Source organism: Peribacillus sp. TE19612 (assembly GCF_056279465.1).
In genome coordinates, this window is the sequence record NZ_JBWCCL010000007.1 from 1 (window position 1) to 115,343 (window position 115,343).

A 115,343-nucleotide genomic window follows, 5' to 3' on the forward strand; every position below is an offset into this window, starting at 1 on the left:
CTAGGAATGATTCCTGGGAGTGGAGGTACACAGAGAATTGCAAAGATTGTGGGCTTAACAAGAGCAAAGGACATGATCATGCGTGCCAGAAAAATCCCTGCAAATGAAGCATATCAATGGGGTCTATTAACACAAGTAGTGTCCAAAGGGGACCTTCAACAAACAGTGGATTCTTTAGTTGAGGAGCTTGTCCAATTTTCTCCGCTTGCTCAGCGTGTTGCAAAAGAAGTGTTGAACGCTTCTGAAGAAAGTCCGCTGGGAGTCGGATTGAAAATGGAAGGGAAAGCCTACGGCCTCCTTCGCACAACAGAAGACTTTAAAGAAGGCGTAGATGCGTTCGTAGAAAAGAGAAAACCTATTTTTAAAGGAAAGTAAATAATGGATAGTAAGTCAACTGAGGTGTTGAGAAACCCCTGAATCTGTTCTTCCCAGCTTGTAGAGAAAGCGTGGTATTACTCTCTCTACAATCTTTTTTTGTTCCTTTTAACTTCCTTACAGGGACTTACACCTTTGGATATTTAAAATAATCAAAAAGAAAAATCTTCTATCCTTAGTTGACCAATGAACTATCGAATGATATACAGTTATACCTATTTGAAGAGTAATAATATTATTGTTTTAAGAGGTTGTTTACTCTACTGATATTATTCACGATGGTGTTTATTAGGTTAATTTTCATATCCGTCCTCATATATAAGAGCTTCATTTCTACACATCTATTTAACTAGAAACAATTCCAATTATCCTTAATCTGTTCGAAAAGAATAAAAAGGTGATATACATGAACTGGTTAGATCGTATTGAACAAAATGTTCCTGTCGTTCAAAGTACAGATCCTATCTGGAAAGCGGCTGAATACATGAAGTCTTCACAATTAAATGAGATTCCTGTTTTGTCGGGTCAAAATTTCATAGGAATAATTCATGCAAGGGATTTACTAAATACTGATTCAAACCGATTCGTCGAAGAGTACATTGATAAAGACTGTGTTTCAGTCGACGGGACGGAAGTGATTTACTGCTTACCGTGTTCCAACACCCACCAAATTATTCCTGTTGTAAAGGATGGGATTTATTACGGCAGTATCAAATGGAATGAGATTCATCGTTGCCTGCAAGATGAATTAAATAAGTTGATGCTCGTTATAGACAATTCTTATGATGGAATATTGATAACAGATGAGACAGGTTATATTCTGCATATCAATAAGGAGTTTGAACAGATCACTTTACTGAACAAGGAGGTAATGGTCGGGGCGCACATGAACGATATGGTGGATAAAGGCCTATTTCTGAATGATTCAGTGGTGATGAAGACGCTACAATCAGGAAGATCATATACAAATGTTCAGAAGTATAAAAATACTGGAATATATACTCTGGTTACAGCTACGCCGGTTTGCAACCAAAAAGGAGAATTGATCCGGGTTCTGGCAAACGTCAGGGACGTCTCGGACTTAAATAGACTTCAAGAGCAACTTGCTGAATCCAAGAATTTACCTTCGCACTACCCAACCGAGCTCAAACAGGTGCGCATTCAAAATATAAAAAGTTCAGGAGAAGTGATAGCCTATAGCCAAAAAATGCTAGATGTCCTCGATCTTGTCTATCATGTTGCATCATCCGATTCTACTATATTATTGCTGGGGGAATCTGGAGTTGGGAAAGAGGTCATTGGCAAAGTGCTACATGAAAACAGCTTGCGTTATGAAAAAGGATTATTCGTGAAAGTAAACTGTGGAGCGATTCCTCCTAATCTATTAGAGGCAGAGTTGTTCGGATATGAACAGGGTGCTTTTACAGGAGCAAAAAAGGCAGGTAAGCAGGGTATTTTTGAATTGGCCAATAACGGAACTCTTTTCCTTGACGAAATTGGAGAGTTGCCATTAGACATGCAGGTAAAATTCCTGCGGGTTCTTCAGGAACAGGAACTTATCCGAGTTGGAGGAACACAAACCATTAAAATTAATGTAAGGGTTATTGCTGCAACCAATCGAAACTTGGAAAGAATGGTGGAGGAAGGAACATTTCGGCTAGATCTCTATTATAGGTTGAATATCATACCAATAACAATTCCGCCACTAAGGGAAAGAAAGGATGATATTACTCCGCTACTTGGTTATTTTTTGAAGAAATTTAATGAGAAACATCAATATTCAAAACGCTTATCAAAAGAAGTTGTGGATCAATTGTTAATGTATAAATTTCCCGGGAATGTTCGGGAGTTATCCAATATAGTGGAACGACTAGTGCTTACCTGCCGTGCCAAGGTCATTAAATTGAAGTATCTTCCAAATATAGTAAGTGAATGTAACGAGATAGAAAATAAACTAAAGATTCAAGAAGGTAAACCTGAGGTAGACTTGCAAATCCTCAAGCTGTCTTGTTACGGTCCTGCAGAAGGAGGCAACCTGGTCGATCTGGAAAAGGAAGCGCTAATCCAAGCCCTGAAAAAATATGGATCAGTGCGAAAAGTTGGTAAGGCCATAGGTGTCACTCATACAATGGTTCTCAAAAAGATGAAAGAGTTTGGGGTTACCCTCAATGCGATACGCTAAAGAACTATGTATATTACTATTCTAATTATTGTTCGTTTTGGATCCGATTATATATTGAGATTCATATTCGTCGTTGTTTTGTTCTGCTTATCGTACATGTCTTTTGTACTGTATAGAGATGCCGTTTCAGAAAGGGCTAACAGGTGACACATAAGCGTTACTGGAAATGGTTTATAACTATACAATTTGGATCGTAGGAGGAGCACATGGAGTTTACGAGGATACCTGATTTAGAATTATATCGGACAATTGTAGAGAATTTTCATGATGGAATTTTGGCGATGAACCAGGAAGGGAAAATTCTATTGGTCAATCAGTCCATGCTTAAATTAAGTGGTTTACCTCGCGAAGCTTATGCTGGGCGGAATATAAGGGATATTGTGGAAAGTGGAATCTTCCAAAAAAAATCTGTCACATTGAGGGCTATTCAAGAAAAACAAACGGTGACCGATTTCCAACAGTATCAGAACGGAAGGACTGTCTTGGTTACTGCAATTCCTATCTTTGATGGAGGAAACCGTTTGATTCGGGTGTTATCCATCACCCATGATATAACCGATCAGATAATTATGAAGAAAAAGGTAGAAGAAATAGAGAGGCTTTCAGCAAAATATTATATGGAACTTTTATCACTTCGACAGCACCATTCCAAAAGGGGAATCATCACCGCTAACCGGATGATGAAGGAAATTATCGACCTTATTCACCATATCGGTCCAACTGACTCAACAGTACTTCTGTTGGGGGAATCTGGAGTAGGGAAAGATGTCTTGGCTAGGGAAATTCATGAAACAAGTAAGCGGAAAGATTCCGGAGCCTTCATCAAAGTGAACTGCGGGGCCATCCCTAAGGATCTCTTGGAATCTGAGTTCTTTGGCTATGATACAGGTGCCTTCACCGGTGCAAAGAAGGATGGGAAGCCAGGATTATTTGAACTTGCTGATCAAGGAACCTTATTTTTGGATGAAATCGGGGAGTTCCCCTTATATCTTCAGGCAAAACTTTTAAGTGTGCTACAAGACCAGCAGTTTACCCGGGTCGGTGGAACGAAGGTGATTCAGGTCAATGTAAGAATTGTGGCAGCGACAAATAGGGATTTAGAATCTATGGTCCTTAGAGGAGAATTTCGGGAAGACCTATATTACCGATTGAATGTCATCCCTATCCAGACTCCAGCATTGAGGGAACGAAAGGATGATATCCCCTTGTTAATCGGCCATTTTCTCCAAAATTTTAATGAGGAATATAATAAGAATAAATCATTTACGATGGATGCTATGGATATTCTTTGCGCATATCACTGGCCAGGCAACATCCGAGAATTGTCAAATATTACAGAGCGACTTGTCCTAACCACTAAAAACGATGTAATAGAACCGAAGGATTTGCCTATTGCAAAACAACATACGGGAGTCAGTCTATCAAAACTCTTAAGAAACGAGGATACCAAAAGTAACTTATTTAAGTCTGTGGAGAAAAATCTAATCGAGAGCATGATTCAGCGGGAAGGGAGTATTCGCAAGGCTGCCAAGGTATTGGGCGTTTCACATACGACCTTAATCCGCAAAATGAAAAAACATGGTCTATAACGTCAAAAGGAGAAAGTTTCATCTTCTCCAGGGTCTAAGATGGAAAAGATAGTCGTTGTACACTCTCAGCTAGATGAAGTCAAGATTGCCCCGCACCCCTGCCATCCACACTGAAGAAAGATGGTTGCCATAAACTTACCCGATGAGTGAACACTTGGCTCTCTGGCTGGCATCCCGAATTAACAAAGTTCAAACGAACAGGATCGGAAATACTCTGCTTGTACCTATACAGAGCGTAATAAGTTTGGCAGGGGTTTCGGATCTGAGGAAGATGTGGGAAATCCATGAGGAAAAAGGGGGAAGTAGTCACGTAGCTGCTCAAGAAGTAACTGAACGTTGTAGGTTAGCTTCACCGATAGAATTGTTGTCTTTGAATGTTGAGCAAAATTTAATTCATGATGAGTTAGTCCGACTTGTTCGAGTTGATTAGAGTGTTGAGTATAATCGCAGGACTATTGAACAGGGTGATTTATCTGAAGAAATTCAAGAGGAAAAAAGGAATATGACAATAATTATTTATGACTACGAAGATTATCCTGACATCGTTAGTGGTAGCTATGACAATTGCGGTAATACTTAGTTTGAAAGTTCGGTTAAATATATTCGTAAATGCAGAGAGTGTGGCATGAAGAAATCGATTTTAACCCTAGTAAGAAAGAAGTAAAATTCGTTAAAACACAACAACTTCTAGATTGGATCATCTACATTACCATAATTACCTTGTTTTGCTAAGCACTTCCTATAATATACCCCTAAAAAAAGCAATGTTTCTCAAGTTTGAGAAATTCATTGCTTTTTTCGATTTGCCCGAACCTCTGTGTAATCTGTCTGTTTTCACATCCATGAGTAGACTTTATTGTTGGGGAAGGTTTAGGGCTGTATTTGCTGTATTTATGTCAACTTGTAATTGTTCATTTAAATTATGTGGATGATAGTAACCTTTTGCAATCATATAGTTACTTATCTCTCCATGTCTTTCTACAGCGACACGAAGCTGTTCTCTTAAGGCTGCTTTCAATTCAGGTGTTTTTGTTTCTGTAATGGCAAAAGCAAGATTTCTAATTCCTGATTTTGCGGATATTAAGAAGTCCGTCGCAATCACCTGATCAGTCATGCCACCCATACCCGCCATATTTTGCAAAAAGTTTGTCATTACCGTTCCCCTCGATTCATCAGAATTTCCTGCAGTGTTTTAATATCTTGTGTCCCAGCCCTCATGTCTTTTAATAGAATATTTTGTAGGTCTGTATCCTGCACTAAACTGCTCATTGTAGAGGACTTTGTTAGACAAAGACTCTTGAAAGTTAAAATTTCGTGCGCCTCTAAAGTCTCATGCAGTCCTAAATTTTTCGTCATGATTTTTCACTCCATTTCTTTGAGAATTCACTTCAATATCTTTCGTAATACAAAAGTTTTTATACATCATCATTTGCAAATGTAACGCGTATTTTGGGAAATAAACTACCTATCGGTCAATATTCCGTATAACAAACAGATGAACTGGGAAAAGTATTTTTGTTATATAGATTAGGGAGGTGAACGTATGGAAAATGAAAGCTTGGCATTTCATGAAACCATGGAAACGCATGAAATTTTAAATTTTAAAACAATAGGTTTAATGAGATCAAAATTAATGCAAGGTATTTGCTTTGACAATGATTTAAAAGCATTAATGGAAAAAGACGTACAACAATCTATAGCTGCTATAAACGAGCTAAAGGGTTTTTATACAAAAGCCCGAACACACTATGAAAAATGAGGTGAAATTTAAATGGAAATGGATTTTTTAGATCCCCAAGGCGCTGAACATATGCCGGAAATGGCTGATTCCTCTTTCGCGTTAGATTTTCTACTCTCTATCAAAAGTGGGATTCATACGTATGGTATTGCATTATCTGAAACAGCGAATCCCGCATTGCGAAAAGCATTGTACCAGCAAATGGAGCAATCTATTGACTTACATGGTGAGTTATCCGATTTAATGATCAGGAAGGGCTGGCTTTATCCGAACGATGTAGGTAAACAGGTGGAATTAGATTTAAAATCAGCCGATATGGCGGTTAGTATCGCTGGAATGAATCTTTTCCCGAATGATACTGACAGACTCGGCATGTTCGCAACGCCGAATAAATAAAGGAGGAAAAGCATCATGAAAGCCGTAACTTACCAGGGCAATAAAAATGTACAGGTTAAAGAAGTTAAAGACCCTAACATCAAAAATTCGGATGATATTATTGTAAAAATCACTACTTCAGCGATTTGCGGCTCCGATTTGCACTTAATTCATCAATTAATTCCCAATATGCCTACAGATTATGTCATTGGTCATGAGCCGATGGGGGTTGTTGAGGAAGTGGGACCAGGGGTAACTAAGGTAAAGAAGGGAGACCGGGTCATTATCCCCTTTAACGTTAGCTGCGGGAGCTGCTGGTATTGCGACCACGACCTTACAAGTCAGTGCGATAATTCAAATCCTCATGGGGAAATGGGTGGTTTTTTTGGATACTCAGAAACAACTGGTGGGTATGCCGGCGGGCAAGCTGAATATATGCGTGTTCCTTATGGAAACTTTACCCCTTTCAAAATCCCAGAAGACTGCGAGGTAGAAGATGAAAAATTGGTGTTGCTCGCTGATGCAGCATCCACAGCATTCTGGAGTGTAGATCACGCAGGTGTCAAATCTGGCGATACGGTTATAGTTTTAGGCTGCGGTCCTGTAGGTCTACTTACTCAAAAATTCGCTTGGTTTAAAGGGGCGAAAAGAGTGATTGCTGTCGACCATCTCGACTATCGTTTAGAGCATGCAAAAAGGACGAATAAAGTCGAAACCGTAAATTTTGCACAATATGAAAATACTGGCGAATACCTTAAAGAAATCACTAAAGGTGGTGCAGATATTGTTATTGACTGTTCCGGGATGAGTGGCAAAATGACTCCGATGGAATATCTTGCATCGGGTCTTAAATTACATGGGGGAGCCATGGGAGGGATTGTAATTGCGTCCCAAGCCGTTCGTAAGGCGGGAACCATACAAATAACAGGCGTTTATGGCGGCCGTTATAATGGATTCCCCCTAGGAGATATTTTCCAAAGAAACGTGGATATTAAAACCGGACAGGCTCCTGTTATTCCTTATATGCCCTACCTTTATAAACTAATATCAGAAGGAAAAGTAGATCCTGGCGATGTTGTAACCCATGTACTTCCAATTGACCAAGCAAAGCATGGGTATGAAGTGTTTGATACAAGGACAGATGGATGTATTAAAGTGGTCCTTAAGCCATAGAGATGGTTGTTTTCATTTGGAAAAATAGATTTGAAGGTATCAAACCCTTTTTTAACTTTTGGAAGTGATTTTTACTTCTGGATGAAATACGCATAGAAGAAGATTTAAGAAAAGTGAACACCCCTGTCTTTAGAGAGCTACATTTACCTTATTCAAATTAAGCACCAGAAAAGACGATTTTGCCCACGTTAAGGGAAAATCGTTTTTTTGTGCTCTAAGCTATCTTTTTTTCATTAAAACCCACGACCTACAAAAACTATAAGGGGCAAGTTAGTTATAGGGTTTTCGTTATTTTTTACTTTTTTCGTTTGGATTTATCACATATACTTTTTCTTTTCTTTGGAGATCAAAATCAGAAAAGGTTATAGCGGTAAGTGGATTCACTCAGCGAATCATTCAGCATATAGTCTTTCATGGTAAAATCCCTATCAATTGTGATAGGGATTTTAGTTTGTTACTTTGATTTAGCAAATGTTTTTTTTGCAAATTCAATCCATCATCTTTCAAAAGAAGAGAAGCATCAAAAAGCTTCTTTTCTTTTGTCTTCGGTTTCATCCCTTTGATCTACTTGTTTACTTCTTGGTGCATAAATCTTTCACATGGTTTTTCTATTCCTTTTGTTTCTAAGCATTTGAGATGGGAATGTATGTTTACACCCACTTGAATATTCCGGAAATTTGATCAAAGCGATTACGATGACTGATATCCAAAGAAGATTATCCTCAATAGCTTCCAAGTATTATCTTTTTGTCCTCTCCAATAAACGATCTATGGAATCCTGTATGTGGCTGGAGATCGCAATCTCGGCTCTGTATACATCCCTTGTCCGGATGGCCTCAATGATTTCCATATGTTCCGATGGTGCGTCTTCTTGGTCGATCTCACCTTTGACGTGATAAAACCGGCCTATATGAAGATGACAGTGCATGCCTTTATATGCTTCAAATAAAAACGGGTTTCCTCCAGCGTTCATGATGGCATGATGAAATTGTTGATCTAAATGAGTAAAATCTAGAATTTTTTTGTTGGAAGCACCTGTGTTTGTGGAAAACATTTCATCTGTAAGCGCGGCCATTTCTTCCGTCACGCTTATATTATTTAAGCGGATAATATTCCGGACCGCATGCGTCTCCAGTAATATCCGGGCCTCCAACATTTTCGCCATATTTTCAGTATCTAATATGTCACTGACCCGATACCCCTTATTTGGTTCTAAGATGACTAAGTTCTCAGAGTTCAAACGAGATAATGCTTCTCTGAGAGGTATGGCGCTAATGTTGATTTCCCGGGTTAAATGGCTGATATTGATTTTTTGTCCCGGCGATAAATCCCATTCAAAAATCTTTTCTTTTAATAAATTGTAGACATATTCCGTTGTCTCCCCGCGTTCTTTTTCCTTTATCATCGAAATGCCCCTAACTTAAAAAATTTCTATGAGAACGAGTGTTATTTCATATAGATGTAACAACTTAAATTATTACTGAAGTAGCTTTCTTATTGTTGTCCCTATCAATAAGATAAAGTGAATCCATATTGATATCAAGAATAGACAGTTTGGAAGGTGACCGCATAATCTGCTGAAAAGCTGCAAAAATATATCTTCCTTACTGATAATTATATATTATATTCGTGAGTTTTGTAAAAAATTATATATAAAATTATTCAAATTAACATGAATTAATTAATCTATCGATATTATTCAAATACACAAATCCTTTATTAATAGTGTTTTAATCAAAAATCAGAATTTTTTTAATTTTAAATATTTACATAATCATATATTATGTGATATATTTTCGGAAATGATTACATACTATTTTTAGCAAGATTCTATAAATAACAATTAAAGAGTATTGATGGGCAGGCAAAATTTTAAGTTTAAAATGGAAGCGCTTTATGCTTGCCGTTTTCTTGATTGGAATTCATTGAATTAGCAGAAATAACTGTGAAGTGAAAAAATGTGATCTTTATTTTTCAAAGGAGGAATCTTCAATGAGCACATCGCTAAGTAGAAAAAATGCATTTTATGGCCATTTCATTAATGGGCAATGGATATCCGATCAACATACTATCGCTGTTATGAACAAATATAACAAAGAAGAAATTGGCCGGATTGGCAGGGCATCCCGCGAAATTGTTTCTGAAGCGGTGACCAATGCATTGGAAACCTTTAATACGAGAAAGCTAGATTCCAATCAACGATACGAGATTCTAATGCGTGCAGCGGATATCGCTAAAGAGAGAAAAGAAGAGCTGGCGATGATTCTGGTTCAGGAAGTCGGTAAAGTATTGAAGGATGCCAGAGGGGAAATCGATAGAGGGATCCAAACGATGATAGCTTCAGCGGAAGAAGCAAAACGGATTGCCGGTACAGGCGTTCCTTTGGGGCAGTCTGGAAACGACAATAAGATGGCTTTCACCATCCGGGTTCCTGTTGGAGTTATCGGTGCGATCACCCCATTTAACTTCCCGTTCAATCTCACCATCCACAAGGTGGCTCCTGCGTTGGCAGCGGGTAATACAATCGTGTTAAAGCCGGCTGAAATGACGCCGCTCATTGCATGCAAGATAGCGGAAATCTTTTCCGAAGCTGGATTACCTGCAGGTTTCCTGAATGTGGTTAACGGGTTTGGGCAGGAAACAGGTCAATACCTTTTGGAGGATGAACGAATTGCGATGTTCACTTTTACAGGGAGTCCCGGCATAGGCCGACACATTAAGAGCAGTACGGGAATTCGTAAGGTTACTTTGGAATTAGGAAATAACTCCCCAAATATCATTCACAAGGATGTCCCTGATTTAGACAGAGCAGTTGAGCTCTGTGTCACGCGAGGGTATGTGAATGCAGGGCAAGCCTGCATCTCTGTACAACGGATCTACGTTCATAGAGATATCTGCGATGTGTTTGTGGAAAAGGCAGTCAAGGTGGCACAGGGCTTGAAGGTTGGTAATCCGGAAGATTCCTCCACGGACATTGGTCCCATGATTTCCGAGAAAGAAGCCAGGCGTGCGGAAGAATGGATCCAGGAAGCCAGGCGTCTTGGGGCCAAAGTGGTATATGGAGGGAAAAGGCGGGATTCGATTCTAGAACCTACTATATTAATAGATGTGAAACCGGAAATGAAGGTAGTCTGCCAGGAAGTGTTCGCGCCGGTGATCAGCATCATTCCTTTCGATAACATCGAGGAGGCTTTCCGTCAGGCCAATGATACGAAGTTCGGCTTACAAGTTGGTTTATTTACTTCCGATATCACTTTAGCGATGCGGGCATCACAGGAACTCCATTTTGGCGGTGTGATCATCAATGATGTTTCTACATACCGTGCCGACATCATGCCGTATGGCGGCGTGAAGGACAGCGGAATCGGCAAAGAAGGACCGCATTATGCCGTGCAAGAGATGACAGACGAAAAACTTGTAGTCATCAATCTTTAGACTTGGGAGGTAAGGGATATGAGAAACACATGGGATTTTTATTCTACCGAAAGAATCGTATTTGGAAACGGGGCGATCGGGCAATTAGATTCAATCCTGCAAAGGTTAAAGGCGAAAAACATTTTGCTCGTTACTGACCCAGGGATTAAAAACGCTGGTATCGTGGACAGAATTTCATCGTTGTTGGAGCAAGCAAATTACGAAACAGTAATCTATGACCAGGTCGTACCGGAGCCGCCTGTTGATTCGGCGATGGACTGTTATAAGTTTGCTAAATCTCAAATGGATATTGATGCAGTAATTGGCCTTGGTGGAGGAAGCAGCATTGATATGGCGAAGATTGTCGCTTTGTTGGTCGCCCATGGCGGACATCCCCTGGACTATTATGGCGGCGAAAACCAGGTTCCTGGACCAATCGCCCCTCTTGTAGCGATTCCGACGACGGCTGGAACCGGTTCAGAAGTGACATCAGTGGCGGTGTTGACCGATGTGGAAAATAACCTGAAAGTTGGTATCTCGGATAATTACCTAAGACCAACCGTTGCTCTGCTTGATCCAGAATTAACGTTAGGGCTTCCCGCTTATGTAACAGCTTGTTCCGGAATTGATGCTTTGTCACATGCGATAGAGGCATACACAGCCAAACCTTCTGCATATATCCAGGCAGAAGGAAACATTTTATTCCAAGGGTCAATCCCCATAAGCGATGCACTCGCCTACAGAGCTATTGAATTGATTGCAAAAAACCTGCCGCTTGCGGTGCAGCAAGGGAGCAATCTCGAGGCACGTTCAAATATGCTAATGGGTAGCCTGCTTGCTGGAATGTCCTTTTCAAATGCAGGTACAGCAGCAGCCCATGCATTGGCTTACCCAATTGGAGGGATTGTGAAGTCGCCGCATGGAGAGGTGACCGGGCTCTTGCTTCCATATGTCATGGAATATAATGCAGCTGTAGAAACAGAAAAAATGGTGAGGATTTCCCAGGCATTCAATGTGAACTCGGATGGCCTCTCCGATAAGGAAGGCGCTTTGGCTGCTTCAATAGCTGTGCTTACCCTGCTTGGGGAAATTGGGCTGCCTACAAAGCTGTCGGAGATTGGGATCAAAGAAGAGGATATTCCCGAAATTGCTGAGAAGACCCTCCAAATCGATCGCCTGATTCGGAATAACCCAAGAATGCCAACCCAGCACAGTTTAGAAGAATTACTTAGAAAAGCTTTATAGATTGCTTGTGAAGGAATGGTGTCCCTGAAAGGTTAAGCATCATAACCATTCATGATGGATCTGCAGACCGGGGCGGAAAGGTTTTCACCATCTAATAGAATATAAATGGAGAGGAAGTGAAAATGTCTCTTATGCCTTTTACATATAGTATGCCGACACGGGTGGAGTGCGGTAACGGAATATCTGGAAAAACAGGGGAGCTAATTAAGGGTTTAGGTGTATCGAGTGTGCTGATCGTAACAGATAAAGGGGTTAGAGGAGCCGGTCTCTTACAAGGCATTGAACAATCCCTTGCTTCGGCAAACCTTTTTTTTGAGATTTACGATGAGGTAGAGCCTAATCCATCAGCTCAAACAATCCAACAGGGGACAGTGTATCTTAAGCAACAAAAGATGGAGGCGGTTCTGGCTGTAGGTGGAGGAAGCAGCATTGACACAGCCAAGGGCATTGCGGCAATGGCTACTAACCCCGGCCATATCCTGGATTATGAAGGAGTTGGAAAGATTTCCAATCCTCCGCTCCCGATCATAGCAATCCCGACTACGGCTGGAACTGGCAGTGAAGCTACTAATTCGACAGTGGTAACGAATAAGGAAACTTCTTTTAAATTAGGTGTACTTAGTTCACTTCTGTTTCCAAAGCTAGCTATATTGGACCCGGCCCTTACATTAAATTTGCCTCAAGAGATTACTGCAGCGACTGGTATGGATGCTCTGACTCATGCAATTGAATCTTACACCTCCAAATCTGCCAACCCTGTCAGCAAGGCTTTCGCGATGCAGGCCATGAAGATGATCGGTGAAAATTTAACACGATCGTACTTTGTAGGAACGGACATGGAAAGCAGGGAAAACATGCTTGTAGCCTCCCTGTTAGCTGGTGCAGCCTTTTCGCAATCCCGACTGGGTAATGTACACGCCATTTCCCATACATTCGGAGGAGTCTTTAATATCCCGCATGGCATCGCAAATGCAGCACTATTGCCATTCGTCATGAGATTCAACCTGCCGGCATGTGAGGATCAGTATAGAGAAATTGCAATAGCTTTAGGAAGGGATGTAAGCGGTTTATCCAATGCGCAAGCAGCCGAGAAAGCAATCGAAACCATCATCGAAATGAATCGGAGCATGAATATTCCTCTTAATATTAAAGATCTTGGAGTCTCATTGGACGTTTTGTCGAAATTAGTGGAAGATTCCATGCGAAGCGGTAACGTGGTCGTTAATCCAAGGCTGACGGAGGCATCGGATATCCAACTGATTATAGAGAAGGCTTATGAGGGTGACTTTGAAGGATTTAATAATGGTAATCGAAATGCATGCAGTGCAAAAAATTCAGAAACGGCCATCGTGAATGTATAAAAACCATTCAATTTGAAAACCACCTGGAATTTCAGGGGATATCAAATCAGTTTCCCCTTTTTAACTTTTTTCGGACACATGGATTTCCCGCAGTATTTTTCTACCTGAATATAATTATCTAATGAGGTGACGTATGAAAAAGACCAATGGAAGATGGCTTGTAGTGGTACTCCTTTTCGTCGCAACAACAATCAATTATATGGATAGGGCAATTCTTGGCATTGCAGGACCCTCGATGATGAAGGATCTTTCGCTTTCGGCAGTAGAATTCGGGATATTGGGGTCAGCGTTCTTTTGGTCGTATGCCTTAATGCAGATCCCGGTCGGGGTAATTGTTGATAAATTGGGGGCACGATTAACGTATTCGATTGCCATCGTTTGGTGGTCGCTCTGTACGGTGTTAACCGGAATGGGGCGTTCGCTTGGCGGACTGATCGGTATCCGCGTTTTAATGGGAATCGGAGAGGCTCCAGCGTTTCCAACCAATACGCGCGTTATTTCGGACTGGCTGCCGTCACACGAAAGGGGCATTGCAAACGGGATATTTAATTCTGGTACAGCTATCGGGATTGGCATAACAACACCTATTTTAGCATGGATCATCCAGGCTTGGGGATGGCAAGCATCCTTTGTGGTAATTGGATCCATCGGTTTTATATGGCTGGCATTCTGGTTATTCTTTTTCAAAAACCATCCAGAGCAAGTAAGATTGCAAACGAGGCCGAAGTAGCCTATATCAAAGAGGAGCAAACTCAAACCGAAAAAGCGAAGACACTAAACTTCTCACCATTTAAATTCTTTAAATTCAGAAGTGTTTACCCTATGTTATACGGCTTGTTTGCCCATAACTATCTTACGTATTTAATGATGACTTGGCTTCCCACTTATCTTGTAGTAGAAAGGCAAATGACTCTTTTAAAAGCCGGGTTTTTTACGATGCTACCTTGGATCATGTCTTTTCTGGGAAATATTTTAGGAGGTGTGTTGTCGGATTTCTTAATTAAAAGAGGCTGGAATTCCATCAAAGCAAGAAAAACAGTTTTAACCATCGGCATGCTTTTTCCATTAGCCATAATACCGACTATCTATACAGACAGTGCCATAATGGCACTTACGTATATCTCAATAGCAATCGGCGGTGAAGGATTGGCTGCGGGTATTCTCTGGGCCACTGTTTCGGATGTTGCTCCAAAGGGTGCGGAAGGAAAGCTTGCAGGGCTGCAAAATTTCGTGGGAAATCTCGCTGGCTGGATTGCCCCAGTAGCAACAGGGATCTTAATAGCGAAGTTCAATAATTTCAATATAGCCCTGATCATACCTGTAGTCAGTTGTCTTATTGCTGCTGTGGGGTATACCTTTGTTCTTAAAAATGAAAGGATTTCGATTAACACGGACATAGACGGGGGAACTAAAGTTTCAGGGCTATAATCTTTTTGTATATATAATGAAGTGCTTTGCAAATACAACGAAAAAAGGAGACATATTCATGCTGAAAACTAGTGGATTAGTCAATTTAACTGAACTGAAAATGTATGTAAACGGTAAATGGACTGCAGCACATAACGGAGAAACTTTACCAGTAACAAATCCATCAACAGGGAAAGTTTTGGCAAGGATTCCAAGTGGAGGACGCCAAGAAACGCATGCCGCAATTGCAGCTGCTGAGGAAGCGTTTAAAACCTGGTCAAAACTGACGGCACAGGAACGCAGTAAATATCTTAAGAAATTGCATGACCTTATGCATGAATTTAAAGATGAATTAGCAGAAATCATGAGTATGGAAATGGGCAAGCCCTTAACGGAAGCCCGGGGTGAAGTGGATTTTGCTGCAAGCTACCTGGAATGGTTTGCTGAAGAGGGCCGCCGGATTTATGGGGAAACGATCCCTGCTTCTGCCGCAAATAAAAGGCTATCGGTGATCCGCCAGCCGATTGGAGTGGTTGCTTCCATTACCCCTTGGAATTTCCCGTTGGCCATGATGACGCGGAAAGTAGGACCTGCCATGGCCGCTGGATGTACAGTCATTGTCAAGCCTGCAAAACAATCTCCTATTAGTGCGTTAGCGTTTGGTAAATTGGTAGAAATGGCGGGAGTGCCTGCTGGAGTGGTCAGTATCGTAACAGGGAGTGCCGGACCTATCTCGGATGAAATTTTTGAAAATCCGGTAGTAAGGAAAATATCTTTTACCGGATCTACTGAAGTAGGCAAATTGCTGGTTACCAAGTCAGCCCCGCAGCTCAAGAGACTTTCCCTTGAGCTTGGAGGACACGCGCCGTTCATCGTCTTTGAGGATGCTGATTTGGAAGCCGCAGCAGCTGGTGCCGTTGCAAGCAAATTCAGGAACACCGGACAAACGTGCGTATGCGCAAATCGAATTTATGTCCACCGTTCTGTCATCGATGAATTCTCTTTACTTTTTGTTGAAAAAGTAAAAGCTCTAAAAGTCGGAAATAGCATCGATCCAACCGTTGAAGTCGGGCCGCTGGTCAGCAGTGATGGCCTGGAAAAGGTAGAGGAACATGTACAAGATGCCTTGGAAAAAGGTGCCAGACTTCTTTATGGTGGACAAAGAGTTGAAGGGGAATTGGCTGATGGATTATTCTATGAACCGACCGTACTGGGTGGAGTGAACAAGGATATGCTCATCACATACCAGGAAACATTTGGACCGGTCGCGCCAATCATTCCGTTTGATACAGAAGAAGAGGTGATCGAGCTTGCCAACAATACAGAGTACGGGCTGGCCGCTTATTTTTACACACAGAATATAAGCAGGGGAGTCAGGGTATCCGAAGCTCTGGAGTTCGGCATCATCGGCTACAACGACGCCATTCCCACCGTTGCACAAGCCCCATTTGGCGGCATGAAAGAAAGCGGCATGGGGAGGGAAGGCGGCCATCAAGGCCTTGAAGAATATTTAGAAGAAAAATATATATCGATGGGTTTTTAAAATAGGGCAAGAAAAAGCTTAAGGTGAAGTCGAATCCTTAAGCCTTTCCTTATTTACCTCATTTATCTCATAAAAAGTCTTAATTCAACACACGCTCCCCATTGTTTACAAACCTCAGTACAGAACCTTAGGCCAGGTTGCTGAATTATTTGTTAATCAATAAAGATGATTTTCTAGAAGAAATTACAATTGAGGATGTTTATATACTTAAAATACCAAATTCTGTGCTCAATAGTGTAGCTAGGAAAGAAATAGAAATCGTTTTATTTCTCCCAGAAACACTTGGGTTTAATGAATAATCCATATACCATATATAGATTCTTTTATTTCTCACCATCAGCCAGGAGAATGTCGAAGCGAGCATGAATATGGCAGCAAGCAAGGAAGAGTAACGATTAAGAAAATACATGGTAATAAGAAGTATTGCAGAAAACAAAAAGAATTTAAATAACAAAAAATAATGAAGAATTAATCATTAATAGCAATAGGCGAAATCATACAAAAAGAAGCAACAGATATACAATCTGTTGCTTCTTCTTGTTGAAGTGCTTTGACATTTATTCTGTGAAATCTATGGTATATTCATAGTGGAAAGGTGAGATTTCACCCTTGTCAAAAGCCGGTTGATGTTCTCGAACAAATAATTGCAACTCATTCTAATGAAGGTGAAACAGTATTAGATTGTTTTATGGGTTCAGGGTCAACGGACAAGCAGCTAAAAATCTAAATCCGAACTTCATTGGTTTCGAATTAGATAATACCTATTTAAAAAAAGTTTCGAAAGCTTTGCATAATGATACCGTAAGCTAAATAGGTTGTTGCTTTATACCTCCTGAAGACATCGGGGTACCCATCTTATATTATGTTTGTATTTCTCATTTTTATCCTTGGTTCATTCACAGTTAGAACGTGGCTATGTTACTGCGACTTAGAAAGCGTTATGAATTTAATTTGTAACCTAAAATTTCAAAAAACAGCCTACCCTTTAAAGTTTGAGCTGTTTTTGGATTTCTATCTATTGATTGTTGAAATTATTTCTGTGATGTAGTATTGGAGAGGTACACTGATAATATTGAGTATTTACAGTGTGAATGGTATTGGAGTTGGATAAGCATGTATGTTTTATTACATATTTCATATAGGATTTTCACTAGACTTAGAACTTAGAAATAGTGAAAAAATTAAGCACAAGGCGCTGGCCGATAAAAAGAAGAGAGCATCTGTAAACGACACAGATGCCCTCCTGATTTTCTCCAAGATCCATTATAAATCTCTAATTCTGTACAATGAAGTATTTAATCTACCGGACGGTCATCAAAATCATAGTCTACCGTGCCAGGAGCTACACGTGCATTTGTTAATGCCGGAGTTTCCGGACGGGCAATTTGATACACACTGGCGCCGACAATTTCAGCTGCTTGCTGCAATTTTTCTTTCGATATCTTATCCAGTGTATCTGTAGGCTGGTGATACCAAGGCTCTACAGGGGAATGGATAAACAAGGCGGATGGAATGCCAAGCTCATGGAATGGTTGGTGGTCACTCCTGCCCAGCTGTCCATAAGGAATCGCAACATCCATCGTTCTGGCCCCTGCTGAGGAACCCAGGTCCGTCACAAGGTTTTTCATTCCATCAATGGTATACATAATCAAACCACCTGCAGGATTATCCTCGCCAGCATCACGTCCGCCTATCATATCCATTTGGAAGTGAGCCACCATGCGGTCTACATCCTCTTTGGGAAGGGAATCAGCATAGAAGGATGATCCAACGAGCCCTCTTTCCTCAGATCCGAACGTGAGGAAGCGAATTTCAGTGTCAATTGGGGTTTTGGCCAAAATCCTTGCCAGTTCCAGCACAGCTGATACACCAGAAGCATCATCGTTTGCACCAGGGCCGCCCGGGACAGAATCATGATGTGCTCCAACAGTCACGATTTGACCATTATCCTTATTGGCTTTTGGTTTTAGGGAAGCGATGACATTGTAAGATGTCTTTTCGATCCTTTCAGCTTTTCCCACTTCCAGAGTGGAGGTGATTTGTTTAGTTTTAAGCTGTTCGACCAACTCTAACCCTTGGGCTTGGGTAATGGCTACAGCAGGTATATTTTGCCCCGTTGATACTTGTCCGAAATTATTTCCTGATGGTGAGTTGTTGTACATTAAAACGCCAACCGCTCCTTTATTTAGGACATTCTGAACCTTTTCAACAAAGGTAATGTCCCCACGTTCAACTAGTGCAATTTTCCCAGATACATTTTCTCCAACTTCCTCTGGCTTTGCTTTTCCAACATTAACAAGTTCGGCCGTTACCTTTCCGCTGATACTGCCGCTAAGGGCACGCGGTGTTCCTCCTAAATCACTGTCACCAATTTTCACTTTTACATTTTGCACCGTATCATAGATGGGAAAAGGCTGAACCTTTGTTTCGAAACCAAGACTCTTAAACTGACTTTCTATGTATTTCACTGCACGGAGCTCCCCTTCTGTACCAGCAGCTCTCGGTTGCTCTGATAGATAGGCAATCGTATTATACATATTGTCCGCACTAATTTTTTTGATAACTTTGTTATCAAAAGCTGTGTCAGACTGGGCATTTATTGCTCCGCTAGTTTGTGCAAATCCTGTACCAGTTGATAGAACCATACCCGCAGCTAATAGTACTGTTAGTGATTTTCTATACATATAATCCCTCCTTCTTCATAATCTTCCTAATTATGTATTTAACTAAATAGTTTGTAAATGAGTCATTAGTCTTTAAATTCCGAATATAAATCGGTATCTGACACCCGCTCACCCTTAAGATTATGCCGCAAAGAAAAAGCGATCCTTCTTAATGAAGAATCGTATCATGTATTGAAGCCGTCAATATATTGTATTGTAAAAAAATTATCAAACATTCAAATCTATCAACCTCATTTTAACCTAACTTTTGAAAAGCAATACCGTTTAGTCCAAATGACAATTTGAAAATAGGGAATCCAATTCTTTCTGGACTAGAAAATCTATGAACGATCTTGGAATGACTTCGGATAAATCGTGTAAGAAATCAGCCCGTTTTGTTGATAAGGGAATCCGCCGACAAAACGGGGATAGTATACGTTAAGTAATTTTCAGTCTGAAAAGTCGATTTACTTAATATTCATTTTTTATTATTGATATTACCATTTCCTAAAATATTCTAATGTTCAAACCTTCACAAATTGTTCACAACAACAATGAAAACGCTTACGATTTTCATTGTATAATATATATATCCTAATTGATTTCATAGTTTTGCACCAATTATCATACAATTATAATAAATAATTGAATAGACAGAAAGGAGATAATCAAGTGATCTTAAAATCGTTGAAAAAAAAGGGCATAACGACCATCATTTATTATAAAGAAGGAGTATTAAAAACATGTAAGGGTCAATTGCATAAACTTAACCTTAATGAACAAACCCTTTCCTTAAAGGATGAAAATCAAAAGATTTTCTCTATTCGTTTATCTCGTATTATGGAAATATATTAATTTAATTGCTTTCATTTAATATATTAAAATTACAATATATTTATTAATCCCGAATCTTTAGTTTATTACTAGAGGTTCTTTTTTCATATATGGAAAGCTGGTATGTTTAGCATTCCTGTAGTTAGTAATTTTTCAGTTTTGAAAAAAATAGGGCTCCTCATTTCCGGATTGATAAATATAGTTTCTATGCTTTATAGATGGCAGTATCCTTTGTATGGAATTCCTCAAGTAAGAAAAGCTGGGGCGATTAACTATGGAATGTATGGAGTGATTACTTAAGAAATTAATATAAGAGATAATTTTTCGGGTTTGTTTCCCCAGGAAATAATCGTCTTTAATGTAAAGTTTTCTATAATTCCCCGAATCAAACCCCATTTACTTCACAAGAGCAGAGTAGTTGGGTTTCGTTATTATTTAATTCCAATCACTAATCTAGTTCGTACAGCTTCAGTAATAATGGATGTCAGATTATTAATTTTGAGATTACGTACGTTCAATATAAGTAAAAAAAGTCTAATTGCTTCCACTGAAGAATGGGAATTCCCCTAATAATAAACTATCAAAGAATCGTTAAAATTAACGATACGGCGAAGACGCTTAATTGTTTCATTAAATTTTAAAGTGGTAAATATATATTATGAAACTAGCAGGGAGGTATTAAAATGAGAGTTCTAGTAATAGGAACAGAGGACATGACCGGAGAGCACGTTGTAAAACAGCTGGCAGACAGGCACCATAACCCGGTAGCACTGGTGGGAGCAGAGAATAAAGTAGAGGAAATGGTTAAACTTGGAGCACGAGATGTAGTTTCTTTGGAAAGTAGGGATTTTTCCAGTGCTTTTTCGGGCTGTGAAGCAGTAATCTACCTTAGTAACGCCAGTCCTCGGACTGGGGAGGGCAAACCAATACTGGTTGACCATCAGTCAGTATTAGACTCTGTTGAGGCTGCTAAGAAACATGGGGTGAAGCGCTTTGTTCTGATGAACACCATGCGAGCAAAAGAAATGGAGAGCTTAGATTCTAGTACAAACGATGTCAAGTACCACTCAGAAGAGCTATTAAAACAGGAAAAGCTTACATATACGGTTATACGGACAAGTATGCCTGTGGATAAGCCGGGAATAGGTAAAGTTGAAGCTGGACCATCAATTGTGAATGACAAAGGCGAGATACCAAAAGAGGATATTGCTTCTGTATTGGTCAAAGCGCTGGATACTGAAGAAGTATTTAATAAAACGTTCCATGTAACTTCTGGCGAAATTCTGATTGATGAAGCACTCCAAAGATTATAGATAACTCGAGTAACTTGCACAAAAAAAAAGAAGCAAAGGGTGATAAAATGTCCAAGTTAAAAAATTACCTTCCTACAGTTTTAAAAGGATCTGCCGTTTTAGGGACAGTTGCGGCCTCAGCGTACTTTTACCGAAAGGATGATACACAAAAACAACATTCAATCCTGAGGAATTTCCCCCTAATCGGCAGAATTAGATACATGACAGAGCAAATAGGACCTGAACTTAGGCAGTATTTATTTGAAAATAATAATGAAGGCACCCCTTTCTCTAGAAAGGAATTCGAGGATGTTGTAAAAGCAGGAAAATATAAGGAGCGTTTAATCGGATTTGGATCGGAACGTGACTTCAATGAGGCTGGATACTATATTCGAAATAGTATGTTTCCCAATCTCCGGGAAGAATTGAGAATAGATAATAGCCAAAAAATCAATACAAAGGTATATGAAGTTGATGAGGAAGGTCTATTGACCAGAAAGGAGAAGCTGGAAGATAGACAAATAGAACCGTACTTTTTACGAGACGAGGATGCTGTCATAATCGGAGGGGATACATGCCGGAATCCCTTTAAATTAAAGGGCTCGTAGGACAATCTGCAATGAGCTACGGGGCACTCGGTGAGAATGCCATCACTGCACTGTCGAGAGGATTAGGGCTTGCAGGAGGAACATGGATGAATACTGGTGAAGGTGGTCTTTCCAAATATCATCTCTCCGGAAATCCCGACATCATGATGCAAATCGGTCCGGGACTGTTTGGAGTAAGGACACCAGGTGGGGAGTTCTCCTGGGAAGAATTCAAGAAGAAAAGTGAAATAGAGCAAGTAAAGGCATTTGAAATTAAGCTGGCACAAGGTGCCAAAATCAGAGGTGGACATATTGAAGGACAGAAGGTGACAGAAGAAATTGCCCAAATCCGCCTGGTAGAACCTGGTCAAACAATCAATAGCCCTAACCGGTTCTATGAATTCAAGAATTTTAATGAATTGTTCGAATTTGTGGAAAGAATGAGGGATGTAGGCGGAAAGCCTATCGGTATCAAAATTGTTGTGGGGGATCTTGATGCACTTGAGGAAATGACGAAAACCATGAGAGATATAGGTAAAGGGCCGGATTTTATCACGGTGGATGGCGGAGAAGGCGGAACTGGGGCAACCTATCAGGAGCTTGCAGATGCAGTCGGACTCCCAATTATGTCAGCCTTGCCACTTGTAGATGAGATGTTAAAAAAATATGGTGTACGTAATCGGGTCAAGCTGATTGCATCAGGCAAGCTGACTTCTCCAGATAAAGTGGCGGTCGCTTTAGCGATGGGGGCAGATTTAGTTAATATAGCCCGCGGTTTTATGATTAGCGTTGGCTGCATCATGGCTGAAATCTGCCATACAAATCATTGCCCTGCAGGAGTAGCCACAACTGATTCAAAGTTGCAGGAAGGTCTGGTTATTGAGGAAAAACAATACCGAGTCGCCAATTACGTGATTTCCCTCCGAGAAGGGCTATTTAACCTTGCAGCTGCCGCAGGTATAGATACTCCGACCAAATTTGAACGAAAACACATCGTTCACAAGGATGAATGGGGAAGAGTTTCCCCTGTCCGGGACATCACCCTCACTCCCGAAAAAGTGGAGAAGTTAAGAAATAAGGAAAAAGTGGAGAAATAGCTTGGCGGGATTTTTATTTTTATTATATAGAAGAAACTCGTCAAAAAGGTAAGCCTTTGCTCAATGCAGCAAAGGCTATTTAAGTGCGTCCGGCATTTGTGCAATCTATATCTCTCGAATCATGAAGGCAGTAGGAGCGTGAAGAATGTCTGAATATTCAAATAAAATAAAGTAAAAGGTAAAATATCGAAGTTTCAAGGAAGGATTGTTTACAAATGGAAAATGAGCTCGTCTAGTAACATCTTCTGAGACCCGTGAGATAGTAAAAGTAACAGAAAGACCAGAAGTCATTTCATTTGCGGGGGGACTTCCAGTTTCAGAGCTGTTTCCTGTAGAAGCGCTTAAAGTTGCGTGCAATATTGTATTGAATGAAGAGGGAGCGGCATTTCTTCAATATATATGTGCGTGTGAATGACCCCGTGAACTATACCCGTTGAGATTTGGATGAGGCAAAAGGAGAGAGCCGAATTCAGACATTTCAAGATTAATTTTAACCGTAGGGGGAAGTTGATTTACGGCTTTAAGAAAATAAGCTTGTGGACGTTTCCCGCAAACTTCCGATAGATGACTGGCAGGGAGTCATCCGTTTGGCAGGACAGAAAGTGGGCTGGAAAGTCTTTTATCGATTTTTATTTCAGTTTAGAATAGAATTTAAAAAGTGGAATGTTACTGTTCAAACACAGGGGTCTTTATTAGTTATGAATAAAAATAAACAACCAAGGGGGAAACCTAATTGGTTGTTTATTTTTTATTTTCGCTCCTTTCGTAAAGATTGTTGTTTTTAAACGAAACTATTTAAGGTTGATTGGAGCGGAAGTGCGAGACTCCTGCGGGAGCAGCGGGACAGGTGAGACCCCACAGGCGTTTACGCCGAGGAGGCTCACGGCACGCCCCGCGGAAAGCGAGCATCTGGAGGGGAAATTAACCACACCGCACTACTTGGTAAATAGCAACAAAGTATGCGAAAACAGCCTTTATTTTTTAGTAGCTTCCTTGGCCGATATAACCTTTTGTACAAACTTTCTGTCATTTTTGTACCCTATTCTGTCCAAGGTGAATGCAAAATACAATCACAGAAATTTTTATTTTTATATTCCGGTCTAAAATATTCAATAATATCTTCCTTCATATTGCCAAAAGTAGTTTCTGGCTTATGCTTAAAGCCCTCATAAAACGCTGGAATAATGTCCTTTTTGAAATTGTTACGTGGGAAGGCTTTTATAATATCTTCACGCAAGTCGTCAGGGAATTGTTCAAAGCCATCTCCCATCACATCTAAACCAACACCTGAAAAGAGTAGTGCCACTTCAGCTTCTTTATGTTCTGCAACGCCAGGTGTCGTATGTAATGCAATAGCATCCCATACAAGACGAATCGACTCATCTGGAATTTGATACTGTTGTAAAAAGCTCCTCGCAGCATTTGCACCGTCTACTTCAAATCGTAAATCTGGACTGCTGAACTTTTTTGTTAAACCTAAATCATGGAATAATGCACTAACATATAGCAACTCTAAATCATGATTCTGCTTCGTTTTTTTCCGTTGACTGCGCCAAATAAAAATACACGATTTGAATGATTCCACAACAAGTCGTCCCCATGCTCGCGTAAAAGATCTGCTGCTTCTTTAGCCAATTGAGAATCTGGAATTTTAATACCTGCTACTTCTTGAAACATAATTGAAAATCCCCTTTACAATTTGATTATGAACTTGTTTTCATTGTAAAGAGGAATTTATCATTTATCTATCCATTCATTTCTATGATAATAATAGATAAAAACTATAATATAGAACTTTTTAAAGAAGCTATCTCATCTTTTTCTGTATGGAAACGCAGCCTTTCGATTTCACATAATAATAACTCAATATACTTACGTGCTGCATAATTGATAAAACGATTCTTTTTCATCACGAGATAGACAGATCTAGTCAAAGTTGGTTTTTCAATACGTTGGAAAAATAAATCCTCTGTATCATAAAATTCATATAATGTACGCGAAACAAAACTGCTGCCAACCCCATTTCGAACGAGCTTCAAGATAGATTCAATGCTAGACGTTTCGACAATAGGTTCTAACTGCCTGCCAACCTCAAGACTCGTTTTATCAAGTATTTTTCTGCATTGATGGATATTTGGAAATAAAATAAGCGGACTGTCTAAAACATCGGAAAATGAAACCTTCCGCTCTCCATTACTTTGATTACTAATCAGGTAAAATTCTTCATCATACAACTTCGTCACCATCAACATATCATCACGAGTGTATTCAAAACCAATACCAAAATCAGCTTGATTCTCTAAAACAGCCTTTTCCACTTGATCCGTACTTTGAACAAACACTTTTATGTTTGGATATAATTGGTTGAATTTAATGCACAAAGTGGATACCAAATCAGTTATTTCTCCTGGTAACACGGCAATTTTCAATTCCCCGATTTCTACTTTTGTAAGTGCTCTAATTTGAGAAGATATACTTTGTAAGGAATTTTGAATATTCAATGCTTCTTGTTGTACGATTTCCCCCACCTTAGTAAGTTCAATCTTCTTACCAATACGGTTAAATAGTGCATAGCCTACATCTTGTTCAAGCATTTTAATTTGATGGCTTAAAGTTGGTTGCGAAATTCCTAATTTTTCAGCTGCTTTTGTAAAATGCAGTTCTTTACTGACCATTAAGAAATATTCTAAATGTCTTATTTCGATACTATTTCAATCCTTTCTAATGAAAATAATTAAATCTGTATGCTTACAATAAAATAATCTAGTTATAAAGTTACTTTATTTGAAGGGATTATTCCAAAATTTGGCCCGATTGCTGGATGAAATTAAAAAACACCATTAGCTATCTGTTATTTTGGTTCATAAATACCTCACTATGATGTTGGATAGCGGGACTGGTTAAACAGAAATCATGTCTAATTACTGCTTAAAATTGAAGTCGTAATTAATTCAATAAATGTAAGTTTATATACGTCAGAATGAAAGGTCATCATTATATGAATCTCCATTGACATGTAGAATTAATAATAATTGTACCTTTTTAGATGTCAGTTTACATAATAGAATATTTCCTATAATACTTAAAATTTGGGATAGCCGAAAATTGAAAAGACTTTATCAAGGAGGAGCTAAATCATGTATATCCCTAAACATTTTCAACTCAAGGATGAAGAAATAATTTATGATTTTATCGAAAAGTACAGCTTTGCCACTTTATTTTCTCAACACAATGGAGAACCATACGCTACCCATCTTCCACTTACATTAAATAAAGGTGAAAGTGCTTTATATGGTCATTTTGCCCGCCCAAACGAACAATGGAAGGATATAGAATACCAACAAGTCCTTGCGGTTTTCCAAGGTCCTCACTCTTATATATCTCCTTCTTGGTATGAAACAACGATGGCAGTTCCTACTTGGAATTATGTATCTATCCATTTATATGGAAAGATGGAGATTGTCAAAGATCAAAAAGTCATATTCGATTCACTGAATGATATGGTAAACAAATATGAAAATCCAGAAAGCCCATACCATTTAAAGGATGTGGATTCCAGATTTATCGAAGGAATGAGTAAAGGGATTGTAGCTTTTAAAATAAAAATCACAAAAATTGAAGCGAAAGCTAAATTAAGTCAAAATCACCCTGTTGAACGTCAAGAATTAATTATTAAGCATCTTGAAAACACTTCTCAACAAGGTAATATACAAATAGCATCTCTTATGAAGAAAAATCTACAAAAATAAAAGTTATTCGACTTTGTCTTGTTCAAATAATGTGGTAGATCAAAAACTAAGGGTCCTATGAAGATTATTTATCATTGCAGCACCAAACATTCAATTAAAACAGCTACAAATTGGTTCAAAGAATGGTGGAGTTATTCTTTGAACCATGCATTCTTTAAGAGTTTCACACCCACATCAATTTCATGGGAAGAAAGATTACTGAAACCTAATTTAACCATTGGTCCGTCGGTGTTATTTTTAATGAAGTAGAGAGAAGTAGGATACACAGTAACTCCATGTATAGAAGCTTGCTGAATTAACCATTCTTCTGAATGCTTCAGATGTACTTTGACTAATACGTACAAACCAGATTGTTCACCAATAATGGATATATTTTGAGCGAATTGCTCTTTTAAAGCGGATACTAAGTGCTGCATTTTTCTTTTATAAACTAGGCGCATGCGTTTAATATGTCTACTCCATTCTCCCTCTTCCATAAATTTAGCCATTGTAAGCTGGCTAAGCAGGGAGGTAGTAGCTTCAAAATGAAGAAACTGATTTTTATAACGATTTAAAAGTGGCTGTGGCAAGACCATATAACTTAAACGAATTCCTGGAAGAAAGGACTTCGAGAAATTCCCTAAATAAATGACTCTTGCTGAATCAATGGAGGCAAGAGCAGGGAATGGTTTTTGTGTATAGCGAAATTCACTATCATAATCGTCTTCGATAATATATCCACGCATCTTGTTAACCCAATGAATAATCATTTGCCGTTGTTGGATAGACATGCTTACTCCAATGGGACTTTGATGGGAAGGAGTTACATAGATTAATCGTGATTTCATTTGTTCTAATTGTGAAAGTTCAGCACCTGTTTCATAAACCGGCAAAGTTTCAAACATAAAACGATGGAAATGAAAAGCTTCCCTAGCACCGTCGTAACCAGGGTCTTCAACTATAATACTCTGGAATTCATCCTTCAGTATATGTCCAAGGTATACAAGCATTTGTTGGGTGCTGCTTCCGATAATAATTGCATTTACATTTGTTTTCACGCCGCGTGATTGGAATAAATATGTGGAGATTTGTTCGCGCAGGCATTCTTCCCCAAATGGTTCCCCGTATCGAAAGCTATCCTGTAATGTTAATACTTGATTAGCAATTTTCCTCCAAAACTTCAGTGGGAAATGTGTTTGATCAACGGCATCTGCCCTGAAATTAACTACTGGAGGTCTCTTGGACTCAGTCTGCTTTTTATCATAAGAGATTAAGGGTTCCTGAAATAAACGAGGTTCTAACTCATTAGCAAAATAACCTTTCCTGCCCTCTCCACGAATATACCCTTCAGCAACAAGTTGTTCATATGCCAGTAAAGTTGTATTGCGGCTTACATGTAAAGAATCTGCAAGTTGACGAATGGAGGGTAATTGCTCATTTGCCAAAATGTCTCCATGTTCAATATATGATTTGAATTTCTCATAGATTTGTTTGTATTTTGGGGCGTTATCATTGAACGTAAAAATGGTATTATTCATTTGCATTCCCTCTGACATGTATATTTGTTTATTATTGTACCTTTTTGTATGTCAACTTGTATAATAATATTTTTTTATCGGATATTTTTTAAAAAAATTCAAATATAAGTTGAAAGGAAGATTATTGTGTACATTCCTAAGCAATATCGTATGAAAAATGAAGAAGCAGTTCAAATTATGAAGTCTAACCCGTTTGCCTTATTGATTACTGTTAATGAACATCGTCCCTTGGCTACTCATATTCCTTTGGAAATTCGCGAAGATGAAGGGAAAATCTATGCGACTGGGCATATTGCATACGGAAACATGCAGAAAAAGAATTTAGACAATAATAGTGATGTGTTACTGATTTTCCAAGGGCAGCACGCTTACATTTCATCAAGTTGGTATCAGTGCGAAGAGGTTCCTACATGGGACTATCTAGCTGTACATGCGTATGGATCAGCTCGTTTAATCACTGAAGACGAGCTGATTTCCTCCTTGGATACTATGCTTAATCATTATGAGGGTCACCGAGAAAATGGCCGGACCTGGGAAACGTTTGATCCAGAGTTGCTAAAGAGTGAAATGAAAGGAATAGTGGGCTTTGAAATTGAAATCACATCTATTCAAGCTGCAGCCAAAATGAGTCAAAATCGTAATGACACCGATTACAAAGCGATTATTACAGAGCTTGAAAAATCAAATGAACAAGGGGAGATTCAGGTTGCAAAATGGATGCGTGAGCAAAGGAAAGGTCAATTGAATGATTAGTATATTAATAGGGTTTGCTGTGGCACCCTAAAAAAAAATGGTGTTTATCATTTTTTAAGGAAAGCAAAGGTAAGTCAAAACCATTCCTTACAGACAAGAGCTCATAATAAAAAAAGTTGGAACAGTTTCCTTTTCTAAATGAGTAACAAATCGCCTCCTTGATGAAAACGAACCTTAAAAAAGTGTAACCTTGCTTTCACCATCAAGGAGGAGCCCAATAAACCTTGTACCAAAATACAATAAGGAGTTGCTTTTTATGGAGTTTTCAAATATTTGGCTATTTGTAATTGCTGCTGCTACATTGTTAATAATACCTGGACCAGCTGTGTTGTATATTATGGCAAGAAGTATAGACCAAGGGAAGAAGGCGGGCATAGTATCAGTTCTTGGTGTATCACTTGGCGGTTCTGTTCACGTTTTAGCTGGAGCGATTGGAGTTTCAGCGATCCTTATGACATCAGCAACAGCCTTTAATATCGTTAAATACTTGGGTGCTGCTTATCTTATCTATCTGGGGTGCAGGACTTTATTTTCTACATCTGATCGAACGACTTCAGAAATTCCAAAAGCCCCTCGCAAAAAGATATTAAAGATATTTTACGAATCTGCGCTCGTAGAAGTAATGAATCCTAAGACAGCACTCTTTTTTTTAGCATTCTTTCCGCAATTCATATCACCTTCGGCCGGATCAGTCACCATACAATTTTTACTTTTAGGAATTATATTTATTATCCTAGCTTTTATTAGTGATGGTCTGTATGCAGTACTTGCAGCAAGTATTAGAAAGCGGATTCTGGGTAGTGAAGTGAATTCTAGGTTTCAGAATCGGATAACTGGTTATTTATATATTGTTCTAGGGGTATTCTCCGTCTTTGCGAGCCCCTCCAAAACATAAGAGTATTTGATAAAAATCGATTCTACTAAGATAATAAGTAAAATGAAATGGAAAGATATTTTATGCCTAGATTTATCATTGATGATGATTTTTGGTCGTTATTCCCTCATGCAATTGCATGCTCTTACCTCTGTTTGTAGACAAAGGGGGTTCGGAATTAAAAAATTTCTTAATGCATATCTTTCATCAAATCATAAAGGAAAGAGAAGTCAATGGCAGCCTCAATTTTAAGAACCAACTAGATCGCAGGCACCAGTTGATCTCCCTGATAGAATCATGTTTAGAAGGCATCCTCAGCACACAAGTTTTAATAATTCTTTTTAAAAACAATAAAGACTCTAGGCAAAAGGTTTCTAACTAAAGGTTGGAGCGGAAGGTGCGAGACTCCTTTGGGAAAAACGTGTCAGGGGGAGACCCCACAGGCGCAAAGGTGCAGAGGGGGCTTCCGCGACCGTTCGCGGAAATCGAGTTTGCCTACAGTCTGAGGTAAGGGCTACGTGAATGCTCTTACCTTTTTTTGAATAGTGTTCGTTTAAAAAAGGTGGAATTCAATTTATCTGACCTTTTGTGTAGTCTTATTTTGGCCGTGAGATAAGTGTTTATTTGATACAGGTATTTTAGTATTGAGGTACTGTCACATGCCCTAGTTTGATGGGCATGTGACGGTATACCTTTAACATCATTTCTCTTTTTTTGGTTTGAGTTTTCTTGTGCAACGGGTAGTTGCACATTTGCAGGAAACTGCAAGATACAGCTTGGATAACAGTCTAACATCAGTAAAAAGGGAGCTTGTTTTAAAACAAGCCCCCACTTATAATAAATTATTGGTTCTAAGGTTGTATTATTTTTTTATTCCAGGAAATCCTCGGTCGAAATTACATTGGCATACATACCGTTAAGTGCGCTGACAAAGGCATAATGGACCTGTTCAGCTGGAACGACCTTATCTTGATAAGATAAGTCCCTTGTCGCACATGCATCTTCAATAAGAGTAGTTTCAAAGCCTAAATCCACTGCAGCTCTGACTGTGGCATCAATGCACATATGCGTCATCATACCTACAATCACTAGCTTTGTTACTCCTTTTTCTTTTAATTTGCTTTCTAATTCAGTCTGTAAAAAGCTGTTAGGGAAATGTTTTATGATAATGCTTTCGTGTTCTAATGGTAGAACAGCTTCATTTAGTTTAACTCCATCCGTATTCGGAAGAAAAAAGCCTAACCCAGGATCACTAGCGATATGTTGAACATGAAAAATATTATCTTTGTTATTCTGCCTAAACCATTCAAGAACTTTAGCAGCATTAGCGGCTGCTTTTTCAGGGTTGCTTAATTCCATCTTTCCATTTGGAAAATAGTCATTTTGAATATCGACAATGATTAAAGCTGTGCTCATTTTTTCCACCTCTTTAAAAAATTTTAGTACAATATAATGATAAATGATATATTGATTTCTATCGATACTTTGATGAAACACTTTTCTATCAAAGCATTTCATGGTGAAAGGAATTTATTATGGAACTTGATAACATTGATTTTCAAATCCTTCGGTTATTATCCGAAAATTCACGTATTCAGTGGAAAGACTTAGGTGAACAAATTCATATGACGGGACAAGCAGTAGGAAATCGGATTAAAAAACTTGAGGAAAATGGAGTAATTAAAGCCTACTCACTAATAGTCGATGAAATGAAATTAGGACTTTCTTATACAGCATTTGTCATTATTTATATGAAAACAGCAAACCATGATTCGTTCATACGTTTTATTAATGATAGAAATGAGATAGTTGAAGCTCACCGAGTATCGGGAGAAGGTTGTTACCATTTAAAAATAAAAGTTAACTCTCAAGAACTATTGAATCTTTTTCTTAATAAAATTCTCGATTATGGGAACTATTCTTTATATCTATCAATACAAGAAATTAAGCAACATAATCCGTTGACTGCCACAATTTAATAAATATTTTTTTTTAAAAAGAAGATACTGTATTCCCAATCATCATGAATCGTTCCAAGTATGGGGATGTTCGACTGGGACAGTAGCAGTGGGAATAGTCTTTTTAAATATCGTAGATTCGAAGGGAAAAGTAAAACGTTAGATGATTATGCGCTTGCTTATGTTGGTGTTGGAATGGTTGATATAGAAATTGTTAGTTTAGCTCCTGAATTGATGATGACGGGCCAACATTGGTTGTTTACGTTAGTTACCGTAGTAGCAGAATCTGCAATCTTATTATTCCCAAATTGCGAGGGATGTGGGTAAATGCGGGAATCCGTCAGCAAAGAGGTGGCAAAGAGATATAGATGTAGACTTAAACAAGGGGATAGATTGTTAACGAAGATGGTCCATGAACTTAATCTAACATGAAACCATACCCGAAGGTGGAAGTTAATTAATGTATCGAAGAAATATGGACAAATTACTGTTCTTATAAGCTGGTTCCAGACACACTTTGTTTTTTCTACTTGGGTAATCAAGTGAATGGATTGTATCTGTTCCATTTTGTTCATCAACGTGCTCAATGTAGATACTTTCCTCGTTGCAGGTTACGTTAGCCATAATTGTTGATTAAGTAATCTCTTCTGCTCGTTTAGCTACCCGATTTGGTTTGCAACAGTTATACTATTTGTTCCACTTTCCTTAGATATGATGTTTTATTAAAAATTACTGAACTAATGGGTCTTGCTTTAAAAAGGGAGGTTGCTGTGGCAGCCTTTTTCTTATGGAACATAACGGGTTCAGCTTTTAAAAAAATAGGGCTCCTCAGTGAGATATGAGTAAGACACCACACTAACTCAAAACCCTATGAGGAACCCTAATATGAAGTTTAAAATGGAAGATAAACAAAATCAACTAAACGATAGAATTTCCATTGGAGTGGATATTGCCCAACAATTACATGTGCTAGAGCAGTGAATTCCCGTGGAATTGTAATCGTAGACCCATTTGCATTTGAAAATAATGAAGATGGATTTGCTGGTTTAATAAAATGGATGGAGGCAGCCATTGTGGGAGTGGAGCCTATAGGCATCACAAACTAAGGTTATTGTATGTCTAACTCTTTGACAGTTTCGCCTTCAATTAACACTGGCTGATAATAGGATTCGTTTGGTAAACTTTTCTTTCCTTGTAATTTCTTAATGACCCAATCAGCTGCATCATGTCCCATTCGTTCTTGTGGGTGTGTTAATGTCGTTAGTTTGATATTGGCATTTTTCGCAATATAGGAATTGTCCTGGCCAATGATTGATAATTGTTCGGGAATAGAAATATCGAGTTGTCTGCATACATTTACTACTTCCAACCCTACCTCGTCGTTATAGCAAACAATGGCAGTCAACAAGTCTCTATTTTCATTTAGGAACTCTTTCAAGTTCGTGTATAGGTCTAGCTTCGTTTCTGTAGTATACGAAAGCAATTGTTCTGGTTGAAAGCGTAATTTGGCTTCTCCAAGTGCTTTTATATACCCCTTCATTCGATACTTTCCTTGCAAATCATCCATTTTCGAAATGAGTCCAATTTGGGTATGTCCTTTCGAAATCAATTCTTTTGTTGCGAGGTAGCTTGACTGCACATCATCCAGGCAAAAGAAAGGAACCTCTAATTCTTCATAATAAGCGTTGATCATGATGAATGGAACCTCTTGTTCCTTAAATGATAGGTAGTAACCGATGTTGGGATTGTATAGATTGCTTTTTGTAGGTTCAATGATCATACCATCCACGCCAAATGACAACATCATTTCCAAGGCTTTTTTTTCTTGTTCGACATCATTATTTGTACTGGCTAATAGTAACGAATAATTATCTTCATTCAATCTTCTTTCAATTCCGCGGATAATAGAAGGGAAAATGTAATCGGAAATGTAGGTCGTGATTACACCAATCGTTTTATTTTTGGAATTGCCACCAGATTTTGATTGATATTGGTTACTAACATATGTGCCAGATCCTTTTTCACTTCTCAAGAATCCCTCGTTTGATAATTCTAAAATGGACTTTCGTACAGTGTGTCGGCTAACGTTGTACATTTCTTGCATGACGGATTCAGTAGGAATTTGTTCCCCTACACTATATTCACCTGTAAGGATTTTATTTTTTAAATCATCAATGATTACCTGATACTTTGGTTTCATTAAACCTCACTTCTTCCATAGTTGTTTGCATTCTAATTTATGCGCTTAAAATATTTGTGCGGACATATTTTAACATAATTTTTGAATGAATTAAAACAAATCATCTTATTTTTTGTATAAAGTTATAAATTCCACCTATTTACCTTTAGGTTTCATGTCGGATAACTTCCTTTAATCCCAATTTATGACTTTAAGGTGAGGATGGAGTATTTCGTCTGGAAGTTGTAAGTATAAATAATATAAACCGTTGACAAATGTACGTACAAAAAATATAATATGGTTGTGAATAAATTTAAGCGCCTCCTTTTATTGAAAGCGCTGACAGAAGGGGGATTAACGTGCAAACGAATATATTAAAAATTAAACAAGCGATTACCGGGGGAGAAACTTCACTTGGAATCGAATTTGGATCCACTCGTATTAAAGCGGTGTTGATTGATAATCATCATGAAACTATCGCATCTGGAAGTTATGAGTGGGAAAACCTCTTGGAAGATGAAATTTGGACGTACAACTTAGTGGATATTATCACTGGTCTGCAAACAGCTTATAGTGAAATGAAGCAAGAAGTTGAACGGAATTATGGAATTACCATTCGAAAAATAGGTTCTATTGGATTTTCTGCAATGATGCACGGGTATATGGCTTTTGACAGTACAGGGGAGCTACTGGTTCCGTTTCGAACTTGGCGTAACTCAACAACAGGTGTTGCAGCAAAAGAACTAACTGATCAATTTCAATTTAATATCCCTGAACGATGGAGTATTGCTCACCTTTATCAAGCAATATTAAATGAAGAGAAACATTTGCCGCGCATTGATTGTATTACGACTTTGGCTGGATACATTCACTGGTTATTGACTGGAAATAAAGCAATTGGCATTGGAGATGCTTCAGGCATGTTCCCAATTGATGAATCAACGCAAGATTACAATGAATCAATGGTCAAGCAGTTTGACGATTTAATTGCGACGAAAGGTTATCCTTGGAAGCTAAAAGAGATTCTTCCTAAAGTCTACATTTCAGGCGAGCAAGCGGGTGAATTGACCGAAATTGGAGCGAAAATCCTGGATAGATCAAGAAATTTACAACCAGGCACTCCAATTTGTCCACCGGAAGGCGATGCGGGGACTGGAATGGTTGCTACGAATAGTGTGAGGAAACGTACCGGAAACATCTCAGTAGGAACTTCCGTTTTTGCGATGATTGTACTAGAGAAAGAACTTTCAAAAGTATATCCAGAAATTGATCTGGTAACTACACCAAATGGAAGTCCCGTTGGAATGGTTCACGCGAATAACTGTTCAAGTGATCTCAATGCTTGGCTGGGATTGTTCCGTGAATTTTCTGAGGCAATGGGACAAAAGGTTGATATAAATAAATTATTTGAAGTAATGTTGAATAAAGCTTTGGAAGCGGATCCAGATGGTGGCGGTTTGCTTAGCTACGGTTATTTCTCAGGTGAAAATATCACAGGATTAGAAAAAGGGCGACCATTATTTGTCCGCTCGCCTGAGAGTCAATTCAATTTAGCAAACTTTATGCGGACTCACCTTTTTACTGCTTTCGGTGCATTGAAAATCGGAATGGGTATTTTGACAAAAGAAGAAAATGTTGCAATTGATCGTATTTTGGCTCACGGTGGTTTATTTAAAACCCCTCTTGTTGGACAAAAAATTGTTGCGGCTGCAATGAATGCTCCAGTATCAGTTATGTCAACAGCAGGAGAAGGCGGCGCGTGGGGAATGGCCATTCTTGCATCTTACATGATGAATAAAGATCAAAAAGAAAGTTTAGAAGACTTCCTTGACAAAAAAGTATTCGAAGAGGCTGATGGGCAAGAAATTTATCCTGATCAAGTAGATGTTAAAGGATTTGAAGCATTTATTGAAAGATACAGGAAGGGTTTAGTGATTGAGCAGGCCGCTGTAGACAATTTGATGTTATGAGTGGAAAACTGGAGGGATTGACGTGTTAGAACAACTGAAAGAAGAGGTATTTCAAGCAAATTTGGACTTGCCTAAATATGGACTCGTGAAATATACATGGGGAAATGCGAGTGCCATCGATCGTAAAAGCGGTTTATTTGTTATCAAACCTAGTGGTGTTGATTACGAAACGATGAAAGCCAGCGATATGGTTGTTGTTGATTTAAATGGCAATGTTGTTGAAGGAGAGTTGAGGCCTTCATCAGATACAGCGACTCACGCAGTACTTTATAGATATTACCAAGAAATCGGCGGCATTGTGCATACTCATTCAACTTGGGCGACAATCTGGGCTCAAGCAGGCCTTGATGTTCCAGCGATGGGTACAACTCATGCAGACACATTTTATGGATCCATCCCATGTGCCCGCTACCTAACGCAAGAGGAGATTGATCGTGGATACGAAGTGGAGACTGGGAAGTTAATCATCGAAACATTTGAAGAGCGCGGGTTAGACATTTTAGCCGTTCCTGGTATCTTACTTCATGGTCATGGTCCCTTTACTTGGGGGAAAGATGCAAAATCCGCCGTAATGAATAGTGTGGTGTTGGATGAAGTTTCGAAAATGAATTTATTTACACGGGAATTAAATCATTTTGCAAAAGAATTACCACAAAATATTTTGGATAAACACTATTTACGAAAACATGGAAAATATGCTTATTACGGTCAAAAGTAAGATCAACTCTATCAAATTATCAACCTATTAGATAAAGAAAAGAGGCTTATTATGTTAACAACAGAAAAAAAGGAATTTTGGTTTGTCGTAGGATCACAACATCTATATGGGGAAGAAGCGTTAGCAGAGGTCAAGGCGAATGCACAAACGATAGCCGATGCATTAAATGAAAGCGGTATTTTACCTTATCCACTTGTACTGCAAGATTTAGCTGTCAGTACAGATAAAATCACAAACATCATGAAAGAAGTCAACTATCGTGACGAAGTTGCCGGTGTCATCACTTGGATGCATACTTTCTCACCTGCAAAAATGTGGATTCGTGGAACAAAATTATTACAAAAACCATTGCTTCATTTAGCTACACAATTCAATGAAAGTATTCCTTGGGCAACGATTGATATGGACTTTATGAACCTGAACCAATCCGCTCATGGTGACCGTGAATATGGTTTTATCAATGCTCGTTTGAAAAAACAAAATAAAGTTGTTGTAGGTTATTGGGAGCGTCCTGAAGTCCGGCAACAAATTGCACAATGGATGGACGTAGCGGTTGCTTATAACGAAAGCTTCAACATTAAGGTCGCTCGCTTTGGAGACAACATGCGTAACGTTGGAGTAACCGAAGGGGATAAGGTTGAAGCGCAAATCCAATTTGGGTGGACAGTTGACTATTTTGGAATCGGAGACCTTGTTCAATATGTAAATGCGGTTACTGATGAAGAAATTGATGCTTTATTTGCAGTATACGAAGGCCATTATGAATTTGATTATGGTACCTACAGTAGGGAAAATTGGGAGAAAAGCGTAAAGGTACAGGCAAGCTATGAAATTGCGATTAAACGTTTCCTTGATGATGGTGGTTACACGGCCTTCACAACGAACTTCGAAGATTTATATGGGATGAAACAACTTCCTGGTCTTGCCGTCCAACGTTTAATGGTACAAGGATATGGCTTTGCGGGTGAAGGAGATTGGAAGACGGCAGCACTTGATCGCTTACTGAAAGTGATGAGCCATAACCAATCAACTGGATTTATGGAAGATTACACATATGAATTAGCTGCGGGACAAGAATCAATCCTTCAATCACATATGCTCGAAGTCGACCCATCTTTAGCAAGTAACAAACCAAAAATTGTCGTATCTCCATTAGGTATAGGTGATCGTGAAGATCCAGCACGTTTAGTATTCGACGGCAAAGCAGGAGACGGTGTCATTGTTTCCATGGCTGACTTTGGTACAAACTATAAACTTTTGATTAATGAAGTTTCTGCATTCGAGCCAACAGTTCCAGCACCAAACCTGCCAGTGGCCCGTGTACTTTGGGAAGTGAAGCCAAACTTCCAAGATGGAGTGAAAGCTTGGCTTGAGAATGGTGGCGGTCACCATACAGTTGTGTCATTGAATTTAACAACAGACCAAATCATAACCTATGCCAAACTTGTTGGCTTGGAATACGTAGTTATTAAGTAATGTCTCTCCCTCCAAGGAGGCTCCGCTTCCTTGGAGGGAAAAAATAGGTAATCCAGAAGTTGAAGAATGGAAATAGTGACCATTAGTATGATCCCTTTATTTTCGTAAGCGTTTTCGTGTTTTTTAGGGAAAAGATGAAAGCGTTTTAATAGACAATGACGACACAGAATTTATCCTAATAAATAACTTTTACGATGGAAACTGGCATGTATTTGTGATTTGAAAACACTATTATTATTTCTCAAAAAGTAATCAATATTTTAGTAGTGGGATTAAATATAATATTAAAACCTTTAGGGGGGAACTTAAATGGTTAATGAAAAGAAAATCTCAAGTGGATTCATTTATTTTTTTGGGGCTTTTGGAGGCATTCTCTTCGGTTATGATATCGGCGTTATGACGGGTGCTTTGCCTTTTCTGCAACATGATTGGAACCTTCAAAATAACCCAGGTGCCATTGGCTGGATTACCTCTTCGTTGATGTTTGGAGCTATTTTTGGAGGTGCCATGGCCGGACAACTTTCTGATCGTTTAGGACGGCGCAAAATGATTTTAATATCTTCTATCATTTTTGCTGTTGGATCCATTTTGGCAGGAATATCCCCTCATAACGGGATCCTTTTTATGATTGTTGCACGGATTTTATTAGGGTTGGCTGTTGGAGCTGCTTCTGCGTTGGTCCCAGCCTATATGTCGGAAATGGCGCCTGCACGTTTACGTGGACGTCTGTCAGGAATTAACCAAACAATGATTGTCTCTGGAATGTTGCTTTCGTACATTGTCGCTTATTTATTGAAAGACTTACCAGGAACAATGGCATGGCGGTTGATGCTTAGTTTGGCTGCCGTACCTGCTTTGATCTTATTTATTGGAGTGTCCAGGTTACCCGAATCACCACGTTTTTTAATTAAGAACAATAAAATGGAAGAAGCTCGTAGGGTGTTGGGCTATATTCGCCCTAACAAAGAACAAATTGATTCTGAAATAACACAAATACAAGAAACTGTTAAAGAGGAAGCAAAGGTAAATCAAAAAGCATCATGGGGTACCCTTTTAAGTAATAAATACCGTTATTTAGTAATGGCTGGTGTGGGTGTTGCTGCGTTTCAACAGTTTCAGGGAGCAAACGCAATTTTTTATTACATTCCTATGATTGTGGAAAAAGCAACAGGGCATGAAGCCAGCTCAGTATTGATGTGGCCAATTATTCAAGGGGTTATTCTCGTACTAGGTTCATTAATATTCCTAATGATTGCTGATAAATTTAATCGCCGTACTTTATTAACAATCGGCGGAACGATTATGGGGCTATCCTTTATTTTGCCGGCCATATTGAATGTATTAATTCCTAATGCAAACCCGATGATGATGGTTGTTTTCTTAAGTATCTATGTAGCTCTTTATTCATTCACTTGGGCTCCATTAACTTGGGTCATAGTTGGAGAAATTTTCCCGCTGGTAATTCGCGGGCGGGCGTCAGGAGTGGCTTCATCATTTAACTGGATTGGTTCTTTCTTGGTTGGCTTGCTATTTCCGATCATGACCGCTTCGATGTCTCAGGAAGCTGTTTTTTCAATCTTCGGTGCTATTTGTTTACTTGGTGTTTTATTTATTCGGACATGCGTTCCTGAAACTCGAGGTCATACTTTGGAGGAAATTGAAAAAATTGGGGAAAGTAGACAAGCTAAGGGGAAAAGTGCTTAAATTAGAACTATTAAGGTTTTGAGCGGAATTAAAAGAAGTTATACGCGAATAGAAGAGATTTTAAATCAGGGGGACATAAGGGAAAATACTTCATCAAGAATATGTTGATTTACTCATATGATTCCTTTTCTTAGGCCCGAGGTTGCTACTTCGGGCTTTACAATTATTAAAAATGTTAGCTGAACTTTTAGTGCAATTCATGGTGTTTTAGCTTTTATTTATATGAAGGAATTTAATAGGGAAGGAGCCGATAAAAATGAAAGTATCACAAAGCTCGTTTGGAAATGAAGTCTTGCTGTTTACGATAGAAAATGATCATGGAGTAAGAATGGAAGTTACGAACTTTGGTGCAAGAATCGTCAATCTGTTCGTCCTAACGGAATCGGGTCGTAATAATATCGTATTGGGATTTGACTCGATTGAGGATTACAAAAAAGAAACGTATTATGGAGCAACAATAGGAAGAGTCGCTGGAAGAATAAAAAATGGCGAATTTTCAATTGGTGAATCACGTTACCAAACAGCTGTAAATCAATTAGGGAATACATTACACGGTGGCAGTCCTGGATTCGATGAAAAAATCTGGGATTATGAAGTGAAGGAGACGGATGAAAGTGCATCGATCTTCTTTTCAACCCACTCACCTGATGGCGAGAATGGTTTTCCGGGGAATTTGAAAGTAAGTGTGACTTATACATTGGACAACTTAAATATTTGGTCAGTGAGCTATCAAGCAAAAAGTGATCAAGACACAGTTTTTAATCCGACCAATCACGTCTATTTTAACTTAACAGGGCATCCCAGCAATCCAATCGATGATCATTTCTTACAAATCTTTTCTGAAGAATTTGCACCAGTAAATGAAGATACCACGGTAACTGGGGAAAAGCGAAGCACAATCGGCACGCCTTATGATTTTCGAACCCCGAAGAAATTAAAATCAACCTTTGAAGCCAATGACGCAGAAGTTAAAAAAGTTCAAGGGATCGATCATCCATTCTTCCTTACGTGCCCAGGACTTCATCAAACTGCAGCCAAATTAATTAGTCCTGACCAGAAAATAACAGTCGAGGTATACACAGAAGAGCCTGCGGTTGTCATTTACACGGCAAACTTTGTGAAAGATGTGCCACTTATGCACGGAGAAAAATTAATTCAACACGGCGGAATAACGTTTGAAACCCAAGCTGCTCCAGGAGCGATTGAGTTTGAAGATTTTGGGGATATTCTTCTTTTAGCAGGCCAAAATTATACTTCCCAAACAAAATACAAAATTGAGGTCAGTACCCACTCAACTGAAGGTTCCAGTTAGTGTTAAAGAGTTGAATTGGTTGATTTCGTTTCGATAATTTTACATAGATTCGGCTGCTAGTTAGGATCAACATCCGTGACTGTAAGAACGATCGAGCATAGCTCGTGACATGTAGCGGGTAGGATTCCCGCCGAATAAGAATTGGCCATTCACTCGAACTGAGTTTTCGAGGATAGAGGATAACTTATATCTTTAAGTGTAAACAGTTAGATAGTGGGCTGTAAAACTAAGGTTAAAGATAAGCCCCCATTTAAACAGCACATATTCTATACGTAGCACCTCCTGATACGATCCTTGTATCAAAGGAGGTGCTTTTCCTATGCCTCAAAAAAATTAACGATTGTTCCCGACAAATCATTCACTCGATTGTTTTGTACGAAACAAGGCAGGAATTCTCCAAGAATGGAATGGCATCACGAAAAATATTCAGGCAGTTATAGGCGTGAGCGATATGCCTTTGTTAGACACCACCTAATTTAAGGGTAAGGGGATGTTTATTTTACTTAAATGGAATATCCCAAATTAAAGTCATAACTTCGATGTATTTAATAAGCTCAAGGATTTGTAACTAGTGAAAAAATAAATGTAAGGAGTGGAGAATATATTACAGTACGAGGAGACTATCCAAACAGGATGGTTACTACTATAAAAAGAAAGGAATGTACTCTTAATTAATACCTTTCGAAAGCATGAGCGATATTTTGGTTATTTTGTATTTTATACTCACTTTATGTATGCATTTGTAATAATAATGTAAAATTAGGTAAATATGTGTGTCACTTAAAGATGATAAAATGAAAAAAAAGAGATTTAATCGGGGGAGAAAATGATAAAAATCATAGCATCTTTTGTTGTTTCTGGATTGTTACTATCAAATCCGTTGGTTGGTAATGCTGCATTGGGCGATCGTACATTAAAAAGTGGAATGACTCATACAGAAGTAAAACAATTACAAGAGGTTTTAAAGAAAAAACAATATTTTAAGAGTAATAATACAACTAAATATTTTGGGACCGTTACTAAAAGTGCAGTCGTAAAGTTCCAAAAAAGTAAAGGTTTAAAAGCTGATGGTATTGTCGGTCCGAATACATATAAAGCTTTGGGAGTAAAAAAGAAGACCTCCAACGCTAATGTAAATAAAACAAGCAATAAATCTACTGCGATAGTGAAGGAAGCAAAGAAACATTTGAATGTACGGTATGTATGGGGTGGAACTACACCAAAAGGTTTTGATTGCAGCGGATTCCTAAAATACGCTTTCGATAAAGGCGCAAATGTCACATTACCAAGAACGGTATCGGAAATTTATAAAAAGGGGACAAAGGTGTCCAAACCACAAGTTGGAGATGTGGTCTTTTATGAAACCTATAAACCTGGTGCCTCACATGCCGGTATTTATATAGGTGGCAATCAATTCATACACAGCTCCTCATCAAACGGTGTGAGCATTTCCTCCATGGATAATAGTTATTGGAAGAAAAGATATGTAGGAGCAAAAAGAATGTAATAGAGAAAGTGGCCAGTTCTTTTTTGAAGAGACTGGCTTTTCTAGTTCTACCAATAGAATACGATACTAATAAGTCCTGCGGATGGTAGAATCGGTATTAGAACATAAAATTTTTTTAAGATACAATTTTAGCTTTTATTGCTCCCAGAAACACTTGGGTATAATCGATACTTCATTTACCAAATATAAATTCTTTAATTCTCACATAAGACAGTCGAGGAAGTTTATAAAAACCGTGAAAGTTTCCCCAGGAGGTTCAGAAGGTAACCTCGCAGGACTTAGTTAAAGTTGGACTCATTATCGCAGCGTTCAAGCTGTGGCTCTCTGTTATCGTAGGGTCTTTTAAACTTTAGCATACAAATTAATTTTTTTGTAAATAACTTAAAATTTGCAGAGTGAAATCGATAAATAAGTCTTGATGTTTTAGGAAGGGCTGTGATTTTCTAATTCTAACTTAATTGGAGATACCCCAATTGGAGTTGCTTAGAAATCTCTAATTCGATTTTTCAGTTTAAGTTCTTCAATCTTTTCAATAATTTACACACCTTGGATTAAACAAATAAATTGTAATCTAATAATATTAATTGATTCGATGTTTTTTGAATAATTTTACAATTACGATAGTAGGGAATATAATAATCCTATAAACATTTTGCAAAAAAATATTTTAAATGTTTTGGAGTAAAGAGTTTTTTGTTTAGAGAAGCAAGAATATAGGTTTAATAATGAAAATCCATAGGAGGAAAATTATATGGCAAAATTTACTGTAGGTAATGAAAATCATGCTCCAATTGAACTTTATTATGAGGACCATGGTTCAGGGAAACCCGTTGTCTTAATACATGGTTGGCCTTTAAGTGGACGCTCTTGGGAATATCAAGTGCCAGCTCTTATTGAATCAGGTTACAGAGTCATAACATATGATCGTCGAGGATTCGGAAAATCATCCCAGCCATGGGAAGGATATGAATATGAGACATTTGCTTCTGATTTACATAAACTGTTAGAACATTTAGATCTTCAAAATGTCACACTTGTTGGTTTTTCTATGGGTGGAGGTGAGGTAGCTCGATACATTAGTACGTATGGAACAGCTCGTATTGAGAAGGCTGTTTTTGCTGGAGCAGTTCCTCCTTATTTATACAAATCAGAAGATAATCCTGAAGGAGCATTAGATGATGCGACAATTGAAGAATTCAAAAGTGGCGTGATAAATGACCGCCTTGCATTTCTTGACAAATTTACGAAGGGATTTTTCGCGGCGGGTAATCAAACAGATTTAGTTAGTGAGCCATTCCGTTTATATAATCGGGATATTGCAGCTAGTGCCTCACCTAAGGGAACGCTCGATTGTATAACGGCCTTTAGTAAGACAGATTTTAGAAAGGACTTGGAAAAGTTCAATATACCTACTCTTATTATTCACGGTGACTCTGATGCAACTGTACCTTTTGAGTTAAGTGGAAAACGTACTTATGATTCCATTCCAGGTAGTAAGCTCGCTTTAATAAAGGGTGGTCCGCATGGATTAAACGCAACTCATCCAAAAGAATTTAATGAAGCGTTACTAACATTTTTAAAAGATTAATAAAGTAATGACGATCCTATTTCAAATGAGAAGGAGGAGCAGTCTTTCTTTTTATAAGGTTGTAGGAAAACTCTTAATATGAGGCAGAAGCAGAGTGTTGCTAGAAGACACTTTTAGTAAATGACTCGTACAAATTATCAATACACTGATATTAGGGATTGATTGGATAATTCTATTTTCAATACCCTCTATGTTAACTGCAATTGCATTTTTGGGGTTCTGCTAATAAACAAGTTAGCTGTGTTCTTTACAGTCTTTTAGCTATTAGCAGATCTAGGGAACCCCTAGATGTACTTGATCTTAATTGTTATAAATGTATTTCTAAAGAAAAAAGGCAGTCTAATATCTTCCTAGTTACAATAGAAGAAACTCGTTAAAAAAGGAGCCTTTGCCCAAAGTGACAAAGGCTTACTTCTATATTTATTCCTCATTTCCGTCCTTGCATCGAGACCGAGCTTAACTGAAAGAGTGAATTACTTTTTCTTCTTTCAGTCTCTTTATCAACTGCTTATCAATTCTATCTCTAATGTTTATTTAATTATTTTATTTAAACTAACAGTTACTCCTATAAATGTTAATAGAATCTTCGATATTCAAATGTATACTTGTAGGAAATTTATACTTTGTATAAAACCCTACAGCCGTTCCCCATACTAATATAGTCCAGACTTATCCTTTTCATAATTCATCATATTTTGACGAATATCTTCTAAAGTTTATGTAAATGGAAGATAAATTTTCCTTAATATAGTTACTGAGTTAATTAATTTATACTCGTAACTATCACTAATGAAGGTGGGAAAGTATTGAATTGTTTTATGGGTTCAGGATGAACAGGGCAGGCTACTATAAATCTAAATCGGAACCTTATTGGTTTCGAATTAGACAATGATTACTTTAACGAAGCTTCGAATGCTTTACATAAAGATACGACAAGTTAAATGATGTTGTTGCTGTTTGAAACCTTCTGAAGCCATCGAATTACCACCTCTTGTGACAATTACGAAGGCGGACTGTGGGAATGCAGCCAGTCAAACTTGTATTAACCGGGGCGGGATTTTTTATGGCCTTCTCAGGTCTAATTGTCCTTATTTCATCTACTCATCGCCAAAAGGTGGATTTTATTGCAAATTGGCTGTCAGGGAACATATGGGGTGCAGACTGGCCTTTCATTAGGGCCATACTTCCATGGGCTCCTATTCTCATCCCCTTTACACTGTACAAAGCGAATCGGCTGAATCTTCTTGGGTTGAGTACCTGTGCCGATAGGCTTAGGTGTATCAGTTGACAAAAAGGGCGATCCTGTTGCTGACAGCGGTTGCGCTTGCAGCAGCAGCTGAATCTGTCACAGGAGGCGTCGCCTTCGTCGGGCTCAGGGTTCCGCACTTTGCAAGAGCCTCTGGTCGGACCTCGAAATCAGCTCTTCCTGCCGGTAGCGATTCAGATCCGCGCCTGGCTGCATACATCGGAAGAAACATACTGGAACCCAAAGGCATACCTGCGGGGATTATGATCGCTTTAATAGGGGCTCCTTATTTTATGTATTTGTTGATGAAGAATAGGAGAAAAAGCACAATTTTTGTAAAAGCTGAAGATGTCTTCAGCTTTTTTTGCTTGCCTTATCATCCTCAAATCTCTGGTGCAGCGAAGATTGGAACATAATATTAGCCCGAACTGCGAAATATAACGATACATGCACTTACACGAATCCTACTTAAGCATGATTGACTTGGTTTTTTGATTTGATATAGTTTTAGGATGCTAAAGTGAGAAGATAAGATCAGACTAAAAAAAGAGCCTTCTGCGAAAGGGGGTGCCTCCTGTGAAAAGCATACAAAGCCGTTTATTGATCATGCTGCTGATTTTCATCGTTCTGCCCTATTTCCTGTCCGTTTTTTTCATCTACACTTATACAAAAAACAGTGTGGAGCAGTATGAACTTGAAAACAGCCGAGAGCAGCTTCAGAAGAATGCGGATGAACTGGAGCAGTATTTTGACGACATGATTGATTTTCCATATATTCTGTACCGCAACCCTGATCTGTTTCGGATTTTTAAAAACGGCTTCGAAGACTCCATTTATTTCAACCCTATGACCATGGAAAAGAGTCTCGAAACCTTTTATTTAATGAGAAACGAATTCCGGCAAATCCGTTTCTATATTGCTAAAAACAATGAGTCATTTACTGTCTATAATGCAATGATCAGCACACACAGGTATCAGCCGGATTTTCTGAACCAGGACCCGATCAAACAGCTGTATACATCTGACTCACAATATTTGATTGAGCCGCCCCACCCTCTTGAGAATTACAATAATGCAGCCATTATTCCAAAATCGGACAAAACGATGGTGATGACTTTTCACCACAAAATTATAGACGTTCTTTCTAAAAAGTTTCTTGGGATGATTACTATCGACATTGATTTGGGCGAGTACTCCCGCATTTGCAATAACCTTGTCCAGGGAGACGCATCTTCTGTTTTGCTTATTGATTCAAAAGATCGCGTCATGTATGCAAATGATCGTGCCCTGATTGGAAAACCTCTTCCTACCGATGAAAAGCAACGTCTTGACGGGAATAGGAGCCGGCATGATGACGATATTCTCTTATCAAAGGAGTTATCAGGGTCACTGAACGGCTGGAAATTGATTAAGGTCATGTCGAGTCAGGCTTTATATGAAGATGTCAGGAAAACCGCCTATACCAATATCCTTGTCGGCATCGGCGTAGGAATACTGGGTTTGCTGATGATAGGCATTATCTCAAATAGGATTACCCGTCCCATTACGAGGCTGAGCAGCAAAGTCCGCTCCATTGAAGGCGGAAATATGAATGTCCCTTTTGATGATACCAAAAGCGATGAAATTGGCCATTTGGAGTCACACATGAAGGACATGATGAACCGGATCAATTCCCACATTGACCGTGAATATAAGCTTGAAATTGAAAACAGGAAGAACCAGTTCAGGGCGTTAAAATCACAGGTTAATCCTCATTTTTTGTTTAACGCTTTACAATCCATCGGCGCTGTTGCCCTTAGGTCGAATGCACCAAAGGTCTATCAATTGCTGACTTCGCTGTCTAAAATGATGCGCTATTCAATGCAGGCAGATCAATGGGTACGGGTTCGGGAGGAAGCTGAGTATACAAAAGCGTACCTCTCCCTTCAAACAGAGCGTTTTGGTGAAAATGTAAGTTACTCGGTCAATATCGATGAGTCCATTTTGGATATGACTATTCCAAGTATGATTCTGCAGCCCCTAGCAGAGAATTTCTTTAAACACACATATGAGGAAGGTTACAGCAACGCTCATTTGTCCATTAACGGAGAAAAACAAGGAAACGATCTGTGCTTTACTGTCGAGAATGATGGTCCGGGTCTGTCGGAAGAAGAGCTTCAGACTCTACGGGAACATATCTATACACCCCCTTACGAAGGGACTTATTCGCATGAACATATAGGCCTGAAGAATATTCGTGACAGGCTGCTTCTAGGGTATGGATCAAGTGCAGAAATGAAAGTAGATTCGAATGACGGACAGGGGGTTTCCGTCAGCATGAGGATCCCGATAAAGACCGCCCTTGGGAATGATAAAGACTTACTTCAGGAAAGGAGATGAACACGGTGAAAGCACTGATTGTCGATGATGAATTCAATGTGCGGGATGCCATACGCCATTTAGGCCAGTGGGAAACTTATGGCATCACCAAGCTATTGGAAGCCAAAAATGGCCATGAGGCAAAATCACTGATTGAGAAAGAACGCCCGGAGATTATCTTTACTGACGTGAAAATGCCCGGTATGGGCGGAATCGAACTGATTGAGTGGCTGGATTCCATTTCCTATCCGGGGAAAGTTATTTTCATTACTGGATATAACGATTATTCCTATATGCGCAAAGCCATTCAGCACAGCAGCTTTGATTACCTGCTGAAGCCGATTGAGTATGAGGCGTTCAATCATACACTGGAAAAATCGGTACAAGCCTGGAAGGATGACTTTGAACATGCTGAAGTGCTGGAAGATGTGAAAATACTGCGGAGAAACCATTTAGCCACTGCGATATGCCTGGGGGACCGTTCAGATTCAATCAGCCTTGCCGAGTTTCTCCCTGAATCGGAGGGCTATATGCTGACGCTGCTCTCCTTTTACCAGATGCACAATCCGGATCTCTATATCCAAAAGCTTTCAGATGAGCTTACGGACCGCAAATTAGGCAATGCGTTTTCCCTGCAGACGGATCTTAACCTCTGCCTTGTTATCACCATTCGCGATCAATGGCTCTCCGTTGAGGAATGGATCAGCCAGGAGTTCGATATCCCGGTAAGGCTTGTACCTGAAGAGCAGGTCGAAACTTTATCGGATATCAGGACCTCGTTTCAGGCTCTGCAAAAAAAGCTCGAGGAACAAAACTTCCGATCGATCCACCGTCTGGATGAAATAGATGCCGCTCGCCGCATGGAAGACATGGTTTCCTATGTTGACATGTATTATATGGAGGATTTGAGTCTGGAAAAGCTGTCGAATGTTTTCTTTTTAAGCCGTGAGCATATCTCAAGAAAGTATAAGCAAGAAACCGGAATGACCCTGTCCAAATACATCACGGAGCTTAGAATCAGCCAGGCAAAGTCGTGGCTGAAACAAAAAGACAAAAGCATTTACTCCATCTCGACCATGCTTGGCTATCAAGATGAAATCTACTTTTCAAAGCTATTTAAAAAGGTCGTCGGCATGACGCCTTTTGAGTTCAGGAACAAGAACGATCAACAAGAATCAAATCAAAAGGGGTGACATGATGAAAAACAGGTTTTTATCCCTTTTGTTAATCGGAGCCGTCAGTCTGCCTCTTTCTGCATGTCAGGACATAGCCCCACCAGAAAAAACGGAAAAGACAGAGCGGAAAATCACGCTGGATTTAAGGAATCCGAAAGTGGAAATATCCACTCAATTTGAAGAAATGACGCGTGCTTATGAACGGGAAAACCCTCACGTCAATATCAGGGTACATACAGTTGGAGGCGCAATGGATGACCTCGCCGACCTAAAAGCCGAAATGGCGACCGGCACTGGTCCGGATATCTTTACAAACAGCGGCTATGAAAATGCCAAGCAGTGGCGGAACTATCTGGAGGATCTCTCAGGGGAGCCCTGGATTAATCAAGCATACAAAGAAGCCCTGACGCCGGTCACATTGGACGGGAAAATTTACGGAATGCCGGTTAACCTTGAAGGGTATGGCTTTATCTATAATAAGGATCTATTTAAACAAGCCGGCATTACTGAACAGCCCGCCACTCTTTCTGAACTGACAGCAGCTGCCGAAAAGCTGCAGAATGCAGGCATTACTCCCTTTGCAACAGGCTACTATGAAGACTGGAAATTGGGCGACCATCTAATGAATGTTGCTTTTGCCCAGCAAAAGGATACTGATGCTTTTATAAGAAATTTAAATAACGGAACGGAAAAAATCAGTACCAATCAAACATTTAAGGATCTCCTTGCCCTGCTGGATCTCACCATAAAGTACGGAAACGATAATCCACTGTCAACGGACTATACAATGGAAGTGAATCTGTTTACCTCCGAAAAAGCAGCCATCATTCAGCAAGGCAACTGGATTCAGCCGATGATTGATCAAGCTTCGCCTGACATGAACATTGGTTTTATGCCGATTCCTATTAATGACCGACCTATAAAGGAAGCCCTTGTCGTCAGCGTTCCAAATTATTGGGCCGTAAATAAACAGTCCATTCCTGAAAAGAAAAAAGAAGCCAAGAAATTTTTAAATTGGATGGTGTTGTCAGAACAAGGAAAACGGTTCATGACGGAAGAATTCAAATTCATTCCTGCGTTTAAGAACATTAAAACTGATGATATAGGGCCGCTCGCAGAAGAAACTCTTCGAAATTACAAAGATGGGAACACCGTCCCATCTAACTGGTTTCACTTCCCTGTTGAAATTAGAGAAGAATTCGGAGCCGCGACTCAGCTCTATGTCGGGAAACAGCTGAACCGCAATCAGCTGCTCAATGAATATCAGAAGTCCTGGGAGAGGTTTTCGAAGGAATAGCCTCTTGCCGGGGCTTTTTTTGCCTTCCACAATTACGATATCAATATACGACTAAATTCCAATCAATATGTGGCATACCCCTCTTTTCAGGAATCGCCTATAATTCTATTGTACTAGCAAACACATAACGAGGAGGAAGATTTATGAACTTTAGCAGGCTTGCCAAACAGGCAACAGCAGGAATACTTAGTACTGGCATTCTATTAAGCGGTTCTGTTACCCAATCATTTGCAGCTCCAAAGGATCCGGCAGATTACAAAGAAACGTACGATACTTCACAAATCACTCGATCAGCTATGAAAGATATGATTAATCAGCACGGTGATACTAGATATGCCGTTCCTAAGTTTGACGAATCCACAATTAAAAACATCCCTTCTGCCAAAAAAGTAACGGAATCAGGCGAAACCATTGACTTAGATGTGTGGGATACATGGCCATTGCAAAACGCTGATGGAACTGTTGCAGAGTACAAAGGATATCATATCGTTTTTGGATTAGCAGGCGATCCTAAAAACGCGAGTGATACGTTCATCTACATATTCTACAAAAAAGTGGGCGACAACTCCCTTGATGCTTGGAAGAATGCTGGAAGAGTATTTGATGACAATGATAAAAACGTTCCAAATGATCCTTACCTAAAAGAGCAAGCCGAAGAGTGGTCAGGTTCTGCAACCTTCACTGAGGACGGGGAAGTTCGCTTATTCTATACAAACCGTGAACCGTATATACCTGAGTCAGGAAATTATGGGAAACAAACCTTAACAACCGCTCAAGTAAACCTTTCAGAGCCAAATTCTGAAACATTGAAAGTGGATGGTGTTGAGGATTACAAATCCATCTATGAAGGCAAAGACAGCAAGTACTACCAAACTGTAGATAAATTTGTAGAGGACGGAAATTCCGCTGATAATCATACCTTCAGAGACCCTCACTATGTAGAAGATAACGGCCGCAAATACCTTGTATTTGAAGCAAATACGGGTACAGAATATGGCTACCAAGGCGAAGAATCGCTATACAATAGAGCTTATTATGGCAACAGCAATAAATTCTTCCAGGGTGAGAAAAACAAACTTATGCAAAGCCCTAAAAAAGAGTTAGCTGAACTTGCAAACGGTGCAATTGGAATTATTGAAGTAAACGACGATTATACATTGAAAAAAGAAATGAAGCCATTGATTGTTTCAAATACGGTCACAGATGAAATCGAACGTCCAAACATCTTTAAAAAGGACGGCAAGTGGTATTTATTCACAAGTTCAAGAGGATCAAAAATGACCATTGATGGAATCGATAATCAAGATATTTACATGTTAGGCTACACGTCAAATTCCTTAACTGGCCCATATAAACCATTAAATAAAACGGGCATCGTCCTGCATCAGGATCTAGATCCATATGACATCACTTGGAACTATGCACACTATGCAATCCCGCAGGCTGACAGTGATAATGTTGTAGTGACAAGCTACATGACAAACAGAGGTTATTTTGAAGACAATAAATCTACCTTTGCCCCAAGCTTCCAGCTTAACATTAAAGGGAAACAAACATCGGTAGTAAAAGACAGTATTCTTGAACAAGGTCAGATTACGGTTAAGTAGTTACCAGTGAAAAGAAAAAGAAAATGTCAGGAAAACTTGGCATTTTCTTTTTTCTATTTTAAAAGAGAAAAGTGGTGAGTTTAAGTGAACAAAAAGAAATATAAGATGGTTGCATTATTCGTTCTTGGATTAGGGATGGTTATTAGCACAGGAATTTTGATTCATTCATTTTATAAAACAAAAGAAGCTACTCCGCCAAATAAGGTAGAAAAGCACTCATACCGGGCTGCCTATCATTTTACTTCTCCTGATCATTGGAAAAACGATCCACAGAAGCCCCTTTTCTATGAAGGAAATTATCATTATTTTTACCTCTATAATGGAGATTACCCGGATGGCAATGGTACAGAATGGCGACATGCCACCTCTAAAGATTTAATTCACTGGAAGGATGAAGGAATTGCCATTCCAAAATATACGAATCAAAATGGGGATCCATGGACAGGGTCAGTCGTTGTAGACAAGGAAAATACAGCTGGGTTTGGAAAAGAGGCTTTTGTGGCGATCGCAACACAACCCTCTAAGGATGGCCAGAAACAAGAACAATTTCTATGGTACAGTACGGACAAAGGAAATACGTTTACCTCTTACAGTGACGAGCCTATTATGAAAAATCCAGGAACGAAGGATTTTAGAGATCCAAAAATCATCTGGGATAACACGAATCAAAAATGGGTCATGACCATGGCCGAAGGATCGAAAATAGGTTTTTATGAGTCTTATAACCTGAAAGATTGGCGCTATACGAGCAGTTTTTCCACTAAGAACATTGGAGTTTTAGAGTGCCCTGACCTTTACCAGATCCGTGCTGATGACGGGACAGTAAAGTGGGTGCTGGGCGTCAGTGCAAACGGAAAAGCAGCAGGGAAACCCAACACCTATGCATACTGGACAGGAACGTTTAATGGAACGGAATTTCTTCTAGATAACAATGAACCGCAATGGCTAGACTACGGTTTCGATTGGTATGGCGGAGTAACGTTTGAAGATGGCAAGGCAAGTAACAAATTAGACAAACGCTATGCCCTCGCTTGGATGAATAACTGGGCCTACGCCAACAATACGCCGACATTAAAAGAAGGGTTTAACGGAATGGATTCGATCGTCCGTCAAATTGAACTAAAGCGTGAAGGCGAGAACAAGTATTATCTTTCTTCACAGCCTTCAGAAGCATTAAAAGAATTGTCAAGCTCAACGAATTCTTTTGATAAAATCGAAGTGGATGGCTCGGAAACACTTGATGTTAAAGGAGATACCTATCAAATAGAGGTAGATCTCTCATGGTCGGATTTTAAGAATGCAGGATTTAGGCTCAGGGAGTCAGAAGATCAAAAACGCCACGTTGACGTAGGCATTTCTGCAGAAGGAAATTATTCTTATGTTAATCGGGTATTCACAGATCAACCTGACGAAACGAATCAGTTGGTTGAAAGTACTGCACCATTTGATGTCAGTAAGAAGAAGGTTCATTTAAAGATTCTCGTCGATAAAACCAGTATTGAAGTTTTTGTGGATGATGGAAAGGTTGCTTATTCAAACTTAATATTCCCTCATGCTGAAGATAAAGGAATTACTCTCTTCTCCGAGGGCGGCAAAGCGATCTTTAAGAATATGAAGGTTACACATTTTGATCCGATTAATTGAACCTCATCTTGGCAGATACCTTTCATATGAATACACATACATTCTTTTATAAGAAATGACTCTTCAAATATGAACATTTACTAAAGGGGCACCACCAACTTTTCGCCCAAAACATACGTTAAGCAAATTTCGACATAGAAAAAGCTCGATTTCTATAAGCCTAAGTACTGAAACTTATCTTTGTCATATTAACTGAACATAGATAAATGTATGAGTTATTGAACATCAACAGTTGAGGAAAATCCTCATAAATCCTTCAGCTAAAATGTGTTAAGAAACTTAGGTTTTCAGAACAGAACCTTAGTTCTTAACACCTTACGGGAAATGATACAATTTTAGGTTTTATTTCTCTCAGAAACACTTGGGTTTAATGGATATTCCATATACCATATATAAATCCTTTAATTCTCACATAAGACAGTCGAGGAAATTCATAAAAACCATGGAAAGTTTTCCTGGTAAAGTAAAGAGGGGAGCCTCGCAGGACTTAGCTAAAATGGGACTCATTATCGTATCGTTCACCATTAAAGACGTTCAGGATAAAAATGGATATCATGAGTCACTTGTAAAGCCAAGGATTACGCAGGTGAAGAGGGAGGCCGATATAGCTCCGTCGATGCAGAGAAAAAATCGCGAATCAAGCGAGCCGAAGCGAACATGAATATGGCAGCAAGCAAGGAAGAATAACAGGGGGAAATTTAAGGGGCACTTACCTCAGTATGTAGACAAAGTGGGTTCGGAAATCAACATTCAATTTGTATAGGCAAAAAACTGTAGGTCCAATCATATAGACAAGGGAGCTACAGTTTGTAGACTACTATCTAAAAGTTAAACCAAAGTTGATTGGAGAGAAAGGTGCGAGACTCCTGCGGGAAAAACGCGTCCAAGGGAGACCCCGCAGGCGCAAAGGAGCCGAGGAGGCTTCCCGGACCGCCCGCGGAAAGCGAGTGCCTGGAGCGGAAATCAACATCTAAATCGTACAACCATAAAAAAACTATAGGCAAACTCAATTTTCATCAAGTTTGCCTATAGTCTCAGATAAGGCGCGATTATACTATTACCTTTTTTTGAATAGTTTTGGCAGTTTATCTGGTCTTTTATACTACTTAAGAAATATGTTCGTCATACTCGGTTTTCAAGTAATTCATCATCCTTTGTTTTTGGTGGGAATAATGAAAGCAATTAAAGTAATAGGAAAAGTCGTCAAAAAAGAGAGGGTTTTTATCATCGAAGCCATAAGAATTTAAAAAATCCGAGATTACTTTTTCTTGTTCCACTACATCGAACAATCCGGATATATAAAAATGATAACTGAATTTATCATATAAAAAAAGGTATCCTGTATCATCAAAAATATTTTTCACTGTATGACCATCCAATTCTAACTCACTCCTTCCTTACCAATATACCTTTTTATCCATGAAATTATTCAGTGCTCATCTTTCAGGGAATATTATTATATTTATTGCAGCGTGTTTTTTATGCCTTCAATACATTAAAGGTATGAAATAAATGCAGGCAGAAAGAATAGGGAACGAAAAAAGCACATCCAATAAGGATGTGCTTTCATAAAAGTATTATTTGTACATTTCAGCGACTTGTTTTTGCAATTCGCCATTTTCAAGGTACTCATCATAACTCATTTGCTTATCGACTGTACCTTTTGGAGTAAGTTCAATGATCCGGTTCGCAATAGTTTGGATGAACTGATGATCATGAGAAGAGAAGATCATAGATCCTTTAAAGCTGATTAAACCGTTGTTTAATGCCGTAATCGACTCTAAGTCCAGATGGTTGGTAGGTTCATCAAGCATCAGGACGTTTGAACCGCTTAACATCATTTTGGAAAGCATACAGCGGACTTTTTCGCCCCCTGAAAGTACACTTGCCTTTTTCGTGACTTCATCGCCTGAGAATAACATCCTGCCCAAGAAACCGCGCAGGAAGCTTTCGCTCTGGTCATTAGGAGAATATTGACGGAGCCAATCGACAAGATTTAAATCGACACCTTCAAAGAATTCAGCATTATCCTTAGGGAAGTATGCCTGAGAGGTCGTAACGCCCCATTTGAATGAGCCGCCATCCGGTTCGATTTCACCTGCCAAGATTTTGAACATTGTTGTTTTAGCAATCTCATCTTTACCGACAAATGCAATTTTGTCGCCTTTATTCATCGTGAAGCTGACATTATCCAATATCTTTACGCCATCGATCGTTTTCGAGATTCCATCTACACGAAGCAGGTCGTTCCCGATTTCACGTTCAGGAGTAAAGCCGACATATGGATAGCGGCGTGAAGAAGGCTCGATGTCATCCAAGCTGATTTTATCCAATAATTTCTTACGGGATGTCGCCTGGCTCGATTTGGATGCATTGGCACTGAAACGCGCGATGAAATTTTGAAGCTCTTTGATTTTTTCTTCTTTTTTCTTATTGGCATCTTGAGTCAGTTTAAGGGCAAGCTGGCTTGATTCATACCAGAAGTCATAGTTACCGATATAAACTTTGATTTTACCGAAATCAAGATCCGCGATATGTGTACAAACTTTGTTAAGGAAGTAACGGTCATGGGAAACTACGATAACAGTGTTTTCAAAGTTGATTAGGAATTCTTCCAGCCATTTGATCGCTTTTAAGTCCAAGTGGTTGGTAGGCTCATCCAGTAAAAGAACATCCGGTTTACCGAATAGTGCCTGGGCAAGCAATACTTTAACTTTGTCGCCACCGTTCAATTCAGCCATTTTCTTCGTATGCAGGTCTTCTGTAATCCCAAGGCCTTTTAAGAGGATTGAAGCTTCGGGTTCAGCTTCCCATCCGTTTAATTCGGCAAATTCCCCTTCAAGCTCGGCCGCTTTCATTCCGTCTTCGTCGGTGAAGTTTTCCTTCATATAGATGGCATCTTTTTCTTGCATGACTTCATATAATCTTTCGTGTCCCATAATGACAACTTTAAGGACTTCTTCCTCTTCATAAGCGAAGTGATCCTGCTTTAGAACGGCAAGGCGTTCGCCTGGCCCCATATGGACATCACCGGATTGTGCTTCAATTTCACCGGAAAGGATTTTTAAGAAAGTGGATTTACCGGCACCATTCGCACCAATCAGGCCATAGCAGTTACCAGGAGTGAATTTTATATTAACATCTTCAAACAGTTTACGATCGCCATAACGTAAACCAACATTATTTACTGTAATCATTTATTTACATTCCTCCAAAATACTTTTGTTTCAACGTGTCCAACACTTTGTTTCATTAGTTTTACGCTGATTCATACAAACGGCAGTTTACAATCTTATATGTTTTAAACTGTGCATCATTTAAATTGTATCTTATTTCTTAGGAAAATTAAAGGCAGATTAGCAAAAACAAACGTTTATAAGCAAAAATTACACAAGGATTTAATTTTGTTTATAAAATTGTCACCTATAAATGTAAGTACTATTTTTTTATTGAATACAATTATAGGTGTAAAGACCTGTTACGCAACAACTTTATAATTGGTAATATAGGTAACTGTAACTAATACAACGGGAGGAACATATATGAGTGATTCAGTAGGTTTTTGGAAACGTCTTTTCGCAGGAGTTTTGGACGGCATAATAGTATCAACACCATTAGCGATAATTTTCGGGGTGATTACCGGTGATTGGGAAAATGAAAATTTTTCAACTCTTTTTAACTTTCTCTACATGGTGATTGTCCCGATACTATGGTATGGCTATACAGTTGGCAAAAGGATTATGGGAATACGCATAGTAAGGATGGACGGCAAAAAATTAGGGATAGGCACTATGCTATTGAGGTATTTAGTTGCTGCTTTGGTATATGCCATTACATTAGGGATAGGGTTTATTGTCAGTGCATTCATGGTTGGCATTAGGAAAGACCATAGATCGATACATGATTTCATAGCGGGTACATACGTGACATCAAATAAACCATGAATAATGGATAAGCAGCTTAATAGCTGCTTTTTTTATGCGAAATTACAGATTCAAACCGATGAGATCTATAATATGGAGGAAATTTTGCTGAATACTTTATTGTATGGTATTTAGGTATAAATATTACATTGGAAACCACGACAGAATATCTATAGCAGTAATACAGTGGCAGTTAGGAAGCTAAAAAGCACTTAACCTTAATGGTCAAGTGCTTACGATTTTGATTTATTTCATTTTGAAGAAGACGCCCTTGATATGCTCGTGTTTCTTTGCTTACAATTTTCTTTTCAAATTTTCGCTTATTCGCATTGACTTTCACATGTGTGGAATCGACGAATATGTGTTCAGCACTTATTAACTTTCTATCAGCGGCTGTTATTAAGATGCGATAGAAAATCTGTTCAAACAGGTCTGTATCTTTAAAGCGTCACTCATAATTTTACCCTAACGTGGAGTAGGAGGTACTTTATCATGAAAAGCATAGCCTAAGAACCAACGGTAAGTCATATTTGTTTCCGCTTCTTGAATTGTTTTACGCATGGAACGAATACCGAAAGTATATTGAATGAATGTCAGTTTAACTAAAATAACAGGATCAATACTTGGGCGTCCTACCTCTGAATACATATCTTCACCAAGTCATAAATGAAAGTGAAGTCAATGGCAGCCTCCATTTTACGAACCAAATGGTTCGGTGGCACCAGTTGATCTAAAGTAATCAGTTCAAGTTGATCTCGCTGAATAGAATCATGAAAGCATCCTCATCACCTCAGGTTCTAATACTTCTATTTTAAAATAAAAATGACTCTAGGCAAAAGTTGTTCTATCTAAAAGATAAGACAAAGTTGATTGGAACGGAAGGTACGAGACTCCTGCGGGAAAAGCGCGTCTAGGGGAGACCCCGCAGGCGAAAGCAGAGGAGGCTCCCCGACCGCCCGCGGAAAGCGAGTGCCCTACGTTCCAATCAACGTCCAAATTGTACAAGCAAAAAAAATGTAGACAAACTCGAATTCATCGAGTTTGTCTACAGTCTGGGCACTTAACCTTAATGGTCAAGTGCTTTTGTTATTCAAAACCTCTTTATTTTGATTGATGATGATTTTATTTCTTAAAATCATTTCTTTATTATTAAGTCCAACATTGAGTTCTTTGGTATTATTCACTTTTTCCAGCAGTGAAATTACGGATATTTCCAGTAATTCAGAAATAGGCATTTGTGTTTTGGATGATAAAATTTCAAGTTCATGGATTAATTTAGGGGATAGCATTGGTTGTTTTTGATTTATTTCCATGACAGGACCCGCTTTCTTAAAAAAGTTATGTAATTGTCATTTAAGTATATAATGTCGGTTTCCGATAAAACATTAAATTAGCGTTATTTATGTTAAGAGTTGATGACAATTACGGAAGAAAGGCATAACCATGAATGTCTCAGCATAAGTCAACATACCATACCTAACCAATCTGGAATATATCGCATATTCTTTGAATTATATGAAATATCAGGGAAGGTACATTACAACTATATAATTCTATGTCTCCAGATTTGTCAACCATTGGCTTTTCTGATAGTATAAATGTCCATTTCGTCTTAGCATCGGCATTTTAATAAGTTTGATCAATATACAAGGAAGGGGAGTGATTTCATTGGGTAATCACCCTGATTTTGAAAAGGAACGACAGCGGCTGGATTTTACAAAACGTTATATCGATGTAGTCATCAAAACATCAGAAACAAGCAAAGATCAATTTCAGCGGAATATGCAAGAAGCTTTTGGCGATGCCGATTGGTCTGAATCAGCCTTATATTCACAGCTGCTGACGACGGCCAACTTTTTTGAGATGTCCAAAACCGAACTTGAAAGTTTACGTAAAGCAAGTAAAAAACCTTACTTTGCAAGAGTGGATTTTGAAAGGAATGATGGGGAGAGAGGCGAAGTCCTTTATTTCGGAAAAGCATCTCTTTATCAGAGGGAAAGCCAGGAACAGATCATCGTTGATTGGCGTTCACCGATTGCAAATCTGTATTATGAGGGACGGATTGGTGAAATAGAATATGAAGCGGAAGGGGAGACATTCAGCGGGAACATCACTTTAAAAAGACAGCTAATGATAGAAGAAGGTGTCTTGGAGGAGATAAGGGACATTGATTTGACAACAACGGATGAATTGTTGCAGGAATCCCTTTCCAAAAGTTCCAGCAATCGATTGACGGATATCATCACCACGATCCAGGAAGAACAGAATAAAATCATTCGGGCAGATTTGAATAAACCTATCATTGTCCAGGGCGCAGCGGGCAGCGGTAAAACCACAATCGCTTTACATAGGATCTCTTATTTCATTTACCACTATAAAGACTTGTTCGATCCGCGACAATTAATGATTCTTGCTCCGAGCCGGGTATTCATTGATTACATATCTGAAGCTTTACCTGAATTGGGTGTCGAAAAGGTAAAACAATTCACGTTTTCCGAATATGTTCAGGCAGCGATAGGAAAGCAAGTGAAGCTTATAGCGGATGATAAATTAACGCGATTGCTGGAAAAGGATGATGAAGAAATTAATTCAGCCGTCTGGATATCAGGTCTGAAGGGATCCCCTGCCTTTAAATATATATTGGACGAATATATAAAGGACATTTTCAGTGGGTTTCATCCGGACGCTGATTTTTATTGTGATAAATATCGCCTCTATTCCGCTAAGAAGTTCATTAGATTATTGGAAGAGGATTATTGGTATTTACCGTTATACAGCCGGCTGGACAAACTGAAGGCCATTTTACAAAATGAAGTGAAATTAAAAAAGAAAACAATGCTTGAACGCGTTGTTGATCTTTATGATGCCAAAATCGAGAAGGCGCTCTATAAGAATATCGATCCAGTCATACGCAAGGAATTTGTTACAAAATGCCTCGATAAAAAAGAGGAAAGGATAGGACAGATCCAAAAGGCGATCCGTACTTCTGTAAAAGCGTATTTTAAGCAATTCAAAAGTAAAGATCTCCTGGAGTACTATCAGGAATTATACCAAGATCCGGAGCGTCTCGCCTCATACAGCAACGGTAAGCTTACTGTTGAAGATGCCAGGGTTTTATGTGTGTACAATCATAAATTATTTTCTGCTAATAGTTATGAGCTGGAGGACTTAGGAGCATTATTATATCTTCAGGAGCGGCTTTTCGGTGTCGATAAAGAAAACAAAGCAAAAAACGTCGTCATTGATGAGGCACAGGATTATAGCTTCATGCAGTTACAGGCCCTAAAGACGGCAGTGGATACCGATATGTTCACACTTGTAGGCGATCTTGCACAAGGCATCCATTCATACCGCGGACTTCAAACATGGGATGAGGTTCACAGTCGTATTTTCCCTCGGGCGACGTATACTGAATTACAAAAAAGCTACAGAACAACTGTTGAAATTATGAAACAAGCTAATGAAATACTTCAGTTGTTAACATACGATTTCCCGGAAGTTGAACCCGTGGTCCGGCATGGCAAGGATCCAGAATTCATTTACATTGAAAAGGAAGGTTGGGAAGAAGAACTGATTGAACTGATCGCAACCCTTAAAGGTGAAGGTTTTAAAACGTTTGCCGTTATTGCCAAAACGATGAAAGATTGCAAGCTGGCAAACGAGAAACTAAGTGAATTCCATCAAGGCTTTCATTTAATAGATGAAGCGGGAAACATCCCTAAAGATAAAACATTGATTGTTCCTTCCTATCAAGCCAAAGGTCTCGAATTCGATGTCGTTTTTGCAATTTCCCTCGAAGAAGCGTATTGCCACGAAAATGAACTTGATATCAAATTGCTGTACGTAACAATGACAAGGCCATTGCACAGGCTATATTTTTTAGGTAAAGAGAAAAATGCTTTCCTTATTGAGACATGAAAGGGGTAGGGTGGAATGCCTCCACCCTCCTCGTGAAATGCTCACAGATGCGAAAGGATATCCTGAATATCTTCCCATCCGAAACCGACTTCGATAAGCTCGATGCCTGCCATTTTAACGGTTTTTTCAGCTATCACTTGACCTCCAAGTGCTTTGTAAAAACCGCATGATGGATTATCCTTTAATGCCCAGATTATTAAATTCTTATGTTCCATTTTTATAAGCTCATGTATGACCGCTTTTATCATTTTTCGGCCAAGTCCCTGTTTTTGATATTCTTTTAAAAAATAAATGGCATATACTTCACCTTGAAAATGCGGATCATTCGTTTGTTCTGGTCCACCGGCAGCGAAACCGATGATTTCCCCATTGGCGTTTTCCGCAACAAAGGTAGCATTATGCAGCATTTTTAAATTCCTTAGCCAGTTTTTCTTTTTGGCCTCCAGATTCATGGAAGACAAATATTGATCCGGAAGGATTCCTTTATAAGTTGTTTTCCAGCTGTTTATATGTACAATTGCTATTCCATCTACATCTTCTTCTATGGCTTTCCTTATCTTCATAAAAAACACCTTCAGATTTTCATATTTCCCCCTAGAATATCATGGAAAAAGTGAATAAGCATTTTATTTATGTTTATAACTGCTTGAGAAAGGATAAGAAATAAAAGAGTGATCAACCAGATGAAGGGAAGGATGAGAAAGATGAAATTGAAAGTTGGTTTTTATTTTCCGGGCGGCAAAGAACTAGAGCATGAGGTTGAAGGCGATGATTCAACTCAAATGATTTCAAATATTCAAAAGCACCGTTATTATAATTTAGTTAAAGGCGATTGCCATTATGTCGTAGATACGGAAAAAGCAGCATATTTTTCTGTAACAGAAATATTGGATTGAGAATGAACCGCATTGGACTTTTATTCCATTGCGGTTTATTCTTTTTGTTGTAAGGAAACCGGAAAAGGAGTATCGTCAATGAAAATCAATTTTACCAAGAAACAGTACGAAACATTATTCAAAATGGTTCAGTACGGATATTGGGTTGCTTCCGATACTGAAGATAATAAAGAATTCAGTGAGATGGAACAGTATATCAATTCCTTTGCGAAAGATTTCGGCATGGGAGGAGTACAGTTTATAAAGGATTACGAAATGTATGATCTGAGCAGGGAATTGGAGGATCAACTTCATACAGTCATAAATGAGTATGAAGATGGAGTGTTCAGGGATAAGCTTGCCTACCATTTGGCTAGGAAAGAGTTCGCCGAGGAGTCGGAAAACCATGAATACAATCAGGAGGAAGCGTTTAAACGTATCATGGAGCTCGAGGAAAAATATCATCTTCATATTGAAGAACACGGGTTAGGGAAATTGAAAATAGAAGAATAAAAATAGAGAGGACGTAATCTGTCCTCTCTTTTCTAATTTTGAGAAGTAATGATTCCATGATCATCACGTATGCCACCCATTACGGATCGGTTTTATGCACGAGGATTTTGACCTAATTTTTCAACTGAGTATTGATAAAATGCAATTAAGTCATTTTGTGACGCAAAGCCTGCTTGTGCAGTTCGTTCGTTCCCTCCGCCTTTTCCATTATAGGTGCCCAGTTCCGCTTTAAAATATTGTCCGCAATGAAAAGGGCTGTCCCCGCTGTCCGAGAGGATGACCTTTTGCTCCTTACGTGATGCTAATAATACGGTAACCTTTTCTTTTTTTACAATCGTACCTGCAAGGTAAAGCAGTTCTTTCATTGAGCTATCTTCGAAAATATGAGAGATGAATCCCCCTCCATTTTCTGCAAGCAGGGAGTCAGCAAGAAAATTTGCATTTTCAAGTTTTAAGTTTTCATTTGCCGATAGCAGCTGCTTATAGTCATTTTCAAGTTTCTCCACCCTATTCAGGATTTCTGTACGTCCGGTATTGAATTTAGTCGATAATGCAGAAAGAATTCCTAGACTTTCGGAATAATCATTCAATGCCCTGAAGCCGCACTTAAAGTAGAGCCGGGTAAGCTCCTTCTGCTTCTCCGCTTTGAAAATTTTTATTAACCCAATCTCACCGGTACGCCCTACATGAGTTCCACCGCAAGGGTTATATTCAATTCCTTCTATCTCAACAATACGGATATTTTCAGACACTTTAGGCATTTTGACGACAGGAAGTGACTGTAGTTGCTCGTTTGTCACGTAATAGATAAGTATTTCGCGATTCTCGATGATATATTGATTAACTAGCTTTTCAGCAGCAGCCGTATGTACCTCAGTCCATTGAAATCCTGCCATTATATCGATCGTTAAATATTCCTTTCCAAGGTGAAAGCTGACCGTATTAGAGTCAAACAGTTCCCTGCAGACAGCAGAGAGTAGATGCTGGCCGCTATGCTGTTGCATATGATCGAAGCGGCGGGACCAATCAAGTTCACAGTGGACGATCTCTGAATCTGGCCGTCTCTCCAACTTATGAAGAATCTTTCCATCATTGTCTTTTATAACGTCAAGAACTGTGATTCCTTCTATTTTACCCGTATCTGCAGGCTGACCGCCGCCTTCGGGATAAAAAGCGGTTTCTTCAAGAGTGATATAGTAAAAGCCATTTTCTACAATGGTTTCCCGAATTACGGTATCCCATTGGGAAGTCTTGGTGGACGTGTAATACAATTTTTTTGTCATGAATGATTTCTTTTTCCTTTCAGTTGATCATTAAATTATATCACCGAAATACTAGAGTTTAAAATCGCGGGTTTTAGAAGATTAGTCAGGTAAAAAAGCAAAATTTATGACAAATCACGGCGGAAATGTTAAGGTGGTTTCCAATTATGGACATGGAAGTACCTTTACCATATCCTTACCTAGAATTACTCTGAAAGAAGTGGGGCTTAACAATGAAGGACAGTCAAGAAAACTGAGCCATGAAATTATGGTCATTGAAGATGATATTAACTTAGCGGAACTGCTAAAATATGAATTGATGGACAGTGGTTTCCACGTCAGCTATTTCAAAAGTGGTAGAAAGGCTTTTCAAAAACTAAAATCCTTACCTCCGGATGCCATTGTGCTGGATATTCTTCTTGAAGAGGGGGAGATGGACGGCTGGGCGATCCTGAGGGAATTAAAAGGATCCGCTGATTTGAATGAGATTCCCGTTTTTGTTTCGACTGCACTTGACGAAAGGGAGAAGGGGATTTCCTTGGGAGCTAAGGATTATTTAGTTAAACCTTTTAAACCGAGCCAATTATCCAAAGTGATCATGCATACCTTGTTAAGTAACGGTAAATAAGGGCAGATACTAATCCCGCAGGCATTTCATGGAGAAAACAAGGGTTAAAAAATAAAAAACCGTAATAGGTATACAGAACATCAAAAAAATGATAAATTCAAATATGTTGGAAAAATAAATAATTGGGTACAATTGTAGGTAAAGGTAAGTTACAGGAGGATTTTTATTCATGCAAAAAATTCAGGCCGGCATGGCTGTAGAGTTAGAAGTGGAACGTAAGGCTGATTTCGGATGGTTTTTAACGGATGGTTCAGAAGATGTCTTACTTCATCATAATGAAATGAATGAAGGAACGGAACTTGAGATTGGCGATGAAGTAACTGTGTTCATCTACCATGACAAACAAGCAAGGCTAACAGCGACAATGAAGATACCCGAAATTCAGATTGATCAGTATGGCTGGGCGGAAGTTGTCAATGTGAAAAGGAAACTGGGTGTTTTTGTGGACATCGGTCTTTCCAAAGATATTCTTGTATCCCTGGACGACCTTCCGAATATTGATCGTTTATGGCCTGAGGTTGGTGATCGTCTATATGTATCCCTTAAGACAGATCGTCATGACCGCCTGTTTGGTAAACTTGCAACGGAAGATGTCATTCAGGAGATTGCAGTGACAGCTCCTTTGAAAGGAGTCCGAAACACCAGTATTAAGGGAAATGTCTATCGTTTGCTTATGGTTGGTTCTTTCTTTATTTCAGAAGAAGGATACCGCTGTTTCATACACGAAAGTGAACGCAAGGAGGAGCCCCGCCTTGGTGAATTAGTTGAAGGGCGCGTCATTGATAGTAAAGAAGATGGAACGCTTAACGTTTCTTTAATCCCCTTTAAACAAGATTTAATGGGGGAAGATGCTGATGTCATTTTCACTTATTTAATGAATCGCGGCGGTGCAATGCCTTATGGCGACAAAACGCCACCTGATGATATAAAGTTTCACTTCGGTTTAAGCAAGGGAGCGTTCAAGCGTGCTCTCGGTAAACTGATGAAGGAAGAAAAAATTTACCAGGAAGATGGATGGACATATTCTTCAGACCGTAAATGAAAAAGGCAGCGGATTTTCTCCGCTGCTTTTTTTATGTGAATTTCATTAAAAAAACTTCTTTTTACCTTTTTCTTCTTTTAAAATCTCCACAGCTTCCCTAAACCTCATCGAATGGATAATTTCCCTCTCACGCAAAAACCTGAGTGAATCATTGATATCAGGATCATCCGAGATGTCGATCAACCACTGATAGGTTGCTCTGGCCTTCTCTTCAGCGGCGATGTCTTCATATAAATCTGCAATCGGATCGCCTTTGGCTTGGATATATGTGGCCGTAAATGGATTTCCTGCTGCGTCATGATAAAAAAGGGCACTATCATGATTGGCATAATGGTCACCTAGGCCAGCTGCAGCCATCTGCTGAGGAGTGGCGTCTTTTGTAAGCTTATAGATCATCGTGGCGATCATTTCGAGATGGGCAAATTCTTCAGTTCCGATATCCGTAAGCAGGCCAATCACTTTATCAGGAATTGTATATCGTTGATTTAAGTATCGGAGTGCTGCAGCCAACTCACCATCAGCACCCCCGTATTGTTCTATTAAATATTTAGCCAATCGAGGATTGCAGTCTCTTACTTTAACTGGATATTGCAGCTTCTTTTCATAAACCCACATAGCTATCTCTCCTTATACCTGCCATGGCCAAGGGCCTTGGCCCCATTCCCATTTATTTTCACCGCCTGGACTGTTTCCAAATCCCAATAATGGACCATATTTAGGCTCAAAAACCGATTTCAGTTGTTGGGAGTATTCATGAAATTGATTGAATTGCTGTAAAGCCTGCTGGTCGTTAGGATGTGTATCCAAATAAAGAGTCAACTCGACAAGTACGAAATCGGCAGCCTGTATTTGTTCAAGCAACTGATAATATTCATCATCCAGTTTCTTATTCATTTACGTCTCCCTTTCCCGATATGGATTATCATAAAAATCATAAAAGAATTTCCAAAGTGTACCGTATTTCAAAGCTTCTTCCGGTGTGAACTGCTCCATATTGGGCGGTTGAAAATTAATATACAAATTAGGAGGTGTCCTGTAATACTTTCTCCCAATAGGGGGACACGGATCGAATTTACTATGGAAAGGTTTATATGACTTAACTAGGGTAAAAGTCTTTTCGCGAGTCACAAAAAATACCTCCTTTGTAAAGATATAGCCTCTAATTTTTATGCCTCGGTAATGCATAATATGACTCCTCTGGCCTGGAAAGGAAATTATATGGAAAATGATGTTTTTTCAGAATATTATAAAATCTTGTTATAGTCCCGTTATCTTACTGTGATGTTTGTCATCTATTCTTTATCTGTTTGTTCTTTGTATAGAAAAAAACTATGTTAAGATTTAACTCGTAGCTTATAAAGCAGCTCACAAGGAGGTAACAACATATGAAAAAATCAATCTTATCGTTAGCGGCAGCGGCTGCTATATCCGGTGCATTCACAATTCCGGTACAAGCAGAAGATGTCAAAGTGAAAGATGGAGACACATTATGGGGGATATCTCAAACATATAAAGTATCAGTAGAAGATATTAAGTCTTGGAACGATTTGTCTTCAGACGCGATTTATGCCGGAGAAACCATACATATTTCTCAAGAAGAGCATTATAAAGTAAAGTCAGGGGACACATTATCGGGAATTGCACACAAATATGATGTAGGGGTAAATGATATTAAATCTTGGAACGGTTTAAGTTCAGATACAATCCATCCTGGTCAAGAAATTGTCATTAAACCGGCAGCTAATAAAGTCGAAGCTGCAAGTGTAGGGCCTGCACAGAAATCAGAGCAAGCAGCACAAGCAGAGCAATCCGAACCAGCAGAACAATCTAAGCCAGCAGAACAAACAAAGCCGGTTGAACAATCGGAACCAGCAGATTCAAACAATGAATCCCAAGATCAAGCAGAATCTGGAAAAGAGATTACTGTTAGTGCAACCGCCTATACGGCTGATTGTCAAGGCTGCAGCGGAACAACAGCAACAGGAGTGGACTTGAAAGCTAATCCAGATGCAAAGGTGATTGCTGTGGACCCATCAGTCATTCCGCTAGGATCAAAGGTTTATGTTGAAGGTTATGGCTACGCAACGGCAGCCGATACAGGCAGTGCCATCAAAGGGAATAGAGTGGACATATTTGTTCCAAACGAACAGGATGCCGTGAATTGGGGCGTTAAAGACGTTAAAGTGCAAATCCTGAATTAATTTAACCATGCAAAACATGTTTATATATTGAAAAAGCAGACACAGTTATATTGTGTCTGCTTTCAGTTTGTAGACAAAAGGATTCTATCTAAAAGTTAAAACAAAGTTGATTGGAGCGGGTGTGCGAGATTCCTGCGGGAAAAGCGTGTCCAGGGGAGACCCCGCAGGCGCAAAGGCGCCGAGGGCGGTCCGCCCAAGGAAAACGGAGTGCCTGGAGAGGAAAATCAACGTCCAAATTGTACAAATCCTAAAAAAATGAAGACACAAACATAATGTGTCTGTTTTTTTAGTCCTTTTGGTTCACAGGAAAAGCAGGTACAATGAAAGAAATAGATCCTTATAAATCCTTGCAAGGGAAAAAGGAGGAGTAATAAATTGATGGAAAAAGCACGTGATTATTTACAAGAATACTTTGGTTATGAGTCATTCCGAAAAGGTCAGGAACAGATTATCGAACAGGTTTTAGGAGGAATAAACACAGCGGGAATCATGCCTACTGGCGGAGGTAAATCAATATGTTACCAAATTCCAGCCCTTCTGTTACCAGGTGTAACACTCGTAATATCCCCACTTATTTCCTTGATGAAAGACCAAGTAGATGCCCTCGAACAAAATGGAATTGATGCCACGTTTCTTAATAGCTCCATTTCTGGGTTAGAATCATCCAATAGAATGAATGATATTAAGCACGGTAGATATAAGCTGGTTTATGTGGCACCTGAACGTTTGGAAAATCCTGCATTTCAACAGGATCTATTTAATGTGGACATTTCTTTGGTTGCCATTGATGAGGCCCACTGTATATCTCAATGGGGTCATGACTTCAGGCCAAGCTACTTAAAAATCAAAACCTTATTGAAAAACATGCCATCTGCTCCGACTGTACTGGCATTAACGGCAACTGCCACACCGCATGTGACCGATGATATATGTCAGTCGCTCGGAATATCTGTACAGCATACAGTTTCCACGGGATTTTCTAGAGATAACCTGTTCTTTTCCGTTGTGAAAGAAGAAAATCGCGGACGGTTTTTAATGCGCTATTTGGAGAAAAACAAAAATGAATCGGGTATCATATATGCAGCCACCAGGAAAGAAGTCGATTCCTTGTATGCCAAGCTTATTAAAGCCGGATTCAAAACAGGTCGATATCATGCTGGCATGAATGAAAAAGAACGGTCGGAACAGCAGGATCAATTCATTCGTGATGACGTTCCCTTGATGGTAGCGACATCTGCCTTCGGGATGGGAATCGATAAGTCGAATGTTAGATACGTCATCCATTACCAAACTCCAAAGAACATGGAGAGTTATTATCAGGAAGCGGGCCGTGCAGGGAGGGATGGTTTGGATAGTGAATGTATCCTCTTATATTCCCCTCAGGATATGCAGATACAGCGTTTCTTGATTGATCAATCAAATCCCTCTCAGGAGTGGCAATCCCAGGAATTGAAGAAATTGAACAGAATGAAGGATTATTGTTTTACCGAAGGGTGTTTGCAAGCATTCATTCTGCGATACTTTGGAGAAGAAAACCCTGAAGATTGCGGTCATTGCGAAAATTGTACAGATAAACGTGACTCAGTTGATGTAACTACACAGGCACAAATGGTCCTTTCGTGCATGTTGCGAATGGGTGAGCGATTCGGTAAAACGATGATTTCCCAAGTGCTTACGGGATCACGCAATAAGAAAATTGAAGAGTTCGGATTCCAGAAGCTTTCAACCTATGGTATCATCAATGATCAAACTGCGAAGGATGTTGGTGATTTCATTGATTTCCTGACAGCAAAACAGTACATAGAAATGACAGGCGGCCAGTTTCCGGTACTCAAGGTTACCAATGCAGGCAGGGAAGTGCTATTGGGACAGAAAAAAGTCCTGCGTAAGGAAATAAAAAAAGTAAACAGCATCAGCGCAGATCATGGATTGTTCGAAGAGCTAAGACAGTTAAGAAAAGAATTGGCAAGCAAGGAAAATGTACCTCCATTCATTATTTTTTCCGATGCATCTTTGAAAGATATGGCCGTCAAACTGCCGAGGACTGAAGAGGAATTCCTGGAAGTCAAAGGGGTAGGCATACAGAAATTCGAACGCTTTGGAAATCTATTCTTACAAGGTATTTCCAAGTATGTACAGGCACATCCTGAATTAGATACGAATACTATGATTACAAAGGAAACGGTAAAGCGAACGACTAAACCATCTCACTTAGAGAGCTATCGCTTATATCAGGAAGGCAAATCAATTAAGGAAATAGGGGCATTGAGAGGGCTGTCTTCCATTTCAATTGAAAATCATTTATTAAAGTGTGCAGAAGAAAACTTGGATATTAAATGGGATGAGATTTTCTTGGATAAAGAGTTTGATCTTGTTTTGGAAACTGCGAAACAATTGGATTCAGAAAAATTGAAACCACTTAAAGAAGCTCTGCCCGAACATATTTCCTACTTTATGATCAAAGCGATCTTGGTTAAAGCAGGGCTGGAAAACGAAAGGTGTTAAGGTTTTTTGGATAATTTCTTCATTGAATAAATAAGAATTTGGTTTAATGCGTATACTAGGAATGATAAAAAGGTGAAATTTCGCTCCTTTAATCAGAGTCTTTATAAAAAAGAGGAGGTTGCTCATGTATTTTGGTAAAAAGAATTCAGAGGAACCAGAAATAGTTATGGAAGATACGATAGTATATGCATGCGGATCAGCGGATTGCAATGGTTGGATGAGAAAAGATTTTGCCTCGGAAAACTATGATTGCCCAATGTGTGGAAGTCAATTGGTTGAAGAAATCAGGGAGCTCCCAAAAATTGAAAATGAGTATAATGCGTTTAAATAAAAGAGGTGAATCATAGCCTCTTTATTTTTTATTTTGAGAAGGAAGGATGGTGCAGTGTTTTTATCTTGGATTAATGCTTTACATATAAAGATATGTATGATATTATTAAATTTCAGTGTTATGAAAAGAATGCACTGGAGGGTAATTTAAAGTAACATTTTTATTAATAAAATAATTTTTCATCATTTTCATGATGAAGTAGAAACAAGTTAAACATATTTAGAAAAAAGAAATACATGTTATCACCAAGTATTTTCCTCGATCCATTTCTGTTCTTCATTAACTTACTTCTATGTACCATTTGTCTTTTGGAATTTAATCTACCCAATTGGAATTACGGACGGTTTTAATTAATAAACATGTACTTACAAGCTTTTATCTGATTCTCGCAGGCACGGTCTAGGAACCGTATGGATGGGAGAGAGGCAGGGCTTTCATTGTTTTAGGTTTTGGCATTAAAAATTACTCTCGTGCTCGCTTCGATTTGAAATGTTCAACGAACGAGCAGGAAGAACCATATGGAATGGATTCTTAAACAGGCGCAGTCTCGATTATCTGAAGGGTAAGTCCGGGACTGTGTTTCATTTTGGGGAATACTTTCTTTTTAGAATCTTTCCTCAAATATATAAAGCATATATATGATATAATGGTAACTGAGATATGAAAAATTCATGCCGTAATCTCAAGTTCTTACCATTCAAAAAGTTTGGTTGAAAGAACAATGATCATACTTAGATTTGCGAATGGTTATTTACTCACAATTTAGATTAAACGCCATCTATTCTTCTTTTATCTTTATGGCTTGTGATCTGTTATGCAGGACGGAGTCAATTCAATTCTAAGGAGTGAGATATATGTATAGAAGAAATAATACGGAAGAAATCATTCCTGAAGAAACAAAGGTGTGGGAATGTACATCAGAAGATTGCAAAGGTTGGATTCGCGATAACTTTACAAGTAATGATGAACACGTTTGTCCGTTATGTAGCAGCGAGATGAAACCCGGCACCAGAATGCTTCAAGCAATTAACAATCCAAGAAACTATTAAGGCTATAAAAAAAGCTGAAGGGGATTCCCTTCAGCTTTTTTTATCTTTCTGCCAATTGGATGAAGCAAAAAGCAGATGAATGATTAGTGGATATCTTTTTTCTTGAATCGACCGCCTCGGACTTCCGCGATATCCCCTACAGCAAGAAATGCAGATGGATCGAAGCTTTTGACTATCTCTTTAAGTTTAGCTTCCTCAAGCCTGTTTATTACACAAAAGATGACTTTTTTATCATCACCGGAATATGCACCTTCACCAGCTAAAAAGGTTACGCCCCGTCCAAGGCGATTCATTATGGCATCACCAATATCATTAAATTCATCACTGATAATCCAGACAAATTTGGATTCGTCCAAACCTGCGATGACGATATCCATCGTTTTATATGCCACGAAGTAAGCTATGATCGAATACATGGCACGATCCCACGAGAATACGAAGCCCGCACTGCCAAGGATGAATAAATTGAAAAACATGACGATCTCCCCAACGGAAAAAGGGAGCTTCTTGCTAGCGAGTATAGCAAGTATTTCTGTACCATCCAAAGAGCCGCCATATCGAATGACCATTCCAACACCAATGCCAAGAATCATTCCGCCGAAAGCGGACGCTAGGAGGATATCTTGAGTGAAAGCTGGTACATGATGAAGCAATGTAGTGGTTATGGAAAGGATTAAAATTCCATAAAGGGTAGATAATGCGAAGGTTTTGCCGATTTGTTTATAACCGATAAAAAAGAAAGGAAGATTCAAAATGAAAAGAAAGATTCCGAGCTTCCATCCAGTGATGTAAGATAACATAATCGATATACCCGTTATGCCCCCGTCGATTACGTTATTCGGCACTAAAAAAATCTCGAGGCCGACAGCCATCAAAACCGCACCGATTGTAATTAATAGACCTCTCTGTAAAATTTGTCTCAGTGTTAATTTTTTATGCTGGGTCTTCTTTTGCATAATTTCTGTTGTACTTGCACCTGCCAGGTCTGACATAATCATGCCACCCACTCCTTCTCTCTATATAGGTTCTATTTAATTATAAACCTATAGGTATAATTAAATAAAGAAATTAACATTCTGATTCATATAGTCCTGAATAATTATTGGTATCATTGATAACGTCCTGTAATGAAGAAACAGGGTTGTTAATGCTTGTCATTACCGTGTATTCTTATTCTACTCCATACAAAAGAATAGTATTTCTAATTTTATTGAATTTATGAAAGAAACCTGCATTTTCTTGAGATATGGGGTGAACTGAAAGAATCGATGTGTAAATATATAGGAATAAGGAAATAAAAAACCTTTGAGGTACTATGAATTTCCTTTACAATATAGGAGAATAGAACGTTTGAGGTGATCAAGTAAAAAAATGGAACAATCAATTGTAGCATCAAATCCTGTTCTCTTTATGATTGCAGTACTTTTGATAATAATGGCTTGTTATACGGCGTTGGATTTACTGACAACATTACTGACGATAAAGAGATATAAACGCCTTGTGTATATAGGGAGCAGCTGCTCTATGGGAGTGGCTATTTGGACGCTTAATTTTGTTGTTATTTTCACCCTCGATAATTCAGGAATGGCAGCATACAACTTTTCTACAATAATTTTTTCGTTAGCATTAGCGATCGCTCTCGCAGGGGTTGGGTTATTGGCCATTTCGTATAAAACACAAGTCCTGCAGATCGTTTTTTGCGGTTTCATGTTTACGATGGCCATATTATCCAATTATATAATGGGAACATCTTCATTAAACCACTCTTTGCACTTTAACCCATTATCGGTCTTCAGTACGATTTTCAGCATCTTTATTTTATTTGTAGCAGCACTTGCCATATTATTTCATTTTAATAAATTAAGTCAATCTTCGCTAAAACCAGTCAGTACTCTTTTGATGAGTGGTGCAATCATTGAAGGCTATTATCTTTTTGTAAGGGTGTTACCGATGAACGCGAAAAATGAAGCGGGTGAATTTGTTCCACTCACTCCATTTATGCTTTATCTTACATGCTTCGTTTCATTATTCATCCTTGCCAGCTTGATAGCTTCAAGTACGATCGTGGGCCGGCGGTTAGCAAAAAGTGATAATACTGTAAGCGATATCCGTTATGCTTTAGATCAATCGGCGATCGTCGCCATCACGGATGCAAATGGGATCATTACATATGTTAACGAAAAATTCCTGGAAATATCACAATATGAAAAACATGAACTAATAGGAAAAAATCATTCCATAATCAATTCTGGTCATCATCCGAAAGAATTTTTCACTGACTTATGGCTAACGATCAGCCAAGGGAAAACATGGCATGGTGAAATATGCAATCGGGCAAAAGATGGTAATGTATATTGGGTGGATACAACTATCGTTCCTTTTATGAAAAAGGGTAAACCATATCAATATATTTCCATCCGTTCGGATATTTCCAGTCGTAAAAAAGCAGAAAGTGCTTTAAAGGAGTCAATTAAAGAACTGGAAGATATGCATTATGCAATCAACCAATCCTTGATTGTGGCGATTACCGATGATAAAGGAGTCATTATCGAAGTGAATGAAAAGTTCTCGGAGGTTTCTGGTTATGGGAGAGGTGAATTGATAGGCCAGACCCATAAGATCGTTAATTCTGGATACCACTCAAAGGAATTCTTTGAAAAAATGTGGATGACCGTCCGTGAACGCAAAGTTTGGAAAGGTGAAATTAGAAACAAGGCGAAAGATGGCAGTTTTTATTGGGTCGATACAACAATTGTTCCATTTTTCAGCGAAGAAGGTAAACCATTTCAGTATTTAACCATTAGATATGACATAACCGAGCGTAAACAATCGGAAGAGATGCTCCATCGGCAGGATAAATTAGCCGCTGTCGGTCAGCTTGCTGCTGGAGTGGCACATGAAATACGCAATCCGTTGACCTCCATGAAAGGGTATACGGAATTTTTGCAATTGGATGAAACGGACGAAAATAAACAAGAATATCTGGAAATAATCATGGACGAAATCAATCGTGTGAATGAGATAGTTGAAGAGTTCCTACAATTGGCCAAACCACAGGCCTTGAATTTGGAGATGAAGAATCTTGTGCCAATCATTAAAAACGTTGTATCTTTGACGGAGTTTGAAGCCAGGAAGAAGAACATCACGCTGATTTCGGATTGTAATGACGAAGAGATCTTCGTTCGTTGTGATGAGAATCGATTAAAACAAGTCATATTGAACTTCATTAAAAATGGTATGGAAGCTATGCCTGACGGTGGGTTCATAAAAGTCATGACTGAAATTAAAGAGGATAAAGTGCAAATATCCATTACCGACACAGGAATTGGGATTCCGCCAGAGCAGCTTAAGAGACTGGGAGAACCATTTTTCACAACGAAAAAATCTGGTAATGGGTTAGGTTTAATGATCAGCTTTAAAATCATAGAAAGCCATTTCGGAAATGTCTTTGTCGAGAGCGAGGTCAATAAAGGTACAGTCTTTAATATTGTGCTCCCTATTTAGCCTAATAGGAAGCTATGAAAAAAAACAACAACTTTGTATAAGATGTCTGCATGGGGGAACTGGATTTGGAAAAACAAAAGCAAGTCAATATCATTAGCTTGAAGGTTTTTTACCTTTTTTCATTTTTTGCAGTAGGAAGTTTAACACCGCTATTAAGCGTTTATTTAGCCAATGAGGCAGGTTTGTCAGGTATTGAAATCGGTACGATCATGTCTGTTGGACCGATAGTGATGATCGTTTTTCAACCTTTTTGGGGAATTGTCTGTGATTGGAGCGGGAGACCGGCAAAAATACTGGCAATGACATCGTTGCTTGCTGGTGTATTCGGTTTAGGTTACTTGCTGTTCGATCATTATTTACTTATAGTATCCGTTGCTGTCGCTTTGGCTATTTTTCAAAGTGCGATAATACCTGTTTCAGATAGCATCACCCTTCAATATACAACGAAGATCAAATCGAATTATGGGAAAATCCGTTTATTCGGATCACTTGGTTACGGTGTGGCTGTTTTTGTAATGGGAAAATTATCTGAATCCTTCATGGGTCCTTCCGTGATATTTTATGCTTTTTTCTTCGGTCTTTTGATCTCGGCTAGTCTGGCTCTTCGTTTGCCCGAAGAGCCGCCTGGGGAAAAGGTGAAGCTTTTCGGCGGAATGAAAGAATTGATCACCATGAAACGATTCCTTATCTTTCTAGCTATAACGTTCTTGCTTTTTGGTCCTAATCTTGCAAATAATGTATACTACGGTTTGTTTGTAGAGGCAAGGGGAGGGACATATACAGGAATTGGCATTGCGTTCCTTTTAGCTGTATTATCGGAAATCCCCTTTATGAGAATCGCAGGTACCTGGATTCATAAGATAGGCCTGCTGCCAATTACCTTATTGGCTGGAACGGCCTCATTGGTCCGCTGGGTTTTGTACTTCACCGAACCGAGTTTGGCTACCGTATATGTGTCTTCGATCATTCAAGGGTTTTCACTTGGCTTATTCATTCCTGCAGCTTTACAATATATCAGGGAAGTTGTCCCTGTACGTATTACAGTAACGGCAATAACGCTTTATTCCGCCATAGGCAATGGATTGGGTAACTGGTTCAGTACCTTCAGCGGCGGAATAATCTTGGATAAATCAGGAATATATGCGGTCTATTTATTTTATGGTTTACTCACGCTGATCGGAATGCTGCTTACAATATGGCTCATGAGTTATGAAAAAAAATTAAAAGTTATGGGGAAACCCATAGGTATAATAGAAAAATGATGGAAAATAAAGCGAGGGACCTCTTTGCCTATCATGGTGAAGAGGTCTTTCTCTATTCTATTTACAAATTTGAGAGAAAGCAGGCTAAATGATCAAGTAGAATGAACATTCTTTGAAAGGGCGTATGGGTTCATTAAAATCCCTCAGTAGACAAACTCGCTGATAATGGATTTGTCCCCAATATTTTAAGGGTTTGTACAATTTACACGTTGATTGGAATGAAAGGCACTCGCTTTCCGCGGCACTTTCGCCTGCCGGGTCTCCCTTGGACACGCTTTTCCCACAGAAGTCTCGGACCACCCGCTCCAATCAACTTTGTTTAAAATTTAGAGAGAACCCTTTTTGTAGTCCCTTTCCGCGGTAAGTTAATAATAGATATGCTTTTATATATTGGTAATTTTAACCAAAACAATCAGTTTTTTATTTTTGGAAATAATATGATTTAATGGAAGATAGAGAATGAATGGAAGGGTGAGTGTTTTTGAGCAAACCAAAAGTGTTGGCTATTACCATCGCATCAGCTTTTATCGGCCTGTTTTTTTTATTTTGTCTTGGATGGGCGATTACGGACCATTATGGAAAGGGAACTTCCGATAAGGAAGTGATTGAAGAAACCGCCATTAAAAAAAATGATTTTCCCGATGATTTTACGGTAGTTGCGATAGGCGATTCATTGACCCGCGGCACAGGTGATGAAACAGGGAAAGGCTACGTTGGACTTGTTATTGAAGATTTAAAGAGTGAATACAATAGAAAACCAATCATTCATAACCTCGGAATTAATGGACAAGTGTCTAAAGAATTGGTACAGCAAGTGAGACAACCGGAAGTGAAGCGCCAAATCCAGGCTGCTGATGTTATTTTAGTTACAATCGGGGGTAACGATTTATTTCAAAAAGGCAAGACCCTGCTTGAATATGATCGTGAAGCTATTACTGTATCACAAAAGAGTTTCTTGGGAAATTTACATGAAATTTTTAAGGATATCAATAAAGTCAATGATACAGCTACCATTTTGTTGCTTGGGCTGTATAATCCGTTTATAGATTTGGATGAAGACTTTGATACGAACCGTATCGTACGGGATTGGAATAATGAAACGGCGGAAGTCGTGGCTCTTTATGAAAATGCAATTTTCGTTCCAACTTTTGATTTATTTCAATTGTCGGTAAATGAGTATTTGTATTCAGATAAATTTCACCCCAATAAGAAGGGATATCGTTTAATTGCTGATAGAGTTGCTCCTTTAATAAAATGGGAGGATGTGGAACGATGAAACAGGTGACATTGTCTGTCAGGGACTTGAAAAAAAGGATTGGCAAAAGGGAAATTATTAAAGGAATTGATTTTGAGCTGAATGAAGGGGAAGTTTTCGGCTTTTTAGGACCGAATGGAGCAGGCAAGACGACGACGATCCGCATGTTGGTCGGTTTGATTAAGCCAACCTCGGGTTCCATCCATATATGCGGGTATGATGTTCGTCAGGACTTTACGAAGGCTATGAAGCAAATGGGCTGCATCGTCGAAAATCCAGAGTTATATCCATTTTTGAGCGGGTGGGATAATTTGCTCCACTTTGCAAGAATGTTACCTGATGTTGATGAAACAAGAATGGACGAGGTTGTTGAACTCGTCGGTTTGCAAGCGAGAATTCACGATAAAGTGAAGACCTATTCGTTAGGAATGAGGCAGCGTTTAGGAATCGCGCAGGCCATGCTGAACAGACCTAAACTATTGATTTTGGATGAACCGACTAACGGGCTAGATCCTGCCGGAATCCGTGAAATGCGGCAATTCATCAGAAAGTTGGCTGAAGAAGAAGGTATGAGCGTTCTGGTTTCCTCACACTTGTTAGGTGAAATCCAGCAACTTTGTGACCGGGTCGCAATCATTAAAGGTGGGGAAATTATTAAAACGGATACAGTCGAGAGCTTATTATCCACGCAGGAGCGGATATTTTGGCGGGTGGAACCTATTCAAAAGGGCGCGGAAATACTTAGCAGCTTCACCGAAATTACCTTAGATCAAAAATATATCATTACAGCCTATGATGAACTTAAGACACCTGAATGGAATGCTGCTCTTAACCAAGCAGGCGTGAGGGTGCATGAAATGAATCGAAAGCTCCCGGGATTGGAAGAATTGTTTTTGCAAGTTACGGGGGGAGGTGCGGGCATTGAATAACTTGGTCCAAAATGAAATGATGAAGTTGCTGGCAAAGAAACGGTTAATCATAATCGGTCTCATCGTTGGAATTTTAGTCCTGATGTTTACATATGCCCAATACAAACAAGTGGAAGAGCAGCGGGAGAAGTTGGGAACTGATGATTGGCGTGCAGCTCTTCAGCAGCAAATCATTGATACTCAAAATCGATTGGGCTCCAATAGGATGCTCGATGAGTGGCGTGAACAGCTGCAAGTTAGTCTGAAGCAGCAGCAATATTATCTCGATCATAATATCAATCCCTCAGAACCAGGCGCAGCCACTTTTACACGCATGTTTTTGGAAAATGCAATCGATTTGTTCATTCCGCTGTTAATCATGATTGTGGCTAGTGATATGGTTTCTTCCGAAAATAGTCAAGGGACAATCAAGCTTTTGCTGACACGGCCAGTGGAGCGCTGGAAAATCTTATTGAGCAAATATGTAACATTATTATTATCGGTTTCGATTATCGTGGGGGTGACAGCCTTATTGTCTTACCTATTATCGGGTATCGTTTTCGGATATCAAGGTTGGGGGGCCCCTGTAATAACCGGATTTGAATTGAAGGGTGCTGACGTGGATGTCAGTCAAGTAAGGCTAGTGGAACAATGGAAATTCCTATTGATGGATTTGGGACTTGTCTGGCTGGTGGCGGTTGTGGTAGGGACCCTTTCTTTCATGCTTTCGGTACTGGTGAGAAGCACCCCTGCAGGCATGGGCATCATGCTGGCTGCATTGATTTCCGGAGCTATATTGAACAATATGGTTTCATCATGGGAATCAGCGAAATATTTCTTTATGGTGAATTTGAAATTGACCGCTTATATTAGCGGAACGGCTCCGCCAATAGAAGGGATGACTTTATTATCCTCCGTCATTACTCTGCTCGTTTGGTGGGCGCTTGCTTTAATTGTATCTTTTACAGTATTTACCCGGAGGGATGTATACTGAGAAACAGCCTATAGAAATTATAAGTTGTTTCAGTTTGTTGACATAATTGGTTCGGAAGTGTCGCTTTTAAAACAAGACCTGATTATCCACATGAAATTTTACTTTATATGAACTGAAACCCTCAATGGATGGAAGAAAATTTGCGACACTCCAGCCGAATAACTGGCTAGCCGAGACCCCACAGACGCTTGCGTCGAGGAGGCTTGGCAGACAGTCGGCGTAAAGGGAGCGGATTTCTGTAATCAACTCCATCTTTTCAAAAAAATTGTAGGCTCGCTTTCGAATTTGCCTGCAGTCTGAACAGCCTATATAAATTATAGGTTGTTTTTTATATTCTCGTACAGGGTATCCTTTAAAAAACAGTATGTTCAAAATAGGAGGATTATAAATGGATGATAATCATTTGAATGAAAAATTCATGCCAATGACTTCAATTTCCAGTGGAGATGTACAGATAATAAATGAGGGTATATATTGTCTGTCCGTCCAAATCGTTAATGTAATTTTTGTAGGGTCACACAAAGATGGTAAATGGGTATTGATTGATGCAGGGATGCCGCGTTCAGCAGAGGCAATAAAGAATACTGCTGAAGAAATATACGGACCGCAAAAACCACCTGCTGCAATTATTTTGACACATGGACATTTCGATCACGTTGGTGCACTTATTGAGTTAATGGAGTATTGGGAGGCTCCTGTTTATGCACACATTAAAGAAATGCCTTATTTAACGGGACAGGAAAATTATCCCGAACCGGATCCAACTGTTGAAGGGGGGATGGTCGCCAAAATCTCATCGATATTTCCGAATGAGGGAATCAACCTTGATGAAAAAGTTCAGCCATTGCCTAATGATCATAGTGTTCCCGGGCTTCGTGATTGGAAATGGGTTCACACCCCAGGCCATTCGAAAGGACATATTTCACTTTTCCGTGAAAGTGACCGAAGTTTGATTGTTGGAGATGCTTTTGTGAATGTCAGGCAAGATTCCCTATACAAGGTTATCACTCAGGAGAAAGAAATAGCAGGACCGCCGCGGTATTTAACAACCGATTGGGAGGCTGCCAAAGAATCGGTACGTCTATTGGAAAGTCTGAAGCCCGCTGTTGCCATAACGGGGCACGGGTATCCTGTTGAAGGGAAAGAACTGGAAATGGGTTTAGCGAAGCTTGCAAAGGAATTCGATTCATTAGCTAAACCGGATCATGGGAAATATGTGGAATGAAGGGTGACCGTGTTTAATGAATAATTTCTCTACAGAAGTCAAAAATAAACAAGCAACTTATGAAAAATGGAGGGATTTTCGTGACTAATTTAAGAGATATCATGACAACAGACGTTGATTGTTGCACTGCGGAAGATAATATATATGAAGCAGCAGTCAAAATGAAGAATGATGATGTTGGTGTCATTCCTGTATTGGAGAATAACCATTTAATCGGTGTCATTACAGACAGGGACATCGTCATTCGCTGTGTTGCCGAGAAAAAGCCGAACTCGACTAGAATTACCGATGTCATTTCCACTAATCTTGTAACAGGTACGCCTGATATGTCAGTGGAGGAAGCTGAGGAGTTAATGGCTACCGAACAAATCAGAAGGCTCCCTATCATTGAGAATGAAAAGCTGGTCGGTGTCGTTGCATTAGGTGATCTTGCTGTACACCAACAGACAAATTCAATGGCGGGAGATGCTTTAAGTTCAATTTCCGAAGACAGAGATCAAATTCAGCACTAAAAACCAAAACTCTGTTAGCTATTGCTAACAGAGTTTTGGTTTTTAAAGATAATTATTGAACCAGCCCTTGATTTCCTCAACATGTTGCAGGCGCATTTTTGGAGATCCGCTTCGCGATACCTCATGAGTTTCATTTGGGAATGAAACAAGTACGGCTTCTTTATTTTGCCGTTTTAAAGCGACAAAAAATTGCTCGCTCTGTTCAATGGGACAGCGGAAGTCCTTTTCTCCGTGAAGTAAAAGTAAAGGCGTATCCACATTGGAAACATATTTTAATGGAGAGTGCTGCCAGAGTTTTTCAGCAGAGTTAATGATATCGCCGCCAACTTCCCACTCTGTAAAATAATAGCCAATGTCGCTGACCCCATAAAAACTTAGCCAGTTACTGATACAACGCTGAGACACAGCCGCCTTGAAGCGGTTGGTATGTCCGATGATCCAATTTACCATGAATCCTCCATAACTTCCTCCGGATACCCCTAAATCTTCATCGTCTATAAAATCATACGTAGCTAGAACGTGATCGACTCCAGCCATTAAGTCCTTATAATCCATGCCTCCATAGTCGCCACGGCATGCGTTTACGAAGTCTTGGCCATATCCTACACTCCCGCGCGGGTTAGTGAACAATACAGTATACCCTTCATTAGCCAAGGTCTGGAATTCATGAACATAGGTATTAGCATACATCATATGCGGTCCGCCGTGGATTTCTAAAATGAGCGGATATTTTTGACTACCATTAAAACGGTTCGGTCTCATGATCCAGCCGTGAATGGTAAGCCCATCGACTGATGGAAAAGTAATGGGTTCAGCCATGGACAAATGTTTATCCTTCAAAAAATCCTCATTAACAAAACTGATTTGTTCCTTATCACCATTGGTAAGGTTATATGCAAAGAGATCGCCAGGATGAACAGGTGTACTGATGGCCACGACAGCACGGTGGCTTTCGGGATCTATAGTCAGGCCGTATATATGCTGCGGGTCAAGGATTGATGGATACATAGCTCCTTCAATGGAACCATAATATACTCCGGTATTTCCATAATCACTTATTAAAAAGTAAAAACCTTGACTATCGTTTGTCCACAAAATACCTGGGTCGACGGCTCCGATTTGGAAATCCCCTATTGCGGAATCTCCAATTTGCACGTCCCACCCGTCGGTCAAACACTGAGTCGTTTGGTCCTTGATGGAATATAACCAGATATTTGAAAAGGTGGCACCTGCAAATTCTTTATTATGGCCAATGAAAGATAGATATTCGCCATTTGGAGACCATTTAGGATCTCTAAAGAAACCTGTACTATCCGTAATTTTCTCTAAAGATTTCGTATCAAGATCCATGATGAAAATATCTGAAAAAAGTTCATCATCACTTCTTTCTGCATCCCCGCTTATGAATGCAATACGCTGTCCGTCTGGAGACCACGCATTCGGAAGATGATCAATATTGTTTTCCGTCAGCAATGTGAATTCTCCCTTAAAAATGTCCGCTATTACAAGCTGCTGATACAACTGATCAAAATAGCCTCTCCCATCCCATTTATACTTGATCCGGTCATACCTATTAACTTCTTTGGATAGATCATTTTCCTTGACCGTATTAAGGTTTTCGCCTTCCTTTAACCCGGTAGAAAGCAGTAACTTGGTGGAACAAGGGGACCAAATAGGCTTTGATGCGCCGTTAACGAAATGGGTGAGCTGGCGAGCTTCCCCGCCAATGCTCCCGATAATGTGGACTTGTTTTTTTCCTGATCTTTCTGATATAAAGGCGATATGTTTGCCATCGGGGGACCAGGCTGGTGATGTATCACGATTATTCCCAAACGTCCATTGCTTTGTTTCATTCGTAATCAGGCTGAACATAAACAGATTGGAAATGTATTTTTCCGTTTTTTCATCTATTCTGGTTTGGACATAAACCGCCATGCTGCCATCCGGTGATAGCTTTGGATCGGTTACTGATTTCAAGTGAAATAAATCTCTTGCTGTTATACCTATTTTGTTCATCCTTTTCACCCTTTCATTTCTCATAGTTATGTATTTCGCTAAAGAGAAATAAAATCCTTTAGTAAATGGTAAACGCGTCATGTTTATTTATCAAGGACGAAAGAAATGAAAATAATCCGGCCTTTTTATCAGGACGGATTATCTGGCTATATAGGCAAAAAACTTATAATTACTTATGCATATGTCGTGTATGCGGACGGTGTGGCGGTATTTGGAAATTATGTTCTTCCATCATTTTATAATGTTTTTCAAAATGTGAAACCATTTTATCGGCTTCTTCTTTCGAAAGCGCGCCATACTCAACATATTTTTCGATCAATATCTTTTTGTCAGCGAGTATTTGTTTTTGGATCTTAGCAATTTCCGATTTTTGAGCATCAGTGAATTGTACACTTTCAGTCTTTGCTTTATTTTCCTGTGCAGCCGGATGATTAAGGTTGACTAAGAATAGGGAACAAGCTGTTAAACAGATGACGAAAAACTTTTTCATGAATGAACGACTCCTTCTTTTTAATGATTTTTTCTTCCTAATTGAAGAACTGTAGAACCTTTAAAAACCTGAAAGTCTCTTCCTAATGGTGAATGATTATCAATATGGAAGATTCCTTATTTCTTTATTATCATTTACAGCATTTACAGTTTTATGTAAAAAATAAGGGGAAGGTTTGTTAGAGAAAGATATGGGTATTTTAAATGTAAGTGGAAATTTTGTTGAAACTTCTTATTAATAAAAAGGAAGGGAAGAAAGGGGGATTATCATGATTTGGACGATTATTGGTGTAATAATATTATTATGGGTTCTTGGTTTAGTCTTTAAAGTGGCTGCAGGGTTTATACATATCTTGCTTATCATCGCGGTCATTCTCATTTTGGTCAAGGTTTTTAAGGGAAGGAATCGAATGTAGATGTGTATTGAATGACTGACTTGGAAAAGCTTTTAAATACCAATGTAAAAGGCGGCCTGGTGAACAGGCCGCCTTTTAATTCAGTAAACTGTCAATCATAAGGAAGTGGATGGCCTAACAGCCTCTTATGAATCCATATCGCTGACTGGGTGCCATCTCCCATGGAAATGGTGACTTGTTCGGAATGGGCAACGAGGTCGCCGCCTGCCCAGACTCCTTTAATATTCGTTTCTTTAGTCCGGGGATGAACCACGACATGATTGTTTTCATTGACTTGCACACCTAATTGTAAGGCTAGGTCATTATTAAGTTTGTTCCCTTTAAACGCCGTGAATGCCTTTTCAGCTCTGATAATTTTACCAGATACTAATTCTATGCCCGTTAACTCCTGATTGGCATCAACATGAACCTGACCAACTTTCTCTTCAATAACGGGAATGTGATTTGCCGTTAACTTATCTCTATACTCATCATCAATTTTAGATTTCAAATGGTTTACGTAAATGATATCTTTTGACCAATATAATAGAGTAAGCGCCATGCCTGCACCCGTATTTCCGCCGCCAAGAACAACGGTTTGCTTATCCATGATCTCATACCCATCACAGTCAGGGCATATATATGTGGATGTCCCAAGAGTTGAATAGATGTTTTTGATTGGAGGAATGTTATCGGTAATGCCAGTACCCAGAAAAATCATTTTTGCTTGATATTCCCTGTCATTTTTAGTTTTGATAAAAAACTTGTCCTGCTTTTTTTCTAGAGATGTCACTGTATCATCCGTGAATTCGACACCGAATTTTTCAGCGTGCTCCCTGCCAAGCGTCCTTAATTGTTTCCCGCTTACACCGTCTGGCCACCCAAGAATGTTATGGTATGCCTTGGCAATGGAAGAGCGGCCTTGAGCAGAATCAATGACGATAATATCATGTTTATATCTTCCTAGCTGGATCGCTGCCTGAATCCCGGCTATACCTCCACCAATAATAATGCAATCTGCTTGTTTCATGAATTCACCGCCCATAAATTTGGAATAAACCTAGTGTTATTCTATCTGTAAAAAATATACCACTAGTCGCTGGAGCTTAAACAAAAAAAAGGAGGAAGTCCGCATCTGGCAGATCTTCCTCCCTTATCTTTAGCCTATATCATTGATTCTGTATTGGTTCGAGCCATTCTTGTGCCCAATTTTGAATTTCGTTCATAACCGGTGCAAGGGCCTTGCCTTTTTCAGTTAAAGAATATTCAATCCTGACCGGTGTCTCTGGATATACGTCCCTTTTAACAATACCTTCAATTTCCAAGTCCTTTAAACGTTCAGAAAGAATCCTGCCGCTTATCGGGAATGCAGATTCAATATTACAAAACCGTTGAGGGCCATTAAGTAATTGATTGACAATCAATCCAGTCCAGCGTTTACTCAAGATTTGCATTCCTTTTTCAAATCGTGGACAAAGTGTCGTATTATTCATCATATCACCTCATTATTAATATATTATAATGCATTTACCTCATATGTAACAACTTTACCGAAAATTATTTAGTTACTAGAGATGTTATGGTATAAGAAATTCACGAGCTTACTTTAAGTATCATGAAAAGCATTCCGCCTCGGATTTGCCACATTTTTAAAAAAAGTGCGCTTTTAAAAAATGTGTTGTTTAGAGATACCATGAAAAATATGTTATTTTAATATAGAAGTCAAAGTTTTGCAAATGGAAGGATCCGTGGGAAAGATGAGTGAGTTACTGCAAGAGGCCGTATCCTTTATCCGGACAAGTTATCCGGAATTATTGAAAACGGAAGAGGACATAAATGGCAGGATCGAACAAATTAAAAAGGAAATAAATGAAACAGGCAGATATGAACATACATATGAAGAATTGGTTTATGGTGCTAAATTAGCTTGGCGGAATAGCAATCGATGCATTGGGCGCTTTTTTTGGGAATCACTAAGGGTGATTGATAAAAGGATGATTCAAAGCGAAGAACAAATGGTATCGGCCCTCTTCCAGCATATCGAATATGCTACGAATAATGGGAATATCAGACCTGTGATTACAATTTTTAAACAGAAAGATCATGATCGAAAAGTGGATATTTGGAATCATCAGCTTATTCGTTATGCAGGATATGAGACGGAACATGGTGTAATCGGCGATTCAAGTTCAATCGAATTCACCAAGCGATGTATGGCATTAGGATGGGAAGGGAAATTCGGACCTTTCGATATTTTACCCCTTGTAGTCCAAGTGGACGGAAAAACCCCTAGTTTTCATGATATACCTGAAAGCCTCGTTAAAGAGGTTCAAATCACCCACCCTGAACTGACATGGTTCGAAGATCTTCAACTAAAATGGTATGCAGTTCCAATCATATCTGGTATGAGGCTGGAAATTGGCGGTATTACTTATTCAGCTGCACCATTTAATGGGTGGTACATGGGAACGGAAATCGGTGCTAGGAATCTTGCTGATGAAGAACGCTACAATATGCTGCCGGCAATCGGTGAGAGGATGGGCCTGGATGTTAAACGTGATTCGAGTTTATGGAAAGATCGAGCCCTTATCGAACTGAATGAAGCAGTCCTTCATTCGTATAAAAAACACGGAGTCAGCATTGTTGATCACCATACAGCAGCTAAGCAATTCAAGAAATTCGAAGAAAAAGAAGCCTCTTATGACCGGAAAGTAACGGGGGATTGGACCTGGTTAATTCCACCGGTGTCACCAGCCACGACTCATGTTTTTCATCAGCCATATAACAATGAAATAATGAAACCTAATTTCTTTTATCAAATTCCTCCATATAAATAAATGTTTACATGAACTGGCGGCGGGTATATATATAGCAAGCCAAAAAAAATAAGGGGGAAGGTAATGATGGCATTAGGAAGAAACGTGGTATTACTAGGAGTCGGAGTTGCCGGAGTCTCATTTTTATCGAATAAAACGAACAGAGGAAAAGTGAAGGACATGTGGTCCAATGCAAAAGCAAAAACGGTAGGCTTTTGGAATAGGACGTCTTCAGAGCTTGATCCTGTAATTGAAAAGGCAGGTCACCCTGATCCATATGATCATGATGACAATAAAATGGTGGATGAAGGCGCCATGTACGGTGTTCACTATTATAATAATGCAAAGCATGGATAAAGTAATAGAATCGCTTGGGAGTACCCAAGCGTCAGACTGCAGACAAACTTGTTCAGTTTGTCTGCAGTTTTTTTAATTAAAAGGTTGTTTTGATTTCAGAATTCGCTCCTTTTCCGCCGACTGTCTGCCAAACCGTATCAAAGCAAGCGCATGTGGTGTCTTGGCTACCCAGTAATTCGGCAGGAGTGTCGCAAATTTCTTCAATCTGAATGAGGGTTACCTATATATAAAAAGTAAAAAAACATGAAGGATAACCAGGTATTCTTTAAAATCATGGTTCAGGATGAGACCATTCCAACCCATGATTTTAAAACAAAGTTGATTGGAACGTAAGGAACTAGACTCCTGCGGGAAAAGCGCGTCAAAGGGAGACCTCGCAGGCTGCGCCAAGGAGGCTCCCGGATCGCCCGCGGAAAGCGAGTGCCTGGAGTGGAAATCAACTTCTGAAAATTGTAACCATCTACTAACTGTCGCTTGTGGCTACCCAAGCGTTTTTTTTGAAGTGGTATTTTATTTATCAATTGATAAAAGTCAGATAATTACGAATCCTGAACAAGGATTACAGGTAATAAATTATTTATTGTGCTTTAAATGAATAAGGATTAAGATAAAAGAATCGAAAGGAAGTGGATACGAGTGAGCAGCAGTTCTTATGATCCTGAACCCAGAAAGCAAGAGGAAGCCAATATGATGCTAGAAGTCGAGACTGTTATTCTCCCTGAGTATCTGCTCGAAGAAGGTAAATAAGGCTTTCTCTATAGAAGAGGAGGTCAAAAAATGATTGAAATCTACAAGACGGATGATAACCGTCACCTGAACAATATCGAGGAAATGACAAAAGGTTCCTGGGTGAACATTGTCGCGCCCACAGAAGCTGAAATAGATTATATATGCTCGACTTTGAAGTTACCGATCAATTTCATGAAGGATCCACTGGATGATGAGGAAAGGCCTCGTATCGAAAAAGAGGATGATAATGTTTTAATTATTGTCGACTTCCCATATTTGACCAGGGATGAAGCAGACTTACCGATTTTTGAAACGATTCCCATAGGCATGATCTTTACTAAAGACTGTTTCATTACGGTATCTCTGAAAGAAACACCGATATTGGCGAATTTCAAAAACAATAAGATCAAAGGTTTTTTCACCAATAAGAAAACGAGGTTTGCTTTACAAATATTATTCGAGATTTCATCCTATTATTTACGTTACCTGAAACAGATTAACAAGATGACTAATGAAGCCGAACGTGAATTACATCAGTCAATGAAAAATAAAGAATTATATACTTTCCTTGCTTTGGAAAAAAGCCTGGTTTATTTTACGACATCATTGAAATCCAATCGTGTAGTCCTTGATAAGATCCTCCGTTTTAATTATTTGAAAATGTACGAAGAAGATAAAGAATTGCTTGAGGATGTAATCATCGAAAATGCTCAGGCTATCGAAATGGCAGAAGTGTATCTATCCATTCTTAGCGGTATGATGGATGCATTCGCTTCGATCATTTCCAATAATGTCAATAATGCCATGAAGTTTCTAACATCAGTGACCATTATATTAACGCTCCCGACGATGGTGGCAAGTTTTTACGGAATGAATGTGGAACTGCCATTTGAACATAATCGGTTTGCTTTCATTTTTACATTATTAATTGCCATCACTTTGGCGGGGACGACTGCATTCATTTTTTGGAAGAAAAAATATTTTTAAGATTAACCGGCTTTTTAAGCCGGTTTTTTTAGGGGTTTGTGCAATTTGAACAATTCAGCGTGTTCAACTTGAACTGATTATTATAGATCAACTGGTGCCTGCGAACCATTTGGTTGAGGCTGCCAAGCATGTTTTGTTTTATTCCTCGAAAAAATCAGAAAATCCTTCACTGTTAATGCGATTTGAATAAGGGTTCTCATCATTTACATTCTTTACATCCAAATTGGTTTTAATCACTAAACGGGGACTCTCTGATGCTTCTCTTATGATACGATCGTTCAACTCTTTAAAATCCGGTACATTCTTATTGCCGGGTTTGTTTGGTTCCAATATAACCACCTCCATTTTTATCTTTGCAATAAATGATGGGGTGTATTCATGAATATTCTTAGGTTTGGGAAGGATAAAGGACTGAGGAGGAGATCATGATGACCAAATGGAACGAGCAAGCATCTCGCAATAATAATTTAAGGGCAAGTGATTTAAACCCAGATGGAGCTGATAAAGGAAAAATGGATTCAAAAAAAATTGATGGAGATCAATTGAATGATCTAAAGATCCAAGAGGAAATCAGAAAGCAAAATATGTAAGAGAAGTCCCTGATTTTAAAGTAAAGCAAAAAAGAATCATGCAGTGGAAAACGCTTGGCGGATAAACCAAGCGTTTTTTTTCGTATCATGGTTTGAATTTCATGGTTGATTTAGGATTCTCTTTTATCAGGTACGCTTTTGTTTTTTAAGTGAAGAGGGTTGAGTGAAGGACCCGGTTTCTTTTGTAGTGGTACCTTGCCCCTCTACCTGAGAAGAACCTAAACGAGTTTGTGAAGCATCTTTCTTGTTTTTTCCATTCATGTTTATCACCTCGATATTACTTTCCCTATTTCCTTTGCATCCTATACATATAATGAGGGTGAAAAGGACAGATTAGAAGGTAGAGGAGGTGTGTGTTGATGTCAAGAATCGGTGTTGAAGAATCATTAACGAATATTCAGGAAGCACTTCGTGAAAAAGGTTTTGATGTTGTGGAAATTAAACAAGAAGCTGACGCAAAAAACGTGGATTGTTGTGTGGTAACAGGTTTGGAAAGTAATGTGATGGGTATAAGCGATACTTCATTAAAAGCGTCTATCATTGAGGCAAATGGTTTAACGGCTGATGAAGTGTGCCGTGAGGTTGAAAATAAAGTGAATACCATTCAATAGTTCAAAAAGTGCCTAAACCGATATAGGGTTAGGCACTTTTTCTGTTTATTCAACGTTACTGTGCTATGGAAATTGCCGCAATCAATTCCACTTCTACATTCCCTTTGATCGCCCTGGAAATCATACAGGATGTTTCGGCTTTTTCAGCAAGTCTCCTCGCTTTTTCAAACACTTTTTCAGAAGTACCCGGCACCAATATAAGTGCGGGGCGATGAATGATTTTCTTATAGGTGAATACACCATTCGTAACATCCACTAACGCTTCCGATTGCATGGTCAAGCTCACCTTTTCTATATGGGCCCGCTCTAACATGGCAGCATAGGTAATGATATAGCAGGTCGATGCCGCTCCAAGCAGCATTTCATCGGGATTAGTTCCAATCCCTGGTCCTTCCATTTCCGTAGGAATACTTATCAGTGTTTGAAGATTCCCAGAATGAATCGTGCCGCTATCATTTCTGCCGCCAGGCCACTCCGCAGTTAAATGAAAGTGATGTATCGTCATTTTTTTTAACCTCCTTACTATTCTATAGTGTAAACGACAAAACAGGTTAAGTATCCGATTTTGCTCAATCAGTCAAATAATCCAGCAATCGGCTGAGTTTTTAATCCGCCAGAAGGATGAAGAAATGCCGAACCGGTCGAATAATCCAACGCTGTGCGAAGCTAAGGTATGAATCGAACAAATAAATTACCACCCTGCCGAATTACGTTTCCAGTAGGTTCAATTTCTGCTAGCTGACAGAAGCATACTTATTAAATATAAGATACATGTTGATGAAACAAAAGGCAGAGGCATTAGGCTATTTTAAGCACAATATTGGATAGGCTTTTCTATAATGATATAGACGGTTTTATATAAATAATACTTCATTAAGGAAGGGCTGAAAAGTTGACTACATTGAGTAATATGTTCGATTTGACTAATAAAACGGCTATCATTACCGGCGGCGGCAGAGGACTGGGCAAACAGATCGCCATGGCGTTGGGAGAGGCTGGCGCAAATATAGTCATTGCTTCACGAAATCTGCCTGTCTGTAAGGAGGTATGTGAAGACTTGCAATCGATGGGTGTTAATGCCGTTGCCTTTGAATGTGATATCACCGATGTGAGTGCCATTGACCATGTCGTTCAGGAAACGGTTGCTCAATTCGGCACCATTGATATTCTTGTCAATAATAGCGGTACATCTTGGTCAGGTCCGCTTTTGGATCTTCCCAAGGACAAGTGGGAAAAAGTATTGAATGTTAACGTTACAGGTACATTCCTGTTTTCACAGGCTGTAGCGAAGGTCATGAAGCAGCAAAATTCCGGAAAAATCATAAATATTGCATCGGTGACAGGACTTGGCGGGACGTTTCCAGAGCTTTTGGATACGATAGCTTATAACACCAGTAAGGGTGCCATCATTACATTGACCAAGGATTTAGGAGTTAAACTTGCTAGATACGGTATCCAAGTCAATGCAATTGCACCTGGATTTTTCCCGACTAAAATCACAAAGAAAATTCTTGAAAAGTCTAACTATGACATATTAGGTAAAACTCCGGCTGGCAGGTTTGGCGATGAAGATGATTTAAAGGGTGCCGCCGTATTTTTAGCCTCACAGGCTTCTGACTATATGGTGGGTCATATTTTGATCATTGACGGTGGAATATCGGCATTAGTGTAAACGGAGGAGAAAGGAAGGAAGAAATATATGGCGGAAAAATCCAATTTTTATAAAGGGCTTAAATTACTAGGCACACAAAAAGAGCAACAGCTGAATAGTAAAATTCAAAATCTGCTGAATAATCGCGAGTTAATCGAAAGAGTGAGCGATAATGCGCAAATGCAGGTGCCAAGAATAAATAGTCTGCAGGAAGCATCAGAAAGAATGTCCATCATCATGAATTATCCAACAAAAAAAGATGTGGCGAGTTTAGCGAAATTAGTCATCCAACTCGAAGAAAAAATTGATGGGTTGGAAGAATTGGTCTCTATACTTGTTGAGAATAGGGGCGGGAATGTCGGGGGTAATTCTTCAATTCGCAATAAAGGCAATGCCAATTCATCCCGCAGCATCAAAAAGAAATCAAGAGTGGCATCCAATGAAATGGAAGGGAGTAAAAAAAGGATATCTGACTTTATAAATAACTCCTTATTGTTAAGCTCACAGTTGCCTGAGTTCAATTCAGTTGGACAGGAGAATTCAAATGGCTAAGCGGAAAGTGCCGAAAAATCAATCTGAGTCCAAAACTAAATGGCAACATTTATTGGATATTCCCAATCAGCCAATGCCTGAAATGGGACTGACTCCGAAAATAGCGGTATGGAAAAAAAACAAATCAACGCTTTGGTTTTATCCCTCAGCACAAAAAAAATATGAGGTACCGGTTTTTCTTATATATTCACTAATCAATACTCCCTTGATCCTTGATTTATCCCCAGGTAATAGTTTAATAGAATCTTTTGTAAATGAAGGTTTTGATGTGTATTTGCTTGATTTTGGAAGCCCGGGATTTGAAGATGGTGACATATCGATCGAAGATTATATCGTCGATTATATTCAAAAAGGAGTGCAGCGTGCATTACGCCACTCTGGAGCATCAGAAATTACAGTCATGGGGTTTTGCCTCGGCGGTACAATAGCCGCAATATATGCTGCCATTGCAGACGAGCCGATCAAGAATTTGATACTTTCCGTGACCCCGGTGGATTTCAGTGCCTCGGAATTTTTTGATCAATGGCAGGAGGCGCTTAAAGAAGGGACAGCGGATTTTGACGAGACAATAGATATTTATCAAACGATACCGGCCAGTGCAGTTAAATATGGAATCCGGTTAATTACATCGCCCGTCTATATATCACCTTATTTATCTTTATTGAATCAAGCGGATGATGAGAAATACGTTCAAAACTGGCGCCGCTTCAATGCTTGGGCTAATGGGCATGTACCATTATCCGGAGCAGCCGCAAAACAAATAACCCAGGATTTATTGATAAAAAATAGCTTGGTTAATGGTAGCTTTAAGGTAAGGGGAAAAAAAGCGAAGCTATCGAAAATTGATGCTAGTGTTTTGGTCATAGCAAGTAAGTATGATCGACTGGTCCCGCAGGAAATGATTTATCCGGTAATGGAGCATTTAACATGTAAGGATAAGACATATAGCCTATTGAAAAGTGGACATGCTGCTAAACAATATTCCGGTGTACTCCCATATTATTTGAAGGAATGGCTGCCAGGGCGTTCTTCACCAATTCAATAAGAGGGGGATGTGAAATATACGTGTTGAACCTCAGTGAGGATATCAAAATCATGCCGGTTGTTGAGTATATAGGCTTTGCGTCATTGATATTTTCAAAATTTTTTGCAACATTTCCGGATTACTAAAGCGAAATAAAATAAAAGGGCTGGCTCGTTATGTAGAGCCAGCCACTATTATATCATTGATAATATTTCGCTCTTTCTTCAAGTGGTGAGAAGTCTTTATCGCCAGGTTCTGCAGTGGGTTTTCCAAAGGGCATCTGTGCGATGAGTTTCCAATCTGGTGATATATCCCATGTCTTTCTCACTTCGTCATCGATTAAAGGATTATAATGCTGAAGGCTTGCGCCAAACCCCTCAATTTCCAAGGAAGTCCATACGACAAATTGTAAAATGGCAGAAGATTGGTTCGACCAAATCGGAAAATTTTCGGCATACGTTTTGTATTGTTCTTGGAGCCTATTTATTATGGCCTGGTCTTCAAAGAATAAAACCGTTCCATAACCATTTATAAATGACCTCATTTTTTCTTCCGTTTTTTTAAAATCTTTGCCATCCGCTGCTATTCTTAATGTTTCTTTCGTGATATCCCATAATTGGTCGTGGCTTTGACCAGTTAAAACAATCACTCTGGCACTTTGGGAGTTGAAAGCGGAAGGGGAGTATTGAACGGCATGATCGATAACTTCTTTAATCCTTTTATCAGGAACAACATGTTCCTTGCTAAGGGAATAATAAGAGCGTCTATCTTCAATTGCGCTAAAAAAATCTTTAACCATATATCACACCTCCATTCTTATACCGATTTATTTTGGCCTGATTTTTTTATTTTATGATAAGTGAATCCGGTTGAAATTATTTGAATGAAAATGGTTGACAATTTTATCCCTGTGGTTTATCTTTAAATCAAGATATTTGCATTAAAAGTATTATGTTAGATTAAATACCTCGAATTCGAGATATTATTAGCGGATTAATTCATCTCCGTAAGGGGAGATTTATAAAGATAGGAGTGGTACGGATGGAATTAAAAGGATTACATCATGTTTCGGCGATTACAGCAAAAGCGGCAAATAACTTTGAATTCTACACAAAAGTCTTAGGGATGCGATTAATCAAAAAAACGGTGAATCAAGATGATGTTCGTGTGTATCACTTATTTTATGGAGATCAAATTGGTTCACCGGGTACGGAATTGACGTTTTTTGAAATTCCAAATGCTGCCCGCACTCATGAGGGAAACAATAGCATTTCAGAAATTTCTTTAAGGGTGAAGGATGATGAAGCGCTAGAATATTGGAAAAAACGGTTTGTGGAATTCAATGTTGAGCACGATGAAATATCGAGCCGTTTTGAAAGAAAGATACTTTCTTTTAAAGATCCTGAAGGGCAGAGGCTTCTTCTGGTTTCTGATCAGGATAATAACGGCGTTCAAGGAGGATTTCCGTGGGATGGAAGCCCAGTACCGCAAGAGTTTTCCATCCTTGGATTAGGACCAGTAAAACTTACAGTACCCAATATTGAACAAATAGAAAGTGTTCTTATCGAGGTATTGGGGTTCAGGAAATCAGGCACATACCCATCCGCAATCAGGGGGCAAAATCCGATAGTCGTTTACGAGACAGGTGAAGGAGGAACAGGAGCGGAGCTCCATATTGAAGAAAGGAATGATATACCTCGGGAAAGGCTGGGGAGGGGTGGAGTACACCATGTTGCCTTCCGGGTGGATGATGAAAAAGAATTGAGAAAATGGGTAGAAAAAATTAGTGAATCGAAATTCGTGAACTCGGGATATGTGGACCGCTTTTATTTCCGTTCACTCTATTTTAGGGAGCCGAATGGCATATTATTTGAACTAGCTACTGATGGACCTGGTTTTGAAGTGGATGAAGCTGAGCAGCATCTAGGTGAGAACCTTGCCCTGCCACCTTTTTTGGAATCGAAAAGAAAGGATATTGAATCGAATTTAAAACCACTTAATACAAAATCAACTAATTAAACAACGGGAAAGGAAGTAATCGGCATGCAAAAGCAAAATGCAGGGATACATCATATAACCGCAATTGTAGGCAATCCTCAAGACAATGTGGATTTTTATGCTGGAGTAATGGGAATGCGTATGGTGAAGAAAACCGTTAATTTTGATGATCCAGGCACCTATCATTTATATTTCGGAGATGAATCCGGTTCACCGGGCACAATCATCACTTTCTTTCCTTGGCCTGAGGCATACCGAGGGACAATTGGCTCCGGACAAGTGGGGATTACAACATATGCCGTTCCGGAGGGTTCAATGGGCTTCTGGGAAAAGCGTTTGGGTAAATTTAATATAGACTTTGAAAAGGTTTCACGTTTCGGTGAGGAATATCTTGAATTCAAAGACCCACATGGTTTGCAACTTGAACTGGTTGAGCGTAAAGAAGGTAAAAATAGCGAATGGTCATTCGGCGGTGTACCAGCTGATAAGGCGGTCAAGGGATTCGGCGGTGCTGTATTATTGACGTCAAAACCGATCAAAACGATGGAACTATTAGAGGAAGTGATGGGCCTGCAAAAGATTGGGGAAGAGGGCGATTTCATCCGCTTCAAATCCACATCGGATATCGGAAATTTGATTGATGTTAAAAAAACGGTTTTACCAAACGGTAAAATCGGAGTGGGAACTGTCCATCACATTGCATGGCGTGCGAGCGATAATGAAGATCATAAAGAATGGAGGGAGCATATCGGTAACCATGGCTATGGTGTGACACCCTTTACAGACCGACAATACTTCGATGCCATTTATTTCAGGGAAGATGGAGGCATACTCTTTGAAATTGCCACAGATCCACCTGGCTTTGCTCATGATGAAACGAAGGAAACGATGGGCAGTAAATTAATGCTGCCGCCATGGTTGGAAGAAAAGCGGGAAGTTATGGAAAAAACGTTACTGCCGGCAGTGCCGAGAGTACTAGAGGAGGATAAATGATGAAACATATTTTTCAAAAAGGAAGTAATCCAGAAGCTCCGTTACTACTGCTTTTACATGGCACTGGAGGAACGGAAACAGATCTCTTGCCATTATCCGAAATGGTTTCACCGGGTTCGTCCGTACTGAGCGTACGGGGAAATGTACTTGAAAATGGAATGCCCCGTTATTTCCGACGGTTAGCTGAAGGGGTTTTTGATGAAGAGGATTTGATTTTCCGAACGAAGGAGCTTTATGACTTCTTGGAATCAGCGTCTGGAAAATATGACTTCGACCGTGACAGAGTGGTGGCATTAGGTTATTCCAATGGTGCAAATATAGCGGCAAGTTTGCTGTTCCATTACGAGGGGGCATTACAAGGAGCGATTCTTCATCATCCAATGGTTCCAAGACGAGGGATCGCTTTGCCGTCCCTTTCAGATATACCTGTATTTATAGCTGCAGGTAAAAACGATCCGATTTGCCCGGCAGAAGAAACTGATGAACTTAATCAACTTTTACAGCAAGCTGGCGCTACAGTTGAAGTTCAGTGGGAAAATTACGGTCATCAGTTGACACGTTCAGAGGTTGATGCAGCAGGTTTATGGTTTCAAAAGAACTTTTTATAAGAATGAGAGGGAATGAAGATGATTTCTGTTAATCCTGAAAGTTTGACTGAACGGGATAATTATAAGTTTTTGACTGGAAGCATTATACCGAGACCTATAGCGCTGGTTACGACACAATCCGAAACCGGTACAATCAATATAGCGCCGTTCAGCTTTTTTAACATAGTCAGTTCAAATCCTCCGATGATTTCCATTTCTGTTCAACGGAAAGAAGGAGTTTCAAAGGATACAGCCCGAAATGCAATTCAAACAGGTGAGTTCGTTGTTCATATCACTGACGAAAATAATGTTGCTGATGCAAATCGAACGGCCAAGGAACTCCCATCTGAAGAAAGTGAATTGGGTCTTACTAATTTCACGCTGGCTGTTAGTGATAAGGTATCCGTACCAGGATTGGAAGAAGCGAAGGTGCGGTTCGAATGTACATTAGAGCAATCGATTCCATTGGCAGGTTCCAAGAATAAACCTGGTTGTGATTTACTGATAGGGAAAATAGTCTGTTATCATATAGAGCAAGATATTTATCATAATGGCCGTATTGACCCGAACGGGCTAAAACCTGTAGCGAGATTAGCCGGTCATACTTATACAAAACTAGGGGAATTATTTGAAATAGAACGTCCTTAAGGAAAAAGAAAAAAATGGCGACAATCTTTTAAGATGTCGCCATTTCAGTTTGTAGACAAAAGGGGTTCGGAATTAAAAAATTCTGGACCCCTTTTGAAATTCCCTATGAATACATATCTTTCACCAAGTCATAAATGAAAGTGAAGTCAATGGCAGCCTCCATTTTAAGAACCAAATGGTTCGGTGGCACCAGTTGATCTAAAGTAATCAGTTCAAGTTGATCTCGCTGAATAGAATCATGAAAGATCCTCATCACCTCAGGTTCTAATACTTCTATTTTAAAACAAAAATGACTCTAGGCAAAAGTGTTCTATCAAAAGGTAAGACAAAGCTGATTGGAACGGAAGGTGCGAGACTCCTGCGGGAAAAGCGCGTCCAGGGGAGACCCCGCAGGCGCAAGCCGAGGAGGCTCCCCGACCGCCCGCGGAAAGCGAGTGCCCTACGTTCCAATCAACGTCCAAATGGCGACAATCTTTTAAGATGTCGCCATTTTTAAGACCAACATGACCCCGGTTAGTTTTATTTGCCATTATAATACGCTTAGCGCTTGTTCCAAAAACAATTTAATATTAATGCCCCAGCCATGATCGTTAGCATTTAAAAGGAAGTCTTTACATTCCGAAACAAAACTTGACAATTTTTTCATAGATTGATAAAGTTATAAAAAAATAATTTCTTATCCAGAGAGGTGGAGGGACTGGCCCTATGAAACCTCAGCAACAGGTCTACATAGACACTGTGCTAATTCCAGGGGGTGAAACCTTGATAGATAAGACCGTACGTGTTTATTTGTCAGTAACGCACTCTTTTTTAGAGTGCGTTTTCGTTTTTTCTGGATGCAAGATTAAGGAGAGTTAGTATGGAGAACAAAAGGAAGCATGATTTTCAAAGGCAAATGCAAGCACGGCATATAATAATGCTATCGCTTGGCGGGGTGATTGGAACTGGTTTATTCTTAAGTTCGGGTTATACGATTCAACAGGCTGGTCCGTTCGGAACCATCCTTTCGTATCTGATTGGTGCATTAGTGGTTTATCTAGTCATGCTATGTCTAGGTGAACTGTCAGTGCATATGCCCGAGACAGGTGCTTTTCATAGTTACGCAGCCAAATACATCGGACCAGGGACAGGGTATACAGTAGCCTGGTTGTATTGGCTAACCTGGACTGTTGCACTAGGTTCGGAATTCACGGCTGCAGGATTGTTGATGCAGCGATGGTTTCCATCAATCAGTGTCTGGATATGGAGTGCTCTATTTGCCATTTTGGTCTTGGCATTAAATGCGTGGACCGTTAAGTTTTTCGCTGAATCCGAATTCTGGTTTGCGTCTATTAAGGTATTTGCTATTGTGATATTCATTATTCTGGGAGCTGCGGCAATGGTAGGTTTTATTCCAATGATTAACGCACAATCAGCTCCGTTATTTTCCAATGTTACAAGTGCAGGTTTATTTCCAAATGGTGCTTTTGCCATTCTAATGACAATGCTCGCTGTGAATTTTGCATTTTCTGGAACTGAATTGATCGGAGTTGCAGCTGGAGAAACTGTGAATCCGGAAAAAACGATTCCAAAGGCAATCCGTATGACATTATGGAGATTGATTATCTTTTTTGTAGGTACCATCGTTGTTTTATCCGCATTATTGCCTGTTTCGGATGCAAGCGTATTAGAGAGCCCCTTTGTTGCCGTTCTAGAACGAATTGGAGTGCCATATGCAGCGGATATTATGAACTTTGTTATATTAACTGCCATTTTGTCTGCTGCAAACTCAGGACTATATGCCTCATCCAGGATGCTTTGGTCACTTGCAGATAAGAAAACTATTTCACCAATATTTGCAAAATTGACAAAACGGGGTGTTCCCTTGAATGCAGTCCTTTTCAGTATGCTGGGCGGTGTTTTAGCACTTTTCTCGAGTATTATTGCGCCGGATACTGTATATATAGTGCTTGTATCCATTTCTGGACTAGCCGTGGTTATAGTTTGGATGAGTATTAGCGCGTCACAGTTTCTATTTCGCAGACGATATATAAACGAAGGAAACTCAGTTAATGATTTGGCTTATCATACACCATTATATCCATTCGTACCAATCGTTTCATTTATGCTATGTCTTGCTTCTTGCATAGGAATTGCATTTGATCCTACACAAAGAATTGCACTATATTGTGGCATTCCGTTTATTTTGTTTTGCTATGTAAGTTATTATCTGACACAAACTTTAAGAAAAGAGGAGTAGACAATGAAGAATAAAATTAACCCAATTGAAGCAATTTTACGAGATCATTCAGTCATGATTTTGGACGGAGCTTTAGCTACAGAGCTTGAAAGTCATGGTTGTGATTTGGACGATCCCCTGTGGTCTGCACGTGTATTGCTTGAAAATCCAGAATTGATTTACCAGGTTCACTCTGACTACTTTCGAGCTGGTGCTGACTGTGCGATAACGGCAAGCTATCAAGCAACGGTTGAAGGTTTCGCCCTCCGCGGAATACAAGAAAAAGAGGCATTGGATCTAATCCGGAAAACGGTTTTACTTGCAAGACAAGCAAGAGATGAATTTTGGAAGGAAGAATATCAAACGATTAGACCTAAGCCATTGGTTGCTGGATCAGTTGGGCCTTATGGAGCTTATCTAGCAGATGGTTCAGAGTATGTTGGGAACTATGGTGTTTCAGATGAAGCTTTAGCGGCATTTCATCGCCCACGAATAAAAGCTTTGATTGAAGCAGGAGCTGACATTTTAGCATTTGAGACGATTCCTTCTTTGCAAGAAGCAAAAGTATTACATTCATTATTGAAGGATTATCCAGAAGTCTATGCTTGGCTATCCTTTTCTTTGAAAAATGAAAAAGCGATAAGTGACGGTACATTGCTGGAGGAGTGTACCAGATTGTTCGGGGACAGTGAGCAAATTGCCGCAATTGGCATCAACTGTGCGCCTGTATCAGTTGTCACGGGAGCCATACAGGTGTTGCGTGCAAACACGCATAAACCAATTATCGTTTATCCCAATTCCGGTGAAACCTATAATCCAGAAACTAAAACATGGCATGGTCCGGAATCATGTAATAGGCTCGATGTGAAATCTGAAGATTGGCACCATGCGGGGGCAAGTATAATTGGAGGATGTTGCAGAACCGCTCCTCATCATATTGCGGGCATTTCAAGAAAGTGGCGACCTTCCGTGGTAACGTTCTCCTAGCCTTTTTTGTTATCAAAAATGTTTTTATTAAATATGCAAGTAGTCGGGAAACCTATAAACAAAAAGAACAGGAATCTGGCGGTTCCTGTTCTTTTTGAGCTCTTTATTCAGATTCGAGTAATTTTGAAAAGGTTTGAATTATTAATTTTTAGGCACTTCAGAAATAAGTCGCGCAAGATTGGCTGGGTATTACAGGTAAACCAACCCTGCTGCAAAAACTGTAAAAAGAGAAATTAAATCATATTTTTTTCGTGCTTGGGAAAACTATACAAACAATGAATGGAAAGGAGAGAATGCGTTATGAGTCGTGGTAAAAATTTTAATCACAAAGAAAAAGGACATCCAGGAAATTTACCCAATAATAGAATTAGCGAAGAGAAGGAACACAGCCGCCAGTATGAACAGATTGAAGATATTGTCACACATGAAGCTTTCAAGAATCGGGAAAAAGAAGATGAGATGCCTTAAGATATGGAGATGCAGCACATCTGTTGAGACATTATATTGAGCAATTTTCCATTTCTTTAAGGATTCCATTAATAGAAGCACATGAATTAAGACATAACTCTCACTTCATGTTGCTTCTTTTTTTGATTATTTCATCGGGGGAAACCATGATCTTTGCCATGTTTTTTCTATCATTGCAAATAGATAAAGAGGGAAAATTAGAGATAAACCTTCAATCAATCTTCCCTTGATGGAAAATGAATAAGTTTAAAGAGGACAACAGAAACATGAAGCTGGATGATTTTTTGAAAAACCGACTTTCTTCTATATAATAATTAATAAAATTTAAATTTCTAAACACAGATATAATTACGTGCAACTTCAAAATGGGAGAACCGACCTATCCTAATTGATGAAAGCCGCGGTATTTTACAGTTATAATGAACATGCCAGTCAGTATAACCAAATGCCAGTTTAAACTCAATGTCTGCTATGTTTCATTTTGTTTATCGCGATTTATTTCCACTTCCCGTTTAGCTCTAATAAAAGCGATAAATTGAATTGTTTCCTCTTCAGAAAGAGAAATTCCATCTACAGCAAGCTCCATATCTGGTAAATCCGTTAATTCCATGACTTGAGGTGACTCATTATCCAGATCCTTAGATGGATAACCTACTCGACCCAGAATGTAATCAGTTGAGGTATCATATAAGCCTGCCAATAAATTAATCGTTTCCAATGAAGGGCGGCGGTGGCCCGATTCATAACCGGCATAGGTACTCTTGGCGATTCCGAGTCTGTCAGCGGTATATTGCAAAGACCATCTTTTGCCCTTCCTTAATGTAGTCAATCTATTTAAAATCATTATTATTACTCTCCTTTTATATAAATCCATTATAACATCATATTGAAAAAAGTGTACGCGTAATGAATAACTTTCGCTTGATTTCACTATGAAACATGACTATAATAACATGTGTTGTACGCGTTACATGAACATTTACAGCGGAAACATCCTTTTCTGAGATGATTAGAATGATAGTGAAACAGGGAGGCTTATTAGGGGGTAGTATATTGGAAAAGTTAAAATCAAAAATGAAGAAGTTGATGTTGCTTACTACAGGTGGTACAATTGCATCGTTAGAAGGAAAAAATGGACTTGTTCCAGAAATGAAAGCTGACGAAATTTTAGGCCACCTACCGGGATTGGATTTACTATGTCAGATTGATAGTAAGCCTTTGATGAATATTGATAGTACAAATATGCAGCCGGAAGATTGGACAGAAATGGCACAATCCATCCATGAGCACTACCATGATTACGATGGCTTTGTGATTACCCATGGAACAGATACAATGGCTTACACTTCTGCTGCGCTCTCATATATGTTACAAGATTTAGGGAAACCAATCGTCATTACTGGTTCTCAGGTCCCGATTGCCTTTAAAAAGACAGATGCCAAAAGGAATATCTCTGATGCGATCCGGTTTGCTTGTGAAGATATTGGAGGAGTATATGTTGTTTTTGATGGCAGAGTCATTCAGGGTACGAGGGCCATTAAATTGAGAACGAAAAGCTATGATTCGTTTGAAAGTATTAACTATCCTTATATTGCTACCATATTCAAAGATAAAATTGAGTATCTAAAGCCAGTTCATTCACCAAAGAATAAGGAAGCTAAGTTGGATGCTTCCCTATGTACTGATGTTGCTTTAGTCAAGCTGCATCCCGGTATTAAGCCTGAATTCTTTGATTTCCTGAAAAATCAATGTCGGGGAATCGTAATTGAAAGTTATGGAAGCGGTGGTATTCCATTTCAAGGAAGAAACATTTTAGAGAAATTGAATGAGTTAGTACAATGTGGAATATCCGTTGTCATTACTACCCAATGCTTAGAAGAAGGGGAAGATATGGATATTTACGAAGTGGGACGAAAAGTGAACAAGAATGTCATCATTCGTTCCAGGAATATGAATACAGAAGCCATCGTTCCTAAGTTGATGTGGATATTAGCGAAGACGCAGGATCCTAAAAAAGTGAAGGAAATGATGGAAACACCGATTGCAGAGGACATTACATTCTAGAACAAACAAAGGGGCAAGAGGAAATGTTGATAGAAGAGAAAACATACCGAATCGAGAAAGACTTTCTTGGGGAAAAGGAAATTCCAGCAGATGTTTATTATGGTATACAAACTTTACGCGCAGTGGAAAATTTTCCGATTACCGGTTACAAAGTCAATGAAGAAATGATTCGTGCACTGGCCATGATTAAAAAAGCGGCCGCTTTAGCGAATATGGATACCAAACGGTTATATGATGGTATTGGAAGCGCTATCGTCAAAGCTTCTGAAGAAGTGATCGATGGAAAGTGGCATGAATATTTCATCGTTGACCCAATTCAAGGCGGTGCGGGGACATCGATGAATATGAATATTAATGAAATCGTTGCCAACCGTGCGTTAGAACTTATGGGACACAATAAAGGTGATTATGTACATGTTAGCCCAAATAGCCATGTTAACATGTCTCAATCAACCAATGACGTATTCCCAACTGCCATTCATTTATCAACACTGCGTCTTTTGGAGCAATTGTTACAAACAATGACCAAGATGAGTACGGTTTTAAAGAAAAAAGCAAAACAATTTGATCATGTTATCAAAATGGGACGCACACATCTTCAGGACGCAGTGCCGATTCGCCTTGGTCAAGAATTCGAGGCTTACAGTCGCGTTTTGGATCGGGATATAAAAAGAATAAGTCAATCACGTCAACATTTATATGAAGTGAATATGGGAGCAACAGCAGTGGGAACGGGATTGAACGCAGATCCGCGTTACATTGAAAACGTTGTTACATATTTAGCTGAAATCAGTAACTTGCCGCTTGTAGGAGCAGAACATTTAGTAGATGCAACCCAAAATACGGATGCATACACTGAGGTTTCAGCTTCATTGAAAGTATGTATGATGAATATGTCTAAAATTGCAAATGATTTACGTTTGATGGCTTCAGGACCGAGAGCGGGATTAGGAGAAATCACACTTCCAGCCCGTCAACCAGGTTCATCCATCATGCCAGGTAAAGTAAATCCAGTCATGCCAGAATTAATTAATCAAGTCGCTTTCCAAGTAATCGGGAACGATAATACGATTTGCTTAGCATCAGAAGCGGGACAACTAGAGTTGAACGTAATGGAGCCAGTGCTTGTATTCAATTTGTTGCAATCAATCAGCATTATGAACAATGCTTTCAATGTCTTTACAGATTATTGTTTGGAAGGCATTGAGGCTAATGAGCAGCATTTAAAAGATTATGTCGAACAAAGTGTCGGAGTGATTACTGCAGTCAATCCGCACCTTGGGTACGAAGTGGTTTCACGTATTGCCCGAGAAGCGATATTGAAAGGGAAGTCAGTTCGCGAACTTTGTTTACAATATGATGTGTTGACAGAAGAAGAATTGGATCTGATTCTAAATCCTTATGAGATGACTAAACCCGGAATAGCGGGAGCTTCTCTTTTTGATCGGCAATAACCAGTATTTTGGTAGAAAACATGAATCTATATGATTTTTGATATAATGACTATGCCTTTAGGACCGTTGGTATAAAGGCATGGTCATTTTTTATATGCATTTCAATAAAGTATGTCAAACAAACGTCCGTCAACTGCTTTTCGCCATAGATAACTGAATATTCAGTCAATGCAAGGCGTCAATCTAATCATGGATGGGTTTAACTAATAATAGAAAATCCATCCCCCTTAGAAGATATCCAGGGGGATGGGGAAACTTGAGCTCAATAATATGCCTGTATTAGCCCTTTACTACTTCCTGTCCTCGAACATTCCAAGTACATGCAAAGACCACTACTGCCAGTACACAAGAAATCGTAATTAATGTAAAACCTGCATTCCAGCCTGAAAAGTCAACTACATATCCCATAATGGCATTAGCCGCCACAGATCCACCTAGATATCCAAATAAGCCAGTCAGTCCTGCTGCAGTGCCTGCAGCTTTTTTGGGAACTAAATCAAGTGCTTGCAGACCTATTAACATTACTGGCCCATAAATTAAGAATCCAATCGCAATTAGGGATATAATATCAATCATTGGGTTGCCTGCAGGGTTAAACCAATAAACAAGGACTGCGATTAATACTCCTAGCATGAAGACAACGCCAGCAGGTCCCCGACGGCCTTTAAAAACTTTATCAGAGATATAGCCGCATAATAAAGTACCCGGAATACCTGCCCATTCGTATAAGAAATAAGCCGTACTGGACTCGTCCATGTTGAAGCCCTTTTCTTCGCTTAAATAGGTTGGTGCCCAATCAAGTACCCCATAACGGACGAAATATACAAAGATGTTTGCAATCGCAATCGCCCAGACCCATTTGTTATTTAATACATATTTAAATAATATCTCTTTTGTTGTCAGTTCTGTTTCAAACGTTTTTTTCATTTTATTTGGAAAATCATTACGATACTCTTCAATCGGCGGCAATCCAACTGATTGTGGTGTATCACGTATTAAGATAAATGATATGATTGCTATTAATATGGCAACTAGAGCAGGTAGTATAAAAATTCCTTCATAACCTGCATATGAAGAACCCATTAATGTTGCAAAGATGGAGACACCTGCAATGGCCAATGGTGCCATTAGGCCACCACCCACATTGTGGGCAACATTCCATATTGCCGTTTTCCCTCCTCTTTCACTTACACTGAACCAGTGAACAAGGACTCTCCCTGATGGAGGCCAGCCCATTCCTTGAAACCACCCATTAATGAATAACATGATAAACATGATTGTAACCGATGATGTGAAAAATGGGACAAGTCCCATAAGTAAGCTGACGATTCCAGCAAGTATCAAACCTACTGGCAAGAAATACCTCGCGTTACTTCGGTCTGACACAGTTCCCATTACAAACTTACTTATCCCATATGAAATCGAGATAGCTGATAATGCAAGTCCTAGCTCTCCAGTTGTATAGCCTTCCTCCTTTAAATATGGCATTGCCATGGAAAAGTTTTTACGAATTAAATAATACGCTGCATATCCAATGAAGATCCCGATGAAAACTTGTAATCTGAGTTTCTTATATTCAGAATCTATTTTTCCTTCCGGTAATCTTTCAACTGGTAGAGCTGGCTTAAATAATTTGAGCATCCAATTCCTCCTTAATATGATATTTTTGAACCTAATTAAATAAAGTAATGATGATGACACATAAAAAAACCCATACCAAAATAGTAACCTTTTTGTTAAAAGGTCCCATTAAAGCATGAGTCTCCAAATCTCCACCATCGTTAACTTGTAATAATTATACTATCTTCATAAGAAAACGCTGTCAACATTTTTTTGTGCCCATTCGGACAAAGAAGGAGCCATTGACGTCAAGTTACTGACTGAGTCTTTTTTGGCATCAGTTTTTAGATCAGGATAAAATGCGGCTCACTTGAAATGGCTTAATCGGTTATATTTCATTTGAAAATTTTTTCTTAACGAATGGTATATGTCTAATGTTCCAATGAATATTAATGGTAATGGTAAAAACCAATGGAATGACATGCGCAATTTTTCATCTTTTTTAAGATTGTTAAAATAATGTAATCAGTCACTTCCATATGGAAAGGGAGGATATTTTGAAACAAGTGAATCGTTTTATCCGAAGCGTTACATTTCTAATGCTCGCATTTCTCATGTTTAGTGTGCAGGCTGCTTATGCTTCATCAGATTCAATATCATCGCAATCCACGCCGGACCTTTTGATTAGGAAGATTATGGGCTTAGCCTATGAATCCCAACAATCCATTAGCAGTGGACCTTTTTCTGTAGGTGATTCGTTGATGAAAGTGGAAAAAGCCTGGGGGGCACCGGAAGATTTAAGTACTGTTGCAGCCAATTATTGGAGCCGGAATGTCCGATTCCTTTATGACGGTTCAACAGGTAGAAAGACGATTACCGCCATTGATGATTTTGATCCGCAATTGCAAACCATTCATTTATCCATGTTGAAGGAATTGATTGGTGAACCGGTAAGTGAAGTGGAGCAAGAAGGGATGTACTATGTCACTTATACCGATTACGCAAATTATAAAGTGGTCTTCGTGTTTGAAAGCGCCTGGATTGACCCAAATCCAAGATTGAATATGTATACGGTTGAATTTGCACCAGATTAATAAGTCAAAAAACGATCGACCCCTTTTTTACAGGGGCGATTCAGAATGGAGACAAACTCGATGAAAATCGAGTTTGTCTCCATTTTTTTATGGCTTGTACAATCTGGACGTTGCTTTCCACTCCAGGCACTCGCTTTCCGCGGGCAGTCCGGGAGCCTCCTCGGCTTTCGCCTGTGGGGTCTCCCATAGACACGATGTTCCCGCAGGAGTCTCATACCTTCCTTTCCAATCAACTTGTTTTAACCTTTAGATAGAGCCCTTTTGCCTAGAGTCTTTTTGTTTTAAAATAGAAATATTAAAACTTGAGATGATGAGGATGCTTTCAAAACATGATTCTATCCAGCGAGACCAACTAGAAATGATTACTTTAGATCAACTGGTGCCAGCGAACCATTTGGTTCGTAAAATAGAGGCTGCCATTGACTTCGCTTTCCTATATGATTTGGTGAAAGATATGTATTCAGAGATAGGACGCCCAAGTATTGATCCAGTTATTTTAGTAAAACTGACATTCATTTAATATACCTTCGGTATTCGTTCCATGCGTAAAACGATTGAAGAAGTTGAAACAAATATGGCTTACCGTTGGTTCTTAGGCTATGGTTTCCATGATAAAGTACCTCATTTCTCAACGTTCGGGAAAAATTATGAACGACGCTTTAAAGATACAGACCTGTTTGAACAGATTTTCTATCGCATCTTAATGACAGCTGCTGATAGAAAGTTAAAAAGTGCTGAACACGTATGCGTCGATTCCACACATGTGAAAGCCAATGCGAATAAGCGCAAATTTGAAAAGAAAATCGTACACAAAGAAACACGAGCATATCAAGGACGTCTTCAAGATGAAATAAATCAAGATCGTGAAAACCATGGAAAGAAGCCTTTTCTACCAGATAAACTTGATAAGGAAGAAACCAAAGCAATTAAAGAAAGTACTACGGATCCTGAGAGTGGCTACTATGTGAAAGATGAACGAACAAAACAGTTTGCCTATTCATTCCACGCGGCTGCAGACCGCCACGTCTTTGTATTGGGAACGATTGTAACACCTGGAAATACACACGACAGTCAAATTTTAGAGCCACTAGTTGAACAAGTGATTGAGAAAGTTGGAAAACTGGAAGCCGTTGGCTCAGATGCAGCTTTTAAAACACCAGCGATTACAAGCTACCTATTTAACAAAGAAATTATACCGGCTTTACTTATACACGCCCTCGCACAAAAGAAGGTTTCTTCCGCAAACAGGACTATGTATACGATGAACATTTTGATTGTTACCTTTGCCCAACGGGTTAGCTATTAAAGTACTCAACAACAAATAAAGAGGGCTATCGAGAGTACAAATCGCCCAAACACATTTGTACAACTTGCTCATTTTATCTCGGTGTACAGAAAGTCAAGAATGTCAAAAGGTGGTAACTCGTCATATCTGGCAAACACATATGGATGAAGCAGATCATCTGCGTCATCATCAAGATGTAAAAACTATATATGCAAAGCGTAAAGAAACGATTGAGCGTGTATTCGCAGATGTAAAAGAAAAGAATGGTATGCGTTGGACTACTTTAAGGGGACTTAAAAAATTGTCGATGCAGGCGATGCTTACTTTCGCTGCCATGAATGTAAAGAAGATGGCCAATTGGACATGGTAAGGTCCGAAAATGGCCTAACATGGTGGGCTCGTAAAGCCCCCATCTCTTAACTTTAGGCGAAAAATCAAAGGGAATTTCAAAAGGGGTTCGGAATTTTATAATTCCGAGCCCCTTTTGTCTACAAACTGAATCAAACAAATGTTTGATTAGTTTTTACTCTTTGGTTTAAGTCCGGTAAATATAGGCCACCCTTCTTTCGTTATGGTAAAGATGGGCTCATATTCATCGCCCCATCGCTTTAATGTATCGCGTACTGTCCACTCCATAATATCCCGATAAACTTGTATATCATTGGTTTGATTTTTGTCATGCCGACGATGGTTTAGCAATGCTTTATCCACGCAATGAAAGCGATAATGCTCAATTAGCCGAGAAAGAACTCTTATGTCCTCTGCATAACGACCTTCATAGGGATCATCTACTGGCCAACCGCCAATAAGTTGCAATGCAGTAGTACGATAAAAACGAGGCCATACGGAACTATTAGCGAGGAGAAATTCATATCGCTCCTGAAATGAGCGCCCTTTTATTACTCTACTTTTCACTCTAGGTCTTAGCCACTCTAGTTTTTTTGTAGTGGGATTAAATTTAAATTTTTTACTATTTCGAGTGGCTTCACTATCCACACTTGTTTTTACTAGGTTTATATTTCCACTAAACACAGCGATTTCATCAGGATTCGTAACCGTTTCCGTTTCCTTTAATAACACTTCCAGTGTATAAGGGTAAAACCAGTCATCTGCATCCAACTGAATTAGAAAAGGAGTTTCAACTAGGTTTAATCCGGAGTTCATACTTTTAGACTGTCCCATGTTTTGTGAGTGCCTAACCAATTTGATTCGTGGATCTTCCAGGTAATCCTTAATCTTAACCACGGTGTCATCAGTTGAGCCGTCATCTATTAGGATAATCTTCCAGTCTTTATACGTTTGTGCATAAACGCTATCCAGTGCTTCAAGTATATATGCACCAGGATTATAAAATGGGATTACAACTGTTACCTTACTTTCCATCATGAATTACCTCCTTTAGAACAATCATTTTCGTAAAACAACTTTGTCTCTCGTAAACCTTCAAGCAACTCATAACTGGGCTTCCAGTCCAATTTCTGTAGTGCTTTTTCATTATTCAGCCTGCTGTATTGAATGTCCCCGTTGCGTCTAGGAAGATATATAGGCAAAGCAGAATCGAGAAACATGGATGAAATTAAAGCATGTAATTTATTAATGCTTGTTTTTTTATTAAGACCAATGTTTATTATTTCATTTGTTCCATTTGTTAAAGCCGAGAGATTTGCTGATGCGACATCTTTCACATAAACAAAATCCCTCGTCTGTTCCCCATCCCCAAAAATTACCGGTTGTTCACCTTTTAATGCCTTTTGCATGAAAATAGCAATCACACCGCCCTCACCCTTTGGAGTCTGACGGGGGCCATACACATTGGCATAGCGAAGAATCGTATAGGGAGTTCCGTAAAGTTTGTGATTGAGCTGAATATATAACTCTGGAGTATACTTGGATACACCGTAAAAGGAGAGAGGCTGCACGATAAAATTTTCGTGAATGCTGCAATCGTTGGTTTCTCCATATACAGCACAGGATGAAGCGTAAATGAATTTTTGGACATTGAATTTTTGACAGCATTCCAACAAACGAATGGTAGCAAGGATATTAGTATCAGCATCGGCAGCTGGATCCTGAATTGATTTGGTGATATCAACTTGTGCTGCTTGATGAATGACATACTCGGGTGTTTCTTTGGCAAAAACCTCTTCTAATTGGGGTGAGTGAATATCCAACAAATATAAGGTCGCTTTCTTATGAATGAACTCCTTTTTTCCAGTACTTAAGTTATCAATCACAATTACTTCATGTCCAGATTCAATGAGCAAATCAACAATATGGGAACCTATAAATCCAGCTCCGCCCGTCACTAGTACTCTCATAGCCTACTCCTTTTCTAAATTCTCTTTATACCAGGCTATTGTTTTTCTTAGTCCTACCTCAATATCGATTGAAGGGTAAAAATTCAGCAGTTTATTAGCCTTCGTCAAATCTGGGATTCTATTTTGTGTATCTTCATAGCCAATCCCATAAGCAATTTCATAAGGAATATGGATAATAGGGGAGGGTGAATTGCATAATATTTTTATTTTTCCAGCAAGTTCGTTGATGGATAGAACCTGATCCTTGCCAATATTAAATACCTCATTATTAACCTGATTGTCTATGCAAGACAACGTTCCTGTAACCATATCATCAATATACGTAAAGCATCTTGATTGGGTGCCGTCTCCATATACTGTGAGAGGTTCACCTTTCAATGCGGAGGTTATAAACTTAGGTATCACCCCCCCGTATTGGGTGGCCGTAGCTCGGGGACCGTAAGCATTAAAATAACGGACTACTGTTACAGGAAGTCCTTTCTGCGCATAAGCAAAGCATAAATGTTCATCTAGTGCTTTTGCTGTAGCATAACACCAGCGATGGGTCGTGGTTGGCCCCAATACCCTGCTGGAATTTTCACTGAATGGAAGTTGATTATTCTTTCCATACACTTCGGAAGTGGATGAAAAAATGACTTTAATCTTTTTTGGATAAGCGAGTTCTAGAACGTTCCGTGTTCCGTCAATGTTACCCTCGATCACCTTTAGTGGATTTTCGACTGTATTCTTCACTCCTAACACGGCAGCTAAATGAAATACGATTTCACACTGGTCGATTAAGCTTTCAAGAAGGTTTCGATTCAAAACCGAACCATTCACAAATGTATGATTTGGATGGTTCATCACTTCACTAAGAAAAGATTTTTTCCCTGTAGATAAATCATCTAAAGTGATCACCGTATGGTTCAACTCAATCAATTTTTTTACAATATGTGAACCAATAAACCCAGCCCCACCTGTAACAAGCACTTTCACCGGGATCCACCTCCCAATCGAATGACCTTGGCATTCCCGGTCAGACCTTGCGTTATATTTCTTGTATCATAAACTACCTTTGCATGGTCTAATATTTTTTGAATGGGTATTTGAGAGTGATCCGTCAAAATCAGTATACAGTCTGCTAGTTGTAATTGTTCCTCTGTTAAAGGAATACTCTGCATTTTTTTTTCATTAAAAGTTATTTCAGAGATAAATGGATCATGATAGGATACGTGGAAATTAGAATTATTCAGCCTTTGAATGATTGGAAAAATAGAAGACTCTCTGGCATCATTAATATCTTTTTTATAGGCGGCACCATAAATGAGAATACGAGGATTTTTTTCAGAAGAAGTGGTTTCAATTTGTTCAGCGATGTACTGGATGATGTCATGATTTAATTTATTTGATATTTCAATGAATTGGCTGTCTGTCCCACTTTGTTTCGCTATCCATTGCAAATAGAGAGGGTCAACAGGAATGCAATGCCCCCCTATACCCGGACCAGGAAAAAATGAAGTAAATCCATATGGCTTTGTATTGGCTGCCTGAATAATTTCCCAAACATTTAAGTTTAAATTATCACAAAGGATAGCGAATTCATTGATAAAAGAAATGTTAATAAATCGGAAAGTATTTTCTAACAACTTAGTAATTTCCGCCACTTCTGTTGAAGACACGGTAACAACTTGATTGTAAACTTGGCTATACAAATTATAAATTTGCTCACTACACTGATTTGTTACACCGCTGATTACTTTTGGAATTTCCTCTACAGTCATAAGATTATTTCCAGGGTCAATACGTTCAGGAGAATAGGCAAGAAAAAAATCAGTTCCTACCTGTAATTTACTTTTTTCTAAAATTGGGAGGAGCTCCTTTCTCGTTGTTCCGGGATAGGTTGAACTTTCTAGAATAACTAATTGTCCCTTTATTAAGTGTGGAACAAGTGAATTACCTACATCAACAAGAAAGCTTAAATCTGGTTCGTGAAAAGTAGTCAAAGGTGTTGGTACACAAATTATGATCACATCGACCATTTCAGCACTCTGATAATTAGAGGAAACAGTAAATTTCCCAGAGGATGTTGCATCTTTTATTTGGTCAGAGCTAACATCGGGGATATATGAATCATTTTGCTTCAGGCTTTCAATTTTGCTTTGATTGACATCAATACCAATGACATCAAAGCCCTTTTTTACAAAAAGTAGAGCAAGAGGCAAACCTACATAACCTAGGCCAATTATCCCTACCTTTTTAAAATGGGCATTATTGTGCTTTATATTTTCTGACATATTTCCTTCCCCCACTTATAATTATTTTGTTTATCCTATGCCGTTAAATGTAAAAGGAAATAGTCTAATATAACAAAAAAACAAAATAGTTTAGTTTATATTGACATTTAACGGCATTTAGGTAAATGTGAATAAAGGCGATTGCTGATATAGATATGTAAAATAGCCTTGTTTTCATATGTGAAGTTTTTTCCTTTTTTAACGAAATTTTTTATAATGTAGATTTTTTTGGGAGGCAACTCTTGTTCGTTGTAATTACACTTACAACTTTAAATAAAGGGAATAAGCAGGCAAAGTAGGATATCATCGCAATAATGGACATGATTACTACTATGGCTTGGAATATTTGTCTGAAGCCTTGAAGCTATTCTTTACACCCATTTCAGATGTCGTGGAAAAGCACTTCTTGAATTGTTTAATCAGGTTCCAAGAGGAGGAAATACGCTATCAGGAACAATAATTCCTGCGCAGCAATCTCTAACACGATTTAGCTCTCCCGTAATATAATCTCAAGACTTTGTTAATGTTCACTTCTTCACCCCTGAATGTTCTTAGCAGGCGACATAAACAATCATGTCTGCAGTTGTCCTTCTTTTTTCGACATCCCATCTTTCTATTCCCTTTCAAAATCCGTTCCAAGTAATATATTAATTGGATCAGGACGGCCATCCTTACACTTTTAGTTCCAGAAAGTTTCGTTTATGAGATTCATTGAAAAAATGAAAAGTGGATTAACAATTATACAAACTTTGAATAGGATGGTGTATGACAGCCTTAATCAGTGGATAAAAACTGCGTAGACTAGTGTTTTCATACGGAAAATGAACAATATATGGAAATTATTCATTTTGGAAAAGAGTGACTTTTTCATTACGAATGTAGCAAAAGAAATCCTCACGCTGAAACATGCACTCGAAAAGGCATCGATAAAGGACATGAATAGATTTGAAAAATATCGAAATCGATAGTATTGCACTTTTAGAGGCAAAACATCTAGGGGGTTATTGTCTAGATGCAAGTGTTCTAGGTTTATATATTGGTCTAACAGACCCAGATGATTATCGAAGCTAACCTTAAACCAAGTATCGGTTTATTCAAAAAGCTTTAGGATAAAAGTTTGTATCGAAAAATAGAGAATTTTCTTTAATTATAAGTGTTCACTATATACCTTAAGTACGTAAATGGGAGTGGTTAAATGCGTAAATTAAAAATATTGTATTCTACTAACGATACCAGTAAAAATGTCATTCGTTATGGAGACTTTTTTAAGCAAGAAGTAATGAATCATCATGATGTAGAGGTTCCTTGTTTAACAGAAGAGACAAATATTAAGGATGTGATAAATAGTCTAAATTTCACACCTGATTTTATCTTTTTTGATGATGTAGTTTGGAACAAACCACTACATGACTTAAAATATGTCAATATCCCTAAAGGCATATTGTTTTGGGACATACAAAGAGATCAAGAAAAGTTTCGTCGGTTTGTTTATGAAAATGATATCGATATAATTTTTTCTTTTTATAGAGATGCTTTTAAAACTTATTTTCCAGAATTACTATATAAATTTCGGTGGCTCCCCAATCATGTTAATATTGAAGAGTTTAAAGATTATCAGTTGGATAAAGAAATAGACTTTTTACTTATGGGTGCTGTGGATGAGTATACTTATCCTCTAAGGTATAAAATTGATACGGAGATGAGAGGATACCCTGGTTTCGTTCATAATCAACACCCAGGATATCGAGATTATGATCAGGAAGAG

At 39.1% G+C, this 115,343-nt stretch carries 101 protein-coding genes, 7 pseudogenes and 1 riboswitch (1 of these 109 running past the window's edge); of the genes and pseudogenes, 75 read left to right on the forward strand and 33 right to left on the reverse strand.

From position 1 onward, the window contains the following. The 4 genes and pseudogenes from ACZ9AO_RS13590 to ACZ9AO_RS13605 all read left to right on the forward strand — a co-directional run. A partial coding sequence (locus ACZ9AO_RS13590) for an enoyl-CoA hydratase/isomerase family protein (RefSeq protein WP_476109238.1) occupies positions 1–375 on the forward strand: 375 nt, incomplete at its 5' end. Positions 376–781: 406 nt separating this feature from the next. Then, complete coding sequence (locus tag ACZ9AO_RS13595; protein WP_476109239.1) at positions 782–2,557, forward strand: sigma 54-interacting transcriptional regulator; 1,776 nt, start codon at positions 782–784, stop codon at positions 2,555–2,557. A 206-nt stretch (positions 2,558–2,763) separates the two neighbouring features. Beyond that, positions 2,764–4,146, forward strand: coding sequence for a sigma-54 interaction domain-containing protein (locus ACZ9AO_RS13600; RefSeq protein WP_476109240.1), 1,383 nt, complete (start codon positions 2,764–2,766; stop codon positions 4,144–4,146). Between the two features lie 502 nt (positions 4,147–4,648). Next, a pseudogene (locus tag ACZ9AO_RS13605) lies at positions 4,649–4,810 on the forward strand (DUF8096 family protein). Positions 4,811–4,999: 189 nt separating this feature from the next. On the opposite strand, the gene ACZ9AO_RS13610 reads toward ACZ9AO_RS13605, so the two are convergent. Continuing rightward, positions 5,000–5,299 carry a spore coat protein gene (locus ACZ9AO_RS13610; protein ID WP_406593592.1) on the reverse strand — a complete coding sequence of 100 codons (300 nt, stop codon included), beginning with the start codon at positions 5,297–5,299 and terminating at the stop codon, positions 5,000–5,002. Positions 5,300–5,689: 390 nt separating this feature from the next. Between ACZ9AO_RS13610 and ACZ9AO_RS13615 the strand changes: the two genes are divergently transcribed. The 3 genes from ACZ9AO_RS13615 to ACZ9AO_RS13625 are packed head-to-tail and all read left to right on the forward strand — an operon-like array spanning position 5,690 to position 7,432. Then, positions 5,690–5,905, forward strand: coding sequence for a spore coat protein (locus ACZ9AO_RS13615; RefSeq protein WP_406593594.1), 216 nt, complete (start codon positions 5,690–5,692; stop codon positions 5,903–5,905). A 12-nt stretch (positions 5,906–5,917) separates the two neighbouring features. Further along, on the forward strand, positions 5,918–6,280 hold the full coding sequence (locus tag ACZ9AO_RS13620; RefSeq protein ID WP_048682441.1) for a spore coat protein: 363 nt from the start codon (positions 5,918–5,920) through the stop codon (positions 6,278–6,280). Between the two features lie 15 nt (positions 6,281–6,295). Further along, on the forward strand, positions 6,296–7,432 hold the full coding sequence (locus tag ACZ9AO_RS13625; RefSeq protein WP_161922451.1) for a zinc-dependent alcohol dehydrogenase: 1,137 nt from the start codon (positions 6,296–6,298) through the stop codon (positions 7,430–7,432). 739 nt (positions 7,433–8,171) lie between these two features. Here the strand turns inward: ACZ9AO_RS13625 and ACZ9AO_RS13630 are convergent. Next, positions 8,172–8,837, reverse strand: a complete 666-nt coding sequence (locus tag ACZ9AO_RS13630) for a GntR family transcriptional regulator (RefSeq protein WP_476109241.1) — start codon at positions 8,835–8,837, stop codon at positions 8,172–8,174. A 587-nt stretch (positions 8,838–9,424) separates the two neighbouring features. Between ACZ9AO_RS13630 and ACZ9AO_RS13635 the strand changes: the two genes are divergently transcribed. From ACZ9AO_RS13635 to ACZ9AO_RS13665, 7 genes are all read left to right on the forward strand, one after another. Beyond that, positions 9,425–10,867 (forward strand): aldehyde dehydrogenase family protein, encoded by a 1,443-nt coding sequence (locus ACZ9AO_RS13635; protein WP_063593827.1) that lies wholly within the window; start codon positions 9,425–9,427, stop codon positions 10,865–10,867. Positions 10,868–10,885: 18 nt separating this feature from the next. Further along, a complete protein-coding gene (locus ACZ9AO_RS13640; RefSeq protein ID WP_476109242.1) occupies positions 10,886–12,091 on the forward strand; it encodes a hydroxyacid-oxoacid transhydrogenase in 1,206 nt (401 codons plus the stop codon). Between the two features lie 122 nt (positions 12,092–12,213). Then, on the forward strand, positions 12,214–13,452 hold the full coding sequence (locus tag ACZ9AO_RS13645; protein ID WP_476109243.1) for an iron-containing alcohol dehydrogenase: 1,239 nt from the start codon (positions 12,214–12,216) through the stop codon (positions 13,450–13,452). A 133-nt stretch (positions 13,453–13,585) separates the two neighbouring features. Next, on the forward strand, positions 13,586–14,182 hold the full coding sequence (locus ACZ9AO_RS13650; RefSeq protein ID WP_476109244.1) for an MFS transporter: 597 nt from the start codon (positions 13,586–13,588) through the stop codon (positions 14,180–14,182). Then, positions 14,110–14,880 (forward strand): MFS transporter, encoded by a 771-nt coding sequence (locus ACZ9AO_RS13655; protein ID WP_476109245.1) that lies wholly within the window; start codon positions 14,110–14,112, stop codon positions 14,878–14,880. The genes ACZ9AO_RS13650 and ACZ9AO_RS13655 overlap by 73 nt, the downstream gene beginning before the upstream one ends. A 58-nt stretch (positions 14,881–14,938) precedes the next feature. Continuing rightward, positions 14,939–16,402, forward strand: a complete 1,464-nt coding sequence (locus tag ACZ9AO_RS13660; RefSeq protein ID WP_476109246.1) for an NAD-dependent succinate-semialdehyde dehydrogenase — start codon at positions 14,939–14,941, stop codon at positions 16,400–16,402. 595 nt (positions 16,403–16,997) lie between these two features. Then, the gene (locus ACZ9AO_RS13665; RefSeq protein ID WP_476109247.1) at positions 16,998–17,129 is read left to right on the forward strand and encodes a DNA methyltransferase; all 132 of its coding nucleotides are present in this window, start codon (positions 16,998–17,000) and stop codon (positions 17,127–17,129) included. Between the two features lie 568 nt (positions 17,130–17,697). Here the strand turns inward: ACZ9AO_RS13665 and ACZ9AO_RS13670 are convergent. Beyond that, positions 17,698–19,086 carry a M28 family peptidase gene (locus ACZ9AO_RS13670; protein ID WP_476109248.1) on the reverse strand — a complete coding sequence of 463 codons (1,389 nt, stop codon included), beginning with the start codon at positions 19,084–19,086 and terminating at the stop codon, positions 17,698–17,700. A 651-nt stretch (positions 19,087–19,737) separates the two neighbouring features. On the opposite strand from ACZ9AO_RS13670, the gene ACZ9AO_RS13675 reads away from it, so the two are divergent. From ACZ9AO_RS13675 to ACZ9AO_RS13685, 3 genes and pseudogenes are all read left to right on the forward strand, one after another. Then, positions 19,738–19,920, forward strand: a complete 183-nt coding sequence (locus ACZ9AO_RS13675; RefSeq protein ID WP_034307388.1) for a YolD-like family protein — start codon at positions 19,738–19,740, stop codon at positions 19,918–19,920. Positions 19,921–20,582: 662 nt separating this feature from the next. Beyond that, a complete protein-coding gene (locus ACZ9AO_RS13680) occupies positions 20,583–21,212 on the forward strand; it encodes an NAD(P)H-binding protein (protein ID WP_476109249.1) in 630 nt (209 codons plus the stop codon). A 47-nt stretch (positions 21,213–21,259) separates the two neighbouring features. After that, positions 21,260–22,875, forward strand: a pseudogene (locus ACZ9AO_RS13685) (FMN-binding glutamate synthase family protein). A 1,039-nt stretch (positions 22,876–23,914) separates the two neighbouring features. On the opposite strand, the pseudogene ACZ9AO_RS13690 reads toward ACZ9AO_RS13685, so the two are convergent. Next, positions 23,915–24,552, reverse strand: a pseudogene (locus ACZ9AO_RS13690) (HD domain-containing protein). 104 nt (positions 24,553–24,656) lie between these two features. Next, the gene (locus ACZ9AO_RS13695; protein ID WP_476109349.1) at positions 24,657–25,580 is read right to left on the reverse strand and encodes a LysR family transcriptional regulator; all 924 of its coding nucleotides are present in this window, start codon (positions 25,578–25,580) and stop codon (positions 24,657–24,659) included. Positions 25,581–26,012: 432 nt separating this feature from the next. Between ACZ9AO_RS13695 and ACZ9AO_RS13700 the strand changes: the two genes are divergently transcribed. Continuing rightward, positions 26,013–26,624 carry an FMN-binding negative transcriptional regulator gene (locus ACZ9AO_RS13700; protein ID WP_251540031.1) on the forward strand — a complete coding sequence of 204 codons (612 nt, stop codon included), beginning with the start codon at positions 26,013–26,015 and terminating at the stop codon, positions 26,622–26,624. A gap of 131 nt (positions 26,625–26,755) precedes the next feature. Here the strand turns inward: ACZ9AO_RS13700 and pdxR are convergent, their stop codons facing one another. Further along, positions 26,756–28,141: a MocR-like pyridoxine biosynthesis transcription factor PdxR gene (gene pdxR / locus ACZ9AO_RS13705; RefSeq protein WP_476109250.1), complete on the reverse strand. Its 1,386-nt coding sequence runs from the start codon at positions 28,139–28,141 to the stop codon at positions 26,756–26,758. 126 nt (positions 28,142–28,267) lie between these two features. Here pdxR and ACZ9AO_RS13710 point away from each other — a divergent pair, with 126 nt between their 5' ends. Both ACZ9AO_RS13710 and ACZ9AO_RS13715 read left to right on the forward strand, forming a co-directional pair. Then, on the forward strand, positions 28,268–28,894 hold the full coding sequence (locus tag ACZ9AO_RS13710; RefSeq protein ID WP_476109251.1) for an FMN-binding negative transcriptional regulator: 627 nt from the start codon (positions 28,268–28,270) through the stop codon (positions 28,892–28,894). Positions 28,895–29,150: 256 nt separating this feature from the next. After that, on the forward strand, positions 29,151–29,789 hold the full coding sequence (locus tag ACZ9AO_RS13715) for a LysE family translocator (RefSeq protein ID WP_063593793.1): 639 nt from the start codon (positions 29,151–29,153) through the stop codon (positions 29,787–29,789). 849 nt (positions 29,790–30,638) lie between these two features. Here the strand turns inward: ACZ9AO_RS13715 and ACZ9AO_RS13720 are convergent. Then, a complete protein-coding gene (locus tag ACZ9AO_RS13720) occupies positions 30,639–31,184 on the reverse strand; it encodes a cysteine hydrolase family protein (protein ID WP_249597675.1) in 546 nt (181 codons plus the stop codon). A gap of 119 nt (positions 31,185–31,303) precedes the next feature. On the opposite strand from ACZ9AO_RS13720, the gene ACZ9AO_RS13725 reads away from it, so the two are divergent. After that, positions 31,304–31,747, forward strand: coding sequence for an Lrp/AsnC family transcriptional regulator (locus ACZ9AO_RS13725; RefSeq protein ID WP_048686120.1), 444 nt, complete (start codon positions 31,304–31,306; stop codon positions 31,745–31,747). Between the two features lie 432 nt (positions 31,748–32,179). Here the strand turns inward: ACZ9AO_RS13725 and ACZ9AO_RS13730 are convergent, their stop codons facing one another. After that, positions 32,180–32,350 (reverse strand): small, acid-soluble spore protein, H family, encoded by a 171-nt coding sequence (locus tag ACZ9AO_RS13730; protein WP_251540021.1) that lies wholly within the window; start codon positions 32,348–32,350, stop codon positions 32,180–32,182. 261 nt (positions 32,351–32,611) lie between these two features. On the opposite strand from ACZ9AO_RS13730, the pseudogene ACZ9AO_RS13735 reads away from it, so the two are divergent. Next, positions 32,612–32,820: pseudogene (locus ACZ9AO_RS13735) on the forward strand (IS110 family RNA-guided transposase); the annotation flags it as partial. Between the two features lie 14 nt (positions 32,821–32,834). Here the strand turns inward: ACZ9AO_RS13735 and ACZ9AO_RS13740 are convergent. Beyond that, the gene (locus ACZ9AO_RS13740) at positions 32,835–33,926 is read right to left on the reverse strand and encodes a substrate-binding domain-containing protein (RefSeq protein ID WP_476109252.1); all 1,092 of its coding nucleotides are present in this window, start codon (positions 33,924–33,926) and stop codon (positions 32,835–32,837) included. Between the two features lie 338 nt (positions 33,927–34,264). On the opposite strand from ACZ9AO_RS13740, the gene ACZ9AO_RS13745 reads away from it, so the two are divergent. The 15 genes and pseudogenes from ACZ9AO_RS13745 to ACZ9AO_RS13815 all read left to right on the forward strand — a co-directional run. Beyond that, positions 34,265–35,875, forward strand: coding sequence for a xylulokinase (locus ACZ9AO_RS13745; protein ID WP_202186868.1), 1,611 nt, complete (start codon positions 34,265–34,267; stop codon positions 35,873–35,875). A gap of 22 nt (positions 35,876–35,897) precedes the next feature. Next, complete coding sequence (locus ACZ9AO_RS13750; protein WP_476109253.1) at positions 35,898–36,593, forward strand: L-ribulose-5-phosphate 4-epimerase; 696 nt, start codon at positions 35,898–35,900, stop codon at positions 36,591–36,593. A gap of 51 nt (positions 36,594–36,644) precedes the next feature. Next, a complete protein-coding gene (gene araA, locus ACZ9AO_RS13755) occupies positions 36,645–38,069 on the forward strand; it encodes an L-arabinose isomerase (RefSeq protein ID WP_476109254.1) in 1,425 nt (474 codons plus the stop codon). Positions 38,070–38,378: 309 nt separating this feature from the next. Beyond that, on the forward strand, positions 38,379–39,773 hold the full coding sequence (locus ACZ9AO_RS13760; protein WP_251540014.1) for a sugar porter family MFS transporter: 1,395 nt from the start codon (positions 38,379–38,381) through the stop codon (positions 39,771–39,773). A 256-nt stretch (positions 39,774–40,029) separates the two neighbouring features. After that, positions 40,030–41,085 (forward strand): aldose epimerase family protein, encoded by a 1,056-nt coding sequence (locus tag ACZ9AO_RS13765; protein WP_476109255.1) that lies wholly within the window; start codon positions 40,030–40,032, stop codon positions 41,083–41,085. Positions 41,086–41,911: 826 nt separating this feature from the next. After that, complete coding sequence (locus ACZ9AO_RS13770; RefSeq protein WP_476109256.1) at positions 41,912–42,592, forward strand: C40 family peptidase; 681 nt, start codon at positions 41,912–41,914, stop codon at positions 42,590–42,592. 751 nt (positions 42,593–43,343) lie between these two features. Then, on the forward strand, positions 43,344–44,180 hold the full coding sequence (locus ACZ9AO_RS13775; RefSeq protein ID WP_251540010.1) for an alpha/beta fold hydrolase: 837 nt from the start codon (positions 43,344–43,346) through the stop codon (positions 44,178–44,180). A gap of 1,063 nt (positions 44,181–45,243) precedes the next feature. Continuing rightward, positions 45,244–45,468: an iron chelate uptake ABC transporter family permease subunit gene (locus tag ACZ9AO_RS13780; RefSeq protein ID WP_476109350.1), complete on the forward strand. Its 225-nt coding sequence runs from the start codon at positions 45,244–45,246 to the stop codon at positions 45,466–45,468. Next, complete coding sequence (locus tag ACZ9AO_RS13785; protein ID WP_476109257.1) at positions 45,465–45,842, forward strand: iron chelate uptake ABC transporter family permease subunit; 378 nt, start codon at positions 45,465–45,467, stop codon at positions 45,840–45,842. The genes ACZ9AO_RS13780 and ACZ9AO_RS13785 overlap by 4 nt, the downstream gene beginning before the upstream one ends. Positions 45,843–46,002: 160 nt before the next feature. After that, complete coding sequence (locus ACZ9AO_RS13790; RefSeq protein ID WP_476109258.1) at positions 46,003–47,805, forward strand: cache domain-containing sensor histidine kinase; 1,803 nt, start codon at positions 46,003–46,005, stop codon at positions 47,803–47,805. Positions 47,806–47,810: 5 nt separating this feature from the next. After that, the gene (locus tag ACZ9AO_RS13795; RefSeq protein ID WP_251540008.1) at positions 47,811–48,977 is read left to right on the forward strand and encodes a response regulator; all 1,167 of its coding nucleotides are present in this window, start codon (positions 47,811–47,813) and stop codon (positions 48,975–48,977) included. A 4-nt stretch (positions 48,978–48,981) separates the two neighbouring features. Then, positions 48,982–50,256, forward strand: a complete 1,275-nt coding sequence (locus tag ACZ9AO_RS13800; protein WP_476109259.1) for an ABC transporter substrate-binding protein — start codon at positions 48,982–48,984, stop codon at positions 50,254–50,256. A 143-nt stretch (positions 50,257–50,399) separates the two neighbouring features. Continuing rightward, positions 50,400–51,863, forward strand: a complete 1,464-nt coding sequence (locus ACZ9AO_RS13805; RefSeq protein WP_476109260.1) for a glycoside hydrolase family 68 protein — start codon at positions 50,400–50,402, stop codon at positions 51,861–51,863. Between the two features lie 105 nt (positions 51,864–51,968). Further along, the gene (locus tag ACZ9AO_RS13810; RefSeq protein ID WP_476109351.1) at positions 51,969–53,507 is read left to right on the forward strand and encodes a glycoside hydrolase family 32 protein; all 1,539 of its coding nucleotides are present in this window, start codon (positions 51,969–51,971) and stop codon (positions 53,505–53,507) included. A gap of 417 nt (positions 53,508–53,924) precedes the next feature. Beyond that, positions 53,925–54,191 (forward strand): annotated as a pseudogene (locus ACZ9AO_RS13815) (SPFH domain-containing protein); the annotation flags it as partial. 422 nt (positions 54,192–54,613) lie between these two features. Here the strand turns inward: ACZ9AO_RS13815 and ACZ9AO_RS13820 are convergent. Beyond that, a complete protein-coding gene (locus ACZ9AO_RS13820) occupies positions 54,614–54,886 on the reverse strand; it encodes a hypothetical protein (protein ID WP_476109261.1) in 273 nt (90 codons plus the stop codon). 198 nt (positions 54,887–55,084) lie between these two features. Further along, complete coding sequence (locus ACZ9AO_RS13825; protein ID WP_034307325.1) at positions 55,085–56,704, reverse strand: ABC-F family ATP-binding cassette domain-containing protein; 1,620 nt, start codon at positions 56,702–56,704, stop codon at positions 55,085–55,087. A 345-nt stretch (positions 56,705–57,049) separates the two neighbouring features. On the opposite strand from ACZ9AO_RS13825, the gene ACZ9AO_RS13830 reads away from it, so the two are divergent. Beyond that, positions 57,050–57,451, forward strand: a complete 402-nt coding sequence (locus tag ACZ9AO_RS13830; RefSeq protein WP_063593777.1) for an RDD family protein — start codon at positions 57,050–57,052, stop codon at positions 57,449–57,451. Positions 57,452–57,662: 211 nt separating this feature from the next. Here ACZ9AO_RS13830 and ACZ9AO_RS13835 read toward each other — a convergent pair. Next, positions 57,663–58,194 (reverse strand): annotated as a pseudogene (locus tag ACZ9AO_RS13835) (transposase); the annotation flags it as partial. Between the two features lie 309 nt (positions 58,195–58,503). Beyond that, a complete protein-coding gene (locus ACZ9AO_RS13840; RefSeq protein ID WP_048683463.1) occupies positions 58,504–58,743 on the reverse strand; it encodes a hypothetical protein in 240 nt (79 codons plus the stop codon). Positions 58,744–59,089: 346 nt separating this feature from the next. Between ACZ9AO_RS13840 and ACZ9AO_RS13845 the strand changes: the two genes are divergently transcribed. Next, complete coding sequence (locus ACZ9AO_RS13845) at positions 59,090–61,348, forward strand: HelD family protein (protein ID WP_251540005.1); 2,259 nt, start codon at positions 59,090–59,092, stop codon at positions 61,346–61,348. Positions 61,349–61,389: 41 nt separating this feature from the next. Here the strand turns inward: ACZ9AO_RS13845 and ACZ9AO_RS13850 are convergent, their stop codons facing one another. Then, positions 61,390–61,911 (reverse strand): N-acetyltransferase family protein, encoded by a 522-nt coding sequence (locus tag ACZ9AO_RS13850; RefSeq protein ID WP_476109262.1) that lies wholly within the window; start codon positions 61,909–61,911, stop codon positions 61,390–61,392. 141 nt (positions 61,912–62,052) lie between these two features. Here ACZ9AO_RS13850 and ACZ9AO_RS13855 point away from each other — a divergent pair, with 141 nt between their 5' ends. After that, positions 62,053–62,244 (forward strand): hypothetical protein, encoded by a 192-nt coding sequence (locus ACZ9AO_RS13855; RefSeq protein ID WP_034307314.1) that lies wholly within the window; start codon positions 62,053–62,055, stop codon positions 62,242–62,244. Positions 62,245–62,322: 78 nt separating this feature from the next. Beyond that, positions 62,323–62,736 carry a hypothetical protein gene (locus ACZ9AO_RS13860; RefSeq protein ID WP_318292394.1) on the forward strand — a complete coding sequence of 138 codons (414 nt, stop codon included), beginning with the start codon at positions 62,323–62,325 and terminating at the stop codon, positions 62,734–62,736. Positions 62,737–62,828: 92 nt separating this feature from the next. On the opposite strand, the gene ACZ9AO_RS13865 is transcribed toward ACZ9AO_RS13860, so the two are convergent. Beyond that, positions 62,829–64,019, reverse strand: coding sequence for an alanyl-tRNA editing protein (locus ACZ9AO_RS13865; protein ID WP_476109263.1), 1,191 nt, complete (start codon positions 64,017–64,019; stop codon positions 62,829–62,831). 106 nt (positions 64,020–64,125) lie between these two features. Here ACZ9AO_RS13865 and ACZ9AO_RS13870 point away from each other — a divergent pair, with 106 nt between their 5' ends. Both ACZ9AO_RS13870 and ACZ9AO_RS13875 read left to right on the forward strand, forming a co-directional pair. Continuing rightward, positions 64,126–64,626, forward strand: a complete 501-nt coding sequence (locus ACZ9AO_RS13870; protein ID WP_476109264.1) for a response regulator transcription factor — start codon at positions 64,126–64,128, stop codon at positions 64,624–64,626. 169 nt (positions 64,627–64,795) lie between these two features. Beyond that, complete coding sequence (locus ACZ9AO_RS13875; protein WP_133346910.1) at positions 64,796–65,668, forward strand: CvfB family protein; 873 nt, start codon at positions 64,796–64,798, stop codon at positions 65,666–65,668. 45 nt (positions 65,669–65,713) lie between these two features. Here the strand turns inward: ACZ9AO_RS13875 and cotJC are convergent, their stop codons facing one another. Genes cotJC through ACZ9AO_RS13890 form a run of 3 tightly spaced genes read right to left on the reverse strand, consistent with a single transcriptional unit; the run spans position 65,714 to position 66,796 of the window. After that, complete coding sequence (cotJC, locus tag ACZ9AO_RS13880) at positions 65,714–66,283, reverse strand: spore coat protein CotJC (RefSeq protein WP_034307306.1); 570 nt, start codon at positions 66,281–66,283, stop codon at positions 65,714–65,716. A gap of 12 nt (positions 66,284–66,295) precedes the next feature. After that, positions 66,296–66,562: a spore coat protein CotJB gene (locus ACZ9AO_RS13885; RefSeq protein WP_034307303.1), complete on the reverse strand. Its 267-nt coding sequence runs from the start codon at positions 66,560–66,562 to the stop codon at positions 66,296–66,298. Further along, on the reverse strand, positions 66,563–66,796 hold the full coding sequence (locus ACZ9AO_RS13890) for a spore coat associated protein CotJA (protein ID WP_048679115.1): 234 nt from the start codon (positions 66,794–66,796) through the stop codon (positions 66,563–66,565). Positions 66,797–67,053: 257 nt separating this feature from the next. Here ACZ9AO_RS13890 and ACZ9AO_RS13895 point away from each other — a divergent pair, with 257 nt between their 5' ends. The 4 genes from ACZ9AO_RS13895 to ACZ9AO_RS13910 all read left to right on the forward strand — a co-directional run bounded on the left by ACZ9AO_RS13895 (position 67,054) and on the right by ACZ9AO_RS13910 (position 71,754). Beyond that, complete coding sequence (locus tag ACZ9AO_RS13895; RefSeq protein WP_063593767.1) at positions 67,054–67,869, forward strand: 3D domain-containing protein; 816 nt, start codon at positions 67,054–67,056, stop codon at positions 67,867–67,869. A 378-nt stretch (positions 67,870–68,247) separates the two neighbouring features. Next, positions 68,248–70,374 (forward strand): DNA helicase RecQ, encoded by a 2,127-nt coding sequence (gene recQ, locus ACZ9AO_RS13900; protein ID WP_251540212.1) that lies wholly within the window; start codon positions 68,248–68,250, stop codon positions 70,372–70,374. 124 nt (positions 70,375–70,498) lie between these two features. Continuing rightward, the gene (locus ACZ9AO_RS13905; RefSeq protein WP_034307297.1) at positions 70,499–70,705 is read left to right on the forward strand and encodes a cold-inducible protein YdjO-related protein; all 207 of its coding nucleotides are present in this window, start codon (positions 70,499–70,501) and stop codon (positions 70,703–70,705) included. A gap of 854 nt (positions 70,706–71,559) precedes the next feature. Next, positions 71,560–71,754: a cold-shock protein gene (locus ACZ9AO_RS13910; protein WP_034307294.1), complete on the forward strand. Its 195-nt coding sequence runs from the start codon at positions 71,560–71,562 to the stop codon at positions 71,752–71,754. 83 nt (positions 71,755–71,837) lie between these two features. On the opposite strand, the gene ACZ9AO_RS13915 is transcribed toward ACZ9AO_RS13910, so the two are convergent. Next, a complete protein-coding gene (locus tag ACZ9AO_RS13915; RefSeq protein WP_226990376.1) occupies positions 71,838–72,752 on the reverse strand; it encodes a YitT family protein in 915 nt (304 codons plus the stop codon). Positions 72,753–73,125: 373 nt separating this feature from the next. Between ACZ9AO_RS13915 and ACZ9AO_RS13920 the strand changes: the two genes are divergently transcribed. The 7 genes from ACZ9AO_RS13920 (at position 73,126) to ACZ9AO_RS13950 (ending at position 81,414) form a co-directional block, all read left to right on the forward strand. Continuing rightward, positions 73,126–75,258 (forward strand): PAS domain S-box protein, encoded by a 2,133-nt coding sequence (locus ACZ9AO_RS13920; protein WP_476109265.1) that lies wholly within the window; start codon positions 73,126–73,128, stop codon positions 75,256–75,258. A 65-nt stretch (positions 75,259–75,323) separates the two neighbouring features. After that, on the forward strand, positions 75,324–76,520 hold the full coding sequence (locus tag ACZ9AO_RS13925; protein ID WP_226990377.1) for an MFS transporter: 1,197 nt from the start codon (positions 75,324–75,326) through the stop codon (positions 76,518–76,520). A 481-nt stretch (positions 76,521–77,001) separates the two neighbouring features. Beyond that, entirely contained in the window at positions 77,002–77,796 is a 795-nt protein-coding gene (locus ACZ9AO_RS13930; RefSeq protein ID WP_430114562.1) for an SGNH/GDSL hydrolase family protein, read from the forward strand. Continuing rightward, complete coding sequence (locus tag ACZ9AO_RS13935; RefSeq protein WP_251539996.1) at positions 77,793–78,704, forward strand: ABC transporter ATP-binding protein; 912 nt, start codon at positions 77,793–77,795, stop codon at positions 78,702–78,704. Before ACZ9AO_RS13930 ends, ACZ9AO_RS13935 begins: the two co-directional genes overlap by 4 nt. Next, positions 78,697–79,677 carry an ABC transporter permease gene (locus ACZ9AO_RS13940; protein WP_476109266.1) on the forward strand — a complete coding sequence of 327 codons (981 nt, stop codon included), beginning with the start codon at positions 78,697–78,699 and terminating at the stop codon, positions 79,675–79,677. Before ACZ9AO_RS13935 ends, ACZ9AO_RS13940 begins: the two co-directional genes overlap by 8 nt. 388 nt (positions 79,678–80,065) lie before the next feature. Further along, positions 80,066–80,902 carry an MBL fold metallo-hydrolase gene (locus tag ACZ9AO_RS13945; protein ID WP_476109267.1) on the forward strand — a complete coding sequence of 279 codons (837 nt, stop codon included), beginning with the start codon at positions 80,066–80,068 and terminating at the stop codon, positions 80,900–80,902. A gap of 80 nt (positions 80,903–80,982) precedes the next feature. Next, positions 80,983–81,414, forward strand: coding sequence for a CBS domain-containing protein (locus ACZ9AO_RS13950; RefSeq protein ID WP_105718815.1), 432 nt, complete (start codon positions 80,983–80,985; stop codon positions 81,412–81,414). A gap of 42 nt (positions 81,415–81,456) precedes the next feature. Here ACZ9AO_RS13950 and ACZ9AO_RS13955 read toward each other — a convergent pair whose 3' ends face one another. Both ACZ9AO_RS13955 and ACZ9AO_RS13960 read right to left on the reverse strand, forming a co-directional pair. Then, a complete protein-coding gene (locus tag ACZ9AO_RS13955) occupies positions 81,457–83,430 on the reverse strand; it encodes a S9 family peptidase (protein ID WP_476109268.1) in 1,974 nt (657 codons plus the stop codon). 169 nt (positions 83,431–83,599) lie between these two features. Further along, positions 83,600–83,920 carry a YckD family protein gene (locus ACZ9AO_RS13960; RefSeq protein WP_052137264.1) on the reverse strand — a complete coding sequence of 107 codons (321 nt, stop codon included), beginning with the start codon at positions 83,918–83,920 and terminating at the stop codon, positions 83,600–83,602. Positions 83,921–84,188: 268 nt separating this feature from the next. Between ACZ9AO_RS13960 and ACZ9AO_RS13965 the strand changes: the two genes are divergently transcribed. Then, complete coding sequence (locus ACZ9AO_RS13965) at positions 84,189–84,335, forward strand: lmo0937 family membrane protein (RefSeq protein ID WP_106027466.1); 147 nt, start codon at positions 84,189–84,191, stop codon at positions 84,333–84,335. 91 nt (positions 84,336–84,426) lie between these two features. On the opposite strand, the gene ACZ9AO_RS13970 is transcribed toward ACZ9AO_RS13965, so the two are convergent. Together ACZ9AO_RS13970 and ACZ9AO_RS13975 are read right to left on the reverse strand one after the other, a co-directional pair. Beyond that, positions 84,427–85,344, reverse strand: a complete 918-nt coding sequence (locus tag ACZ9AO_RS13970; RefSeq protein ID WP_476109269.1) for an NAD(P)/FAD-dependent oxidoreductase — start codon at positions 85,342–85,344, stop codon at positions 84,427–84,429. A 139-nt stretch (positions 85,345–85,483) separates the two neighbouring features. Then, complete coding sequence (locus ACZ9AO_RS13975) at positions 85,484–85,807, reverse strand: winged helix-turn-helix transcriptional regulator (RefSeq protein ID WP_048678030.1); 324 nt, start codon at positions 85,805–85,807, stop codon at positions 85,484–85,486. A 264-nt stretch (positions 85,808–86,071) separates the two neighbouring features. Here ACZ9AO_RS13975 and ACZ9AO_RS13980 point away from each other — a divergent pair, with 264 nt between their 5' ends. The 3 genes from ACZ9AO_RS13980 (at position 86,072) to ACZ9AO_RS13990 (ending at position 89,203) form a co-directional block, all read left to right on the forward strand. Then, the gene (locus ACZ9AO_RS13980; protein ID WP_476109270.1) at positions 86,072–87,151 is read left to right on the forward strand and encodes a nitric oxide synthase oxygenase; all 1,080 of its coding nucleotides are present in this window, start codon (positions 86,072–86,074) and stop codon (positions 87,149–87,151) included. Between the two features lie 63 nt (positions 87,152–87,214). Next, a complete protein-coding gene (locus ACZ9AO_RS13985; RefSeq protein WP_048678031.1) occupies positions 87,215–87,487 on the forward strand; it encodes a hypothetical protein in 273 nt (90 codons plus the stop codon). A gap of 777 nt (positions 87,488–88,264) precedes the next feature. After that, a complete protein-coding gene (locus ACZ9AO_RS13990) occupies positions 88,265–89,203 on the forward strand; it encodes a magnesium transporter CorA family protein (RefSeq protein ID WP_034307265.1) in 939 nt (312 codons plus the stop codon). A gap of 138 nt (positions 89,204–89,341) precedes the next feature. On the opposite strand, the gene ACZ9AO_RS13995 is transcribed toward ACZ9AO_RS13990, so the two are convergent. Further along, positions 89,342–89,533 carry a hypothetical protein gene (locus tag ACZ9AO_RS13995; protein ID WP_375541153.1) on the reverse strand — a complete coding sequence of 64 codons (192 nt, stop codon included), beginning with the start codon at positions 89,531–89,533 and terminating at the stop codon, positions 89,342–89,344. Positions 89,534–89,628: 95 nt separating this feature from the next. Here ACZ9AO_RS13995 and ACZ9AO_RS14000 point away from each other — a divergent pair, with 95 nt between their 5' ends. Then, the gene (locus tag ACZ9AO_RS14000; RefSeq protein ID WP_161922473.1) at positions 89,629–89,793 is read left to right on the forward strand and encodes a hypothetical protein; all 165 of its coding nucleotides are present in this window, start codon (positions 89,629–89,631) and stop codon (positions 89,791–89,793) included. A gap of 126 nt (positions 89,794–89,919) precedes the next feature. Here ACZ9AO_RS14000 and ACZ9AO_RS14005 read toward each other — a convergent pair whose 3' ends face one another. Beyond that, complete coding sequence (locus ACZ9AO_RS14005; RefSeq protein ID WP_095392115.1) at positions 89,920–90,054, reverse strand: YuzL family protein; 135 nt, start codon at positions 90,052–90,054, stop codon at positions 89,920–89,922. A 98-nt stretch (positions 90,055–90,152) separates the two neighbouring features. On the opposite strand from ACZ9AO_RS14005, the gene ACZ9AO_RS14010 reads away from it, so the two are divergent. Further along, a complete protein-coding gene (locus tag ACZ9AO_RS14010; protein ID WP_034307261.1) occupies positions 90,153–90,404 on the forward strand; it encodes a YkuS family protein in 252 nt (83 codons plus the stop codon). 55 nt (positions 90,405–90,459) lie between these two features. On the opposite strand, the gene ACZ9AO_RS14015 is transcribed toward ACZ9AO_RS14010, so the two are convergent. Further along, the gene (locus ACZ9AO_RS14015) at positions 90,460–90,909 is read right to left on the reverse strand and encodes an OsmC family protein (protein ID WP_251539989.1); all 450 of its coding nucleotides are present in this window, start codon (positions 90,907–90,909) and stop codon (positions 90,460–90,462) included. A 405-nt stretch (positions 90,910–91,314) separates the two neighbouring features. Here ACZ9AO_RS14015 and ACZ9AO_RS14020 point away from each other — a divergent pair, with 405 nt between their 5' ends. The 3 genes from ACZ9AO_RS14020 to ACZ9AO_RS14030 are packed head-to-tail and all read left to right on the forward strand — an operon-like array spanning position 91,315 to position 93,652. Next, complete coding sequence (locus ACZ9AO_RS14020) at positions 91,315–92,076, forward strand: SDR family oxidoreductase (protein ID WP_476109352.1); 762 nt, start codon at positions 91,315–91,317, stop codon at positions 92,074–92,076. 27 nt (positions 92,077–92,103) lie between these two features. After that, positions 92,104–92,607 (forward strand): hypothetical protein, encoded by a 504-nt coding sequence (locus ACZ9AO_RS14025; RefSeq protein WP_476109271.1) that lies wholly within the window; start codon positions 92,104–92,106, stop codon positions 92,605–92,607. Then, positions 92,600–93,652 carry an alpha/beta fold hydrolase gene (locus tag ACZ9AO_RS14030; RefSeq protein WP_476109272.1) on the forward strand — a complete coding sequence of 351 codons (1,053 nt, stop codon included), beginning with the start codon at positions 92,600–92,602 and terminating at the stop codon, positions 93,650–93,652. The genes ACZ9AO_RS14025 and ACZ9AO_RS14030 overlap by 8 nt, the downstream gene beginning before the upstream one ends. A gap of 178 nt (positions 93,653–93,830) precedes the next feature. Here ACZ9AO_RS14030 and ACZ9AO_RS14035 read toward each other — a convergent pair whose 3' ends face one another. Further along, a complete protein-coding gene (locus ACZ9AO_RS14035; protein WP_476109273.1) occupies positions 93,831–94,430 on the reverse strand; it encodes a nitroreductase family protein in 600 nt (199 codons plus the stop codon). Between the two features lie 242 nt (positions 94,431–94,672). Between ACZ9AO_RS14035 and ACZ9AO_RS14040 the strand changes: the two genes are divergently transcribed. The 7 genes from ACZ9AO_RS14040 to ACZ9AO_RS14070 all read left to right on the forward strand — a co-directional run bounded on the left by ACZ9AO_RS14040 (position 94,673) and on the right by ACZ9AO_RS14070 (position 101,530). Further along, positions 94,673–95,650: a ring-cleaving dioxygenase gene (locus ACZ9AO_RS14040; RefSeq protein ID WP_476109274.1), complete on the forward strand. Its 978-nt coding sequence runs from the start codon at positions 94,673–94,675 to the stop codon at positions 95,648–95,650. A 24-nt stretch (positions 95,651–95,674) separates the two neighbouring features. Next, positions 95,675–96,622 carry a ring-cleaving dioxygenase gene (locus tag ACZ9AO_RS14045; RefSeq protein WP_476109275.1) on the forward strand — a complete coding sequence of 316 codons (948 nt, stop codon included), beginning with the start codon at positions 95,675–95,677 and terminating at the stop codon, positions 96,620–96,622. Then, positions 96,622–97,230 carry an alpha/beta hydrolase gene (locus ACZ9AO_RS14050; RefSeq protein WP_048679844.1) on the forward strand — a complete coding sequence of 203 codons (609 nt, stop codon included), beginning with the start codon at positions 96,622–96,624 and terminating at the stop codon, positions 97,228–97,230. The genes ACZ9AO_RS14045 and ACZ9AO_RS14050 overlap by 1 nt, the downstream gene beginning before the upstream one ends. Positions 97,231–97,248: 18 nt before the next feature. Then, positions 97,249–97,857, forward strand: coding sequence for a flavin reductase family protein (locus tag ACZ9AO_RS14055; protein ID WP_251539985.1), 609 nt, complete (start codon positions 97,249–97,251; stop codon positions 97,855–97,857). Between the two features lie 673 nt (positions 97,858–98,530). Next, positions 98,531–98,633, forward strand: a riboswitch (SAM riboswitch). Positions 98,634–98,716: 83 nt separating this feature from the next. After that, positions 98,717–100,096 carry an S-methylmethionine permease gene (mmuP, locus tag ACZ9AO_RS14060; RefSeq protein ID WP_476109276.1) on the forward strand — a complete coding sequence of 460 codons (1,380 nt, stop codon included), beginning with the start codon at positions 98,717–98,719 and terminating at the stop codon, positions 100,094–100,096. A 3-nt stretch (positions 100,097–100,099) separates the two neighbouring features. Further along, positions 100,100–101,062 carry a homocysteine S-methyltransferase gene (gene mmuM, locus ACZ9AO_RS14065; protein ID WP_476109277.1) on the forward strand — a complete coding sequence of 321 codons (963 nt, stop codon included), beginning with the start codon at positions 100,100–100,102 and terminating at the stop codon, positions 101,060–101,062. A gap of 300 nt (positions 101,063–101,362) precedes the next feature. Further along, a complete protein-coding gene (locus ACZ9AO_RS14070) occupies positions 101,363–101,530 on the forward strand; it encodes a hypothetical protein (RefSeq protein WP_162878727.1) in 168 nt (55 codons plus the stop codon). A 469-nt stretch (positions 101,531–101,999) separates the two neighbouring features. Here the strand turns inward: ACZ9AO_RS14070 and ACZ9AO_RS14075 are convergent, their stop codons facing one another. Beyond that, the gene (locus tag ACZ9AO_RS14075; protein ID WP_476109278.1) at positions 102,000–102,374 is read right to left on the reverse strand and encodes a helix-turn-helix domain-containing protein; all 375 of its coding nucleotides are present in this window, start codon (positions 102,372–102,374) and stop codon (positions 102,000–102,002) included. Between the two features lie 230 nt (positions 102,375–102,604). Between ACZ9AO_RS14075 and ACZ9AO_RS14080 the strand changes: the two genes are divergently transcribed. Beyond that, positions 102,605–103,594: an asparaginase gene (locus tag ACZ9AO_RS14080; protein WP_095392140.1), complete on the forward strand. Its 990-nt coding sequence runs from the start codon at positions 102,605–102,607 to the stop codon at positions 103,592–103,594. A 23-nt stretch (positions 103,595–103,617) separates the two neighbouring features. Beyond that, on the forward strand, positions 103,618–105,048 hold the full coding sequence (gene aspA, locus ACZ9AO_RS14085; RefSeq protein WP_034307227.1) for an aspartate ammonia-lyase: 1,431 nt from the start codon (positions 103,618–103,620) through the stop codon (positions 105,046–105,048). A 279-nt stretch (positions 105,049–105,327) separates the two neighbouring features. Here aspA and glpT read toward each other — a convergent pair whose 3' ends face one another. Beyond that, positions 105,328–106,689 (reverse strand): glycerol-3-phosphate transporter, encoded by a 1,362-nt coding sequence (gene glpT / locus ACZ9AO_RS14090; RefSeq protein ID WP_034307225.1) that lies wholly within the window; start codon positions 106,687–106,689, stop codon positions 105,328–105,330. Between the two features lie 485 nt (positions 106,690–107,174). On the opposite strand from glpT, the gene ACZ9AO_RS14095 reads away from it, so the two are divergent. After that, positions 107,175–107,702 carry a DUF4309 domain-containing protein gene (locus tag ACZ9AO_RS14095; RefSeq protein WP_476109353.1) on the forward strand — a complete coding sequence of 176 codons (528 nt, stop codon included), beginning with the start codon at positions 107,175–107,177 and terminating at the stop codon, positions 107,700–107,702. 316 nt (positions 107,703–108,018) lie between these two features. Further along, positions 108,019–109,357: pseudogene (locus ACZ9AO_RS14100) on the forward strand (IS1182 family transposase). 146 nt (positions 109,358–109,503) lie between these two features. On the opposite strand, the gene ACZ9AO_RS14105 reads toward ACZ9AO_RS14100, so the two are convergent. From ACZ9AO_RS14105 to ACZ9AO_RS14120, 4 genes are read right to left on the reverse strand one after another with little or no spacing between them, the layout of a single operon-like run. After that, entirely contained in the window at positions 109,504–110,373 is an 870-nt protein-coding gene (locus tag ACZ9AO_RS14105) for a glycosyltransferase family 2 protein (RefSeq protein ID WP_476109279.1), read from the reverse strand. Then, positions 110,370–111,305 carry an NAD-dependent epimerase/dehydratase family protein gene (locus tag ACZ9AO_RS14110; RefSeq protein WP_476109280.1) on the reverse strand — a complete coding sequence of 312 codons (936 nt, stop codon included), beginning with the start codon at positions 111,303–111,305 and terminating at the stop codon, positions 110,370–110,372. The genes ACZ9AO_RS14105 and ACZ9AO_RS14110 overlap by 4 nt, the downstream gene beginning before the upstream one ends. Before the next feature lie 3 nt (positions 111,306–111,308). Further along, on the reverse strand, positions 111,309–112,280 hold the full coding sequence (locus tag ACZ9AO_RS14115) for an NAD-dependent epimerase/dehydratase family protein (protein WP_476109281.1): 972 nt from the start codon (positions 112,278–112,280) through the stop codon (positions 111,309–111,311). After that, the gene (locus tag ACZ9AO_RS14120) at positions 112,277–113,578 is read right to left on the reverse strand and encodes a nucleotide sugar dehydrogenase (RefSeq protein ID WP_476109282.1); all 1,302 of its coding nucleotides are present in this window, start codon (positions 113,576–113,578) and stop codon (positions 112,277–112,279) included. The genes ACZ9AO_RS14115 and ACZ9AO_RS14120 overlap by 4 nt, the downstream gene beginning before the upstream one ends. Positions 113,579–114,773: 1,195 nt before the next feature. On the opposite strand from ACZ9AO_RS14120, the gene ACZ9AO_RS14125 reads away from it, so the two are divergent. Beyond that, positions 114,774–115,343, forward strand: partial view of a glycosyltransferase gene (locus tag ACZ9AO_RS14125; RefSeq protein ID WP_476109283.1) — the 5' portion only. Its footprint extends 231 nt past the window's final position; the window shows 570 of its 801 coding nt (coding positions 1–570); the start codon lies at positions 114,774–114,776; the stop codon falls past the right edge of the window.

Excerpts from the sequence above, each read along its gene's own strand:
- ACZ9AO_RS13595 (WP_476109239.1), top strand. The coding sequence starts at position 782 with ATGAACTGGTTAGATCGTATTGAACAAAATGTTCCTGTCGTTCAAAGT.
- ACZ9AO_RS13600 (WP_476109240.1), top strand. The coding sequence starts at position 2,764 with ATGGAGTTTACGAGGATACCTGATTTAGAATTATATCGGACAATTGTA.
- ACZ9AO_RS13610 (WP_406593592.1), bottom strand. The coding sequence starts at position 5,299 with ATGACAAACTTTTTGCAAAATATGGCGGGTATGGGTGGCATGACTGAT.
- ACZ9AO_RS13615 (WP_406593594.1), top strand. The coding sequence starts at position 5,690 with ATGGAAAATGAAAGCTTGGCATTTCATGAAACCATGGAAACGCATGAA.
- ACZ9AO_RS13620 (WP_048682441.1), top strand. The coding sequence starts at position 5,918 with ATGGAAATGGATTTTTTAGATCCCCAAGGCGCTGAACATATGCCGGAA.
- ACZ9AO_RS13625 (WP_161922451.1), top strand. The coding sequence starts at position 6,296 with ATGAAAGCCGTAACTTACCAGGGCAATAAAAATGTACAGGTTAAAGAA.
- ACZ9AO_RS13630 (WP_476109241.1), bottom strand. The coding sequence starts at position 8,837 with ATGATAAAGGAAAAAGAACGCGGGGAGACAACGGAATATGTCTACAAT.
- ACZ9AO_RS13635 (WP_063593827.1), top strand. The coding sequence starts at position 9,425 with ATGAGCACATCGCTAAGTAGAAAAAATGCATTTTATGGCCATTTCATT.
- ACZ9AO_RS13640 (WP_476109242.1), top strand. The coding sequence starts at position 10,886 with ATGAGAAACACATGGGATTTTTATTCTACCGAAAGAATCGTATTTGGA.
- ACZ9AO_RS13645 (WP_476109243.1), top strand. The coding sequence starts at position 12,214 with ATGTCTCTTATGCCTTTTACATATAGTATGCCGACACGGGTGGAGTGC.
- ACZ9AO_RS13650 (WP_476109244.1), top strand. The coding sequence starts at position 13,586 with ATGAAAAAGACCAATGGAAGATGGCTTGTAGTGGTACTCCTTTTCGTC.
- ACZ9AO_RS13655 (WP_476109245.1), top strand. The coding sequence starts at position 14,110 with ATGGCTGGCATTCTGGTTATTCTTTTTCAAAAACCATCCAGAGCAAGT.
- ACZ9AO_RS13660 (WP_476109246.1), top strand. The coding sequence starts at position 14,939 with ATGCTGAAAACTAGTGGATTAGTCAATTTAACTGAACTGAAAATGTAT.
- ACZ9AO_RS13670 (WP_476109248.1), bottom strand. The coding sequence starts at position 19,086 with ATGTATAGAAAATCACTAACAGTACTATTAGCTGCGGGTATGGTTCTA.
- ACZ9AO_RS13680 (WP_476109249.1), top strand. The coding sequence starts at position 20,583 with ATGAGAGTTCTAGTAATAGGAACAGAGGACATGACCGGAGAGCACGTT.
- ACZ9AO_RS13700 (WP_251540031.1), top strand. The coding sequence starts at position 26,013 with ATGTATATCCCTAAACATTTTCAACTCAAGGATGAAGAAATAATTTAT.
- pdxR (WP_476109250.1), bottom strand. The coding sequence starts at position 28,141 with ATGAATAATACCATTTTTACGTTCAATGATAACGCCCCAAAATACAAA.
- ACZ9AO_RS13715 (WP_063593793.1), top strand. The coding sequence starts at position 29,151 with ATGGAGTTTTCAAATATTTGGCTATTTGTAATTGCTGCTGCTACATTG.
- ACZ9AO_RS13720 (WP_249597675.1), bottom strand. The coding sequence starts at position 31,184 with ATGAGCACAGCTTTAATCATTGTCGATATTCAAAATGACTATTTTCCA.
- ACZ9AO_RS13725 (WP_048686120.1), top strand. The coding sequence starts at position 31,304 with ATGGAACTTGATAACATTGATTTTCAAATCCTTCGGTTATTATCCGAA.
- ACZ9AO_RS13730 (WP_251540021.1), bottom strand. The coding sequence starts at position 32,350 with ATGGCTAACGTAACCTGCAACGAGGAAAGTATCTACATTGAGCACGTT.
- ACZ9AO_RS13740 (WP_476109252.1), bottom strand. The coding sequence starts at position 33,926 with ATGAAACCAAAGTATCAGGTAATCATTGATGATTTAAAAAATAAAATC.
- araA (WP_476109254.1), top strand. The coding sequence starts at position 36,645 with ATGTTAACAACAGAAAAAAAGGAATTTTGGTTTGTCGTAGGATCACAA.
- ACZ9AO_RS13760 (WP_251540014.1), top strand. The coding sequence starts at position 38,379 with ATGGTTAATGAAAAGAAAATCTCAAGTGGATTCATTTATTTTTTTGGG.
- ACZ9AO_RS13765 (WP_476109255.1), top strand. The coding sequence starts at position 40,030 with ATGAAAGTATCACAAAGCTCGTTTGGAAATGAAGTCTTGCTGTTTACG.
- ACZ9AO_RS13770 (WP_476109256.1), top strand. The coding sequence starts at position 41,912 with ATGATAAAAATCATAGCATCTTTTGTTGTTTCTGGATTGTTACTATCA.
- ACZ9AO_RS13775 (WP_251540010.1), top strand. The coding sequence starts at position 43,344 with ATGGCAAAATTTACTGTAGGTAATGAAAATCATGCTCCAATTGAACTT.
- ACZ9AO_RS13780 (WP_476109350.1), top strand. The coding sequence starts at position 45,244 with ATGGCCTTCTCAGGTCTAATTGTCCTTATTTCATCTACTCATCGCCAA.
- ACZ9AO_RS13800 (WP_476109259.1), top strand. The coding sequence starts at position 48,982 with ATGAAAAACAGGTTTTTATCCCTTTTGTTAATCGGAGCCGTCAGTCTG.
- ACZ9AO_RS13805 (WP_476109260.1), top strand. The coding sequence starts at position 50,400 with ATGAACTTTAGCAGGCTTGCCAAACAGGCAACAGCAGGAATACTTAGT.
- ACZ9AO_RS13810 (WP_476109351.1), top strand. The coding sequence starts at position 51,969 with ATGGTTGCATTATTCGTTCTTGGATTAGGGATGGTTATTAGCACAGGA.
- ACZ9AO_RS13825 (WP_034307325.1), bottom strand. The coding sequence starts at position 56,704 with ATGATTACAGTAAATAATGTTGGTTTACGTTATGGCGATCGTAAACTG.
- ACZ9AO_RS13830 (WP_063593777.1), top strand. The coding sequence starts at position 57,050 with ATGAGTGATTCAGTAGGTTTTTGGAAACGTCTTTTCGCAGGAGTTTTG.
- ACZ9AO_RS13840 (WP_048683463.1), bottom strand. The coding sequence starts at position 58,743 with ATGGAAATAAATCAAAAACAACCAATGCTATCCCCTAAATTAATCCAT.
- ACZ9AO_RS13850 (WP_476109262.1), bottom strand. The coding sequence starts at position 61,911 with ATGAAGATAAGGAAAGCCATAGAAGAAGATGTAGATGGAATAGCAATT.
- ACZ9AO_RS13855 (WP_034307314.1), top strand. The coding sequence starts at position 62,053 with ATGAAATTGAAAGTTGGTTTTTATTTTCCGGGCGGCAAAGAACTAGAG.
- ACZ9AO_RS13860 (WP_318292394.1), top strand. The coding sequence starts at position 62,323 with ATGAAAATCAATTTTACCAAGAAACAGTACGAAACATTATTCAAAATG.
- ACZ9AO_RS13865 (WP_476109263.1), bottom strand. The coding sequence starts at position 64,019 with ATGACAAAAAAATTGTATTACACGTCCACCAAGACTTCCCAATGGGAT.
- ACZ9AO_RS13870 (WP_476109264.1), top strand. The coding sequence starts at position 64,126 with ATGACAAATCACGGCGGAAATGTTAAGGTGGTTTCCAATTATGGACAT.
- ACZ9AO_RS13875 (WP_133346910.1), top strand. The coding sequence starts at position 64,796 with ATGCAAAAAATTCAGGCCGGCATGGCTGTAGAGTTAGAAGTGGAACGT.
- cotJC (WP_034307306.1), bottom strand. The coding sequence starts at position 66,283 with ATGTGGGTTTATGAAAAGAAGCTGCAATATCCAGTTAAAGTAAGAGAC.
- ACZ9AO_RS13885 (WP_034307303.1), bottom strand. The coding sequence starts at position 66,562 with ATGAATAAGAAACTGGATGATGAATATTATCAGTTGCTTGAACAAATA.
- ACZ9AO_RS13895 (WP_063593767.1), top strand. The coding sequence starts at position 67,054 with ATGAAAAAATCAATCTTATCGTTAGCGGCAGCGGCTGCTATATCCGGT.
- recQ (WP_251540212.1), top strand. The coding sequence starts at position 68,248 with ATGGAAAAAGCACGTGATTATTTACAAGAATACTTTGGTTATGAGTCA.
- ACZ9AO_RS13905 (WP_034307297.1), top strand. The coding sequence starts at position 70,499 with ATGTATTTTGGTAAAAAGAATTCAGAGGAACCAGAAATAGTTATGGAA.
- ACZ9AO_RS13910 (WP_034307294.1), top strand. The coding sequence starts at position 71,560 with ATGTATAGAAGAAATAATACGGAAGAAATCATTCCTGAAGAAACAAAG.
- ACZ9AO_RS13915 (WP_226990376.1), bottom strand. The coding sequence starts at position 72,752 with ATGATTATGTCAGACCTGGCAGGTGCAAGTACAACAGAAATTATGCAA.
- ACZ9AO_RS13920 (WP_476109265.1), top strand. The coding sequence starts at position 73,126 with ATGGAACAATCAATTGTAGCATCAAATCCTGTTCTCTTTATGATTGCA.
- ACZ9AO_RS13935 (WP_251539996.1), top strand. The coding sequence starts at position 77,793 with ATGAAACAGGTGACATTGTCTGTCAGGGACTTGAAAAAAAGGATTGGC.
- ACZ9AO_RS13945 (WP_476109267.1), top strand. The coding sequence starts at position 80,066 with ATGGATGATAATCATTTGAATGAAAAATTCATGCCAATGACTTCAATT.
- ACZ9AO_RS13955 (WP_476109268.1), bottom strand. The coding sequence starts at position 83,430 with ATGAACAAAATAGGTATAACAGCAAGAGATTTATTTCACTTGAAATCA.
- ACZ9AO_RS13960 (WP_052137264.1), bottom strand. The coding sequence starts at position 83,920 with ATGAAAAAGTTTTTCGTCATCTGTTTAACAGCTTGTTCCCTATTCTTA.
- ACZ9AO_RS13965 (WP_106027466.1), top strand. The coding sequence starts at position 84,189 with ATGATTTGGACGATTATTGGTGTAATAATATTATTATGGGTTCTTGGT.
- ACZ9AO_RS13970 (WP_476109269.1), bottom strand. The coding sequence starts at position 85,344 with ATGAAACAAGCAGATTGCATTATTATTGGTGGAGGTATAGCCGGGATT.
- ACZ9AO_RS13975 (WP_048678030.1), bottom strand. The coding sequence starts at position 85,807 with ATGAATAATACGACACTTTGTCCACGATTTGAAAAAGGAATGCAAATC.
- ACZ9AO_RS13980 (WP_476109270.1), top strand. The coding sequence starts at position 86,072 with ATGAGTGAGTTACTGCAAGAGGCCGTATCCTTTATCCGGACAAGTTAT.
- ACZ9AO_RS13985 (WP_048678031.1), top strand. The coding sequence starts at position 87,215 with ATGATGGCATTAGGAAGAAACGTGGTATTACTAGGAGTCGGAGTTGCC.
- ACZ9AO_RS13990 (WP_034307265.1), top strand. The coding sequence starts at position 88,265 with ATGATTGAAATCTACAAGACGGATGATAACCGTCACCTGAACAATATC.
- ACZ9AO_RS14000 (WP_161922473.1), top strand. The coding sequence starts at position 89,629 with ATGATGACCAAATGGAACGAGCAAGCATCTCGCAATAATAATTTAAGG.
- ACZ9AO_RS14005 (WP_095392115.1), bottom strand. The coding sequence starts at position 90,054 with ATGAATGGAAAAAACAAGAAAGATGCTTCACAAACTCGTTTAGGTTCT.
- ACZ9AO_RS14010 (WP_034307261.1), top strand. The coding sequence starts at position 90,153 with ATGTCAAGAATCGGTGTTGAAGAATCATTAACGAATATTCAGGAAGCA.
- ACZ9AO_RS14015 (WP_251539989.1), bottom strand. The coding sequence starts at position 90,909 with ATGACGATACATCACTTTCATTTAACTGCGGAGTGGCCTGGCGGCAGA.
- ACZ9AO_RS14020 (WP_476109352.1), top strand. The coding sequence starts at position 91,315 with ATGTTCGATTTGACTAATAAAACGGCTATCATTACCGGCGGCGGCAGA.
- ACZ9AO_RS14025 (WP_476109271.1), top strand. The coding sequence starts at position 92,104 with ATGGCGGAAAAATCCAATTTTTATAAAGGGCTTAAATTACTAGGCACA.
- ACZ9AO_RS14030 (WP_476109272.1), top strand. The coding sequence starts at position 92,600 with ATGGCTAAGCGGAAAGTGCCGAAAAATCAATCTGAGTCCAAAACTAAA.
- ACZ9AO_RS14035 (WP_476109273.1), bottom strand. The coding sequence starts at position 94,430 with ATGGTTAAAGATTTTTTTAGCGCAATTGAAGATAGACGCTCTTATTAT.
- ACZ9AO_RS14040 (WP_476109274.1), top strand. The coding sequence starts at position 94,673 with ATGGAATTAAAAGGATTACATCATGTTTCGGCGATTACAGCAAAAGCG.
- ACZ9AO_RS14045 (WP_476109275.1), top strand. The coding sequence starts at position 95,675 with ATGCAAAAGCAAAATGCAGGGATACATCATATAACCGCAATTGTAGGC.
- ACZ9AO_RS14050 (WP_048679844.1), top strand. The coding sequence starts at position 96,622 with ATGAAACATATTTTTCAAAAAGGAAGTAATCCAGAAGCTCCGTTACTA.
- ACZ9AO_RS14055 (WP_251539985.1), top strand. The coding sequence starts at position 97,249 with ATGATTTCTGTTAATCCTGAAAGTTTGACTGAACGGGATAATTATAAG.
- mmuP (WP_476109276.1), top strand. The coding sequence starts at position 98,717 with ATGGAGAACAAAAGGAAGCATGATTTTCAAAGGCAAATGCAAGCACGG.
- mmuM (WP_476109277.1), top strand. The coding sequence starts at position 100,100 with ATGAAGAATAAAATTAACCCAATTGAAGCAATTTTACGAGATCATTCA.
- ACZ9AO_RS14070 (WP_162878727.1), top strand. The coding sequence starts at position 101,363 with ATGAGTCGTGGTAAAAATTTTAATCACAAAGAAAAAGGACATCCAGGA.
- ACZ9AO_RS14075 (WP_476109278.1), bottom strand. The coding sequence starts at position 102,374 with ATGATTTTAAATAGATTGACTACATTAAGGAAGGGCAAAAGATGGTCT.
- ACZ9AO_RS14080 (WP_095392140.1), top strand. The coding sequence starts at position 102,605 with ATGAAGAAGTTGATGTTGCTTACTACAGGTGGTACAATTGCATCGTTA.
- aspA (WP_034307227.1), top strand. The coding sequence starts at position 103,618 with ATGTTGATAGAAGAGAAAACATACCGAATCGAGAAAGACTTTCTTGGG.
- glpT (WP_034307225.1), bottom strand. The coding sequence starts at position 106,689 with ATGCTCAAATTATTTAAGCCAGCTCTACCAGTTGAAAGATTACCGGAA.
- ACZ9AO_RS14105 (WP_476109279.1), bottom strand. The coding sequence starts at position 110,373 with ATGATGGAAAGTAAGGTAACAGTTGTAATCCCATTTTATAATCCTGGT.
- ACZ9AO_RS14110 (WP_476109280.1), bottom strand. The coding sequence starts at position 111,305 with ATGAGAGTACTAGTGACGGGCGGAGCTGGATTTATAGGTTCCCATATT.
- ACZ9AO_RS14120 (WP_476109282.1), bottom strand. The coding sequence starts at position 113,578 with ATGTCAGAAAATATAAAGCACAATAATGCCCATTTTAAAAAGGTAGGG.